Origin of the sequence: Pseudomonas lini (assembly GCF_030812475.1) — a bacterium.
GTDB classification, from domain to species: domain Bacteria; phylum Pseudomonadota; class Gammaproteobacteria; order Pseudomonadales; family Pseudomonadaceae; genus Aquipseudomonas; species Aquipseudomonas lini_A.
In genome coordinates this window covers 225,937-341,279 of record NZ_JAUSSR010000005.1, presented here as the reverse complement: position 1 = coordinate 341,279, position 115,343 = coordinate 225,937, and the positions used below count along the sequence as shown (strand labels likewise).

The window sequence follows — 115,343 nt, the reverse complement described above, 5'->3', positions numbered from 1 at the left end:
GTCGAGAGCCGCCAGCAGCGCGAAAATACCGATGATCAGATAAAGAACGCCTCGAGCGGCGTACCCACCCCGTGCGAGTACGACGAGGTTCTGTTGCGTGGACATGGGGTCTGATTCCAGAGAGGTCATAAAGGAACAGACCTATCTGGTCGGGAGGGGTTCGATTTTCACGCATTAGCCGCTTCACGGGTTTCGATAGCCCTTCCTCATCAAGATGGCTCGGGTTCGCAGCCTCAATCAAAAAATAACGCCTACACTGAAAAATCTATCTGCCTGGCATGGAAATGAGCCGAGACGAAGGAACCCGGCGCATGAAAAAAACCCAATGGGAAAAACTCTCACCCCTGACAGGATGGGTAATCGTGGTGGAAGACGACCCAACGTTGCGCATGTTAATCGGAGAGGTTTTGACCGAACTGGGTCTGCGTTCTTTGGAATTCTCAACTGCCGATGAGGCTATGAGGTACATGTCGGGAACGCATGGCGGTTGTCCGTTGGTGATCGTGGATCACGGCCTGCCCGGTCAGATACAAGGCGTAGAATTTATTGAGATGATGAAGCTTAAAAGGCCCTCGACCGCGGCAATTCTCACATCCGGTTATGACCTGAATCTGTCGATGGTACCCGCTGGGACGATTTACCTTCATAAGCCGTGGTCTATACATGATCTGGAGCTGGCCGTAACAGCCCAATTTAAACCTGGCAGATCTTTCGCAGAACGATGATTCGCCATTAAACGATTGGGAAGGCTTACCAGTGTCAATCTGGCGTTGAGCCAGGCCCTGCGACAAGCCAATACCCAAACCCATGGGCTGCTGATGACCCGAATGCAGTCCGAGTTGGATATTTCCGAGCGACTGGCTGAACAGGTTGTTGCCCTGGCTCGGCGATGCAAGCTCGATCCGGCGCCACTGCAGAGTGCTGCATTGCTGCACCGGATAGGCGAGTTTTGTGTGCTATACCAAATCCAGAAGTGGGAGGGCCAGGGACACAGCCTGGACGAAGAAGCGCTCTGCCAGGCCCTGCATGATTTCGCAGCGCCTTTTGCCATCAGCTTGAAAGCCTGCTGGGGACTCCCTTTGGCTCTGCGTGAGTTAATAGGCGCGATCTACGTGTTACCTCCCATGCAGGTACGCCGTGAACAAGTGGTTATGCGACTTGCGGCGGCCATTAACAATGGTGAGCCTGGAGCAGACCTTGAAAGACTGTATCGATTGTCGGGCCTGGCCTGAGCGCACTCGGGAACGCAGACCAGGCTCGCCGTAGGAAAGCAGGTCGAGGACTTTTGTCATTGAATCAAGGGATTCGCGAGGGCCAATGGAGTGCGTGACAAGACAATTCGGGTAAGAAAGCATCAGTTTTTTGCGTTGAACCGGGAAGTAGCGATCACTCTGGCGGTGGGGCTGGGGGCTAGCTTTCTGGGGTGGTGGATCCTTGGACGGATCAACGAACAGCATGCTCAGGAAGCGATCGTAAGGGCGACCGAGGAGGCCGCGGAACTGGTTTTGACGCGCCTCAATCTTTATCAATACGGATTGCGAGGCGCTCGTGGAACGGTGCTCACAGCGGGTGAGCATGGCATCAGCCGCGAAGTTTTTTACCAATATCACAAAAACCGCGACCTTGCTTCTGAGTTCCCCGGCGCGAGCTCCCTGGGCTTTATCAGACGTGTACCGCAGCGCGAGGAAGGCGAGTTCCTCAAGTACGCTCGGGCGGATGGCAAAGCCGATTTCTCCATTCGTCAACTCTCACCCCATTCAGGCGAGCGTTACATTGTCCAGTATGTCGAACCGGTTGAGGGTAACCAGGCGGCAATCGGCTTGGACATAGCTTCGGAAACAGCGCGGCGAGAGGCTGCCCAATCCTCGATACAGAGCGGTGCGGCACGGTTAACCGGGCCCATCACTCTGATACAGAACACAGCGAAACCGCAGCAGTCTTTCCTGGTGTTGATGCCCATCTTTCGCGGTGGAGAAATTCCGGCGACCGTTGTTGAACGAGAGACAGCAGCGTTTGGCTGGATCTATGTCGTGTTGCAGACAGAGCAGATACTCAGAGGCCTGCGTATAGAAAACGAGACGGTGCATCTGCGGTTGAGAGATATCACTGTCCCTGGGCAAGAGAAGCTGTTTTATGAAAGCACCACCGACTCGGCCAGCCGTGAAACGCTGATGACCTATCAGGTGGAGCGCGAGGTATATGGGAGGCGATGGCAAATCGAACTCGGCGCGCTTCCGTTGTTCGTCCAGCGCCTGCATCAGGTTTCACCAACAGTCGTCCTGTTGATGGGTGGTTTGCTCACGCTTCTATTGGCTACTCTGGCGGGTGTCGTGAGTGTCAGCCGTCAACGCCGGCGGCAACTCAACTCCAGCCTGGAGGAGCAGGTTGCGCAACGAACTTCCGAGTTGCGGCATCTCAATCTGTTGTTGGGTGCTGTGTTGCGCTCGGCCACCGAGGTCTCGATCATTGCGACAGATCTCAATGGTGTGATCCGGGTGTTCAACAAAGGCGCCGAACGCTTGTTGGGGTATGACGCCGAAGAGTTACTGGGTAAAAACACCCCAACGCTGATCCATGTACCAGAGGAAGTCGATGATCGTGGCGTTGAGCTGACCAAGGAATACGCTCAGGCCATCGATGGTTTCCGTGTATTGACCTATAAACCTGAGTTTGAAGGCGCAGAAACCCGGGAGTGGACCTACATACGCAAGGACGGCTCACGATTACCCGTCACGTTGGTAGTCACAGCCATGCGCGACGACGAAGGGAAGTTGAGCGGTTACCTGGGCATCGCGGTAGACATCACCGAACGTAAAGCGGCAGAAAAGGAACTGGCTGCGAGTTTGGAGACAACGCAGAAGCAACGAAGCGAACTGATGGCGGTGCACGAGCAGTTATTGATGGCCGCTGAAGTAGCCGAGCTGGGCGTCTGGTCCTGGACATTGGCGGACAATTCATTGCAGTGGAATGACCGTATGTTCGAGTTCTACGGTCAGCCATTGTCGTTGCGCAATAACGGTCTGAGTTATCAGCACTGGTACTCTCGTGTTCATCCTGAGGACGCGGTGGCTGCGGCTGAAAATCTGGATGCAGCGGTCAAGGGGCTTGCGGTATACAACCCCATATTTCGCGTCGTGCTCCCCGATGGCCAGACCCGCTTCATCCAGGCTGGCGCGCAGATCGAACGCAGTTCGAGCGGAGCGGCTTTGCGTGTGACGGGTATCAATCGGGACATCACCTCCCAGCGCAAGCTGGAGTCGCATCTGTTGTACGCCAAGGAACAGGCCGATACCGCGAATGCGGCCAAGTCTGCCTTCCTGGCCAACATGAGCCACGAAATTCGCACACCGATGAACGCCGTGCTGGGTATGTTGCAGTTGGTGCAGAACACTGACCTGAACGGTCGCCAGCTCGATTATGTGAGCAAAGCGCAGACCGCAGCGAAATCACTGCTGGGTTTGCTCAATGACATACTCGACTACTCCAAGATTGAAGCTGGCAAATTGCAACTCGATGTGCACCCATTCGAATTCGAACTGCTCATGCGTGACCTCGCGGTTGTGCTGACCGGCAACCAGGGGCAGAAAGAGGTCGAGGTATTGTTTGACCTGGACTCTAATCTGCCCAACGACCTGATAGGCGATAGCCTGCGGCTGCAACAGGTGCTGATCAACCTGGCGGGCAATGCTCTCAAATTCACCATGGAAGGCCAGATCGTGGTCAGCGTCGAGCAACTGCTGCGCACGGAGACCACTGTGAGCTTGCGTATCGCCGTTTCTGATACCGGCATCGGCATCAGCCCCGAGCAACTTCAACGCATATTTGAAGGGTTTACTCAGGCCGAGGCTTCAACCAGCCGCCGCTTTGGTGGCACCGGTCTGGGCCTGGTGATCTGCAAGCGGCTGGTCAGCTTGATGGGCGGTGAGCTTCAGGTGGAAAGCCGGCAGGGCGTCGGAAGCCGCTTCTGGTTCGATATCACCCTGGAGGTTGCGCCAACGTCCCTGCTGAGATCTGCCTGTCCTGCAGTCGATGTGTCCATACGGATACTGGTAGTCGACGACAACGCCATGGCGGGCGAATTGCTGGTGCGAACCGTCCATGCATTGGGATGGAAGGCCGACCACGTGGGTGGTGGCACGCAAGCAGTTGAACGGGTGAAGAACGCCCAGGCGCGAGGCGAGACCTACGACGTGGTGCTGATGGACTGGCGGATGTCCGATATGGATGGGCTGAGTGCTGCGCAATTGATCCATCAGCAGGGCAACGGCGTGCCACCGCCAATGATCATTATGATCACTGCTTACGGCCGCGAAGTGCTGGCCGATGTCCACCAGACGGGAGACGCGCCCTTCGTGGGGTTTCTCACCAAGCCTGTCACCCCCAGGCAAGTAGCCGACACTGTTCAGCGAGCACTCAACGGCAAAGGCCTTCCACCGTCACTCCCGTCCAGCCCGACCGTTGGCAGGCCGCAGCGTCTGGCCGGGTTGCGGCTGTTGGTGGTGGAAGACAACATGCTCAATCGGCAGGTTGCCGATGAGTTACTGACGGGGGAAGGCGCTCAGGTGACGCTGGCTGAAGGAGGGCTGGAAGGGGTGAGCAGGGTGGTGACTGAGAAAGTGCCCTTCGACGTCGTATTGATGGATATCCAGATGCCGGATATCGATGGCTTGGAGGCGACCCGTCGCATTCGGTCGAATCCACGTTTTGCCGCGCTGCCAATTGTGGCGATGACCGCAAATGTCTCCAGCACCGATCTTGAGGTCTGTCTTGCTGCGGGGATGAATGAGCATGTCGGCAAGCCCATAGATCTGGAACAGCTCGTCGCAACGCTGCTCTTTCAGGCGGGTCGTGAGAATAGCCAGGTGTCTCTATCCTTGGCGCAAGCCAATACCGGAGACAGGCTCACCGAGCCTCGTGAATCGATCATAGAGCGCTTTGGCGGGGACATCGATTTGATCCGCAACGTGCTGCGTACCTTTGGCCCGGAACTGGAAAAGCAGCGTGTCAGCTTGCTCGATAAGATCCAGCGCCAAGATGCATCGGGGGCAGCTTTCGTGCTCCATACCATTAAAGGTAGCTGCGGCACCATGGGTGCCAAGGCGGTGTCGCTGCTGGCGGGCAAATTGGAGCACACACTGAAAAGCGCAGATGAAACGTCTGTAGCGAGCCTCCTTACTGACGCGACATGGTTTGATGAACTGAGCCGGTTACTGCAACAGAGTATTGAGCAGATGAATGTCGACTTTGGTCAGAGTGAGGGCCAAAGCGGGTGCAGTCGCTAGAATTTGCGCTGCGATGCCGATTGGTCGTGAACTGTTGAGATCTGCCTGATGGAACAATCGATGCAAACCTGTGGGAAGCAAGTGACCCTTGCTCCCCACAGCGCATTGCAGCCTCAGATCGAGGAGCGACGATAGTCCCGGTAACGGGCTTGCCAGAAGTTGCGTTCGATCGCCGCGTGCAGGCGTTCGTCACTGATCTGCAACGCCTTGCCTTCTTCCTGGGCCTGTTTGGCCACCGCGAAGGCGATCTTCTTGCTCACCTCCTGGATTTCGCTCAACGGCGGCAAAACCGCATCACCCTTGCCCGTCAGCAGTGGCGAACAGTCGGCCAAGGCGCGGGAAGCGGCCATGATCATGCCTTCGGTGACGCGGGTGGCCATGACCGCCAACACGCCCAGGCCGATCCCCGGGAAGATGTAGGAATTATTGCACTGGGCGATGTCAATCTTGCGCTCGCCGACGGTGACCGGGGGAAACGGGCTGCCGGTGGCCACCAGGGCCTGGCCGTTGGTCCAGGTCAGTATTTCCTGGGGAGTGGCTTCGATCTTCGAGGTCGGGTTGGACAACGGCATGACGATCGGCGTGGAACAGCCTGCATGCAGGGCACGAATGACTTCTTCGGTGAACAGGCCGCGCTGCGCCGAGACGCCTACCAGAATGCTTGTCCTGGCGTTGCTGACCACGTCCAGCAGGGTCAAATCGCCTTCGCTTGTGGCCCATGCCGGCAGGCTGCTGCGCTTTTGCGCCAGCTTGTGCTGAAACGGCAGGAGGTTGGCCATGTCATCCGTCAGCAGGCCCCAGCGGTCGATCATGAAGATGCGCTGGCGAGCCTCGGCGTCGCTCAGCCCTTCGAGCATCATCGCCGCGACGATCTGCTCGGCAATACCACAACCCGCGGAACCTGCGCCGACGAAGGTCACGACCTGATCGGACAGGCTTTCGCCCTTGGCCTTGCAGGCGGCGATCAAGGTCCCGACGGCGACGGCAGCGGTACCCTGGATATCATCGTTGAAGCAGCAGATTTGATCCTTGTACCGCTCCAGCAACGGGTTGGCGTTGGCCTGGGCGAAGTCTTCGAACTGCAGCAGCACGTTGGGCCAGCGACGCTTGATGGCCTGGATGAACAGTTCCACGAACTCGTCGTACTGCTCGCCACGGATGCGTTCATGGCGCCAGCCCATGTACATCGGGTCGTTCAGCAGGTCGGGGTTGTTGGTGCCGACGTCCAGCACCACCGGCAGGGTGTAGGCCGGGCTGATGCCGCCACACGCGGTGTACAGGGACAATTTACCTATCGGGATGCCCATGCCACCGATGCCCTGGTCGCCCAGGCCGAGGATGCGTTCACTGTCGGTGACCACGATGACCTTGACGTTGTCCTTGGTGGCGCTGTGCAGGATATCGTCGATGCGATGGAGGTCGGGGTAGGCGATGAACAGTCCCCGGTGGGTGCGGTAGATACTGGAAAATTCCTGGCAGGCCTGGCCGACGGTCGGGGTATAGATGATGGGCAGCATCTCTTCGAGGTGATCTTCCAGCAGCCGGAAAAACAGGGTCTCGTTGTTGTCTTGCACGCCGCGCAAAAACACGTGCCGGTCGATATCGCTGCTGCACAGCTGGTATTGCCGGTAAACCCGGGTGGCCTGCTCCTCGATGGTTTCCGTGGTCTGGGGTAACAGGCCAAGCAGGTTGAAGTCGATCCGCTCCTGCAGGTTGAAGGCGCTGCCCTTGTTCAGCAAGGGCATTTCCAGCAGCGTCGGGCCGGCGTAAGGGATATATAGGGGCCGTTTTGGTTTATCGCTCATTTCGAGTTCTCCAGGTTGTGCAGACCTTGAACCTAGCAGGCTAACGAGCGAGCATCTACATTTCAGGGGATACCCCCTTTCTGAGAGTATGGATATGTTCAGATCTCGCTCGTTGATTACAGCTATCACCTGTCTTGCACTGGTGTCCGCTTCAGTGCCCGCATTGGCCGATCCTGATAACGGGAAGGGGCAAGGGAATGGCAAGGGAAAGCCGCAAAACAGCCAGGACCATGGCAACCAGGGTGGACACGCCAATACGGGTAAACATTCAGGCGGCGGCGATCACGGCCCAGGCATCAATCGCTCGAACATCCTGGGTATTGTTGGCGAACACCGCGACTACTGGAATCCCGGGCCAGCCCTGCCACCCGGTATTCAAAAAAACCTGGCCCGAGGCAAGCCGCTTCCGCCGGGCATCGCGAAAAAACTCGATGGGCGGCTGGCAGGCAGGCTGCCTCACTATGATGGTTACGAATGGCAGCAGGCGGGCACTGACCTGATATTGGTCGCGCTGGCCACCGGGCTCATTTATGAAGTGCTCAATGGCGCTTTCGATTGAGGGTGGCGGTCAATCGAATCAGTGCAATGTACCGGACCCTGTTTTAGTTTAAGACAGTCTCGGGTCAGGTTTTTCGCACCGGATAACGCCACTCGTTTGAGTGGCGTTTTTTTTTACGCGCGGTGCCGCCGTTGCGCCCCGATGGTCGACTGTCATGAAATGAAAAGCCATTGTCGTCTGATGTAAAGCGGCTCGCCAGGCTGCGTCCTACAGTCCAATCAGCGCAAATCGACGCTGCACAGACTGGAGAATAAGAAAAAATGGCCAACGCCGTACGCTTCTACGAAACCGGTGGTCCCGACGTCCTACGCTATGAAGAGATCGACGTCGGCGAACCCGGTCCAGGCCAGGTCCGTCTGCGTCATGTGGCAGTCGGCCTGAACTATGCCGACACCTATTTTCGCAATGGTACCTACCCGATCCCGATGCCCAATGGCATGGGCGTCGAAGCGTCGGGCGTGGTCCAGGCCATTGGCGAGGGGGTGACCAATGTGCAGGTGGGCGACCGAGTAACCTATACCGGGTTTCTCAACACCCTGGGGGCCTACAGCACCGAACGCCTGATCCTGGCCGCGCCGCTGATCAAGCTGCCGGAAACCATCAGTTTCGAGACGGCCGCGGCCATGACCATGCGCGGGCTGACCTCGTCGTACCTGATGCGTCGCATCTACGACTTCAAGCCCGGCGACAGCATTCTGCTGCACGCCGCTGCCGGTGGTGTCGGCCTGATCGTTTCGCAGTGGGCCAAGCTGTTGGGCCTGAACGTTATCGGCACCGTGTCCACCGAGGTCAAGGGTGAGATTGCCCTGGCCCACGGTTGTGACCATGTCATCAATTACAGCCACGAAGATGTCGCCCAGCGCGTGCGCGAGTTGACGGACGGCGTGGGGGTCAACGTGGTGTTCGACAGCGTCGGCAAGAACACTTTCACGGGCTCGCTGGATTCGCTCAAGCGCCGCGGCCTGATGGTCTGCGTCGGCACGGCGTCCGGTCCGATCCCGGCCTTCGACCCGGTGATGCTGGCGATGAAAGGTTCGCTGTTCCTGACCCGTCCGGCGCTGGCCGATTACATCGCCGATCCGGCAGAAAAAACCGCCCTGGCCGGAGAATTGTTCGACCATGTCGGCAGTGGTCGGATCAAGATCGAGATCAACCAGCACTATGCCTTGCAGGATGCCGTCCAGGCCCATCGCGACCTGGAGTCACGCAAGACCACGGGCTCGTCGATTTTCGTCATTTAAGGAGTTGCCAGCCATGAAAGTCGAACAATTGACCTGCAGCATTGGTGCCGAACTGATCGGCGTCAACCTCGCCGATGCGGTGCATGACGACGGTCTATTTGCCGAGATTCGTGCCCGGTTGCTCCAGCATCGGGTGCTGTTCCTGCGCGATCAGGACATCAGTCGCGCCGAGCACGTGGCCTTCGCCCGGCGCTTCGGTGAGTTGGAAGATCATCCTGTGGCCGGCAGTGATCCGGATTATCCCGGGCTGGTGCGCATCTACAAGGACCCGGACCAGCCGCTGGACCGCTACGAAAACGCCTGGCACACCGACGCGACCTGGCGCGAGGCGCCGCCCATGGGCTGCGTACTGCGCTGCGTAGAGTGCCCGCCGGTGGGGGGCGACACCATGTGGGCCAACATGGTCGAGGCCTACGCGCAGTTGCCGGAAGACGTGAAATTGAAGATTGCCGACCTGCGCGCCCGTCACAGCATCGAAGCCAGCTTTGGCGCCGCCATGCCGATCGAAAAACGCCTGGCGCTCAAGGCGATGTATCCGGATGCCGAGCACCCGGTGGTGCGCACCCACCCGGAAACCGGGGAGAAGGTGCTGTTCGTCAACGCCTTCACCACGCACTTGAGCAATTACCACACCCCCGAGCGGGTGCGTTTCGGCCAGGACGCCAACCCGGGCGCGAGCGAGTTGTTGCGCTACCTGATCAGCCAGGCCTACATCCCCGAATATCAGGTGCGCTGGCGCTGGAAGCCCAACAGCATCGCCATCTGGGACAACCGCAGCACCCAGCACTACGCCGTGATGGATTACCCGCGGTGCCATCGCAAGATGGAACGTGCTGGCATCATCGGCGACAAGACGTACTGATCGACCCCCTCTACATTCGCACTCGTAAACACGTCTGCCCGGCACGCCCCGGGTGGGCGCGACAATCATAAAAACAGGAGTAACCCATGCAATTCTTCGACGATTCCCTGCACCCGGAAAACATGGAAAAGGTGGTCATCACCGTGGCCCCGTACGGCCCGGAGTGGATGCCGGAAGACTTCCCCGAAGACATCCCGCTGACCATGGACGAACAGGTGCAAAAAGCGGTCGAATGTTATGAGGCCGGTGCCACCGTCCTGCACTTGCATGTGCGCGAACTGGACGGCAAGGGTTCCAAGCGTCTGTCCAAGTTCAACGAGTTGATCGCCGGTGTACGTGAAGCCGTGCCGGACATGATCATCCAGGTCGGCGGTTCGATTTCCTTCGCCCCGGAAAGCGATGGCGAAGCCGCGTTGTGGCTGTCGGACGACACGCGCCACATGCTGGCCGAGCTGACGCCAAAGCCGGATCAGGTCACGGTGGCCATCAATACCACCCAGATGAACATCATGGAATTGCTGTACCCGGAGTACCTGGAAGGCACGTCCCTGGCCAACCCCCTGTATCAAGCGGCTTACAGTGAGATGACCGTGCCCGCAGGCCCGGCCTGGGTCGCCGAGCACCTCAAGCGCCTGATGGCCAACGGTATCCAGCCGCATTTCCAGCTGACCGGCATGCATGCCCTGGAAACCCTCGAGCGCCTGGTACGCAGGGGCGTCTACAAAGGCCCGTTGAACCTGACCTGGATCGGTATCGGTGGCGGTTTCGATGGCCCCAATCCGTTCAACTTCTTCAACTTCATCCACCGCGCGCCGGACGGTTGCACCCTGACCTCCGAGTCGCTGCTCAAGAACGTCATGCCGTTCAACACCATGTCGATGGCCATGGGCATGCACCCGCGCGTGGGCAATGAAGACACTATCATTGATCACAAGGGCGATCGTTTCGGCTCGGTTGCACAGATCAGGCAAACCGTGCGCATCGCCCATGAGCTGGGGCGCGACATCGCCACCGGCAAAGAAGCCCGTGAGATCTACCGCATCGGCGTGCAGTACCAGAGCATCGAAGAAACGCTGCTGGCCAACGGCATGGCCCCCAACCGCAGGGCTGGGCACAAAGGTGTGCCGCAACGCGGCTGATCGGCAGGCGTAGCGGGAGTCCAACGGCTTCCCGCTCGCTGCCCTGCAACACGCTTGATAACAAAAATAAAACAAAGCTTTGAGGAGGCTGCATGGCCTTTCACCCAATCGCCGCAGACGATGACGACAGTGCTGCCGGCGTTGCGCGCCCGTATGCCTGGATCGTCTTTGCGCTGACGTTCGGGCTGTTGATTTCCGATTACATGTCACGCCAGGTGCTGAACGCGGTGTTCCCGATGCTCAAGGGCGAATGGGCCCTGAGCGACGGCCAGCTCGGCCTGCTCAGTGGCATCGTCGCGCTGATGGTCGGCCTGTTGACATTTCCCCTGTCTTTGCTGGCGGATCGCTTCGGCCGGGTCAAGAGCCTGGCGCTGATGGCCTTGCTCTGGAGCCTGGCGACCCTGGGCTGTGCCGTGGCGCAAGACTACCAGCAGATGTTCATTGCTCGCTTCATGGTCGGCGTCGGCGAGGCGGCGTATGGCAGCGTCGGCATCGCGGTGGTGATTTCGGTGTTCCCCAAACACCTGCGTGCGACCCTGGCCAGTGCGTTCATGGCGGGCGGGATGTTCGGTTCGGTGTTGGGCATGGCACTGGGCGGCGCGATCGCCGCCAAGCTCGGCTGGCGCTGGTCGTTTGCCGGCATGGCGCTGTTCGGCCTGCTGCTCGCCGTGCTTTACCCGATCATCGTCAAGGAAGCACGCATTGCGCCGCGCCGCGCCGCCCTGGCGGCGAACAAGGCGGCTGCCGCGGTCAAGCGGCCATTGCGTACGCTGTTTTCCAGCCGCTCGGTGATCGCGGCCTACATCGGCAGTGGCCTGCAACTGTTCGTTGGCGGCACCGTGATCGTGTGGATGCCCAGTTACCTCAATCGCTATTACGACATGCCCACGGACAAGGCGGGCGGCGTCGCGGCGATCATCGTGCTGTGCAGCGGTGCAGGGATGATCCTGTGCGGCATGCTCAGCGATCGCCTGAGTCGCCATTGCCCGGAGCGCAAGGTCGCCCTGGCCATCGCCTATTGCCTGGGCAGTTGTTTGCTGCTGTCGGCGGCGTTCGCCCTGCCGCCAGGTCCGGTGCAACTGGCGCTGATCTGCCTGGGCATGTTGATTGCCGCCGGCACGACCGGGCCATGTGGGGCGATGGTTGCCAACCTGACCCATTACTCGGTCCACGGCACGGCGTTCGCCACGCTGACCCTGGCCAACAACATGCTGGGGCTGGCACCCGGGCCGTTCATCACCGGCAGGGTGTCCGACCTCATCGGCTTGCACGCGGCTTTCCAGTTGGTGCCACTGGTCAGCCTCGCCGCAGCGGCCGTGTTCTTTTATGCCAAGTGTCATTACCACAAGGACATTGCCCGGCTCAAAGGCGAGCAAGTCCACGATTCGATGAGTAAAGCGGTGTTAGAGGTGAAGTTGTGAGTGGTCGTCTACGAGTTGATGTGTTCTTCGATTTCATCTGCCCCTGGTGCCTGATCGGCAAGCGTCAACTGGAGCATGCACAGGTACAGTTTCGCAGTCGCCACCCGGGTGTGCAGATCACCACGGCGTGGCATGGCGTGCAGTTGCTGCCTCGGTTGCCGGTACAAGGTGAGCCCTTCGCCGACTTCTATCGCCAGCGTCTGGGCAGTGCCGACGCTGTGGTGTCGCGCCTGGCCCAGGTACAGCAGGCGGCTGCGGCGGTCGGACTGGCCATTGACCTGGGCCGCATCGCGACCATGCCCAATACCGCAGACGCTCATCGTTTGTTCCAGCGGGCAAGCGAGCTGGGCAATGTGGCTCAACGGGACATCTTGCTCGAGCGCCTGTTCGCCGCTTATTTCCAGAGGGGCGAAGACCTGGGTTGCCGTGAGACCTTGCTCGCGATTGCTCGCTCCTGTGGCATTGATGCACAGGCCGTGGCCGACTGCCTGACGGGCGATGCCACGCCATTTGCCGGATCACCCGGGGCGAACAGTGGCGTGCCGAGTTTTCAGTTCGACCGGCGCATGACAGTGGTGGGCGCGCAACCGGCAGTGGCGTTGCTCGGAGCCATGAGCCAGGCGCTGAAGGAAAGTGGTCAAGAGCGCCACTCTGCATGAACCGGCGCATCCCCGTGCCTGCGAGCAAATACCCACCGGCGGGCGGCCGTGCATTGTTCGAATTCGATGACAGAAGCCTGGCGCTGTTCAACGTCGAAGGGGACCTGTACGCCATCGACGACAGTTGCCCGCACCAGGGCGCCTCGCTGTGTGGCGGACGCCTTCAGGGGCGGGTGATTCAGTGCTGCGCCCATGGCCTGCGCTTCGATCTGCGCAGCGGTTACCTGCTCAATTCCACGGCTGTCAAAGTCGCCAATTACCCGGTCGAGATCATCGACGGCCAGGCCTTTATCGTCATCGTTTCCGAGGAGTCCGCGCCATGAGCGCCATTGCTCTCACCCGTATCCACAGCCGAACGCGCGAATTGGCGCCCGGTTTTATCGTCAGCCTGATCGTGGCCGCCGCGGCGTCCTTTCTGTCCGAGCACTACGGCGCGCCGGTGATGCTGTTCGCGTTGCTGTTGGGCATGGCGTTGAATTTCCTGGCCGGCGACAGTGCCTGCAAGGCCGGCATCGAGTTTACCGCACGCACCGTGTTGCGCATCGGCGTGGCGCTGCTGGGCATGCGCATCACCCTCGAACAGATGGCGGCGCTGGGCTGGAAGCCTGTGGCGCTGGTGGTGATCGTGGTGGTGGTGACCATCGGCGTGTCGGTGGTCGCCGCCAAGGCCCTGGGCTTCCAGCGATTGTTCGGCATGCTCACCGGTGGGGCGACCGCGATTTGTGGTGCCTCGGCCGCGTTGGCTCTGGCGGCGGCATTGCCCAACCATCCGCAGAAAGAGCGTGCGACTTTGTTCACGGTGATCGGGGTCTCGGCGCTGTCTACCCTGGCGATGATTGTGTACCCGATGATCGCCAACTGGCTGGCGTTGTCGCCGCAAATGGCGGGCGTGTTCCTCGGCGCGACCATCCATGATGTCGCCCAGGTCGTCGGTGCCGGCTACAGCATGTCGACCGAGACCGGCGATACGGCGACGGTGGTCAAGCTGATGCGGGTCGCCATGCTGCTGCCGGTGATCGTCTGCGCCGCGATGATTACCCGCCTGCAGGGCGCCGACCCGGCCGGCAAGCGACCGCCGCTGCTGCCATGGTTCGCCGTCGGGTTCTTGATATTGGCCTGTATCAACAGCACCGGATGGATAGCCCCGGTGGTGCAGGGGTCGGTCAATGAATTGTCGCGCTGGTGCCTGGTGGTCTCCATCAGCGCCCTGGGCATGAAGACCCAACTCAAGGAGCTGGCGGCGGTGGGCATCAAGCCCATCCTGTTGATGCTCGGGGAGACGGTGTTCCTCGTCGTGCTGGTGCTGGGGTTGCTGCGCTGGGGGGCATAAACGTCTACCAGGCACGAACCCTGTGGGAGCGAGCTTGCTCGCGATGAGGCCGGCACATTCAATATCGATGGCGACTGACCCACCGCTTTCGCGAGCAAGCCCGCTCCCACAGGGGATTGCAGTATCCACAGCGGTTTTTGCGGCGACTGTACCAGCAGTCGCCGCTTTTTTTTGCAAGCTTCTCTCAGTCGTCCGCGGGTGGCGCAGGGCGGGGCAGGGTGCTCGGTTCGGCGGGTGCCTTGGGTTGTTTTTGCGCGCTGCGCCACGCTGCCGGCGGCATGCCGAACTGGGCGATGAACCAGCGTGTGAAGGAGCTCGCCATGGAATAGCCGAGCATGTCGGCGATCCGGCCCAATGAGTAGTTCGGGTTGTCCAGGTAGCGCAACACCAGGTCGCGGCGCACGTCATTGATCAAGTCGTTGAAGGCGCAACCGTCGTCTTTGAGACGGCGCTGCAGCGTGCGCACGTTCATGCCCTGGGTCTGGGCGATCTGCTCGATGGTGGCGCGTCCCATCGGCAACAACAGGTAGATGGCCTTGCGCACCTCGAACAGCATCGAAGGGCCCTCGTTACCCAGCAGCGAGTCGAGGTAACTCTGGGCATAACGCGCCATGGCCGGGTCGGCGTGGGGATTGGTCATGTCGAGGCTGGTATCGGGACAGACAATGCCATTGAACTCGCTGCCGAACTCCAGTTTGCAGCCGAACAGGCGGCGATGCAGTTGCAGGTTGTCGGGGGGCTGGTGCGTGAAGTTGACGCTGTAGGGTTGCCAGTGCGCGCCGAGCAGGGCGGCGCACAGGCGGAACATCACCCCGATCGCCAGTTCGTTGGCTTGTCGGCAGGACATGGGCGAGTCGGCGATCACCTCTTCGCGAATGATCACCATCTTGCCGGCCTCTTCAATGAACAGGGCCAGCGAGTCGTTCATCAGATGCCGGTAATGCACCAGCACTTGCAACGCATCACGCAGCGTACGCTGGTGGCTGAGCAGCAGACTGACCACGCCGAAGTGCGACAGCTGGCGCGACTCGGCCATGCTCAAGCCGAAGCTCTGGCAGCCGCTGGCGGCGGCCGAATCCTCCAGCAGCCGCACGGCGGCATCGATGGGAATGCGATGTTCAGGGGCTTGCAGCCGGGCTTTGCTCAAGCCGACGCCGGCCAGGACATCGCGTGGGTTGAACCCCAGGTACTGGGTGACTTCCAGGTAGTTGGTCAAGACGGCGGCGCGAACAAGCTTGGGCATGCGAAGGTCTTTCCTGGGCCGGTTGCGAATCGAATAAGCGTGGCGACTATAGCCAGCACATCAGCAATTGAACAGTTGTGACGTCGTCGAAGGCGCTGCGCCGATTCTGTCCGCAATCACCACCGTGGTCATGAAGCAATTGACGCTCACCCAGTGATTACAGTGCGCTTCAGAAAAGCCGGGGGGGGCATTCGACCAATGGTCGGCGTTCGCTGTCACCGGGGAATTTGTCATGAAAAGAAAAGTGCCTGACGTCCAATGAAAAGCGCCCGGGGCGGGCGCTCTTTAATGTCAGTCCTACAAAAAGCCCCTGGCCAATGAGCCAGTCGAGTCATCGAGTAAGCGAAGGTGTTGAAGTGGACAGACTGCAAACTGCCGCAACCGTTCTGATCGTACCGGGTCTGCGCGACCACGTTGCCGAGCATTGGCAAACGCTGCTTGAAGCCAGGCTCTCCAAGGTGCGCAGTGTGCCGCCGCTGGAAACTGCCAGGCTTGATTGCGCCAAGCGTATCGAAGCGATTCAACACGCACTGGAGCAGATCGACGGGCCGGTGATTCTGGTTGCCCACAGCGCCGGTGTGCTGATGGTCGCCCACTGGGCTGCCCGGCACGATCGGCCGATCAAAGGCGCGCTGCTGGCCACTCCGCCGGACCTTGACGCCCAATGGCCGCAGGGTTACCCATCCGCCGAAACCCTGCGCACCCAGGGTTGGGACCCTCTCCCCAAAGGCCGGCTGCCGTTCCGCAGCCTGGTGGCCGCCAGCACCAACGACCACCTCGCCAGCCTGGACGCGGTCACGCGCATGGCCGAAGGCTGGGGCAGCGAAATATTCAACCTGGGCGATGTCGGTCATCTCAATCCTGCTGCCGGGTACGGGCGCTGGCCACAAGCCGAAGCACTCATCCTCGAGCTGGATCGCTAGTTCAGGCGCCGGTTGGCCCGCGTCATCCGGCATATGCCCTCATTCCTGAACAACGTAAACCCCATCAGGGGTTGCGCGAGGGCGGCTGCGCTTAAAACAAATACAAAAAGGCGGAGACAACGCAATGCACAACACTAAGCGTCACGGGTTCGTACCCTCGCGTTACACCTTGTTGGCCTCGGCTATTCTGGCCGCCGCCGTGCCGGTCGCCCAGGCAGTCGAGCTCGATACAGGTAACCCGGACTGGACCGTGCGTCTTGATAACACCGTGAAGTACAACTACGGCGTACGCACCGAAAGCGCCGACAAGCGCATGCTGGGAACGCCGAACAACAACGACGGCGACTACAACTTCCGCAAGGCCGGGACCAACATTACCAACCGTGTCGACCTGTTGACCGAGATGGATGTGGTCTACCAGAACCACATGGGTTTTCGCGTCAGCGCCGCCAGTTGGTACGACAAGGCCTACGAGAACACCGGTTCCAATTCCAACCCGTTCGTCAACGGCAATGGCGGGACGTCGGGCCTGGTCGCCAATGACCCGCGCCTTGCCGCGGTCACCGGCGACAACGTCGGCAACGGCAGCCCGCACCTGAGCAACTATGCCCGGCGTTACTACACCGGTCCTTCCGGTGAAATCCTCGATGCCTTCGTGTTCTACAGCACCGAAATCGGCGAGGAGTCGCTGCTGAGCGCCAAGGCCGGCCAGCACAACGTGTTCTGGGGCGAGACCATTCTCAACCCGGTGCACTCGATCAGTTACGGCCAGTCCGGCCTGGACCTGGCCAAGCTGGCCGCCTCGCCCGGTACCGAAGCCAAGGAACTGTTCGTTCCGCGTAACCAGTTGTCGATGTCGTTCACGGTCAATCCCGAGTTGACCGTAGGCGCCCAGTATTTCCTCGATTGGGATGCCGCCCGCCTGCCTGAAGCCGGCACTTACTATGGCGGTTCGGATCTGGTCGGCTTCGGTGCGCAATCGTTCCTGCTGGGCAACACCAATGGCGTGGTGCCGGGCAGCCCGCTGGGGTGCGGCCTGGCCCCCTGCAACGGGTTGACCAATGTGCGTCGCGGTCACGACCTGACCCCTGACAAGCGCGGAGACTGGGGGATCATGGCCAAGTGGTCGCCGGCCTGGCTGGATGGCACCCTCGGCGTTTACTACCGCGAGACCTCGGAAATCCTCCCGCAAGCCTGGCTGGATGCCAGGGGCCTGAGTTCGGCCAACCCCAACGGCACGCCGCCGGCAGGGCAAGTGCCTGCGGTGGTCAATACGCTCAACTCGCTGGGCACCGCCACCTATCAAATGGCCTATGCCGACAACATCAAGATTGTTGGCCTGAGCCTGTCCAAGGATGTTGGCGGGGTGAGCGTCGGTTCGGACCTGAACGTGCGTCACAACATGCCGCTGGCCAGTATTCCGGCGATTGTCAGCACCAACAGTCCGCTGGGCCTGGGCGCGGGCCTTGGCCTGTTGCCGGCGCGTACGGCTGCCACCGGCGTGGTGTATGACACCCCGCACAAGGGCGACAGCATGGCCGCCACCGGCGACACCTTGCACTGGACGCTCAACGGCCTGATGACCTTCCCGAAAACCCCGGTGTTCGATTCGGCCACCCTGCTCGCCGAGCTGTATTACAGCAACCTGCTCAAGCTCGATAGCAAGAACGAAGCGCTCTACAAGGGCCAGGACAGCTACCGCGGCATCGACGCGCCGACCCGGGACAACTGGGGCATCGCGGTCAACTTCACCCCGACCTGGTACCAGGTATTCCCGGGGGTCGACCTGAGCGCGCCGATGTCGATCAACGTCGGCCTCGACGGTGTGTCTCCGGTGTCCGGTGGCGGCGCCAAAGACACCGGTAACTATGCCGTGGGCGTGGGTGCCGTTGTGTACAACAAATACTTCATCGACCTGAAGTATGTAGACGCCTTCGGCAAGACCGACAAGTGCGACACCAGCGGCCTGAGCACCGGCGCGGTCAATGCCGGCAGCGGCGACGGCTCTACTCCCAATGCCTTTAGCGGCAATGAAAACTACGCATGTTACGGCGGTGGCTACTCGGCCTTCTCCGGTGGGGGGGCCACGACTGAGGACCGTGGCGCCGTTTACCTGACGATGAAAACCACTTTTTGATTCACCACTGGCTTACTCGAAGTAAGCAGGAGAATAACAAGATGAAATTCGCACAAACCGTGTTGGCCGCCTCGCTGGCGATGGTCATTGCCGCCCAGGCGCACGCCGCTGTGTCGGCTCAGGAAGCCGCCAAACTGGGTACCAGCCTGACCCTGGTCGGGGCTGAAAAAGCCGGGAATGCCGATGGTTCCATTCCCGCGTATGCCGGTGGCCTGACCACGCCGCCGGCCAGTTTCAAAACCGGTGACAGCATGCGCCCGGATCCCTTCGCCAATGAGAAACCGGTACTGGTGATCGACGGCAAGAACGTCGATCAGTACAAGGGCGCGCTCACGGCGACTACCGTGGAACTGGCCAAGCGTTTCTCCAGCTTCCACATCAATGTCTACCCGACCCACCGCACCGTCTCATTGCCGAAAGCGGTGCTGGATAACGGGGTAAAAAATGCCACTGGCGCCAAGTCGCTCGAGGGCGGGTTGGCGGTCGATAACGTACTGCCCGGCGTGCCGTTCCCGATCCCGCAGACGGGCAACGAGGCCATGTGGAACTTCCTGCTGCGTTTCCAGGGGGTCAGCATCAATTCCAAGTACGACTCGTGGAACGTCGACTCCGCCGGCGTGCCAAGCCTGGCGACCACGGGACAGGCGTTCATTTCCTATCCGATCTACGAGAACCTGGCGCAGCCGATCAGCAGCGCCGACGTGTACTACCAGATGAAGTTGTCCTACACCGGCCCTGCGCGCCGGGCCGGTGAAGCGGTGATGCTCAAGGACGCCGCCAACCCGCTGCAGCAACCACGTCGTGCCTGGCAGTACCTGCCGGGTCAGCGTCGGGTCAAGCTGGCGCCGAACCTGGCCTACGACACCCCGAATCCGGGCACCGCCGGCGCGGGCACCTACGACGATGTGTTCGTGTTCAACGGTGCGCTCGATCGCTACGACTGGAAGCTGGTGGGCAAGCAGGAAATGATCGTGCCCTACAACACCTACAAGCTGACCTACGCCCAGGACCCCAAGGCGCTGACCACCGCCAATCACCTGGCTCCCGATTACGTGCGCTGGGAAAAACACCGGGTCTGGGTGGTGGAAGGCACGCTCAAGTCCGGCGCCCGACACATCTACGCCAAGCGCCGCTTCTACCTCGATGAAGACAGCTGGACTGCTCTGGCCTCCGACCAATACGACGCCCGTGGCCAGCTGTACCGTGGCTCCTTCGCGTTCCTGAGCCAGAGCTACGACAAGCAGACCCCGGATTCCACGCCCTTCATGATCTACGACCTGGTCGGTGGTTCCTACAACATCAACGGCGTGGTCGGGCCTTACGGCGGCATCAAGTACATCGATCCGCTTTCCAAGGCGCAATGGTCGTCGGAGTCTCTGGCCGGCGCCGGTATTCGCTGAGCCAACCGCAAGCAGACGCTCGCACGATCCACTGTGGGAGCGAGCTTGCTCGCGATGGACGTTAACGATTACGCGGGTTTTCTGGATGCCCGCGTCGTCCTCAGGTCCATCGCGAGCAAGCTCGCTCCTACAACGGCATGCGCTGCACTGCGCGAGGTGTGGTGCGGTTTTCCGAAGAGGACGCAGTATGTGTTCGTATAAAAATAATATGTTGCAACTGGCCTTTGGCGTTGTGCTCTGCCTGTCGCAGGGCCTCAGCCAGGCGTCAGGTTACGTCGACGTGCTGGATCTGCCGGCCAAGGTCAGTCCCTTGGCTGTCACCAGCCCGTTATCCGGCATGGCCCGGGCCGGCGACCGTCTGGTCGCCGTCGGGCAGCGTGGCCACATTCTGTATTCCGATGACGTCGGCAACCACTGGCAACAGGCCGCGGTGCCGGTCAGTGCCGACCTCAATTCGGTGAGTTTTCCTTCCGCCACCCAGGGCTGGGCGGTGGGCGGTGACGGCGTGATCCTGCACAGCGACGACGGGGGTGCGACCTGGCGCAAACAACTGGACGGTCGCCAGATCGGTGCCTTGCTGGTCGAGCATTACCAGGCGTTGGCCAGTGCAGAACCGGGCAACGAACAATGGCCGCTGCTGGTCGCTGAAGGTGAGCGCCTGGTGGCTCAGGGTGCCGACAAACCCTTGCTCGATGTCTGGTTTGCCAATGACCGGCTCGGTTACGTGGTCGGGGTGTTCAACCTGATTTTGCGCACCGAGGACGGCGGTCAGAGCTGGACCCCGTTCCAGGATCGCACCGACAACCCGCAGGGCTTTCACCTCAATGCCATCGCCTCCACCGGCGATGCGCTGTACATCGCCGGCGAGCAGGGCCTGTTGCTGAAATGGGATGACGCAGCGCAACGCTTCGCCGCCGTGCAGACACCCTATCAAGGCAGTTTCTTCGGCGTGGTCGGCAAGCCCGGGGAAGCACTCGTCTACGGCTTGCGCGGCAATGTGCTGCGCAGCACCGATGGCGGCCTCAGCTGGACTCCGCTGGACACCGGCCTGCAGATCAGCCTCACCGCCGGCATCGTCGATGCCCGGGGTGACTACCGCTTGTTCACCCAGGGCGGGCAGATGCTGGTGAGCCAGGGCGTCGGTGCGCAAATGCACTGGACGCGACACGGCGGGCCGGTCCCGGTGACGGGCGTCACCCGCGCCGCCAACGGTGCGCTGGCGGTGGTTGGCAGCCGTGGTGCACGGACGTTGTCCGTTGAATAAGCCCTCGAACCCTTAAAGCGAGAACCCAGACATGGGCAATATCAAACAAGACAGCATGCCGGTGATCCGCGAGCTGCGGGACTTCGATCGCCAATCCGGCAATCGGCTGGAGCGGCTGGTGTTCAACTACCGTCCGCTGTTCATGCTGCTGATGGTGCTGGCCACCGTGGTGTTGGGCTACATGGCCGCGACTCGCCTGGAGCTGCGCCCCAGCTTCGAGAAAATGATTCCGCAGAGCCAGCCGTACATCCAGAACTTCCTGGAAAACCGCCAGTCGCTGCGCGGCCTGGGCAACTCGGTGCGGGTGGTGGTCGAGACCACCCAGGGTGATATTTTCGACCCCGGCTACCTGGACGTGCTCAAGCAGGTCAATGACAAACTGTTCCTCACCGAAGGCGTCGACCGCGCGTGGATGAAGTCGTTGTGGAGCCCGGCGGTGCGCTGGACCGAAGTCACCGAGGAAGGTTTCCAGGGTGGCCCGGTGATGCCGGATACCTACCAGGGCAAACCTGAAGAAATAGAACAGCTGCGCCAGAATATTTCCCGTGCCGGTATCGTCGGCAGCCTGGTGGCCAGCGACTATAAATCGAGCATGCTGATCGTGCCGCTGCTGGACAAGGCCACGGCCAGCGGTCAGCGCATCGACTACCACGCCTTTTCGCAGATGCTCGAAGCGCAATTGCGCGACCAGATCGAGTTCGCCGGTGACAGCGCGGCGCGCCAGGCCGGGGAGGAGGGCAAGGGTCAATACAAAGTCCGGGTGATCGGGTTCGCCAAACTCATGGGTGATCTGATCGACGGGCTGATTCAGGTGATGATGTTTTTCGGCCTGGCCGTGGTCACCTCGCTGGTGATCATTTATGCCTACACCCGCTGCGTGCGCAGCACCTTGCTGGTGGTCGGCTGCTCGCTGATCGCGGTGGTCTGGCAACTCGGCATCGTCGCCTGGCTGGGTTACGCCATCGACCCGTATTCAGTGCTGGTGCCGTTCCTGATCTTCGCCATCGGCGTGTCCCATGCCGCGCAAAAGATGAACGGCATCATGCAGGACATCGCCCGTGGCACCCACAAACTGATCGCCGCACGCTACACCTTCCGCCGCCTGTTCATTGCCGGCGTCACCGCATTGCTGGCCGATGCCGTGGGTTTCGCGGTGTTGATGCTGATCGATATCCCGGTGATCCGCGACCTGGCGATCACCGCCAGCATCGGGGTGGCGGTGCTGATCTTCACCTCGCTGTTGCTGATGCCGGTGGCGCTGTCCTATGTCGGCGTCGGCGCGAAGGCGGCCGAGCGCGCGCTGAAAATCGACACCCGCGCCGAAGGGCACAAAGGCTTCGGCAAACTGTGGGACCTGCTCGACCGCTTCACTACCCGCAGGTGGGCCACCGGGGCGGTATTGGTCGCGGCGCTGATGGGCATCGGCGGCTTCATGGTCAGCTTGCAACTGAAGATCGGCGACCTGGAAAGTGGCGCGCCGGAGTTGCGTGCCGACTCGCGTTACAACCGCGACAACGCCTACATCACCAGCCACTACGCGCTGTCCAGCGACCTGTTCGCGGTAATGATCAAGACCGCGCCGGAAGGGTGCCTGAACTATAAGACGCTGATCCTCGCCGACCGCCTGGCCTGGGAGCTGCAGCAGTCCCCGGGAGTTCAGGCGACGGCGTCGCTGGTCAACGCGGTGCGCCAGATCACCGCCGGTACTTACGAGGGCAACCCCAAGCTCAACAGCATCCAGCGCAATCAGGACGTGCTGAACTATGCCGCGCAGCAGGCCTCGGTCAACTCCCCGGAGTTGTTCAACAACGACTGCTCGCTGATGCCGGTGATCGCCTTCCTCAAGGACCACAAGGCCGAGACCCTGGATGCCGTGGTGGCCATCGCCGACCAGTTCGCCCGGGACAACAACAGCGAAGATCGCCAGTTTCTGCTGGCCGCCGGGTCGGCCGGCATCGAGGCCGCGACCAACATCGTGGTGCGCGAAGCCAACCGCACCATGCTGCTATACGTCTATGCGGCGGTGACCTTGTTCTGCCTGATCACCTTCCGCAGCTGGCGCGCCACCCTGGTGGCCCTGCTGCCGCTGGTGCTGACCTCGATCCTCTGCGAAGCGTTGATGGTGGTCATGGGCATCGGCGTCAAGGTCGCGACACTGCCGGTGATCGCGCTGGGGGTCGGCATTGGCGTGGACTACGCGTTGTACCTGCTCAGTGTGCAGTTGCATTACCAGCGCCAGGGCCTGCCGCTGTCCCAGGCTTATCGCAATGCCGTGTCGTTCACCGGCCGGGTCGTCGGCCTGGTGGGCATCACCCTGGCGGCTGGCGTGGTGTGCTGGGTCTGGTCGCCGATCAAGTTCCAGGCCGACATGGGCATCCTGCTGACCTTCATGTTCCTGTGGAACATGCTCGGCGCGCTGATCCTGATTCCAGCCCTGTCGTACTTCCTGCTGCGTCACCCCGTTAAGCAAGCCCAGGTGGCGCAAACGGATAAAACCGGTACATCCCAACGTCAGGACATGCCACATGCCCTGACCACTTCCGAGTAAGCAACGATGTCTGATTACAAAGCTCCCTTGCGCGACATGCGCTTCGTCCTCAACGAGGTCTTCGAGGTGTCACGGCTCTGGGCCCGATTGCCCGGCCTGACCGAGGTAATCGATGAAGAAACGGCCGCCGCGATCCTGGAAGAGGCCGGCAAGATCAGCGCCGAAGTGGTCGCTCCGCTGAACCGCGGCAGCGACGAGCAGGGCTGCACCTGGAACAACGGCGCGGTTAAGGCGCCGGACGGTTTTGGCGCCGCCTACCAGGCCTTCGCCGAAGGCGGTTGGGTGGGGGTTGGCGGTGATCCGCAGTTCGGTGGCATGGGCATGCCCAAGGCGATTTCGGCGCAAGTCGAGGAGATGGTCAACTCGGCCAGCCTGTCGTTCGGCCTGTACCCGATGCTGACCGCCGGTGCCTGCCTGTCGATCAATGCCCACGCCAGTGAGGAACTCAAGGAGCGCTATCTACCGAACCTGTACGCCGGCACCTGGACCGGTTCGATGTGCCTGACCGAAGCCCATGCCGGCACTGACCTGGGCCTGATTCGCAGCCGGGCCGAACCCCAGGCCGACGGCAGTTTCAAGATCAGCGGCAGCAAGATTTTCATCACCGGCGGCGAGCACGACCTGACCGAAAACATTGTTCATCTGGTGCTGGCCCGCTTGCCGGATGCGCCCGCCGGTCCCAAGGGCATTTCCCTGTTCCTGGTGCCCAAGGTGCTGGTCAATGACGACGGCTCGCTGGGGGAGCGCAACGCGCTGTCCTGCGGTTCCATCGAGCACAAGATGGGCATCAAGGCGTCGGCCACTTGCGTGATGAACTTCGACGGGGCCACCGGCTGGATCATCGACGAGCCGAACAAGGGCCTGGCAGCGATGTTCACCATGATGAACTACGAACGCCTGGGCGTGGGCATCCAGGGCCTGGCGTTGGGTGAGCGCTCGTACCAGAACGCTGTCGAATATGCGCGGGAGCGTCTGCAAAGCCGTGCGCCGAGCGGTGCGCAGCACCAGGACAAGGCTGCCGACCCGATCATCGTGCACCCGGATGTACGGCGGATGCTGTTGACCATGAAGGCCTTGAACGAAGGCGGGCGGGCGTTCTCCAGCTACGTCGCGCTGCAACTGGATACCGTCAGGTACAGCGATGACGCGGCAACCTGCAGCCGCGCCCGGCAATTGGTGTCGCTGCTGACCCCGGTGGCCAAGGCGTTCCTCACCGACATGGGGCTGGAAACCACAGTGCATGGCCAGCAGATCTTCGGCGGCCATGGCTACATTCGTGAGTGGGGCCAGGAGCAGTTGGTGCGCGACGTGCGCATCACCCAGATCTACGAAGGCACCAACGGCATCCAGTCACTGGACCTGGCCGGGCGCAAGATCGTCGGCAGCGGCGGCGCGCTGTACCGGTTGTTCGCCGACGAAATTCATCAGTTCACCGCCAGCGCCAGCGCCGAGCTTGGCGAGTTCACCCAGCCGTTGAACGCCGCCGTGGACACCCTCGACGAGCTGACCGCATGGCTGCTGGATCGAGCCCAAGGCAATCCCAACGAAATCGGCGCCGCCTCGGTCGAGTACCTGCAGGTATTCGGTTACACAGCCTATGCCTACATGTGGGCCTTGATGGCCAACGCGGCTTCGGGCAAACAGGCCGAGGATGATTTCTACGCCGGCAAGCTGGGCACGGCGCGTTTCTACTTCGCCCGCCTGCTGCCGCGCATTCATTCGTTGAGCGCGTCAGTCAAGGCTGGCAGCGAATCCCTCTACGAGCTGGACGCAGCGCACTTCTGATTGAAAGCACAAGGACCCAACCATGATGGCGACAAAAATAATTCCGCCCGCCGACGGCGCCTACGCCTATCCCTTGCTGATCAAGCAATTGTTGCTGTCCGGCGTGCGCTACGAGCCTGGACGGGAAATCGTCTACGCCGACAAACTGCGCTACAGCTACCAGACCCTCAACCAGCGGATCCGGCGACTGGCCAACACCTTGACCGCGGCCGGCGTCAAGGCCGGGGATACGGTGGCCCTGCTCGACTGGGACAGCCATCGCTACCTGGAATGTTTCTTTGCCGTACCGATGATCGGCGCGGTGCTGCATACCGTGAACATCCGTCTTTCGCCGGACCAGGTGCTCTACACCATGAACCACGCCGAGGACGACCTGGTGCTGGTGCATGACGATTTCCTGCCTCTGGTCGAACAGATTCACGGACAGCTGAAGACCGTCAAAGGCTACCTGCAGCTTACGGACGACACAGCCACCAACACGTCGTTACCGTTGCTGGGGGAATATGAAGACCTGTTGGCCGGTGCGGCAGACCAGTACGACTTTCCCGATTTCGATGAAAACTCGGTGGCGACGCTTTTCTACACCACGGGCACCACGGGCGACCCGAAGGGCGTGTATTTCACCCACCGCCAATTGGTGTTGCACACCTTGAATGCCGTGGGCACGCTGGGCGTCTATCAAGGTCTGCCGCTGCTGCGCTCCGATGACGTGTACATGCCGATCACGCCGATGTTCCACGTGCATGCCTGGGGCGTGCCCTATGTCGCGACCCTGATGGGGATCAAGCAGGTGTACCCCGGCCGCTACGAACCCAACAGCCTGGTACGGCTTTTCCGTGAAGAGCAGGTCACCTTTTCCCACTGCGTGCCCACGATTCTGCAAATGATCCTGAACTGCGAAGAAGCGCAACAAACCCGTTTCGAGGGCTGGAAAATGCTCCTGGGCGGCAGCGCGTTGACCCTGGGCATTGCCAGCGAAGCGAGTGCCAAAGGCATTCAGGTGCACAGCGGCTACGGCATGTCGGAAACCTGCCCGTTGCTGTGCCTGACTTACTTGCGTGAAGCGGACCTCGCGCAATCCACCCACGCGCAACTGGCCACCCGCATCAAGACCGGCACGCCGGTACCGATGGTCGACCTGAAAATCATCGATGCCAATGGCAATGACGTCGTCCATGACGGCGAATCGTTGGGCGAGATCGTGGTGCGCGCCCCCTGGCTGACCCAAGGCTATCTAAAGGAGCCGGAAAAGGGTGAAGAGCTGTGGCACAACGGCTGGCTGCACACCGGCGACCTGGCCTCCATCGATGCTTTGGGCGGGGTGGAAATCAAGGACCGCATCAAGGATGTGATCAAGACGGGCGGGGAGTGGATCAGCTCCCTGGCGCTGGAGAGCCTGATCAGCGAACACGCGGCGGTGATGTCGGTCGCGGTCGTGGGCATTGCCGACGAGCAATGGGGTGAACGGCCCATGGCGCTGGTGGTGTGCGAGCCCGGGCAGTACCTGGACCGCAAGATCCTCGAGACGCACCTGCAAGGATTTGTCGAGCGTGGCCGCATCAACAAATGGGCGATCCCCAAGCAGTTCAAGTTCGTCGCCGAGATTCCCAGGACCAGTGTCGGCAAGATCGACAAGAAGCTTATCCGGCAAAGCGAATCAAGCTGAAAAAGCTGCGCCAACCTGAAACTCACCGCAGATTAACTGTGGGAGCGAGACCGGCTTGCCGGCGAAAGCGGTCGATCGGTCACCATTGATGTTGAATTTGATGGCCCCTTCGCGAGCAGGCTCGCTCCCACAGTGACTGGTGGTGGATACAAGATATCCAAACTCGCATGGATCCCTGTGGGAGCGAGCTTGCTCGCGAAAGCGGTGGGTCAGTCGCCATCGATATTGAATGTGATGGCCCCTTCGTCGGAACGCCCTCCGGAGCGAGCTCGCTCCCACAGATCACCGTCGCAGGCGAATTTTCTGCCAATTATCCTGGCTGGTGCAGGATCCGGTGTCGCCGCGCATCCAATAGAGGGTCGCCCGGTAGAGCGCCGTGGTCCGGGAGCAGTGTAAGCCACGAAGTTTATCGTAAGCCCATTTCCAACCGTGCTTAGCTGAACTGCTCATCCGAAGTACCTGTCAAGGCCATCCCTTCCCGAATGGTAGCAGCTAAATTATCAGTGGGATCCAATTGATTTCAGGCGTCAAATAATTGTCTTGCCCTGTTGCCACGGCTCTGGGTCAGGCGTCCTGCGCCGGTCAGCTCGATTCGGCGACGTCATCGTCGAGGGTCTCGCTCGGCGATTCCTCTTGCCCCGGCAGTTCGGTGATCACGCTGAAGTCGCTGACTTCGACTGCGCCCGACCCATAGCCCAGCAGATGGAAAGAGAACGCCTTGCGCGACTGCGGATTGGAGAAGCTGAAATCCATCTCCAGTGGCTGGTCGACCGTGACGAGCATTTCGCTTGGCAAGCCCAATTGCACATCCTGTTCCAGCTCCTTGGTCTTGAGCTGGATGTAGGCGTTCTGATGGGGGTCGACCGAGCGCACGGTCAGGCGCACGCGGGTGTGTGAGCCTTTGGGCATTTCAAGGTACTGCGCGCCGATCAGGTTGTCGGCCCAGTCATCCTTTATCTGCGCCTGGAGCGGAATGATGGTCGGGCTACCGAACTGATAGTGCAGGTTTAGCGGTGTCTGCAGCAATGTGTGGTCCAGGGCGGCGGCCCGGGCCGTGATCTGGCGCGCACGCTTGCCCCCGTATTGACCGCCCAAGGTGGCACGTTCGGCGATGAAGCCTTCGCTGGCGTAATACCGGCAGCGCTGTTGGAAGTCGCACTCGGTGAAGGTGCCCTGGCCATCGTGGTAGCGCAACTTGCCGTTGGTGAACGACATGATCTCGCGGCCGGTATCGTACTGGCGAAACAGCGAGCGACCGCTCAGGGTCGCAGGGATCGGCAAGGCGAAGTAATCGAGGATCGAGGTGCTCAGGTCGACATGGCCGTAGACCCCGGTCTTGATCTGCGGGAGCTGCGCTTGCTCGGGTGCCAGTGTCAGGTTGAACCCCCAGGAGGACGCGAGGCGCACGCCGTCGATGCCATGGGATTCATCGGACGTGATCACCACCAGGGTGTCCTTGAGGATGCCCTGGCGTTCCAGGCCGCCGAGGAATTGGTCAAGGGCATCGTCCAGGTAACCCACGGCGGCTTGCTTGGCGGTGTCGTAACGCTGCAAATAGTCGTCCGGGGCCGAGTAGGGCTGGTGCGTGCCGACGGTCAGCAACGTCAGCATCCACGGCTGTTTGTTTTTCTCCAGCTGGCCGACGTAGTCCAGCGCGCCTTCGAAGAACGCCTTGTCGTCCTTGCCCCACGGAAAGTCGAGGTAGGACGCATTGGTGAACCATTCCAGACCATGGGTCGCGTCGAAACCGATGTGCGGCATGATCTTGTCTTTGGCCATGAAGCGCAGCCCGGCGCCTTGGAGGTAGTGGGTGGAGAAGCCGTTCTTGCGCAATTGTGCCGGCAGGCAGGCCTGGTTGCGTTCGCTCTGGGTCAGCATCTCCACGCCTTTTGGCGTGCCATTGTCGAGCTTGTCGTAATCGCCGCAGAGCATCGCGTACAGGCCACGAATGGTCTGGTGGCTGTGCAGCACGTAATCCGGCGTGTTCATGCCCCGTTCCGCCCACTGGCTGAGATGCGGCATCAGGTTCTCTTGATAGCTGCTGTGCAAGGCCTGGCGGTTGACCCCCACATAAGCGCCGGGAATGCCTTCCAGGGCAATGATCAAGACGTTGCGAGCACGTCCGGGGGCTGCCAGCAGGGGTTGGCCGGTCAGGTCGAGCTCGGTGAGGCCGGCCATCTGCGGAGCGACATCGATCTCGTCACCTTCCAGCCAGTCTTCCGCGCGCGCTTGAACATCTCCCACGCCAGCGGCCAGCACTTGGTGCGGCAAGTTAAACACGTGCCACTGGTCCGCATCGGTAGGTTGCAGGTGTTGCGCGCCCCAGTGAGCGGTCAGCAGCACCAGTGGCACCGACCAGGCATGACGGGGCAGGCGGGGTGCCGGTGTCGCAGCGCCCAGCCAGTGGGTGCACAGCCACGCCATCAGTCCCAGCAGCAAGGTGGCGGCCAACCAGGGTTGGGCGAATCCGCCGCCGGTGGAGTTTTCCAGAAACTGCGGATCGAGCAAGTAGTGCAAGTCCGACAGATTGGGCAGCCGGCCGACCGCGCTGACCAGCTCGGCGCTCGCCACGGCCATGAGACCCCAGCCCAGCAAAATCGGCAGAGCCAGCCACCAGGGGCGTCGATGCAGGAGCACGATGAGCAGGCTCCCGATGCACAGGTCCGACAGGTAGCCATGGGGATTGGACCAGCCCAGCGCGGCACGCAGGCACAGGGGCAGGATCAGAACCAGGCCGGTGAGGGCAATGAGACGTGCATGGGGTTGCCGTAACCACTGACGGATGATGTTCACAAAAAGTTCTTCCAGACATTAAAGCGTCATATCAATGTGCTGGATGGTATCAACTGGCGACAAAACTGGCCCGGGTATCAATGGGTGGAGACGCTGTCGGGCGGGTAACGGGCCTTAGTATTGTTTGACATTAAGTGTCAGAACGCGCGCAACACTAATCGCAAGACACGCTGACCGCCTTCGCGGCGCGTTGCAGTTCCTGTCTGACGTCGGCCGGTATCCGCCGTTTCATGGCGCGCTGGTCAAGGAATATCTGCTCGCCCCGAGCATTGATCTCCGCATCGATCGCCGCTGCGTGGGCTTCGATGGAGGCCGCGTGAGCTTCTATCACCCGGTTGACCTCGGCTTCATTGGTCGCCGCGTCGAGGGCATCGATCAAGGCCGCCACTTTGGCTTCCTCATCCTTGGCATATTCTTCTACCGACAATCCGGCGGCCAACGCCCGTGCGCGGATTTCCACGCTTTTGAGCGCCTGCTTGGCTTCGCTGCACCGCGCGTCCACTTTGCGGTGTTCGACGGTGTTCCACTGGATGAGCCCATAGGTCATCGCGCCGATCACCGCGATGGCGATGCCTCCCATCAGGGTTCGCTTCATCGTTGCACCGGCGAGCGGCTGGGGAGTGAGGGTTCTTTTTGCATCGCATCAACTCGACTCGAGAAGTTGAAAGCGTAGCATCGGAACCGGCCGCCCCCCGGTTGACCGTCGGGTATTGGCGAAGCAAAAAGTTGAGTGTTTCAGCGGTGTTACGACTGCCTTCGGGCTGCTTTATCTTTCCCCGTCAAATATCCTCCCCAATTATCGAAACTTCGAAGTCAACGCGACTGTCCAGACCCTTACACCTCTCGGGGCGGTAATTCGGTTGCCTTCCCCGGGAATGCTCTACGCATCGGTGAACGGCGAGGATCGACATGACAACGACAGTGGGTGATTTTCTGGTTGAGCGACTCAGCCAATGGGGCGTCACGCGGATTTTTGGTTATCCGGGGGACGGCATCAATGGCGTCTTCGGCGCGTTGAGCCGTGCCCAGGGCAAGATCGAATTCATTCAAGCCAGGCATGAAGAAATGGCCGCCTTCATGGCCTCGGCCCATGCCAAGTTCACTGGCGAACTGGGGGTGTGCATCGCCACTTCCGGCCCTGGCGCCTCGCATCTGCTCACCGGGCTGTATGACGCGCGCATGGATCACATGCCGGTATTGGCGATCGTCGGGCAGCAGGCGCGTGCGGCACTCGGCGGCCACTATCAGCAGGAGCTGGACCTGTTGTCGATGTTCAAGGACGTGGCGGGCGCGTTCGTGCAGCAGGCCTCGGCACCGGCGCAAATCCGGCACCTGGTCGACCGGGCGGTCCGCACCGCGATCGGCGAGCGTCGGGTGACGGCGATCATCCTGCCCAGTGACCTGCAGGACGCCGAGTATCAGGCACCGGCAAGGGCCCACGGTACGGTGCATTCCGGCGTCGGTTACAGCAAGCCCAGAGTGGTGCCGTATGAGGCTGACCTGCAGCGCGCGGCGGATGTACTGAATGCAGGTGAAAAGGTCGCCATTCTGGTCGGCGCCGGCGCATTGGGCGCGACCGATCAGGTGATCGCGGTGGCTGAAAAGCTTGGTGCCGGAGTGGCCAAGGCGTTGCTGGGCAAGGCTGTGCTGCCGGATGAATTGCCTTGGGTCACCGGCAGCATCGGTTTGCTGGGCACCGAGCCCAGTTACAAGCTGATGATGGAATGCGACACCTTGCTGATGATCGGCTCCGGCTTCCCGTACTCCGAATTTCTCCCCAAGGAGGGGCAGGCGCGCGGGGTGCAAATCGATTTGCAGCCCGATATGCTCAGCTTGCGTTATCCCATGGAAGTCAATCTGGTCGGCGATGCGGGCGAGACGCTCGCGGCGCTGGCACCCTTGCTTGAGCAGAAGACATCGCGCCGCTGGCGGAAAAAAATCGAAGGCTGGCGCAGTGCCTGGGAGAAGACCCTGGAGAAGCGCGCCATGGTAAAAGCCAAGCCGATCAATCCGCAGCGGGTGGTGTATGAACTGTCGCCACGCCTGCCGGAGCTTGCGATCATCACCAGCGATTCGGGTTCGTGTGCCAATTGGTACGCCCGCGATTTGAAGATTCGCCGGGGCATGCAGTGTTCGCTCTCTGGCGGGCTGGCCTGTATGGGGGCCGCCGTTCCCTACGCGATCGCGGCCAAATTCGCCTACCCGCAACGCAGCGTGATCGCCCTGGTGGGGGATGGCGCGATGCAGATGAACAACATGGCCGAGCTGATCACCGTCGCCAAGTATTGGCGGCAATGGGACAGCCCCAAATGGATATGCGCCGTGTTCAACAATGAAGACCTTAATCAGGTCACCTGGGAGCAGAGGGTGATGGAGGGCGATCCCAAATTCGAGGCTTCGCAGAACATTCCCGACGTTCCGTATCACCTGTTCGCCATTTCCATCGGGCTCAAGGGGATCTTCGTCGATCGCGAAGAGGACGTGGCCGCTGCCTGGGACACGGCGCTGGCGTCGGACGTTCCGGTGCTGATCGAATTCAAGACTGACCCCGACGTCCCGCCATTGCCACCGCACATCAAGCTCGAACAGGCGAAAAAGTTTGCCTCGACCTTGCTCAAAGGCGATCCGAACGAAGCGGGAGTGATCGTGCAAACCGCCAAGCAGGTGCTGAGCGCCGTGCTGCCTGGAAGTAAGAAATGAAACGCCGAAACTGTAGGAGCCAGCTTGCTGGCGATGGACTCACGTGCGCCGCGTTTAACCAGATTGCAGGCGTTATCGTTCACGACCATCGCTGGCAAGCCAGCTCCTACAGGTTGATCGTTGGCGTAGCGCGTATTCCGTGTTCACCACAAAGCCCTGTGGGAGCGGGCTTGCCCGCGAAGGCGGTGGCCCATACAGCATTCATGCTAGCTGATGGCAGACGGCAGCCCATTCAACGCTGCAGTGCGCGTCTCAGTTCCTCAATGGTTTCGATCAGCGCTTCGTAGGATACCGGCTTGCTCAGATGACGATCGAATCCCGACTTGCGGGATTCCTCTATATCGCTGTCAGCACCATACCCGGTCAATGCAATGGCCGGGACTTGCTTGATATGCGGGAGCTCGCGCAATGCGCGCATCAGTTCATGGCCGCTCATGACCGGCATGCCGATATCGCAGATCACCAGGTCGTATCGACCTGTCTGTGCCGCTTCCAGCGCCTTCACCGGTTCCGGGAAGGCAATGACCCGGGCATCCTCCATCTCCAGCAGCATTTTCAGGGTCTCCAGAACCTCCGCAGAGTCGTCCACCAGCAACACCGTGACGCCGGCAAGGCGTCCGGACAGTTCCTCAGGTTGTGCGGGGCCCGTCGTGTCCTGTGCAGATTGACTCAGCGGCAGCAGGACCGTGAAGATACAACCCTTGCCCAGACCCTCGGAGCTGACCTCCACACTGCCGCCGTGGGCTTCTGCCAGTTGCCTCACCAACGACAGCCCGATCCCCAGCCCATCCCGTTGATGGGTCGCATGCTGGTTCGCTGCCTGGCCAAACAGTTCAAACACTTCGCTGATGCTCTCCGCGCTCAGGCCGACGCCACTGTCCTTGACGTCGAGCCTGGCCATGCCGCCATCACGACTGGCAATCAACTGGATCACGCCGCCCGCCGGGGTGAATTTCAACGCATTGTTCACCAGGTTCCAGATGATCTGTTCCACGCGGGTCGGATCGGCATTGATCATCAGCGGTTGCCCCGCATCGGGGAGGCGCAGGGTAACGTTGATGCCTGCAGCGTCATTGCTGACCACGGTATGGATGTCTTGCAACACCTGACACAGGTTCATGACGGCAAGCTTGAGTTTGAGCTTGCCCGTGCGTATGCGCGCCACATCCAGCAGATCGTTGATGATGCGTGCCTGACTGTTGACGGCGTCACAGATGGTGTCGACCGCCTTGGCTGCGGGGGCCAGGGATTTGGTAATGGGCAGGCGGCGCAGCAGTTCCGCGTTGAGCTGGATCAGATTGAGCGGGTGCTTGAGCTCATGGGACATGACGGCGAAGAATTCGTCTTTGAGATGGCTGCTGGTCTGCGTTTCAGCCAACTGCTGGTTTTGCGCTTCGTGCAAGCGTTTGTGGCCGGTCAGGTCCCGGGCAATTTTCACATAGCCCTTGAGATTCTCGCCCTTGAGCAGCGTCACTTCACCGCTGCAGAAAAAGCGGCTGCCGTCCTTATGCAGGTGCCAGCGTTCATCCTGGCTGCGGCCATGGGTGCGTGCCGATGACAGGTCATTTTCAGGCACCCCCGCCGCGCGATCCTCGGCGGAGAAAATGAAATCGTAATAGGCGCCTTCGGCCTCGGCCTTGCCGTAACCGAAGATCACCTCGGCGCCTTTGTTCCAGCTGGTGATGATGCCCTGCTCATCAAGTGTGATGATCGCGTAGTCGCGGGTACTTTCGGCCACCAGGCGCATGCGTTCTTCGCCCAGGCGCAGTTCTTCTTCGGCGGCGCGACGTTTGCTGATGTCGATGAAGGTCAGCACGGTGCCGTCGATGTGGTCTTCGCTGGAACGGTAGGGCAGCAGGCGCGCGATGTACCAGCGATTGTCGTTGCTGCTGACTTCGCGCTCGATCATGTTCAGCGACTCGAACACCTGCGCCGCGTCCGCGGCCAGGTTGTCGTAGCGCAGGCGATGGGTGATGTCGAGCAACGAGCGCCCGGTATCCACCGGCAACATATTGAAGATATCGGTGGCGCGCGGGGTGAACCACTTGATGCGCATGCTGCGGTCGACAAACACCGTGGCGATGTCGGTAGAAGCGATCAGGTTGGACAGGTAGTCGTTGATCTTGTCGGTCTCTTCGACCTTGGTTTTCAGTTCGAAATTGACGGTCAGCAATTCCTCGTTGATCGACTGCAGTTCTTCCTTGCTGGTTTCCAGTTCTTCAGTGGCCGAGCGCAGTTCTTCGTTGATCGACTGCATCTCTTCGTTGGAGGTCTTGAGCTCCTCGCTGGAGACTTCCGATTGTTCGATGGTGTCCTGCAATTGCAGCTTGGTGCGTTGCAGGTCGCGCTCAAGACTGGACAGCACCTGGTCTTCCCTGCGCAGTGCGCTGTCAGCCGATGCTTGGGCAGGGTCGACTTCGATCTCCTCGAAAATCACCAGAACGAACTCGTCGTCTGCCTCTTCGTCCTTGTAGGGATGGGCCACCAGACTGACCAGGAAGCTTTTGTCTTCGTGCTTGATCGGTACCGCGCGGGACTGGACCACCTGGCCGCTCTGCTGGACTTCGAACAGGGTGGTACGCAGCTCCAGACGCAGTTCCGCCAGAATGAGGGTCAGCAGATTGCGCGACAGCTCCCCACCCCCGTGGCGTAGAAAGCGTCCGGCACTCTCACTCATGTGCAGGATATCGGCACGGCCATCAATGATGATGCTTGGCGGTGCCGACTGTTGAAGTGCACGTTGGTGAATGTCGGCGAATGAGGATTTGCGCGACTTGGTGTTTGGCGGCGCCAGCTGGGCGAGCCGGGTGCGCACGTAGCCGCCGCGTGGCAGGCTGAGGGGGCGCCGGCTGTTGGCGGGACCCGTTTTGGCGCGGAAGATCCGGTTGCGTTTGTCTACCGGAGCGAACAGCTCATCACATACGTCCGTGCTTTCGGAGGAGCCGAGAAACAGGAAACCGCCGGGGCGCAGGGCAAAGTGGAACATCTGCAGGATTTCACGCTGCACTTCGCGATCCAGATAGATCAGCAAGTTGCGACAGACGATCAGGTCGATGTGCGAAAAGGGCGGGTCGGATAACAGGTTGTGCTTGGTAAACAGCACCTTTTCGCGGATTTCCTTGCGGATCCGGTATTGCCGGCCTTCTTTCGAAAAATAGTGCCGCAGGCGCGTGGGCGGCACATCGGTAATGATCGCTTGCGGGTACAGCCCGGCCCTGCCGACGCTGATGGCGCGTTCGTCGATGTCGGTGGCAAATAGCTGGAACGACGCCGCGCTTGTGTCCAGTTGCAACTGATCGTTCAACAGCATCGCCAGGCTGTAGGCTTCCTCGCCCGAGGCGCAGCCAGCGGACCAGACCCGGATCTCTTCTGTTTCGGGCTGAGCCGAGACGGCGGCGCTGACCAATTGCGGCACCACATCCCGTTCCAGGGCTTCGAAGGCTTCACGGTCGCGGAAGAAGTTGGTCACGCCAATCAGCATGTCCGCCAGCAGTGCGGTGATTTCCTCGGGGTAATTCAGCAGATAGCGGTAGTAGCCGGCCAGATCGGCTTGAGCGGTGACCTGCATCCGGCGCTCGATCCGGCGTAGCACGGTGGCGCGTTTGTAATGTTTGAAATCATGGCCGGTGCCGGCGCGCAACTGGATCAGAATATCCTGCACCAGCTGTTCGGCCGCCACCGCTTCGCGCTCAACCACCGAAGGGGAGGGTTGCAGTTGCGCATCGTTGGCGCTGGGCAGGGTGATTTTCTTCGCGTTGTGCCACAGCTCCAGCAGTTTCTGGGGCATTTCCACCACCGGCAGCACCAGATCCACCATGTGCGTTTCGATGGCCGCCCGCGGCATGCCATCGAACTCGGCGTCCTCGGGTGCCTGGGCCAGGGTCACGCCGCCCTGTTCCTTGATTCGCGATAATCCCACTGCACCGTCGGAACCGGTGCCCGACAGTACGACGCAAAAGGCCCGCTCGCGGTGTGCCAGGGCGAGGTCGCGGAAAAACAGATCGATAGAAGCATGGCGGCCCGTGAGGGCGTCGCTGGGGCTGACCTCAAGATAGCCGTCATTCATCGTCAGTCGCTGCGTCGGTGAAATGACATAAACCCGGTTCTTCTCGATAGGCACTGTTTCGGTGACTTGCAGCACCGGCATCCGGGTCGATTCCTGGATGATCTTGTCGGCGACGCTTTCATGATCGGGCGACAGATGAAGAATGATGACAAATGCCAGTCCATTGTCCTGCGGCATGTTTTCGAAGAACAGTTTGATGGCTTGCAGCCCGCCGGCGGACGCGCCGATGCCCACCACGGCGAAGTCCGGTCGGTGAGAGCGGGTTGGCCTGGTCTGGAGCGTATTCTTCGACCTGTCAGATGAGGTTGTCATGGAAGTGTGCCCGTAAAGGCGACGTCCTGACGCCGAGAAATACCGTGTGCGCAGGCTTGTTTGAATCTCAACCTGGCGATTGCTGCGGCCTCGCACAGTCTTTGCACAATGATTCGACACCAGCGTGAGACTGGCGGACTGGCGGGTCACTCAAGGTGTTTCGTCGGGGACTGAAGCGGTGATGCAGCAGCGCTACACCTGTCCGACAGGACCGCTCAGTGTTTTAAGCGTAGCCCATTTGTCGATGAGCCGATCCTGACGGGGAAAATCTCGGGACGACTGGCGCTCATCGATCATTGAACCATGCCGCACTGGCCCGGGGTATGCAGCCGCGCCGGGGCAGACATTCTTTAAACCTTCCGATGGGGCGAAGGGTCGATAGGTGAAGACCATTGGCTTCGCTGAATCGAGGGAACATCAATGATTGGTGTCGTGATACCCGCCCATAATGAAGAAAAACATATTGCCACGTGCCTTTCATCCGTCTTGCTTGCCGCGAAACATCCGGGACTCGGAGGTCGCCAGGTAATTGTGCTGGTGGTGCTTGACGATTGTTCAGACGACACGCACCGGTTGGTCGCCGCCATGGAAGTCACCGCATTGATGGTCGCTTACCAGAATGTGGGTAAAGCCAGGGCGACCGGTGCGGAGGAACTGCTCAGCGCGGGCGCGCAGTGGCTGGCCTTTACCGATGCCGACACAGTGGTGCCTCCCGACTGGCTGTCACGCCAGCTTGCCTTCATGGTCGATGCGGTGTGCGGCACTGTCGAGGTCGACAGTTGGGACGACCATGGCGAGTGGGTTCGCGCCAGGTATCTGGAGCGGTACCGGTTCATAGAGAATCATCGTCACATCCATGGCGCCAACCTGGGCCTGAGTGCCACGGCTTATCGAGACGCTGGCGGGTTCCGGCATCTGGTGGCCCACGAAGACGTGCACCTGGTCGCCGAACTGGAAAAAATCAATGCCCGGATCATGTGGACGGCGACCAATCCGGTCGTTACCAGTGCGCGCAGGGATTACAAATGTTGCGGCGGTTTTGGTGAATACCTGGTCTCCCTCGGCGTGGAGCCCGCGTTGTAGCAATCCAGGGGCGCCGAAGCGATCGAATAGCGCGGCGACGTCTTCGCTGTCGGCATCGGGCAACGACTCGGCTTTTGCTTCAGTGCGGTGCTCAGCGTGTCCATGATCGGATGCTCCCGTTGCGCGGGTGAGAGTGCGTGACCGTCAGCGACCCTGGTGCCGGCCTCGTTGGCGATTCATCGCCAACAGACAACCGCCAAATAACAACGCGGCGCCTGCCGCCAGCACCAGCGAGGGGCGAGGGGCAGCGGCAAATGCCTGGGATGCGGCTCGACCGTCAGCGTCCGTTGCCCGGTCGATCACCCCCGGTTCGTCGTGGAGTGTCCGAGGCAGTCGAGTACGCAATTCGTCGTCAGCGGCCTCGGCTTTTTGCGTGAGGGGATTTCCCTGCACGCTGTAGGGCACCCGGTTTACTTTCAGCCGTGCGCCGTCGGCCAGGGTCAACGTCAGGTCTTCGATGGTGCCGGCGACCCGATCGGGGTACACCGGCTCTCCGGTGGGATCCAACTCGTCGTACAGAAACCGTTGACCTTCCAGCCAACCGATCGCCGTCTGTAACTCCGGCTCCAGGTAATACTTTCCATCGAGGAAGAAGCCGGGGAACAGTCGCGTGGGTTCGCCGTTTTCGATGGCATAACGCTCGCCAGGCTTCATACCGGTTTGTTGGTCGATCATGGTCAAGTCCTCCTGGGCTGGTGAGCGATAGAGGGCGGACTTAAAACAGGGTTCCATCGAGATGACTGAATGTCGTATTTCTCACTCACAACGTATCGCTCATCATTCATTTGGAACTCCCGACAACTGCGCTCCGTCCTTTGAAATGAGGGGGGCTGCGGGCAATTCGTGGCGAACCCTATAACGCTTTTTTAAGATGGAAGGCGAGGAACGTCATGAATACTTCAGACACCAGAGCTGGAACTCAGACAGATAACCGGGAAAACACCGGCAGACCTGAACAAGACTTTCAACATTTGAAGGAGGACGTAACAGAGGTGCTCGGCGGCGCGCGGGAACAGGTGGATGCGCAGTTCGGGCAATACCGTGATACCGCGGCGGACCAGATCGAGGCACTGGCCAAGGGCGCGAAGTCTTTTGTGTCCGAACTGGAAGACAAGGACACGCTCGGCATGTCCGACTACCTCTCGGACATGGCGCAATCCATGAGCGGCCTGGCAGGCAGCCTGCGGGGTAAAAGTGCCGAACAGTTGCTGCACGACAGTGCCAACCTGGCGCGTAACAATCCGGCCCTGTTCATTGCCGGCAGCATCGCGCTGGGCTTTGGCTTGTCGCGTTTCCTCAAAGCCGGCAGCAGCCCCGCGGCGACTGTTGACGACGCCGGTAAAGGGGCCTCCGACAACTCGATGCCTGCGGCGGATAGTTATGGTGCGCAACGCCCTTATGAAACGTCCGTCGCACCGCATAGCGATTCCGGGGCTGGCCTGGCCACCGGTATCACGCCGGCCTCGCCGAGTGAACAAGACCATCCTTCGGACTTTGCCACGACGTCGTCCCCTGGTTCGACATCCTTCAAAGGAGAGCTGTGATGAACAGAAAAGATCCGGATTTGCCGAACTCAAGACCGCTGTCCGTGCCTGAGCAGGACGCATCGGTCATCGGCTTGTTGCGCCAGTTGTCTCGCGAAGTGCCCGATCTCTTCACCAAGGAGCTGGCGCTGGCCAAGGCAGAGTTGCAAGCCAGCCTCACCACGCTCAAGGCCGGCATTGCCGGCGTGGCGGGAGGGGCGATTGTGCTGCTGGCGGGGTTCATCATCCTGTTGATGGCGGTGGTCTACGGCCTGAGCCTGTTCATGGCGCCGTGGTTGGCCGCCCTGATCGTCGGCGTCGTGGTGATGATCATCGGGTTCGCCATGTTGCAGTCAGGCAAAAAACAATTCGAGCCGTCCCACTTCAAGCCCGATCGGACGCTGGACGCCTTGAGTAAAGACCAGGAAGCGCTGCGGAGGAAAGTCTCATGAACCGTGAATTTGAAGCCGAAGCAGACAAAAGCCCCGAAGCCATCGAACGGGAAATCGATGCGCAACGGGCCAACATCGGCAATATCGTCGATGCCCTGGAAAGCAAGTTCACGCCGGGTCAGGTATTCGATCAGGCGTTGAGCATGATGCAAAGCAACGGCACGACGTTCCTGACCAACCTGGGGACCAGCGTGCGCAATAATCCGATGCCCGTGGTCCTGACCTCGGTCGGGCTGCTATGGATGATGATGAGTCAGAACCGTCCATCGCCCCCACGTCCGGCCTATCGCACCGGCCCCAGCGCGATGGACAAGGCAGGGGAGTGGGTCGATGGCTTGACCGACGGCATCGACAGCGCGCGCGACCATTTGCACCAGGGCGCCGATACCTTCAAGGAAGGCTATCAGTCGGTCAAAGGCAAGGCGGCGCATCTGAGCGAGAATCTGGGGGCTGCCAAGGAAAACATCAGCCATGCCGTTCATGACGCCAGTGATCGAGTTGCCCGCAGCACCCAGGTGGTCGGTGATCAATTCCGCCATCTGCTGCAGGATCAACCGCTGATGGTCGCCGCTGCGGGCATCGCGCTGGGCGCCATGCTGGGGGCGGCATTGCCTTCGACGGCAACCGAGCAACGCTACCTGGGCAAGACCAGCGCGGGCCTGGCCGACAAGGTCAAACAACAGGCACGGGAGGGCTTTGAAGCGGTACGCGATACGGTGACAAAGACGACGGATCATCCGGCCATGGACGTCAGACCGGATGGGGAGCAGCGCCCGGCATCGACGAGCGAGGCGAGCACAGGGAGCACAGGGAGCACAGGGAGCACAGGGAATGCCGCCGACCTGTCGCGAGGGCTGGGTACCTCCTGATCGGGGGGACGGGAGGTCCGCAATGGACCTCCCGTATTACTCGAGAGCTTCGCAGAACGCCGCATCTACCGGAGTTACAGGGAGTTCCAGACCCCGCCGTCCGCGACCGGGACATCGCCCAGGTCGTAGGGATTGACCCCTTCCAGACAGCCGATGTTGAAGCCGAATTCTTCCGGATTGGTGCTGCGTCGGTGGTGCGTGTAGGTGCCGCAGTTTTTACAGAAATAATGCTCGGCCACGTGCTTGCCGAACTGATACCTGGACAGCGCGGACCTGCCCCTGATCACCTTGAGATCCGCCCAGGCGACTGCTGCGACAACGGCGCCTTTGCGTTTACAGAATGAGCAGTCGCAGCGGTGTGGATCGGGAACACCCTCCGGCAGGTGGATCTCCAGGATGACGGCGCCACAGTGACAACTGGCCCGGTGATGCGTGCGAATAGCGGTATTGCCGATTTTCTTCAGCATCACACTGCGCTGGTCATTGATATCGGTGACCACGGCTTGTTGCGGGTTGCTTGGGGTCATGACGTTGAAACCTCTGTCCAATCCAGTTTTGCGGATTCACGCCATTTAACGTCAGTGACTCCATACTTTTCCGCTTGCGGTCTGGAGATGATTTTAAGTGGCGGCCTACCCGGTTTCGGTATGGGAGCTATTCCGGCGTCACAGCTTGCCCAATGCCAGGCGTCGGCATTGCGCATCGTTTTAGCCCGGATGATGAACGACTTCGGTGCTCCGTGAAGCTTGTATTCAATGACGTAAAGACAGGTATTCATGAGGCCCCCTCCATTTGCTCATAGTCAAAGGAGTGGCCGCGTCAAAAAAAATTCAAAAGGTTTGCATAGCCGCGATTACTGATTGATTTGGATCAACATACCGCGTAATCGGGGCAAATTTCACTCTAGCTGATAGTGACGGATTTGCTGCGTTCTCTCGACCAGTGACATGTCCACTATCAGCCCCCGGACCACCGCGACCGTTCGGTCATTATTCTGATTAATTTTCTTGACCTGTGTTGACAGCCCGATTCGTTCAAATCTAATCTGCATACAGCGCTGCATACATGACGGCGCACAGTGATGTTGATTTGTACCTTCCTGCCTACAAGAACGAAATCATCGGAGAGGTCAAAATGGCTCAGTTCCTTCCTCGCTCCATCCGCAACATGCTCGTTTGTGCATCCGCCATCGGTGCATTGCTCGCCCAAGTCCCAGCCCTGGCGGCTGATGTCTCACTCTGGAAAGACATTCAGAAAGCGGGGGTTCTGCGCTGTGGGGCGGCCGTCGCTGCGCCGTATGTCATGCGTGATGCCCGTTCGGGCGAATACAGCGGCTATTTCGTGGACCTGTGCCGCGACTTCGGCGAGCGGGTGTTGAAGGTCAAGGTCGAGTTCGTCGACACCAACTGGGATAACCTCGTGGCCGGCTTGCAAGGGGGCAAATGGGACATGGCCATGGCGCTGAACCAGACGCCCGAACGCGCGCTGGCGGTGAGTTTTTCGGTGGCGGCCACCGACTATCAAGTCTCGTTGCTGATCAACAAGGACAACCCGAAACTGGCCAATGTCGGCAACGCCATTGCCGACTTCGACAAACCGGAAGTGACCTTCGCGGTCATGTCCGGGACCGCTCAGGACAAGGCCATTTCCGCCGTGGTCAAGCAAGGCAAGATCATGCGCTTGCCGGGTATGGACGAGGTGCGCCTGGCTGTCATGTCCAAGCGCGCCGACGTGCTGGTCGATGCCAGCGACACCAACCACCTGTTTGCCGTGGCCAACCCCGGCTGGTCGAAGGAAGTGCTGCCCAAGCCCGCGCTGGCCAAGCAGGGTGTGGCCTTCGGTGTGCGCCGCGACATCAGCTCCGCGGACTTGCAGACGCTGAACATCTATCTCACCCAACGGCGCGAGACCGGTGAAATCGACGCGTTGGTGGATAAGGCCTCGCAGCTGGCCAACGCCGACAAAACCCCTCAGTAAACCCCGCCGATGTCGAGCGCGCAGCGAGCTGCGCGCTCCCGGAGAATGTTCGATGAAAGCTTCCAATCTGGCGGCCGTGCCGCCACGGCCCCTGCACGCCTGTGAAACCGAGAGCAGCGAGTTCATCCAACTGCGCGACGTCTACAAATCCTACGGCGAAAACCTGGTGGTGATGGACCACCTGGACCTGGACATGCGCGCTGACGACCGCCTGGTGATCATCGGTCCCAGCGGCAGCGGCAAGAGCTCTTTGCTGCGGGTGATGATGGGGCTCGAAAGCATCCAGGGCGGAACCATTCGATTCCAGGGCAAACCCTATATCGATGGCAATGCCCGGGGCAAAGGCAAGCCCATGGACTGCTCGCTGCAAACCCAGGTCGGCATGGTGTTTCAGCATTACACGTTGTTTCCGCACCTGTCGGTGCTGGGCAACCTGATCCTGGCGCCGATGAAAGTGCATGGCCTGTCGAAGGCCCAGGCGACCGAAAAAGCCCGGGCCTTGCTGGCGCGGCTGGGCCTGGAGAGCAAGCTCGAGGTCTATCCCAGCCAGTTATCCGGTGGCCAGAAGCAACGGGTGGCGATTGCCCGGGCCCTGATGCTCGAGCCCAAGCTGATGCTGTTCGATGAGGTCACTTCGGCACTCGACCCTGAAATGGTCATCGAGGTGCAGAACGTGATGCTGCAACTGGCCGAACAGAAGATGGCCATGATCATCGTCACCCATGACATGCACTTCGCCCGCCATATCGCCACCCGCGTGGTGTTTTGCGCCAATGGCAAAGTGGTCGAGCAAGGCCATCCCGATCAGTTGTTCACTCAGCCCAGAGAACCGCGCACCCGCGAGTTCCTGGAAAAAGTGCTGCACCTGGACTGATGCTCTGAGTGAGGAAACGGCCATGAATTATCAATTCGACTTCAGCTTTCTCAATGGCAACTTCGGTTTGTTGTGGGACGGCCTGAAAGTCACCCTGCAACTGGCACTGGTATCGAACATTGTCGGCCTGGTACTCGGCTTCGGCCTGTGCCTGCTGACCTTGAGTCGCTGGTTTTTCCTGCGTTGGCCGGCCCAGCTGTTCATCGAGTTCTTCCGCTGCACCCCGGTGCTGCTGCAGATCGTCTGGTTCTTCTACTGCGTGCCGATGCTTTTCGACGTGTTCATCGACCCCATCACCATGGGGGTGCTCGCCCTGGGGCTGAACCTCACGGCGTTCAACGCCGAAGCCTATCGGGCCGGCGTGCAGGCGGTCCCTCGGGAACACCTGGATGCCTGCGTCGCATTGGGCCTGCGTCCCTGGCAGCGCACGCTCTACGTGATCCTTCCGCAAGCGCTGCGCAGTGCCATCCCGGTATTGATGACCAACGGCATCTCGATCCTTCAGCAAAGCGCGCTGGTGGCGATCGTCGCCGTGGCGGACCTGATGTACGTCGGCAAGAGCATTGCCACCGAAGCCTACCGCCCGCTGGAAACCTACTCGCTGATCGCGCTCATCTACTTCGCCCTGTCGCTGCCGATTGCCCAGTTCGTGCAGTGGCTGGAACGGCGCCAGGACGCTGCGCTCGCGCGCTGAGGAGACTGTCATGAATCTCGATTTCACCGTGGTGTTCTTTTATTGGCAAGCCTTGCTGCAGGGGTTGGCATTGACCCTGGCGTTCACCGTGGGCTGTGCCATCCTCGGCAGTCTGTGCGGTTTTCTGTTGAGCCTGTTACGCGCATCCCGCCGTCGCTGGCTCAGTGTTCCCGCCGGGCTCTATGTGGAGCTGTTCCGCGGTACGCCGCTGCTGATCCAGCTGTTCTGGGTGTTCTTCTGCTTTCCGGTGGTGTTCGGCCTCGACGTACCGCCCTACGTGTCGGTGCTGCTGGCGCTGACCCTGTACATGACCGCGATCACCAGCGAGACCTTTCGCGGCGCGCTCAAATCCATCCCCGGGGAACAGCACGATGCTTGCGTCGCATTGGGGCTGGCTTCGTGGAACAAGACGATCTTCGTGGTGTTTCCCCAGGCGTTGCTCCGGGGCATTCCACCGCTGCTCTCCAATGTAGTGTCGCTGTTCAAGGAGAGCGCGCTGATTTCCTCGGTGGGAATCGCCGACCTGATGTTCGTCGGCCAGAACATCTCCAACAGCACCGCGCGCCCGGTCGAGTTTCTTTCGGCGGTGGCGGTGATCTATTTCCTCGTGGCCTTTCCGCTGACCCGTCTGGTCGGCGTGATCGAGACACGGATGCTGCGACGTTATGCGTACTGACCCAACCCTGTCATCCAACCCAAGTGGAGCGTCTTCAATGACTCAACTCAAAGGCATCCTGCCTGCCCTGGTCACACCTTTTGACAAGGCCGGCAATGTCGACCACGACATGCTCTCCAACATTATCGAGTTTCAACTCAAGGCTGGCGTCAAAGGCTTCGTGCCGCTGGGCTCCACCGGCGAGTATTACGCCCTGACCAATCAAGAGCGGCGCCAGGTCCTGGCCACCGTACGCGAAGTGGTGGGCGACCGTGGCCTGCTGATCGCCGGTGCCAACGGCTCCTGCACCCGTGAGGTCATCGAGCAGGTCAAGCAGACGCAGGACGCGGGCTACACCAACCTGCTGATTGCGCCACCTTATTACGCACTGCCTTCCCAAGAGGAGCTGATCGGTCACTACCAGGCGATTCTGGACGCAGCGCCCGATATCAACGTGGTCTTGTACAACTACCCGGTTCGCACCAACGTTGAAGTCGGCTTCGGCGTGCTGGAGGCCTTCAAGGACCACAAGCGCGTGATCGGCATCAAGGAAAGCAGCGGCAACCTGTTGCGCGCCATCGAAATCGGCGGCACCTACAAGGATCACTATCAGCTGTCCTGCGGTTCCGACGACCAGGCCCTGGACTTCTTCCTGTGGGGCGCCACCAGCTGGATCTGCGGCCCGGCCAACTGCCTGACGCAACAGGTCTGCGATTTTTACACCCGGTACAGCAGCGGCGATCTGGCCGGTGCCCAGGCCATCGTGCGTTCGCTGTTCCCGGTATTGGCCGACATGGAATCGGGCAAGTTCATTCAGAAGGTCAAGTACGGCTGCGAGCTGGCAGGCTTCCAAGCCGGCAATGCGCGGATGCCGCTGCAACCGTTGACCACTGAAGAGAAGGCCGGCTTTCGCAAGGCGTTCGAACTGGCCCAGGTTTAAGGGCGCCTGCCGCAGCGGTCGTCTTGGCCGGCCGCTGCGGTTCTACGGAGATATGACATGACCCGACACGTTTTTACTTGCATCGAAGGCCATACCGAAGGCATGCCGGTGCGCATGGTGATCGCCGGCGCTCCGGGGCTCAAGGGCCGGACCATGAGCGAACGGCGTGAACATTTCATCGCCGAATTCGACTGGGTCCGCCGCGCCTTGATGCTCGAGCCTCGCGGCCATTCGCATATGTCGGGAACGATTTTCTATCCGCCGATGCGCGCGGACAGTGACTTCAGTTTGCTGTTTATCGAGACTTCCGGCTGCCTGCCGATGTGCGGGCATGCCACCCTGGGTTCCATTACCTTCGCGCTCGAGGCCGGCCTGATCGAGCCCAAGGTGCCGGGCACCGTGGTGGTGGATGTACCAGCGGGACAGATTCACGCCACTTACACCCGCACCGGCGAGAAAGTCAGTTCGGTGTGCTTCACCAATGTGCCGTCCTTTTTGCTGCACCGTGACCTAGTCATCGACTTCCCGCCGCTGGGCATGTTGAAGGTCGACATCGCCTACGGCGGCAACTTTTATCCGATCGTCGAGGTGCAGCCCAATTATCCCGGCTGTGAGCATTTCGGCCCGCAACAACTGCTGGAATGGGGGCGGGACATGCAGGCTCTGGTCAACCGGACCGTTGAGGTGATCCACCCGGAGAATCCGGCGATCAAGGGGGTCAAGCACTGCATGTGGACAGGCTCGCCACTGTCGGCCGAGGCCCAGGGACGGGCGGTGGTGATTGCCGGCGCCAGTCTGATCGATCGTTCCCCTTGCGGCACCGGCAGTTCGGCCCGGGTCGCACAGCGCTTCGCCCGTGGCTGGCTCGCCGCCGAGGCTGCCTATCGCCATGAAAGCCTGATCGGCAGTTTTTTCGTGGGGCGTGTGGCGCAGCAGCTCGAACTGGAAAATGGCCAGGCGGCGATTCGCCCCAGTATCGAAGGGCGCGCATGGATCACCGGCCGCGCAGAGTTTATTGTCGACGATACCCAACCCTGGTGGGACGGCTTCAATCTGGAAGATTTCGCCGCGCCGGCCTCAGCCCGAGAGATTTCCCTATGACACCTTTGCAGTCACTTGCCCCGCAACCCGCGGCGCGCGAAAACGCCGTGGTGGTCGGTGGCGGCATCGTTGGCGTCTGTTGCGCATTGTACCTGCAACGGGAAGGTTATTCGGTCACGCTGATCGACCCGGCGGCGGCGGGGGACAGCACCGCCAAGTGGAGTTGCGGGCAAATGGCAGTCAGCGAGGTGATCCCGCTGTCCAAGCCCGGCATCCTGAAAAAAATCCCCGGCTGGCTGCTCGACCAGAAAGGCCCGCTGGCGCTCAGACCCGGCGCCTTGCCCGGCATTCTGCCGTGGTTCCTGCGATTCCTGGCCTGTGCCCGGCACTCGAAAATTGTCGAAATTTCCGAAGACATGGCAACCCTGACGCACCATGTCTACGAAGACTACGCGCCCTTGCTCGACGCCTGCCCGGACAAGACGCTCATGGGGCAGAAGCCGATCATCGAACTGTTCGACACCCCGGCGGGGCTGGCTCACGAAGAGCCTCACCTTGAGCTGCGCAAAGCCTTGGGCTTCAAGTCCGAAGTGCTGGACCGTGCGGCTATCGCGGACCTGGAACCTGCGCTGGCCGGCAAATTCAGCCATGGCCTGCTGTTTCCCGACTGGCGCGCCGTCAGCGACACCGAGGGCTTCATCGCGGCACTGACGCAAAGTTTTATCGATCAAGGGGGCCTGCGAGTGCGCGCCCAGGTGAAAAGGCTTGATGAACAGGCCGGCCGGGCCAGCGGCGTCACCCTGACCAACGGTGAGCGCTACGCCGCCGACCAAGTGGTGATCGCCGCGGGCACCGGTTCGCGACAATTCTTCGAACAGATCGGTGCCCAGGTTCCCCTGGCGGGCATCGCCGGCTACCAGGTGCTGTTGCCGACCCCGGAGGTGGACGTGCGTCATTCGGTGATCTACGCCGATGGCGGTTTCTGCTTCAGCCCGATGACCCGCGGCCTGCAGATCGGCGGCACCATCGAGTTCGCCAGCCCGAATGCCCAACCCAACTTCAAGCGCGCCGATATCATTCTCGAGAAAGCGCGAAAAATTCTGCCGCAACTGCGCCTGGACAACGTCGAGTACGGGGTCGGCTACCGGCCGTTTCTTCCCGACACCAAGCCGGTCATCGATCGCAGCAGCCGGCTGTCGAACGTGTTCCTCGCCTTTGGCCACGGCCAGCTCGGCCTGACCCTGGGCGCGACGACCGGGCGCCTGATTGCCGACCTGGTCGCCGGTCGCCCCCCCGCCCAGGACTTGAACCCCTTCAGCGCCAAACGCTTTGCCTTTTTTGGAGACTCTGCATGAAATCCCATGATCAGCTCTATATCGACGGCCAGTGGGTTCGCCCGCAACAAGGCGGCACCTTTGCCACGATCGACCCCAGCGATGAGTCGGTCATCACCCAGGTGGCGGCGGCCACGGCGCAAGACGTCGATCTGGCAGTCAAGGCCGCGCGCCGCGCCTTCGATGAAGGTCCGTGGCCGCACATGAGCGGCGCCGAACGCGCGATGATCCTGCGGGCAATCGCCAACGGCATTCGCGAGCGCCAGGACGAGCTGGCTGCGCTGGAAGTTCGCGACAACGGCAAGCCATTGCCCGAGGCCCTGTGGGATATCGGTGATACCGCGGGCTGTTTCGATTTCTATGCCGACCTGGCTGACAACCTCGACGGTCAGCGTGAACAGAACATCGCTCTGGCCGATGAACGCTTCACCTCAGTCGCCCGTAAAGAACCGGTGGGAGTCGCCGGGGCCATCATTCCGTGGAATTTTCCGATGCTGATGGCCGCCTGGAAAGTCGCTCCGGCCCTGGCCGCCGGTTGCTGCATGGTGCTCAAACCCTCGGAGCTGACACCCTTGACCGCCCTCGAGCTGGCGGACATCGCCCACCAGGCCGGCTTGCCCGCCGGTGTGCTCAATGTCGTGACCGGCCTGGGGCAAGACGCCGGCGCACCGTTGAGCGAGCATCCTGGCATCGACAAGCTGGCGTTCACCGGCAGCGTTCCGACCGGCACCCGGATCATGCAGGCGGCGGCCCGGGATATCAAAAACCTCAGCCTGGAACTGGGCGGCAAGTCGCCTTTCATCATTTTCGATGACAGCGATATCGAAGCCGCGGTCGAATGGATCATGTTCGGGATTTTCTGGAACCAGGGCGAAGTGTGTTCGGCCACCTCCCGGGTGCTGGTGCAGCGGAATTTATATGAGCCGCTGCTCAAGCGTCTGGTGGAACAGACCGAGCGCCTGAGCATCGGTAACGGGATGGAGGAGGGCGTGCTGCTTGGCCCGTTGGTGAGTCGCGGCCAGTATGACAAGGTCCTGGCAGCCATCGCCCGTGGCCGGGAAGAGGGGGCGACGCTCCTTACCGGCGGCACTCGCCCCGCGCATTGCGACAAGGGTTATTTCCTGACCCCGGCGATCTTCGCCGATGTGCCGGAAGACAGCTGGATCTGGAAAGAGGAAATCTTCGGTCCGGTGGTCTGTGTGCGTCCTTTCGACGGCGAAGCCGAGGCACTGCGCAGTGCCAACGACTCACGCTTCGGCCTCGCCGCCGCGGTAATGTCGCGCGACCTTGAACGGGCCGAGCGCGTAGCTCGCCGTCTGCGCGCGGGGATCGTCTGGATCAACTGCTCGCAACCGACCTTTACCGAAGCCCCCTGGGGCGGTTACAAACAAAGCGGTATCGGTCGCGAGCTGGGGGAGTGGGGCTTGAACAACTACCTGGAAACCAAGCAGATCACCCGGTATGACAGCGAGCAGCCTTGGGGCTGGTACATCAAGTAAAGGAGCCTTTCATGCGTTGGAAAAGAACCCTGCAACTGGCCGATGTCCATTGCGAAGGCGAGATCGGCAAGGTCATCACCGGTGGCGTCATCGATATCCCCGGCAAGACCATGCTCGACAAGATGAACTACATCAACGAAGTCGACGACAGCCTCAGGAAGCTGGTGATCCTGGAGCCGCGCGGTTGCCTGCAGATGTCGGTGAACCTGCTGTTGCCACCGACCCGGCCCGAAGCCCAGGCCGGCTTCATCGTACTCCAGGCGGACAAGGCGCACCCCATGTCCGGCAGCAATTGCATTTGCGTGGTCACCGCGCTGCTGGAGTTGGGCCTGTTGCCGATGGTGGAACCGATGACCACGGTGGTGCTGGACACCCCTGCCGGTTTAGTGACCGCCCACGCCCAGTGTGAAGACGGACGTTGCCGCAGTGTCTCGCTGGATATGGTGCCGTCTTTTGTCGAACAGCTGGATGTGCCGATCCAGACAGAGCAGTTTGGCAGCATCAAGGCCGATATCGCGTTCGGCGGCGTGTATTACGCGCTGGTCGATGTCGACCAGGTCGGCTTGACCATCGCTCCGGAAAACGCCCGCGAACTGGCGACCCAGGGTGTGCGCCTCAAAGGCCTGATCAATGAGCAGGTCAAGGTCAGTCATCCGTTGTTCAAGGCGCTCAACGAGGTGGCCTACGTGATGTTCCGCAACCGTCTGGACCCGCGCACCTACCAGACCTGCACCACGCTGCCGCCCGGGCGGGTTGACCGCTCGCCCTGCGGCACGGGCAGTTCGGCCAATCTGGCGACCTTGAGTGCGCGCGGCCTGGTCGAAGTGGGAAACAAGCTCACTTCGCGCTCCACCATCGGCGGCGAGTTTCAGGTCGAGCTGCTGGGGCTGACCGAAGTCGCCGGAAAACCCGCGGTGCTGCCGCGCATCACCGGGCGCGCCTGGGTATACGGCTTGCATCAGATCGGGGTCGATCCGGACGATCCGTTGGCCGCCGGCTTCATGTTGAGTGATACCTGGGGCGAAGGTTTTTAACTATCCCGGGGCAGATGTTAAAGTTGCAGGCTGGCCGGATACCCGGCCTGCACTGCCGAGAGCATGGCCCTATGAGCAAAGAAACGACTGAAGCTGCCACCGGGGCCAAACGCCATGGCGGTCGCTATATCTACGAAGAATTGCGCAAGCAGATCCTGACGTTGAAGCTCAAGCCGGGCATGCCGCTGGACGAGGTCTCACTGGCCGCCCAATTCGGCCTTTCCCGGTCGCCGGTGCGCGATGCGCTGGCCCGCTTGATCAGCGAAGGACTGGTTACCATCCTGCCGAACCGCACCCTGTTGGTGACACCCTTTGAAATCGAAGAATTCCCCAATTACATCTCCGCCCTGGACCTGATCCAGCGAGCGGTGACCCGGCTGGCGGCCCTGCAGCGCACCGACGATGACCTGGTGCGCATCCGCGCCGCCGACGCCGCCTACCTCGCGGCGGTCGGCACCGGTGATTTCCAGGCGATGTCCGAGCGGAACAAGGCCTTTCACATGGCGATCGCCGAAGCCGGGAAAAATCCGTACTTCATCAGCTACTACGAAAAGCTGCTCGGTGAAGGCCAGCGCCTGCTGCACCTGCACTTCGACTACATCATCAGCACGGCCTGCACGAGCACCCGCCTGGGTCGGGACCACGATGAAATGATCAATGCCATCGAAGCGCGCAAACCCGATGAAGCCGAGAACGCGGCGCATGAGCACACGATGCTGTTTCAGCGGCGGTTTTTGGCGTATTTGCAGCAGAATCTGACGGAGAAGATGTCTGTTGGGTGAGGGGGCGCCAGTCATGTTTGGGGGCAGTTGTTGCAGCCATTGGCACCCTCTGCATCCGCTGGGTCAATCAGGTAAGGGGGAGCATCATCGTGATTGGAGAAAGTTGTGGGCTACGGATGAATCCGGCTTTCTCATAAAGTGTCACCAGCCTTTCGTTCAGCGGGTGGACGACCAAGGCGGTCGATCCGACTTCGCCGGAGGCGGCAATCGCTCGGATAATGGCGTCTCTGAGTAAATCGATCGACAGCCCGGTACCTTGAGCAGACTTGCACACCCCCATCCGCCCGAGAATCGTGATCGGGTGCTGGTCGGGTGAATTGCGTTGCGCCTTCTTGGGCACCACGTTTGCTCGAATGATCATTCCGCTCGACAACGTGTAATAGCCAACCACGGTCTTGCTGCCCTTCAGGCAGGTAACGAACACCGTGGCAAATCTGGAGTCTTGGGCTTTGGACGCTTTCTTTGTCAGGTATTGGTTAATCGAGTCATCACCACAATCGAAGGCGCTCAAATCGTGGATGGCCTTGAGTTTTTCCGGAGCGGTCAGCTCCAGCGAGGCGGCCTTTCCAGCAGTTGGCGCAGACATTCGTTACTCCTTAACGGGTTTGACTCCAACGCTTGTTCAAATGCATCAAACTCTTGGTTTGCAAGGACGAACAGGCGTTGATCCAGAATGACTTGCTCGGCTTTTTTACAAGCAGCATCCAGGATAAAGCTGGTCCGATCGCTTCCCGAAATGGCTGCGGCCACATCGATCAAGTCTCGTTTTCTGAAATCGACCCGCATGTTGATCGGAACGGGTTTGGATCTGTCGGTCGCAGCAGATTCCGCCGGTAATTGAGTGGTCATCGTTTTGGTCCTTTTTTCTGAGGCCCTTATCAGTGCCTACAAAAGTATAGGCATTCTGTGTAGCAGATGTCTACATGTAACGCAGAAGGCTATACAGCTACGATGGCTTTTATGAGCGTGGCGGTGGTCCGGGTGAAATCCCCGGCCACCGTGCGAACACTTGTGGAGGTTGACTGCGAGGGCTGGCGGGCTCAGCCCTTGGCGGCCATCGCGGTGACTTCGACCCGCATGCCTTCCACTGCCAGTGAGGCCACGCCGACGGCGGCGCGCACTGGCCAGGGCTTGGCGAAGAAGCGCTGGTAGACCTCGTTGAAGGCGGCGCGGTCGGCCATGTCGGTGAGGTAGATGGTCAGGTGCAAGACCCGGTCCATGGAACTGCCGGCGCGCTCCAGCGCGACCTTGAGTGCCTGCAGTGTGCATTCGCTTTGTTCGACGATATCGCCGAGTTCCAGGCTGCCATCGGCACGGGTCGGGATCTGGGTGGAGACCAGGAGGCCGCCGAAACCGGCGACGTCGGAGGAGATGGATTCCGCGTCGGGATCGGGTACGAAGGTGATGTCTTGGTTTGCCATGGGGATCTCTTGTTGAGGGGTAATGAGCTGGGGGGCGCCTTTGAGCAGGGTGATACGTGGTTGATTCTACATCGACCATGGGGGAAAGCGCCGGCAGATCTATGGTCAAGGGAACGAAGCACGATCAACAGTCGTCCTGATGCGACCCGAGAATCGAGTGGGGTCGAAGAGGATTGGTTGGCTGTCAGGGCGCCTTCGCCGGCAAGCCGGTTCCTACAGGATTTTGTGTGGGGCATGATATTCGTGCACTGCAGCGATTCCTGTGGGAGCGAGCCTGCAACATAGAATCTCCCACAGTTTGTTGCATGCGGGCCAGAGGGCAGGTGGGTCGGAAGGGCGCGATTACTGACGCTGTGCGAGGGGATACAGCCGATCATCGAACTGGCCCAGGCGCGGGTACTGGATGGGCTCATCCGACTCGATGCTCTCCAGCCGCCGGCCATAGCTGACCAGGAATGCCTGTCGGGCTTCAGCGCTGATATACGGCACATGCCAACCGACAAAAGGCTGCAGCACCTCCAGGCCGACATAGGCCAATGTCCCGCGCAGCAGCGGGCGCAGCATGTCTTCCAGAGGCCCATGAATCGCCCCCTCGCCAAACATGTGTTCACGCCCGCCCAAGGTCACGGTCACCAGTGCTTTCTTGCCGCGCAGGCCGCCTTGATCGTAGAAGCGTTTGCCGCCGTAGCAGATGCCGGACACCAGCACCCGATCGATCCAACCCTTGAGAATGGCCGGTGTAGAGAACCAGTAGATCGGGAAGTTGAGGATCAGCAGGTCCGCCCACAGCAGCTTGTCCAACTCTTGCCGGATATCGGTGGCGAGGGTCTGCGTCTTGCTGTTGTGCCGTTGCTCGAGCGCGTAGGCCAGGTACTCGGGATTCTCCCTGAGGGAAAAATCCTCGGCACTGGCCACCGGGTTCCAGTTCATCGCATACAAGTCCGAAACCCGCACCTCATGCCCGTTCGACTGCAGGGTCTGGACCGCCTGGTCACGCAACGCCGCAGTAAAGGATTGTGGCTCGGGGTGGGCATGCACGATTAAAACATTCATGGCGGTTCCTTGAGATTCAAGTGGCGTTATTCAACGTGGAATGAATTCGCCACAGGTCAGTGATCGATAAATGGGTCGCCGCTCAGAAATAGGTCGGCCACGTACTCATTTCATGGCGCCCGATACCGTTATTGATTGCACGCCGCTGAGCGCCCAGGGCCTCGACGAGAAAGCGCCGGGTTTCCCGTGGTGCGATCACTTCGTGCGTACCCATCGCCCCCGCGAGGGCAAAGGCCGACGTGTCTTTCGAGAACTCGGCGCGCAGGCGGTCATAGCGCTCGGGATCGGCTTCGCGTGTGATGTCATGTACGACGCTGACCGCAACGCCGGGGTCGACGAAGCTGACATCGGCCGTGCACCAGGCTGCCGACTGGTCGCTGTTGCGGCCTCCGCCGAAGTTGAGGTAGGCCTGGCCGAAACTCTTGCGCACGATTACCGAAAGCTTCGGCACCGAGCACAGTTGCACCGCATGAATCATGTTCATGATGTGCGCCGGCGCGCTGCGTTTTTCGCCTTCGATACCCACGAGGAAACCAGGCGTATCGACGAGAAATACCAGCGGGATGTTGAACGAATCACACAGGGCGATGAAGCCGGTGGCCTTGCGGCAGGCGTCGGCATCCAGGGCGCCGCCCTTGAACTGCGGGTTGGACGCGACGATGCCGACGCTGGCCCCTTCAAGACGGGCGAGGGCGGTGACCACCGAGCGGCCGAAGCGGTCCTTGAGCGGGAACAGACTGTCGCGATCGACCAGGGTGGCGAGCAGCTTGCGCATGTCGTAGGTCTTGCTGCGCTCGGCCGGGACGATGCTTTCCGGTCCCGACGAATCCGGTCGGTCTTCGGCTTCGCAAGGCAGTACGGCTGGCGTCTCGTTCGCATGAGAGGGCAGGTAACCGAGGAAACGGCGGATGGCGGCCAAGGCTTCCTGGTCATCATTGACCACCATGTCGGCCAACCCGGTGATTTCCGCGTGCATGCGCCAGCCACCGAGCTCTTCGGTATCCGAAGACTCGCCGATCGCCACCGAGGTGACTTTCGGGCTGGAGACGGCGAGCAGTGCGCCTTTGCGCATCACCGTGAAGTCGGCCAGGCACGAGTACCAGCTCGCCGAGCCGAAGCAGGGACCGAGCACCGCGCTGACCCAGGGGATCTCGCGGCGCCGGCAGTATTGCTGGGCGTCCTGGCCGCCACTGGCCATGCTCGCCGCGCCCATCGCGTCCTGCATGCGCTGACCCGATGACTCGCCGAGGAAGATCAGCGGCATGCCGTTGCGGGTGGCGCACTCCTTCAGGTAGGCGATCTTGCGTGCATTGATCCACGAGGATGAAGCGCCTTTGACCGTCATGTCGTTGGACACGACGGCCACCCGGCGCGAGTCGATCCGGCCAAAGCCGGTGATCTTGCCATCGGCGGGGGTGCTGTCGCGATCCTCGGGGCGGGACGAGTGGGCCAGCATGCCGATCTCGCTGAACGACTGCGGATCCAGCAGGCCGTCCAGGCGTTCCCGTGCGTTGAGCACGCCGGCGTCGCGGCGCGCCTGGAGCTTGGCCTCGCCGCCCATTTGCAGGGTGCTTGCGCGGCGCGAGTGCAGTTCTTGTTCGGGTGATGGGTGTTCGTGAGTCATGGGTAAGTCTCATTGGGAACGATGACGGCACGTCCGACGATATGGCCGCGACAAAGGTTGCGCAGGACTTGCGGTGCTTGATCCAGACGCTGCCTCAGTTGGCCAGCACCATGGACATGAATGCCGACATCAGCAGTCCACTGGCCTGGACCATGCAGCTGCTGGCATTGGCGACCTGGCGCTCGCCGCATTCGCCACGCAGCTGGCGCACGGATTCGATCAGCAATTGCATGCCGAACTGACCGGAGTGATTGAAGGCCAGCCCGCCGCCCGAGGTATTCACCGGTAATGCGCCACCGGGGGCAGCGATGCCGCTGCGCAGGAACGCCCCGGCCTGGCCGGGCGCGCAGAAGCCCATGGCCTCGAGTGCAACCAGCACGTTGATGGTGAAGGCGTCATAGATCTGCACCATGCTCAACTCGCTGCGCGCGATTCCCGACATGCGCAGGGCACGTTCGGCACAGCCGGCGATGACGCCAGGGTCGAGCCAGTCGGTCGAGCCCAGGGGTGTCACGTGATGCCGGTAGGTGTCGGCGAACCCACGGATGAACACGGGTGGCCTGGCCAACGTTCGAGCCTGTTCGGCCCGGGTAAGGATCAACGCCCCGGCCCCGTCGCTGACCAGACAGATATCGGCCTTGCGCAAGGGGTCCGAAATCAGCGGTGAAGCCAGGTACTCTTCCATGGTCAGGGGGTTGCGCAGAGTGGCCTGTGGATTCAGTTGCGCCCAGCGCCGCGCATTGATCGCCACTTCGCCGAGGTCCTCTGCGCTTGCCTGATAGCGATGCAAATACTGCTGCGCGAGCATCGCGTACCAACTGATCGGGCTGAGCACGCCGTAGGGCGCGACGAATTGGCCCGACGGCGAGCGCGGGTCGGTGATCACGCCGCCACGGTGGCGGCTGTGATCCAGGCGTTGGGTACTGCCATAGGTGACCAGCGCCACCGAGCACAATCCAGCGTCGATCGCGGCCATGGCGTGGATCAAGTGGGTCAGCGGCGAGCCGCCGCCCACCACCGTGCTGTCGACGTAGCGGGGCGTGATCCCCAGGTACTCGCTCACTAACAAAGCATTGGCGCGATCGTCCCAGTGGGCGAAAACTCCATCGACATCGGCCAGGGTGAGCCCGGCATCGAGCAAGGCGTCGCGGGCCGACCGGCATTGCAGCGCCAGCGCGGTGTCACCCGGCCGGGCCTTGCCGAGGCCGGCCTCGCCCACGCCGACAATGGCGTAACGGCCCGCCAGGCGGGAAGTGTCGGGCGTCATGCTTGAGGCTCCTGTGCAATGAGCTGCGCACGCACGTCTTTCTTCAACACCTTGCCCACCGGACTGCGTGGCAGACTCTCCCAGAACAGCACCCGTTTGGGCGTCTTCAGGCTGCCGAGTTTTTCGCGGCAGGTGGCGATGAACTCTTCGGCGGTGGCAGTGGCGCCTGCCTTGAGTTCGATCACGGCGATGACCTTCTCGCCCCAGTCCGGATCGGGAATGCCGACCACCGCGCAATCCATCACCGCCGGATGTGCCCAGATCAGCTGCTCGATCTCGCTCGGGTAAATGTTGAAGCCACCGGAGATGATCATGTCCTTGGTGCGATCGACGATGTACAGGTAACCCCCTTCGTCGAACACGCCAATGTCACCGGTGTGATGCCAGCCGAAGCGTCGTGCCTCGGCATTGGCCTGCGGGTTGTCGTAGTAACCCGGAGCGACCAGCTCGCCACGGGCGACGATTTCGCCGCGTTCGCCGGGCTCGACGAAACGGCCTTCTTCATCCATCAGCGCCACTTCGCAGACGCCGGTGGGACGGCCGGCGGAACCCAGGTGCTTACCGTCACGCATGTGGTCTTCGCGGGTCAGCACCGTGATCACTCCCGGCACTTCGGACTGGCCGTATGCTTGAACGAATACCGACCCCCACAGGGCGATGCCCTCGCGCAGTTTGTCCACGGACATCGGCGCGGCACCGTAGATCACGTATTCGAGTGACGAGCAATCACGGGTTTGGGCGTCCGGATGCGACAGCAATCGATAGATCAGGGTCGGCGGCAGGAACAGGTGCGTGATGCGTTCCCGTTCGATGGTTTCGAGGACTGCACCGGGGTCGGCGGATGGCGCGATCACGTTGCGCGTGCCGAAACTCGACAACGCCATGGCAGTAGCGCCGGCCGCGTGGGTCAGCGGTGCGACGACCAGATGCGCCGGTTTTTTTGCCGGCGGCATGAACTGGTTGCTGATGCGGTAGCACGCCAGCAGCGCGCGATGGCTTTGCATGATCGCCTTCGGCCGACCGGTGGTGCCGCCCGAGGATTTGATCAGGGCGGTGTCATCGAGGGGTCGGCGCACCGTGCAGCGTTGGCCGGCGTGTTCCCGGCACCAGTTGGCGATGCTCAAGCCGGCCATGGGTTGGTCCAGGCCGATCAGGGTTTTCAGGGTGGGCACGCCTGCACGAATGCGCTCGGCATGTTCGAAATACTGCGAATGCACCACCAGTACGCAAACCCGGGTGAAACTCATGAACCAGATCAGGCTGTCGATCGAATCCCGGGCATTCAGGGGAATGAAGGTGGCCCCGGCGCGCAAGGCGCCGAGCATGGCGACGAAGCTCAGCGGGTGATTGGGCGCCAATACGCCGACATGGGTTGAACTCAAGTCCTGCAATGCCAAGGCATGGCCGATGGCATGGGAATCGGCCTGGACCTCGGCGTAGGTGAGGCTGAAGCCTATGCCTTGCAGGCAGACGTTGTCCGGGTGGCGATTGGCGCCGGAATCGAAGTGGTCGGTAATCATTTCCATGGTGGCGGCTAATCCAAAAGAGTGAACTGGGGCAGCGTGCAAGACTCGCTGACGGCCTCGAAACAAACGCCGACGCGGGCACCGATGGCGACGTCCGCAAGCTCGGCATCGAGGAGGTTGGCCAACAGGCGCACGCCTTCGTCGAGGTCGATCAGCGCCACCACATAGGGCAGCCGCGCCTCGAAAGCCGGCGAGGGCGCGATCCGGCAGATCGTATAGCTATAGATGCGCCCCTGGCCGCTGGCATTGATCCATTCGATGCGCTCGGACAGGCACTCGATGCAGAACGCCCGGGGGTAAAACTGGCAGTGGCCGCAACTGGCGCAACGCTGGATCAGCAGTCGCTGCGCCCGGGCGGCCGCCCAATAGGCGGCCGTTTCGCTGGTGGGTTGCGGCATTGGCCGTGCAGAAAGGGGAGTCGACATGGCAGCCTCAGTGGGTACGCAATTCGAAACCGGCCATGGCGATGTGCACATGACGTTGCTCCGGGAGCCGGACCAGGCCGGCGATCAGTTCGTGCAGCGGACGGCGCACGCTGAAGGTGTCGTCGACCACGGTTGGTGCCAGCCCGGTGATCTTTTCGTCGCCGTACATGGCGCGCAGCAGCAGCTCGTCATCAGACAGGCCGGGATAGCGGCTACGCAGCTCGGGGACTCGCGGCGCCAGCACGGGCGGCGTGGTGGCAATCTCACGGGAGCCGTTGGCGAGCACGCGATCCTTTATGTCGGGATCGACCGGCAGGGGCAGGGCGCCAAAGTAACCACACACGTACTTTTTCACTTCGTCCGGCACCACTTTGTAACGCTCGCCGCTCAGCACGTTCATCACCGCCTGCGCGGCGATCATGGCGGGGAAGGGCGTGGCCATTACCGGCGAGCCCAGTTCGACGCGGACGCGGGCGATCTCCTCGAGCACCACCGGCAGCTTGTCGGCGATGCCCGCCAGCTGCAGCTGCGACTGCAGGTTGGACATGGCGCCGCCGGCGTACTGGGTGGCGAAGTGAGCCGGGTCGTATTCCGCCGGGACCCCCAGGGGGAAGCCGTTCTCTTCGGCGATGCCGGCAAGGTAGTCGCCGATCTCATCAGCCGCGCGATCGTCGAAATCGACCTCGAAGCCGATCTCGCGCAGGTTGCGCGCCAGCATCTGCGCCGATGGCCCGGCATTGCCGTTGGCCAGCGGGTCTATCGAGCACAGCAAACGGTCGGCGCCGTATACGGCTGCTTCCAGCGCCACCAGCGAACCGGTTGCATTAAGGCAGTGTGTGAGGACTTCGAGCGGTCGATCACCGATCACTGCCTTGATTGCCGGCACGATGCTGCGTACCTGCTCCACGGTCAGGCTGCCGCCAGCGTCGCCGAAGGTAAAGGCGTCAATGTCGAAGCGCTGGATGGCCTCGCGCGCCTTTGCGGCGTAGAACGGCGCGTCGTAGCCTGGGGCCAGGTTGTAAATCATCGCCAGGTTGGTGGTAGCGCCGAGGCGCTTGGCGGTGGTGATCGCCGGCACCAGGTTGTCCCAGCAATGCAGTGAGTCGAGAAAGCCGATGTCGCGGGCACCGTTGGCGACCAGGCGTTCGACGTACAGCTCGCTCAGATCGTCCGGTTCCGGGTAGAAGCTGCGCAGCATGTTGCTGCGCACCACACCACGCAGCGGCGTGCGGCGGATGCGTTCGGACAACAGGCGCAGCCGCTCCAGCGGATTCTGGTTGAGGAACAGCACGCTGGCGTCGAACTGCACCAGTGCGATGGCTTCTATAAAATCGTACCCCAGGGCATCCAGGCGCTCGGCCATCGGCAACATATGCTCAGTGCGCATGCGCGTCGCCCACAGGCATTGGTGTGCATCGCGCAGGGTGGCATCGACCAGCTGGATACGCCGACGTTTGCCGGTACGGGCGAATTCTGCGTGCACTTGTTCGCGTAGTTGATTCAGCACGTGTCACCCCTTGCTGTGTTCGAGATGGATGGACAGGCCGCGGCCTGTGACGCTCAATACGCTGTAGTCCGGCCAGCGCTGCAGCAGCCCGAGTGTCAGGGCTTGCTCGGGGGTGCGGATTTCGTAATGAAGCCTATGCGGCAGCGGCAGTGCGGGGCAGCCGCAGACCAGCGCGGCCAGCGCATCGTCGGTGGCCGGCACATCGATCGCACGGCCAGGCTGCGCCACGGCGCCGATGCGCTGTTGCAGGCTGTGCAACGTTGTGTCGATCGGGCCGTAGCAGCCTTGCAGCCAGCGGCGCAGAAGCGGCTGCAGGGTCGCGTAGCGAGGGCCGGCATCGAGATGCTCGAGTGCCTGCCGCGCAATCGCTTGGGCGAAAGGTTGCAACATCGGCGGATGGCCGAGCTCCTGGCGAATGCGCGTGCATTCATGGGAAAACTCGAACAGGTCGGCCAGCCGTCCGCGCTCGCGCAATGCCTGCATGGCCTGGGCGGCGATTTCCGCTGGCAACTGGTGTGCGTAAGGTGCCAGGTCGAACGCCCAGGGCAGGCTGTCGGCAAACCCCTCCTGATCCGCCACGGCAGCGAGCTGGGCCTGGGCTTCTTTGATGCGGTCCTGATCCGGTGATTGCAGCGGCAATTCAAGCAGCTCCGCAGACCTGGCCAGCAGCGTCAGCGAGGGTGCCGAAGCACCGTTGGCGACACCGGGCAACGCGGCATCGAGACGGTCGATGCCGAGCCGGATTGCCTCCAGCGCGACCTGCGGGCCGAGGCCGGTGTGGCAGCGGGTGTGCAAATCCAGAGGGGTGCCCTCCAGGCCGCTGCGCAAGGCCGAAAGCAAGCCGGGCAGGCGGTCGACATGCAGCAGGCCGGCTTCGTCGCGCAGCATGATGCGCTGTGCGCCAGCCGCGACCAGTCGTGCGGCACCGGCCGAATAGCAGGCGTCGTCATGTTCATGATCGTCTGCATAGGGCAGGGCGGCGATGACGGTCAGACCGTTGGCCAATGCCATCTTTATGGCACTGTCGAGGCGCTGGAAATCCAGCTGCGGATCGATCAGTACCACTTCGCTGACGCCATGGCTGGCCAGCAGGCGCAGCCACGTGTTCAGTGCGTCGCCAGACAGCACATCGAAGTAACCATGGGCGGGCAGCAGGTTTATCGTCGCGCGCAGCGGCGTGCCATTGGCGCGCTGGCGCAGTGCAGCAACCCGTTGCAGCGGGTTCTCTTCACGGCGGACGCACTGCGCGATCACGGCCGGGCTCAACACCTCGATCGCGGCCAGTCGAGCGTGCCCAAGCGAATTCATCGTGCCCAGCAGCATCGCCGTGCTGGCGGCACCGTCCCAGGCGGCGGTCTGGCCGTCGCTCAGGCTGACATCAACCAATGTTGTCATGCTCATGCGCGCTCCTTGGCCTGTTTCAACGCCTGTTTGCGGGCCGGTACGAAGACGTCTTCAACCCAGCGGGTGGTGACCTTGCCTGCGACGAAATCCGGGTGGTCGAGCACCGCATGATGGAAGCTCGCCGTGGTCGACAGCCCTGTCACTTTCATGTCCTCCAGCGCCTGGCGCATGCGCACGATCGCCTCGCCGCGGGTGGGCGCATGCACGATCAGCTTGGCCAGCAGGGAGTCATAAAAAGGCGGGACGGTGGCGCCGCTGTAGCAGTGGGTATCGACGCGTACGCCAGGACCTTGGGGTGGAAGCCATTCGCTGACCAGGCCCGGGCTCGGCAGGAAGTTGCGGTCGGGGTCTTCGGCGTTGATCCGGCATTCGATCGCATGGCCGACCAACTTGACGTCGGCCTGAGTGAACGACAGCGGCAGGCCGGCGGCGATACGAATCTGCTCGGCGACCAGGTCGAAGCCGGTGATCATTTCTGTCACTGGATGCTCGACCTGGATGCGGGTGTTCATTTCCAGGAAATAGAAGGTGCCATCGCGGTCATCGACCACAAATTCGATGGTGCCCGCGCCGAAGTAACCGACATTTTGCGCCAGGCGTACGGCACATTCACCCATTTGCTCCCGGGTATCGGCGGCAAGGCTGGGCGACGGAGCTTCCTCGATCAGCTTCTGGTGCCGGCGCTGAGTCGAGCACTCCCGCTCGCCCAGGTGCACCACGTTGCCATGGCGGTCGCCCATGATCTGGATTTCGATATGGCGCGCCAGTTCGATGAATTTCTCGACATACAGCGTCGGATCCCCAAAGGCCGCCTGGGCTTCCGATGAAGCCGAACGGAACGCCGCCTCGGCTTCTTCATCGCTGCGCACGATCCGCATGCCACGCCCGCCACCGCCGGCTGTCGCCTTGAACAGTACGGGATAGCCGATCTCGCTGGCGATGCGGCGTGCGGTGTCGGCATCGGCGACGGCGTCCGAGCCAGGCACACGCGGCACTTCGGCCTTTTCCGCCAGGCCGACGGCGGTGATTTTGTCGCCCATCGAATCGATGATTTCGGCAGACGGGCCGATGAACACCAGGCCTGCGTCTTCGCAGGCCTGGGCGAAATGCGAGCGCTCGGAAAGGAAGCCATAACCGGGGTGAATGGCGTCGCAGCGATGCTCCAGCGCGGTGCGCACCAGCAGATCGGCGCACAGGTAACTTTGCGCCGCCGGCGCTGGACCAATGATCACGCAGTGGTCGGCCAGGCGGGCGGCCAGGCTGTCCTGGTCGGCTTCGGAAACGGCCGCCACCGATTCGATACCCAGGGTTTTGCAAGCGCTCACGATACGCACGGCGATTTCGCCACGGTTGGCGATCAGGACTCGACGAATGTCGCGGGTTGCCACGGCAACGGTGCTCATCAGCATGCCTCCGGTTCAATGATCATCAGGAGCTGGTCGCGCTGAACCATCTGCAGGTCCTGGGCGACGATGCGCACTACGCGGCCGTTAACGGGGGAGGCGAGGGTATTGAAGAGTTTCATGGCTTCGACCAGGCACAGGGGTGTCCCTGCCTCCACTGTGGCGTTTTCTTCAACGAAGCACTGTTGGTCGGGGCTGGGCTTGCGATAGAAAGTGCCCATCATGGTCGCGCGCACGGCCACCTGGCCCTCCGCCACTTCGGGTTCGCTCGCAACCGCCACGGGAGCGGGCGGTGCGGATGTTGTCTGCGAAGCGCCTTGGGCTGGCGCCAGCGACCGCTGGATCGTGCCCGATTTGCTGGCAGTGAGTGTGGTGTCACCGACGCGGACTTCCAGAAAGTCCAGGTGTGTCGTGTGATCCAGGATCTCCAGGATCCTGCGTGCTTCTTTATGTGTGAGCGACATGCCTGATGGCCTCTTGTTGTTCGAATTGCCTGGATGAATAAAAACATCGAAAAGTAGGATTGTCAACAATCGTACAATCATGTAATTTACTGATCATTGCCCAGGTCGTTTGCACAGGCCCTATTGAAAAAGCCTAGCGTGCGCCGGCCAAGGGCTCCGCGAATTCAGAAAAACAACAGTGTTTTGGAGGGGGCGAGAATGAGTACAATCGCGATCAAGTCGGATGTCGCCGGCACGGTATGGCAGATCCATGTACGTGAAGGCGATGTCGTTGAAGAAGATCAGACGCTGGTCATCATGGAATCCATGAAAATGGAAATTCCCTTGATGGCCGCGGAACCGGGTCGGGTTGTCAGCGTTCTCGTTGCCGAGGGCGAGGTGGTGAAAGACGGCCAGGATGTTTTGCTTATGGAGTGCGATTGAAGTCTATGTCAATGAATGCAGGTTCGGCATCGGCCGCCAAGAGCGGTAGTGCAATAGGTATCATGCGTGCTGGTCGCCAGCGCGTTTTGACGATGCCGGAGCAGATTGCCGAGAGCATCACGCTGGCGATTCTGCGCGGTGAATACGGGCCGGGTGACTCCGTGCGCGAACAGGAGCTGGCCGATCACTTCCAGGTCAGTCGTGGTCCGATTCGCGAAGCCCTGCGCATTCTCGAGAAGGTGGGCGTGGTGACCATCGTGCCGCAGCGTGGCGCGCATGTGACTTCATTGAGCCGGCAGGAGATCGACAACCTGTTCGAAATCCGCGCCGTGCTGGCCGGGTTGCTGGCCAAGTACCTGGTTGACCTCGATGCCTCTGCCGTGAATCAGATGGACGCCATCGTCACCCGGCTGGAGCTGATCGCCGGGCAAGCGGATGCGCTGGATGAATACGCGCAGGGCAGTTACCGCCTGAGCACGCTGTTGTTCCAGGCCTGCGGTAACAAGCAGCTGGCCGAACTGATGGGGGCGCTGGGTATCCAGACGGCGCGCTACACCCGGCTGGGATTGCGTTCTGCCGAGCGCCGGCAGGCTTCCGTCGTTCATTGGCGTCAGCTGGTCGAGGCACTCAGGCAAAACAGCAGCACGCTCGCCGCGCAAATGATGGTGGAGCTGATCAACGCTTCCCATCAGGCCGCATCGACTCAGCTGGAATAACTGACACCGGGGGCACAACACTCCCGAGTGCTGTGTCAAATTGTCGACAATAAGACAAAATTATCATGATAAAAAAACGCACCGCAGGACTCATGCTCAGTTGGGCCGCCCGGCAACACCGTGGTCGCACCGCCCTGGTCTTTGGCAACGACTGCCTGACCTATGAAGAGGTCGAAGCCGGCAGTAATCGCCTGGCCCACGCCTTGATTTCGCTCGGGTTGCAGGTGGGGGAACGGGTGGCTGTGCTGCTCGACAACTCGCCCGAAGCGATCGAGAGCGTGTTCGCTGTCGAGAAGGCGGGGCTGGTTTATGTCGCACTCAATGCCCGGCATACCCTGGCCGAGCAGATCGCCATCCTGGACGACGCCGGTGCGAGCCTGCTGGTGGTGGGGCCACAATTCCGAGAGATCGGCGAAGGGGTTCGCGATCGTGTCGCCAGCTTGCGTCATGTGATCGGGCTGGGCTGGCAGGCGCCGCAGGTCCTGGAGTATCGGCAGGTGCTTGCCGCCATGCCGGCAAACGCGCCCAACGTTCAGGTTTCGCCCGACGCGTTGCTGCGAATCGCTTATACCTCGGGCACTACAGGTAAACCCAAGGGTGTCACCTACACCGTCAAGCGCTGGTACGAACGCCTGACCAACCACTTCTACGCCATGGAATACAGCCTGGGCGTGGAGGATGCGATGTTGCATGTCGGCCCCTTGACCCATGCCGCCGGTGTCCATTTGCTGCCTTGCTATCTGCGTGGTGCGCGCAATGTGATTCTGCACAAGTTCGAGCCTGTCGAGACGCTGCAGCAGATCGAACGCCATCGCATCAGCCAAATGATGTGCGTGCCGACCATGCTCACGCGCCTGCTGGACACACTCGATAGCGGCGTCGCGGCCGATCTTTCATCACTCAAGTGCATTCATTACGGGACCGCGCCGACCTCCGTCGACCTGATCCGCCGCGCCATTGCGCGGTTCGGTCCGGTGATGCGCCAGCAGTACGGAATGACCGAGGCGGTACAACCGTTGGCAGTGCTGTATCCGCACGAACACGCCGAGGACGCTGTGCTGCGCTCCTGCGGCAAGCCGACCGCCAATGTGCAGATCACCGTACGGGACGGGCAGGGCGAGGAGTTGCCGGTGGGTGAAATCGGCGAAATCGCCCTCGAGAGTTTCGGTATCGGCGAAGTGGCTTTCTGGCGCCGTCCCGATCTGGAAGCCGAGGCCATCCGCGAGGGCTGGTACTACTCCGGCGATCTCGGTTACCTCGATGCGCAGGGCTTCCTTTATATCGTCGGGCGCAACAAGGACATGATCATTTCCGGTGGCTTCAACGTCTATGCGCGGGAAGTCGAGGACGCGCTGGAAAGCCACCCGCAGGTCGCCGAAGTCGCCGTCCTGGGCTTGCCCGACCCGGAGTGGGGCGAGCGTATCGCCGCCTTTGTCGTCAGGCGCGAAGGCACCACGCTCGACAGCGAGACGCTCGGCAACCATTGCGCCGCACTCATCGCCGGCTACAAGAAACCACGTCTGATCGAGTTCATCGATGCCCTGCCACGCAACAACGCCGGCAAGGTGGTGAAAAACATTTTGCGCGATGACTATCTCGCGCGCCTTGAGAGGAAATCATCATGAGCACGCCTGTTGCCCCTGAATGGTCGCTGGAGCTCGCCGATATCCGCGCGCGTCGGGAAGTCGCCTATGCATTGGGCGGGCCGGAAGCGGTGGAAAAGCATCATGCCCAGGGCAAACTCACGGCGCGTGAGCGCATCGGTCATCTGCTCGAGAGCGACAGTTTCGAGGAATTCGGCATATTGGCCGGCGCGGTGAAGTACACACCGCAAGGCGAGATTGCCTCCGCGACGCCGAGCACGGCCGTCGTCGGCGTGGGCAAGATCGGGCAGCAGCGTACCGTGGTCGCTGCCGATGATTTCACCATTCGCGGTGGTTCGTCGGAGGCGGCGGTCGCTGAAAAATGGATCTACGCCGATCGTTATGCCTGGGAATACAAGCTGCCGATCATCCGCATGATCGACAGCGCCGGTGGCAGTGTGAAGCTGCTCGACAAACTCGGCCATACCAAGATTCCGGGTTATGCCCTGCTGCCCGTCACCAATCTGCTGGGAGCGGTGCCGGTCGTCGGCATTGCCCACGGCGCTTGCGCGGGGCTGGGCGCGCTACGGGTCGCCGCCTCTCACCTGTCGATCATGGTGCGTGGCCAGAGCCAGGTATTTGCGGCGGGTCCGCCCGTGGTCAAGCAGGCGTTCGGGATCGATATCGACAAGAACGACCTGGGCGGTTATGACCAGGTGCATCGTCACAGCGGCATGATCAACCTGGCCGCCAACTCCGACGCCGAGGCGCTCGACCTGGCCAAGCGCTTCCTGTCGTATCTGCCGGGCAATGTGTGGCAGCAGCCACCGCAGGTGACATCGAGTGACTCGCCCGGTCGGCGCGACGCCTGGCTCAACGACGCCATCCCCCATGACCGGCGCAAGATTTTCAATCCGCACAAGATCCTCAAGTCGCTGGTGGATAAAGACAGTCTGTTCGAGATGTCCCCGGATTTCGGCGCGTCGACCATCACCGCGTTTGCCCGTCTCAACGGTTATGCGGTGGGGATCATCTGCAACAACCCGCGTGTCGGCGGCGGTGCCTTGACCCGTGCGGCGGCACTCAAGCAGACCCGTTTCATCGACCTGTGCGACACCTTTCATCTGCCGCTGATTTACCTGGTGGACCAGCCGGGGGTCATGACCGGGCAAGAGGCGGAAATGCAAGGCACCCTGGTTGCCGCCATGCAGGCCGTGCATGCGATCGAGCAAGCCAGCGTGCCGGTGATCACCATCGTGCTGCGCCGCTGTGTCGGACTGGCTGGCGCCATGGTCAGCCCCTGGCACGGGCCGACGGGCACGGCATTGCCGCACCGGTTTGCCTGGCCTTCGGCGCAGTGGGGCTCGATCCCGATCGAGGGTGGCGTCGCGGCCGCCTACAAGCAGGAAATCGCCGCCGCCGAGGATCCGCTGGCCCGGCGCAAGGAGCTGGAGGCCCATTACCAGGCCCTGGCTTCACCGCTGCGGACGGCCGAGCGTTTCGGCGTCATCGACATCATCGAGCCGGACAGTACACGACCGCTGCTGTGCAACTGGGTGGGTGATGCCTATCGCATCACCGCACTTTCCCTTGGGCCGAAGCGGCGAACCATGCGCTAGTCCTGGCAGGACGAGCGGCATCCAGCCTTGCCTTCATAAAAACAACTCAAAGGTACAGACCGATGTTCTGGAAAAAGAGTCCCTGCGCAGTGCTTGCAACGCTGATGGTGATTCACCTGCTGGCGCAGGTGGATCGCAATATCCTGCTGGGCTTCGCACCGCAAATCACCGGCGAACTGGCGATCAACAATGCGCAGTATGGTTTTCTCGTCGGCGCGGTCTGGGTGCTGAGCTACGGCGTGATGGCGGTGGTGCTCGGTGCGCTGGCCGACCGACACAGCCGCCCACGGGTGATCGGTGCCGGCATGCTCGTCTGGAGCGTCTGCACGATTGCCTCCGGGTTTGTGCAGAACTTCGAGCAGATGGTCGCGGCGCGTTTCATGGTGGCAACCGGTGAAGCGGCGCTGGTGCCGGCCGCCACCGCGTTGTTGATGGAGCTGTTCTCGCAGAAGCGCCGGGGCACGGCAATGGGGCTGTTCTACCTCGGCATTCCGCTGGGCATCGGTTGCAGCTTTTTGCTGGCGGGCACGCTCGGCGCCACCCATGGCTGGCGCACCACGTTTTATATCCTGGGCGTTGCCGGGATTGTCATCGGCTTGCCGCTGACGCTGATGGGCGACAGGCGCAGCCACGCCACGGTGCAAGAGCGCGGTGCTCCGCTCAAGGCTCAGTTGGCCGCGGTGTTCGGTGAATTGCGTGGCAATCGGGTGGTGCGTTACACCGTTGCCGGCTTTGTGCTGGCCCACCTGGTCTACCCGGGGATTTCGTTCGCACAGCTGTGGATGACCCGCGAGAGGGGGATGGATCCGGCCACGATCGCCACGACCATGGGCGCCATGCAGATCGTCTTCGGCTCGCTGGGTGCGTTGGCGGGAGGCATCTTGAGCGACCGCCTGGCTCCGCGTTTCAAAGGTGGCCACGCCAGTGTCCTGGCGTTGCTGGTGCTGGTGTGTGCGCCCTTCATGATTGCCTTTCGCCTGGTGCCAACGGACTCGCCGCTGTTCTATGTGGGCATGGCGGTCGGCATTTTCATGGTGATGTCGCTGTACGGCTCCGCGACCACCGCGATCCAGGGCGCAGTGCCAGCGCGCATGCGTTCGACGGTCATGGGGTTTTCGATGCTGCTGTTGAATCTTTTCTCCGTGGCGCTCGGCACCCTGATCGTGGGCTGGATCAGCGATTCCCTGGTGACCGCGGGCGTGGCGGCGCCGCTGACCCATGTGTTGCTGGTCAGCGACATGCTTGCCCTGGTAATGGGCGGGTGCTTCTTTCTGCTGGCAGCCCGGGTCAAGCGGGAAAGCTCCCGGTCGCTGCCAGTGATGGGAATGAAGGTTTAATTTATGACCAGGTCCGCCGTCATTCAGCTTCAGTCGGTTGTCAGCCAGTACCTTCCGGGCGTGCTGGCCAGCATCGTGGTCGCCATTGCCGCGCGCTTTCTGGCCGACCAGTACCACGCACCGGTGATGCTGCTGGCCCTGTTGCTCGGCATGGCCATGAATTTTCTGGCGGCGGGGCCGAGCAAGGCCGGTATCGATTTCAGTGCCCGTGAAATCCTGCGCGTCGGGGTCGCCTTGCTGGGGATGCGCATCTCCCTGGAGCAGATCGTGGCGTTGGGTTGGCATCCGGTGCTGATCGTGGTGGTTTCGGTGGTGGTCACCATTGTGCTGTCGATGCTGGCGGCGCGCGCCCTGGGCTTCAATGCGCTGTTCGGTCTGTTGTCCGGCGGGGCTACCGCGATCTGCGGCGCATCCGCGGCGCTGGCACTGGCGGCGGCGCTGCCGGGTCATCAGGCCAAGGAGCGCGCCACGCTGTTCACGGTCATTGGCGTGTCCAGCCTGTCGACCCTGGCGATGATCGTTTATCCGGTGATCGCCCGGACGCTTGGCCTGGACCCACTGCAAGCCGGGGTATTTCTCGGCGCCACCATCCATGACGTCGCCCAGGTGGTCGGTGCCGGCTACAGCATGTCCCACGACATCGGCGATACGGCCACGGTGGTGAAACTGATGCGCATCGCGATGCTGTTGCCAGTGATTGTCTGCGCGGTTTTGATCACCCGGGCTCAGGGTGGCCAGGACACAGGCGAGCGGCCGCCATTGTTGCCCTGGTTTGCCGTGGCGTTCATCGCCTTCGCCACTGTGACCAGTCTTGGTTGGCTACCGGCGACGGTACAGAGCCTGGGCAATCCATTGTCGAGTTGGTGCCTGGTGGTGGCCATCAGTGCGCTGGGCATGAAAATCCAGCTGAAGGAACTGGCGACGGTGGGGCTCAAGCCCATTCTGTTGATGGTCGGTGAAACGCTGTTCCTGCTGGGGTTCGTGTTGGTGCTGATACGACTCGGCAGTTGACGTTCAGTACCCGCGGGTATTGACCGGCTTACTTCAAATGAATCGAACACTGCCCTGTCGGGGTTATGAGTGGTGGGCACCGGTACGCCCGATTTCAATGACAGGGTGTTTTTTCAACAACGCAAAACAACAACAAAAAAAAGCGGAGACAAGCTATGCACGTTAACAAAAATCGTGGTTTGAGCGTGTTGGAGCCAACGCTGCTGGCCTCGGCGCTGTTCCTCGCCGCTTTACCGGCAGCTCAGGCCCTGGAACTCGATACCGGCAATGAAGACTGGGTGGTGCGTTTCGACAACACCTTCAAGTTCAACTACGCCCAGCGGGTCGAAAGCCCCAACAGCAAGTTGGCCAATGCCTGGAACAACAACGACGGCAACCGCAACTTCTCTTCCGGCAGTGCAGTGTCCCAGCGCCTGGACGTGCTCTCGGAACTGGACGTGACCTACCAGCAGAAGATGGGTTTTCGCGTCAGCGCCAACAGCTGGTACGACCATGCCTATGACCATGTCGGCAGCGATAACGCGGCGACCAACCAGCTCAACCACGGGGTGCCGGACTCGCGCCATCTCAGCGGTTATGCCGATCGCTACTACAACGGCCCGTCGGCCGAGATCCTCGATGCCTTTGTCTTCGGCAGCCTGGAGGTAGGCGAAGAGTCGATACTCAGCGCCAAGCTCGGCAAGCACACCCAGTACTGGGGTGAGAGCATCCTGGCGTTCGCCCACGGCAACAGCTACGGCCAGTCCGGGCTGGACATTTCCAAGGCGCTGGCGGTGCCCGGCACCGAAGCCAAGGAGTTGTTCATCCCGCGCAACCAGCTGTCCACCAGCCTGACCGTCAGCCCGGAGCTGACCCTGGCGGCGCAGTATTTCCTCGATTGGGACGCCTCGCGCCTGCCGGAATCCGGCACTTATCTGGGCTTCAACGACGGCATCCAGAATGGCGGGCACAACCTGTCGCTGATCGGCGGCGTCAATCCGTTCTTCGGTGCTCCGGGGCCGATCGGCGCCAACCAGTTTCTGCGCCTGAGCAACGGCCATACCTTCACCCCGGACGATCGTGGCGACTTCGGGCTTATGGCCAAGTGGAGCCCGGAATGGCTCGACGGCACCCTGGGTTTCTACTATCGCAACACCTCCGACATCCTGCCCAACCTGGCCTTGCAACCGACCGCCGTCGGCCCGGCGCAGCTGATCTCCGGCAACATCGGCAGCTACAACCAGTTCTATGTCGATGACATCGATATCTATGGCATCAGCCTGTCCAGGAGCATCGCCGGGGTCAGCGTCGGGTTCGACCTCAACTACCGCGAGAACATGCCGCTGGCCAGCGTTGCCGGCACCGTCAATCCGGCGGCGGCCAATGCCGGTGTGCCCGGTTTCATCGGCAGCTTCAATGGCGAAGACGGCGTGGCCCGCGGCAACACTGTGCATGCGGTGCTCAACGGCCTGACCACTTTTGGCGACACGCCGTTGTGGGACAGCTCCTCGTTGCTGGTCGAGCTCGGTTACAGCCGCTGGCTGGACGTGACCGACAACAAGCAACTGTTCAAGGGCGAGGACTGGTACCACGGCACCGACAAAGTCACCAAGGACAACTACATACTCGGCGTCAACTTCAACCCGACCTGGTACCAGGTGTTCCCCGGCGTCGATATGTATATGCCGATGACCTACAACGTCGGCCTCAACGGCAATTCCGCGGTGCAGCTGGGCGGCAACGAAGATGCCGGCAGCTACTCGGTCGGCATCGGCATGGATGTGCACAACCAGTACCGCTTCGACCTGAAGTACGTGGACAACTTCGGTCCGTTCGATACCTGCGACTCGGCGGGCAGCGCCGCCAGTCCCGGCGCTGGCGCGGCGCCGGGAGCCAACGGGCAGTACAACTGCGTGCCCGGCCAGACCACCGCGTTCGGCGGTACACCATCCCAGCTCAAGGATCGCGGCATGGTCACTTTAACCTTCAAAACGACTATTTGATCCAACCGTTGCCTTGCAACAGGAGACACCCATGAAACTCGTCAACTCTTTACTGGCCACCACCCTGGCGCTGGCCGTCGCCGGTGCCGCCCATGCGGCCGTATCCCCAGACCAGGCTGCAAAGCTCGGAACCAGCCTGACGGCCGTCGGTGCTGAGAAAGCCGGCAATACCGATGGCTCCATTCCGGCCTACACCGGCGGGCTGACCAGTCTGCCGGCAGGTTTCAAGAGCGGTGACACCTTCCGCCCGGACCCTTATGCCAACGAGAAGCCGGTGCTGGTGATCGATGGCAAGAATGTCGCCCAGTACAAAGATAAACTGACTGCCGTCACCGTCGAATTGGCCACGCGCTTTCCGGGCTTTCGCGTCGAGGTCTACCCGACTCACCGCAGTGTGGCCCTGCCGCAGAATGTGCTGGCCAACACCTTGAAGAACGCCACCGGCGCCAAGTCGCTGGAAGGTGGCAACGCGATCGAGAACGTTTTGCCGGGTGTGCCGTTCCCGATCCCGCAATCCGGTGCCGAGGCCATGTGGAACCATCTGCTGCGCTATCAGGGTGTTGCCTATTCGACCAAATATGATTCCTGGAACGTCGATGCCTCGGGCGGGCAGAACCTGGCCACCAGCGGCGAAATCGTCAACTCGTTTCCGATCTTCGAAGACCTGACCAAGGTCATCGACGCCAAGGACACCTACTTCCAGACCCGCTTGTTCTACACCGGCCCCGCGCGCCGTGCGGGCGAGGCGATCATGCTCAAGGATGCCGCCAACCCGCTGGTGCAGGCGCGCCGTGCCTGGCAGTACTTGCCCGGCCAGCGCCGCGTGAAACTGGCACCGACCCTGGCCTACGACACGCCGAACCCGGGCACCGCAGGGTCGGGCACTTATGACGACGTGTATGTCTTCAACGGTGCACTGGATCGCTACGACTGGAAACTGGTCGGCAAGCAGGAAATGATCGTGCCGTACAACACCTACGCGCTGAGCTACATCAAGGATCCGAAAGCCCTGACCACACCGAACCACCTGGCGCCGCAATTCGTGCGCTGGGAAAAGCATCGCGTGTGGGTGGTGGAAGGCACGCTCAAGTCGGGTGCCCGGCATATCTACGCCAAACGCCGTTTCTACCTGGATGAAGACAGCTGGGTCGCTCTGGCATCCGACCAGTACGATGCCCGCGGCCAGCTGTATCGCGGCTCCTTCAGCTTCCTCTCGCAAAGCTACGACGTGACCACGCCCAACACCACGCCGCACGTGATCTATGACCTGGTGGGCGGGACGTACAACATCAACGGGTTGTCGGGCGCCTACGGCGGCATCAAGTACATCACGCCGCTCTCCAAGGCGCAGTGGTCGCCGGACGCGCTGGCCGGTACCGGTGTTCGTTAAACGCTTCACACCTAGAGACCGGGCTGCACCCTGCGCGCAGCCCGGACCGGTTCTGGCCAGAGGACGCACCATGTGTTCATTCAAGAAGGCGTTGGCACTGCTGTTGGTGTTGTGGCAGGCAGTTGCCCAGGCATCCGGCTACGTTGACGTGCTGGATTTGCCCGCCAGGCCCAGTGCCCTGGCGGTGCGCAGCCCCTTGCTCGATGTCACGAGTGCCGGGCAGCGCCTGGTTGCCGTCGGGCAGCGTGGCCATATTCTTTATTCCGATGATGACGGCAAGCAATGGCAGCAGGCGAGCGTACCGGTCAGCAGCGACCTCAACGCCGTGTATTTCCCTACCCCCGAACAAGGCTGGGCTGTCGGCAACGATGGCGTGGTACTGCACAGCAGCGACGCCGGCGCGACCTGGAAAAAGCAACTGGACGGTCGCCAGATCGGCGCGTTGTCGGTCAAGCATTATGCGGCGCTGGCGGCGGCCGATCCGGACAACGAGCAATGGCCGCTGCGGGTCGCCGATGGCCAGCGGCTGGTCGAGGAGGGCGCCGACAAGCCCTTGCTCGACCTGTGGTTCGCCGACGACAAGCTCGGTTATGTGGTCGGCGTGTTCAACCTGATCCTGCGCACCGAGGACGGCGGTCAGAACTGGACGCCGTTCCAGGACCGTACCGACAACCCGCAGAACTTCCATTTGAACGCCATCACCTCCACCGGCGATGGGCTGTACATCGCCGGCGAGCAGGGCCTGTTGCTGAAATGGGATGACGCAGCGCAACGCTTCGCCGCCGTGCAGACACCCTATCAAGGCAGTTTCTTCGGCGTGGTCGGCAAGCCCGGGGAAGCACTCGTCTACGGCCTGCGCGGCAACGTGTTGCGCAGCACCGACGGCGGCTTGAGCTGGACCCCTTTCGATAGCGGCCTGCAGGTCAGTGTCACCGCCGCCACCGTGGACGCCCAGGGGCACTATCGGATGTTCAGCCAGGCCGGGCACATGCTGGTGGCCCGGGACGACAGCCCCCGACTGCAACTTGTGCCGCAGCAGAACCCGTCGCCGGTGGCCGGTGCCGCCCTGGCCGCCGATGGGTCCCTGGTGCTGGTGGGTACCCGCGGCGCACGTGCGCTCCTCGAACAATAAGAACCAGAACAATAGTGCGAGTACTCAGACATGGCCCATACCAAGCAAGACAACATGCCGGTGATCCGCGAGCTGCGTGACTTCGATCGGCGCTCCGGCAATCGGCTGGAGCGGCTGGTGTTCAACTACCGCCCGCTGTTCATTGCGCTCATGACCCTGATCACCCTGGTACTGGGTTACATGGCCGTGACCCGCCTGGAGTTGCGCCCCAGTTTCGAGAAAATGATCCCGCAGAGCCAGCCCTACATTCAGAATTTCCTGGAAAACCGTCAGTCGCTGCGCGGCCTGGGCAATTCGGTGCGGGTGGTGGTCGAGACCACCCAGGGTGATATTTTCGACCCCGGCTACCTGGACGTGCTCAAGCAGGTCAATGACAAACTGTTCCTCACCGAAGGCGTCGACCGCGCCTGGATGAAGTCACTGTGGACCCCGGCCGTGCGCTGGACCGAAGTCACCGAGGAAGGTTTCCAGGGCGGCCCGGTGATGCCTGACAGTTATCAAGGCTCGCCATCGGACATCGAACAGCTACGGCAGAACATTAACCGGGCCGGTATCGTCGGCAGCCTGGTGGCCAGCGACTATAAATCGAGCATGCTGATCGTGCCGCTGCTGGACAAGGCCACGGCCAGCGGTCAGCGCCTCGACTACCACGCCTTTTCGCAGATGCTCGAAGCGCAATTGCGCGACCAGATCGAATTCGCCGGTGACAGCGCGGCGCGCCAGGCCGGGGAGGAGGGCAAGGGTCAATATAAAGTCCGGGTGATCGGGTTCGCCAAACTCATGGGTGATCTGATCGACGGGCTGATTCAGGTGATGATGTTTTTCGGCCTGGCGGTGGTCACCTCGCTGGTGATCATTTATGCCTACACCCGCTGCGTGCGCAGCACCTTGCTGGTGGTCGGCTGCTCGCTGATCGCGGTGGTCTGGCAACTCGGCATCGTCGCCTGGCTGGGTTACGCCATCGACCCGTATTCGGTGCTGGTGCCGTTCCTGATCTTCGCTATCGGCGTGTCCCATGCCGCGCAGAAGATGAACGGCATCATGCAGGACATCGCCCGTGGCACCCACAAACTGATCGCCGCGCGCTACACCTTCCGCCGCCTGTTCATTGCCGGCGTCACCGCATTGCTGGCCGATGCCGTGGGTTTCGCGGTGTTGATGCTGATCGATATCCCGGTGATCCAGGATTTGGCCGTCACCGCCAGCATCGGGGTGGCGGTACTGATCTTCACCTCGCTGTTGCTGATGCCGGTGGCGTTGTCCTATATCGGAGTCGGGCGCACGGCCGCCGAGCGCGCGCTGAAAATCGAGACCCGGGCCGATGGGCACAAAGGCTTCGGCAAGCTGTGGGACACGCTTGATCGCTTCACTACCCGCAAGTGGGCCACCGGGGCGGTATTGGTCGCGGTGCTGATGGGCATCGGCGGTTTCATGGTCAGCCTGCAACTGAAGATCGGCGACCTGGACAGCGGGGCGCCGGAGTTGCGCGCCGACTCGCGCTACAACCGTGACAACGCCTACATCACCCAGCATTACGCGCTGTCCAGCGACCTGTTCGCGGTGATGATCAAGACCCCGGCTGAAGGTTGCCTGAATTACCGGACGCTGATCCTCGCCGACCGCCTGGCCTGGGAGTTGCAGCAGTATCCCGGGGTGCAGGCCACGGCATCCCTGGTCAACGCAGTGCGCCAGATCACCGCCGGTACTTACGAGGGCAACCCCAAGCTCAACAGCATCCAGCGCAATCAGGACGTGCTGAACTATGCCGCGCAGCAGGCCTCGGTCAACTCACCGGAGCTGTTCAACACCGATTGTTCGCTGATGCCGGTGATCGCCTTCCTCAAGGACCACAAGGCCGAGACCCTGGATGCGGTGGTGGCCATCGCCGACCAGTTCGCCCGGGACAACAGCAGCGAAGATCGCCAGTTCCTGCTGGCCGCCGGCAGCGCCGGCATCGAGGCCGCGACCAACATCGTGGTGCGCGAGGCCAACCGCACCATGCTGCTGTATGTCTACGGCGCGGTGACGCTGTTCTGCCTGATCACCTTCCGCAGCTGGCGCGCGACCTTGGTGGCCCTGCTGCCGCTGGTACTGACCTCGATCCTCTGCGAAGCGCTGATGGTGGTCATGGGCATCGGCGTCAAGGTCGCGACCCTGCCGGTGATCGCGCTGGGGGTCGGCATTGGCGTGGACTACGCTCTGTACTTGCTCAGCGTGCAGTTGCAGTACCAGCGCCAGGGCCAGCCGTTGATGCAAGCCTACCGCAACGCCGTGTCGTTCACCGGCCGGGTGGTGGGCCTGGTGGGCATCACCCTGGCGGCCGGCGTGGTGTGCTGGGCCTGGTCGCCGATCAAGTTCCAGGCGGACATGGGCATTTTGCTGACCTTCATGTTTTTGTGGAACATGTTGGGTGCCTTGATCCTGATCCCGGCGTTGTCGCATTTTCTGTTGCGCACTCATCATGTTCTGGGCAAGAGAGCAGAGGAGGTGGGACTGGAAGTGGTTGGTGCCGAGGGATCGCCGGGTATGACTCAGTGTCCGGGGGCCGGTCAAACAGCGCGAAACCGCAATATCCGCGCGCCGTCGAAAGGGTCTGTCAGATAATGCGCCTGCACGCCAAACGTCTCCTGCAGGCGCTGCGGGGTCAGCACCTCGAGCGGTTTGCCGAGGGCCACCAGTCGTCCCCGTTCCAGTACCGCCAGACGATCGCAGCCCAAGGCCTGATTCAGGTCGTGCAGCGCGATCAGTGTCGTCACCGGCAGCGCCTGCACCACATTGAGGATCGCGAGCTGGTGCTGGATGTCCAGGTGATTGGTCGGTTCGTCCAGCAACAATATTTGCGGGCGCTGGGCCAGGGCGCGAGCGATGTGGACTCGCTGGCGTTCGCCGCCGGACAGGCTGTGCCAGGTGCGGTTTGTCAGGTGTGCCGCATCGACGTCGCACAGCGCCTGCTGGACGATGGTAGCGTCCTCGTGCGACCACGGACTCAAGGCCGACAGCCACGGCGTCCGGCCCAAGGCGACGGCATCAAACACGTTGATGGCATCCAGCGTGTCGGCCTGTTGCTCGACCACCGCCAGGGTTTGCGCGATGGTGCGCCGAGAGAGTGCCTTGAGGCGCTGACCGTTGAGGTGGATGTCGCCCCGGCTCGGCACTCGCACGCCGGCCAGCAGTTTGAGCAGGGTGGATTTGCCCGAGCCATTGGGCCCGACGAGGCCCAGGGTTTCGCCTCGGCGGACGTCCAGATGGATATCGTGCAGCAACCCGGCGTCGCGGACCTGGAAGCCGAGGCCGGAACAACTCAGCACGCAATCGCTGATAACAGGGGAGACGGCATTCATCGGGCATTCCTCCGGCCGATCAGGATCAACGCGAACACCGGCGCGCCGACCAATGCCGTGATGACCCCGACCGGGATCACCTGGCCTTTGATCAGCGTCCGGGAGAGCACATCGGCGGCGATCAGGAACAGCGCACCCCCCAGCGCACTGGCCGGCAGCAGGCGCGCATGGCGGGTGCCCAGCAGCAGTCGCACGGCATGGGGAATGACCAGCCCGACGAAACCGATGGAGCCGACAATCGAGACCATCACGGCCGTCACCAGGGCGGCGCAGCTGATCAGCAGCAATTGCACGCGGCGCACCGGGATGCCGAGCGAAGCGGCGGAGTCGGCACCAAAAGTGAAGGCGTCCAGCGCCCGTCGATGCCACAGGCAAACGGCAAGACCGGCCACTGCCACCGGGACGGCCAGCCACACCGACGGCCAGCGCACTCCGCTGAGATTGCCCAGCAACCAGAACATGATGCCCCGGGCCTGTTCGGAACTGGCCGACTTGGTGATCAGAAACGCCGTGAGCGCATTGAATAGCTGCGAACCGGCAATCCCCGCGAGGATGATCTGCCCGGTGCCGCCGGATGAACCGCTGGCACGGGCCAGCAACACCACCAGGGCAAAGGCGGCAACAGCCCCGGCAAACGCCCCGACCGACAGCGAAATCAGGCCCGCCCCCAGCCCCAGCAACGCCACCAGCACCGCGCCCGTCGAGGCGCCGGCGGAGATACCGAGCAGGTAGGGATCGGCCAGGGGGTTGCGCAACAGCGATTGCAGGATCACCCCGCACGTGGCCAGGCCCGCACCGCAGGCCGCCGCCACCAGTGTGCGGGTCAGGCGATAATTCCAGACGATCCCTTCGTCGATCGGGTCGAGGACATGGCCGGCAGCCCACAGTTTGTTGGCCAGCACCTGGAACACCACGCCCGGATCGATGGGCGTTTCACCGATGGCCACGCCGGCAATGACGGCCAGCAGCAGGGTCATGGCGGCCAGCAGTGTGCGAATCAGCGTCCTGGTCATTTCGGCAGGTCATAGCCGTCGATGGCCGATGCCAGGGTGGCCAGGCCGTCGAACATTCTGACGCTGGCCTGCATGGCCATGGCGTCGAGGATGATGATGCGGTTGTTTTTTACCGCGTCCATGTTGCGGGTCACCGGGTCGCTGCGCAGGAAGGCCAGTTTCTTGAGGTGGTCGTCGGCGGGGAAGCGTCGGCGATCCATGCGTGCGATGACCAGGAACGTCGGGTTGGCCTTGGCGATGGTTTCCCAGCCGACGGTCGGCCATTCTTCGTCCGATTGCACCACGTTACGCACGCCCAGGGTGTTGAGCATGAAGTCGGGAATGCCCTTGTGCCCGGCGACATAGGGGTCGATATCCAGGCTGGCACTGGAAAACCAGAACAGCGCGCTGGTGTGCTCCAGGTTTTTGTCGCGCACCGTGGCGACAGACTTCGCCAGGCTGGCCTTGAGTTCGTCGTTCAACTGCTGGCCACGTTCCTGCACATCGAAGATCGCAGCCAGTTGGCTGATGCTCTTGTAGATGCTGTCGATGCGAAACGCCTCCAGCCGAGTGCCATCGGCGCCGACCAGATTGTCTTTGGCTTCGCAGTCGGAGGGCATCAGGTAGGTGGGGATTTGCAGCTCGTGAAACTGCTCGCGGGTACCGACCACGCCTTGCGGGCCGACCATCCACTCCAGTTCCACCGCCACCAACTGCGGACGTTTGCCGATTACCGCCTCGAAGCTCGGCTCGTTATCGGCCAGGCGCGGGATCGGGTCGTTCGCTGACTTGTACTGGGCCAGCACCTCGTTGAACCACAACGACGTGCCGACCAGCGTGTTGCCAAGCCCCAGGGCGAAAAGCATTTCGGTGCCGGCCTGGCCGATGGTCACGGCACGGTTCGGGGCCTGCTCGAAGGTCAGGGTGCTGCCGCAGTTCTCGACCGTCAGTGGATAACGGGTCGGGGCCGCATGGGCGAGGGTGGACAGACCCAGAGCCGTGACGAGGGTGGCAAGGCGTGACAGCAGCATGACGCAATCTCCAGTGGACCGTACTCGGAGCAGGGGGCACGGACTGGAAACACATCATCGAACGCTGCCAATAAAGCACTGACGTGACGATCACTGACGGTGACGCACGGCGCAAGGATGTCCTTCCCGGACACCCCGCCGGTTAGTGATGTTCTTGGCCGGCAGGTCTCCTGACTGATGCGTCGACGCCTGGCTCCCGCCTTCCCGGGAGTGATCCCAGTGGCAATGTCAGGAGCAGGCTCAGCACCTACAGTTGCGGGGGCAGTTCCGATTGATGCCGTGTCGGGCATCTCGGATTCCCTATTAATCCCATGTGGAAACCGGCGGTCGGCATGGTAGTCGATCATGCCGTGCAATGGTCCAGTATTTTTTCTCTGGTGCCGATTGCGCGGTGCCAGTGAGTCGGGCATCCATCAGAAGTTGATCGAGGCGCTCAACCGGGCCGTCAGCGGCGCACCCTGGAACAGGTAGCCGTCGCCCAGGTATTCGCCGGCGTCACGCCAATAGCGCTTGTCGAACAGGTTGTCCACGGTCAGGCGGAACACCGTGTCGTAACCGTCGATGCGGGGGCTGTAGCGGCTGCCGACGTTGAAAATGGCGTAGGCACCGGCCTCTACCTCACCTTGGCGATTGGCGTATTTGCTGGCGCTGTATTGCACCCCGCCGAGCAGGGCCAGTCCTTCGATCCCGGGCAGGGCGTAGTCGCCCTGGAGGCTGGCGCGCAGCGTCGGCACATTGATTGCCTGATGACCTTCATAGGCCGGCGTGCCGCTGTCGCTGACCCGGGCGCGGATCGCCGCGACACTGGCGGCGATCTGCAGGCGCTGGCTGGCCCAGCCATTGGCCGAGAGTTCCAGGCCGGTGTTCTTCTGTTCGCCCTGCTGGGTGAAGGTGAACGTGCCGTCGTCATTGGGCCGGGAGTACTGGTACGCCTGGCGGATCTGGAACAGCGCTGCGGCCAGGCTGATGCGCTGCCAGTCGTACTTGATGCCCGCCTCGATCTGCCGGGACACGGTTGGCGCGAGGATTTCAAAGGCGTTGGTGGTGAACCACGCCGCTTCGCCACCCAGGGACAAACCCTTGCTGTAGCGGGTGTACAGCGCCAGGTTTTGCAGCGGCTTGTAGATCAGCGCGGCCTGGGGCAGGAACACATAGCGTTGGGTGTGCCGGGTGGTCTCGCCCTGGCTGTCGAAGGTCTCTTCATCCAGGCGTACTTCACGCCCGCCGAGCACGGTCTGCCATTGTTCGTTGAAGCTGATCCGGTCATTGAAGAACAGCCCGTACTGGCGGCTGTCCAGGCGACGGTAGGCGTCGTCGAGCGGACCGTCGTAGCGTGCGAAATCCGCTGGTTCGCTATCGATATTGGCGCTGCCGATCATCACGTTGATGGTGTCGCGTTTATCCACCACGCGGCGAAACGCGCTGGTGCCTACGCTCAGTTCGTGACCGAGGCCACCGGTGTCGAAGGTGCCAGTGAAGGCAGCCTGTACCTCGTCATTGCGGCGGGTATCGTCCGGGCTGCGGAAGTCATAGATGTCGTAGTCGCCCTCGGGGCTGAAGTAGTTGGGCACCGCGGCGCTGGCGCAACTGGCGGAACCATAGCAACCCCAGGCAAATGAGCTGTAGTCATCGATCACCACCCGGCTGCGCGAGGCGCTGACGTTGCCTTTCCAGGTGTCGCTGAAGCGATATTCGAAGTTGCCGTTGAGGTTCAGCGCATCAGTGCTAACGGGATTCGAGCCGCTCTGGTGTGCGAGCAGTTTTTTCGGCGAGGCGTGATGTGGCAGACTGGTGCCGCCAAGCAATTGATAGCCCGGTGCCGAGCGCTGTTCCCTGGTCTGGTACTCGGCATCCAATTGCAGCAGGGCATCGGGGCTGATGTTCCAGTCGAAAGCCAGGGAGACGAAGTCGCGCTGGCCATTAGTGTGTTCGACATAGGAATGCAGCTCTTCATGGGCCACGTTGGCGCGTAGCCCGAACTGCTGTTCATTGCCGAAGAATCCGCCCACGTCCGTGGCCAGGTAACCGCTGCCACGGTCGTCCGTGGCGACAGTGACCGAACGCACGTTGGCCGGCCGCTTGGTCACGTAGTTGACCAGCCCGCCGGGCTCGCTGACGCCGCTCTGCAAGCCGGAAAGCCCCTTGAGCAATTCCACCTGTTGTTTGTTTTCCAGGCCGACGTTCTGCTCGCCGGTGATGGTGCGGCCGTTGATCTTGTAGCTGCTGGCGGAGTTGAGCGAGAAGCCACGCACGACGAAGTTTTCGTAGTAGCCGACCGGCGCGTAGCTCTCACCCACCGAGGCATCGTTCTGCAGGACTTCGCTGAGCAGGCGGGCCTGGCGATCCTTGATCAAGGCTTCGGTGACCACCGAAATCGAGGCCGGCGTGTCGAGCAATGGCGACTCGTCGAAACCGCCGACCGAGGCGCTATGGGCCTGGTAGCCAGAGGTGTCTTCGCCCGTCACGGTCAGCGCCGGCAGTTCGGTGTCGGCGGCCTGCGCGGTGTCGGCCAGCAACAGACCCAGGGCCAGAAGATTGAGCGTGAACCGTGGTGCGGACACTCCCTTGCGGGACGTCCGGTAAAGCCTATCCATGAATACTCCTCGACGATTGCGAGCACGGGCCAAGCGGACACCGGGATCCGCGGCCCGTTCTTGAAGCGAGGCATCATACAAGAGGATGTTGTCGCGTCCGCCGTTATCGATCCGGATAGGCGGTAAAGAGCGGTTGGCCAGGTCCCGGGTACAAAAAAGCGGAAACCATTTAAGTGGTTTCCGCTTTTTTTTACTAGTAAGAATCGGTGATTATCCTAAGGCTTCCAGATCTCGACATCCTTAGCATCCACCGCCTGGGGCAACAGCCCCGCGGCAAAAAACGCATCGGCGATTTTCTGCTGCTCACCCAACTGATCGCCCTTCACCGGCTGCACCTGATAACTGCGATGGTTGTTGGCGGTCTCGACGGTCGCCACATCCAGGTTGCCCCACAACGGGCTGAGTATTTTCGCCGCTTCTGCAGGGTGGGTTTTCACCCATTCGCCGGTCTTGTGCAATTGCTCGTAAACCAGCTTGAGCACCTCGGGATGCGCCTTGGCGTAGGGGGTGCTGGTCAGGTAATAGCGTTTGTAACTGGCCAGGCCTGCGCCATCCGCCAGGGTGCGAGTCGGCAGTTGACGTTGTGCGCTGGTGAGGAAGGGTTCCCAGGTGACCCAGGCGTCGACTTTGTTGTTCTCGAACGCCGCGCGGCCATCGGCGGGCGACAGGTAGGCCGGCTCGATGTCGGAAAATTGCAGGCCGGCTTGTTTCAGGGCGGCGATCAGCAAATAGTGGGAGCCGGCCGCCTTGGTGACCGCGACTTTCTTGCCTTTCAAGTCTGATAGCTGCTGCAGCGGCGAATCCTTGCGCACGACGATCGCCTGGGCTGAAGGCGAGGGCGCTTCCTGGGCGAAGTAGGTCAACTTGGCCTGCGCGGCCTGAGCGAAAATCGGCACGGTGTCGGCGACGTCGGCACTGATGTCGACATTGCCGACATTAAGCGCCTCCAACAGTGGCAGGCCGCTGGAAAACTCATGCCAGCTCACATCGATGTTGTTCTGCCCGAGGGTTTTTTCCAGGGTGCCTTGGGTTTTCAACAGCGTGATCAACGTCGATGACTTCTGGTAACCGATGCGCACCGTTTCCCGGGCCTGCGACGGAAGGGCGAAAGACAGGGCCAGCGCCACGGCCAGGCCGGTCAGCAGTGGACGACGAAATTTCGCTGCAGGGTTTTTGCTGGGCTTGGACATGGCACGCTCGCTATTGCGCAGAAAAGTAGGGCTATCTGCCATGAAGCATATGGTTCTTAAAATTATTTTATAAATAACTTTTTAGCATTAGCTTAGTGATTTTGTATATTCCATCAAGGAATAAATAAATCGTTATTTATTCCTTTTAATGTCATTCCGGGAGGTGCACCTTAGAGGCCTGCACTACAGTGCGAATTTGCCCAACACCAGACAGGAAGCCTCACCATGACCATCAAAGCGATCAACGTACGGAACCAGTTCAAGGGCGTCATCAAGGAAATAGTGGAAGGCGAAGTGGTCTCCGAAATCGATGTGCAAACCGCCTCGGGCATCGTCACCTCAGTGATCACCACCCGCTCGGTGCGTGACCTTGAATTGAAGATCGGCAGCGAGGTCATTGCCTTCGTCAAATCCACCGAGGTCTCGATCGCCAAACTCTGACCGGGCCGGCTCCAAGCCTTGAATCTCAAGACCCTCGGCTTCGATCTTCTTTGCCCTCATCGATCGGGCAGGTAGCGAAGCCGTTCAACACCGTCCGACCCAACCGGCATAACCATATAATTATATGATTCTTTCATAATCATTGAGCTCTAATATAATCAAAATTGCTTTCTGGCTCACCCTCGAAACCTCGCTGGACGCAACACGGCTGACCCGGTTTTTTGCTCGGCCTCTTCGAACCAACCCACTCCAAGGTCTTTCATGAAGTTGAAAAAACTCATCGTCGCCGCCAGCCTGCTGTTCGCCGCAGCGGGGGCTCAGGCTCAGCAAGCCATCGATATCAGCTACCAGCGTTCTTCGACCCTGTGGATTCTGCTCAAGCAGAACGGCCAGCTGGAGGAGCGCCTCAAACCCCTGGGCTTCACCGTCAACTGGCATGAATTCAGCACCGGCCTGCTCAGCTCCCTGAACGCCGGCAGTGTCGATTTGCATGCCGACGTCGCCGACGCCTTTGCCTTGTTTACCCAGGCGGCCGATGCGCCACTGACCTATTACGCCCGGGAAAATCCATCGTCCAGCGCCCAGGCGATCATTGTCGCGGACACCTCGCCGATCCGGAGTGTTGCTGATCTGAAGGGCAAGACGGTCGCGGTGTCCAAGGGCTCGGGCAGCAACTTCCTGTTGATCTCTGCATTGCAAAAAGCCGGGCTGACCCTTGCCGACATCACCCCGCGTTACCTCGAAGCACCGGATGGCGGCGCGGCATTCGCCAACGGCAGTGTCGATGCCTGGGCCATCTGGGACCCGTTCCTGGCGACCCAGCAACTGGATCATCACGTGCGGGTGCTGGCCGATGGCAAGGACGGCGTCGCCAACTACAACCGTTTCTACCTGGCGACGTCGAAGTTCGCCAAGGCGCACCCGGACGTGCTGCAAGTCACTTTCGATACCCTGCGCGAGACCGGGCAGTGGGTCAAAACGCACCCGCAAGAGGCGGCGCAGATCCTCGGGCCGCTGTGGGGCAACATTCCCCCAGCCACGGTGGAGCTGGCGAACACCCGCCGCAGCTACGACATCGTCCCGGTCAAGGTCGATGAACTGGCCGAGCAGCAACGCATCGCCGACACCTACTACGCGGCGAAGCTCACGCCCAAACCGTTGAAGGTATCCGACATCGCTGTCTGGACGCCGAAGGCGCAGTAAGGGGACGTTGCCATGAGTCGTCAAATTCACCTGTCCGCCTTTTTGCTGACCGGCCCGGTCGTCCACAGCCACGCGGTGTGGCGTCACCCTGCAACCGTCGGCAACTACCTTGAGCCCGAGTACTACGCCCGCGTCGCGAAGGTCGTGGAGGAGGGCTTGTTCGACTTTCTATTCTTCGCCGATCGCCTTGCGGTCGGTGACCAGATGGGTGGCTCCCGGGACTTGGCCTTGCGCTACGGCGCCCAGGACGCGACACGGCTGGACCCTCTGCCGATCCTGTCTTACCTGATCGGCCAGACCCGCAAGCTGGGGCTGGGCGCCACCCGTTCCACCACCTATTACGAACCGGCGCATATCGCCCGGGAATTCGCCACCCTGGATCACCTGTCCAGGGGCCGTGCGGCCTGGAATATCGTGACCTCGATGAACGACAGCGAAGGGCGTCTGTTCGGCAAGGACAAGCACCTGGAGCATGACCTGCGTTACGACCGCGCCGACGAGTTCGTCGAAGTGGCGTTGAAGCTGTGGCGCAGCTGGGGGCCGGACGCGCTGAAGCTGGATCGGGAAAGCGGGGTGCTGGCCGATCCGTCGCAGATTCACTCGGTGCAACACCAGGGCGAGTGGTTCAAGGTCGAAGGGCCATTGAACATTCCGCGCACGCCCCAGGGCCGACCTGTGCTGATCCAGGCCGGTTCGTCCGGTCGAGGCCGGCGTTTCGGCGCGCGCTGGGCCGAGGCGATCTTCACCATTCACCCGCACTTGAACGCCATGCGCGCCTTCCGTGACGACGTGCGGGCGCAGGTCGTGCAACAGGGGCGCGAGGCCGACAGCTGCAAAGTGCTGACGGCGGTCATGCCGTTCATTGGCGGCAGCGAAGCCGAAGCGCGGGCCAAGCGCGATCGGCACAACGCGCTGGCGCGTCCCGAATTGGGCCTGGTCACCCTGGCCTCGCAACTCAATGTCGACCTGTCGCCGTTTGCGTTATCCGCAACCCTGGCCGAGATCGCCCGGTCGCCACTGATCCATCCGGCCGCCGCCGAAAAGCTGCTGATGCAGGGCCCGGAAACCACCCTGGAGCAACTGGGACGGATTTTCGCCAGCAGCGTGCGCGTGCCGCAGCTGGTGGGCACCGGCGCACAAATCGCCGAGCAACTGGCCGAGCTGTTCCTGGGCGAAGGCTGCGACGGCTTCGTGATCTCGCCGGCTTACCTGCCGGGCTCGTTCAGCGAATTCGTCGAGAGCGTGATTCCTCATTTGCAACGCAAGGGCTTGTTCCGCCGCGCCTACGAGGGCTCGACCTTGCGTGAGCATCTGGGGCTGGCCGGACTGAAGGACTAAGCACCTCCATCAATCAAAAGGGATATTTTGCATGGCCGTTTTCGATCGTTTGACCCGTCGTCACCTGCTGGGCCTGGCCAGCGTCGCCCTGGCGAGTCCGTTGCTGATGTCATTGCCGCGCGCCAGTTGGGCGACCGATGAACACGCTGGACATGCTGCCCCGGGCGCAAGCGAGCCCGGCGGCACTGGCGAGTTTATCCGCCTGGACGCGCCGCGGGCGCTGAAGCTGGCGGTCAACCTCAATGCGGTGTGCCTGGCGCCGGTGGTCATCGCCCATGGGCAAGGATTTTTCAAGAAGCACAACCTCGATGTGGAACTGGTCAACTTTGGCAACTCCACCGAAGTCCTGCTCGAAGCCATCGCCACCGGCAAGGCCGACGCCGGTGTCGGCATGGCGCTGCGCTGGCTCAAGGCCCTGGAGCAGGGCTTCGACGTCAAGCTCACCGCCGGTACCCATGGCGGTTGCCTGCGTTTGCTCAGTGCGGTCAATGGTGACGTGCACAAGCTCGAGGACCTCAAGGGCAAGACCATCGGCGTCACCGACATGGCCAGCCCGGACCGCAATTTCTTCTCGATCCTGTTGAAAAAGCACGGCATCGATCCGGTGCGCGATGTCGACTGGCGACTGTTCCCGGCCGACCTGCTGGGCACGGCGCTGGAGCGCGGTGAAGTCCAGGCGATCAGCGGCAGCGACCCGTTCATGTACCGCCTGATCAAGGCCGGCCAGGCCCGGGAGCTGTCCACCAACCTGGTCGAGGAGTACGCCAACCTCAGCTGCTGCGTGGTCGGCGTGACCGGCAAACTGGTGCGCGAGGAAAAACGCGTGGCGGCGGCCCTGACCCAGGCGATTCTCGAGGCCCACGATTACTCGGTGAAAAATCCCCAGGCCGTGGCCAAGGGGTTCCAGGCCTACGCGCTGAACACCTCGGTCGAAGAAGTCGAGGCCATCCTGCATGACCATACCCACGGGCATCATGCCGTGGGAGCGCTGCTGACCAGGGAAATCACCACCTACGTCACCGACCTGAAAACCGTGGAAGTCATTCGCCAGAGCACTGATGCCGGTGAGTTCGCCAAGGAGATCACCGCCGATGTCTTCAGCTGAGTTTTCGACACTGGCCCCAGCGGCGACGTCGCGGGCTTTCAAGGTCTGGCGCCAGGGCGCGATAGCGGTGACGGCGTGGGTGGCGGTGGCGCTGTTGATCAGCTATTGGCCCAACGCCACGCGGGTCTGGCCGATGACCCAGGGCTTGGCGAATCTGTGCCTGGCGATGGCGGCCTTGATCGGCCTGCTGGGTCTCGTCGGTCGCTGGTCGGCACAAGTTGCCACGCGCATTCGTGCAGCTGGCGCCTGGTTGATCGCATTGCCGCTCCTGTTGGCTGTCTGGGAGCTGCTCACCGCCAAGCTGGGCCTGTTGCCGGTGCCATTTTTCGCACCGCCGCAAGCGTTGCTCGCGGTGTACGTCGAAGACTGGCCGCGCCTGGCCGAGAGCCTGCTGCACTCGGCGCTGTTGCTGGGCACGGGCGTGGCATTGGGCGCTGCAACCGGTTTTGTCGCCGGGGTCGCCATCGGTTGGTCCACCAGCATCGGCTACTGGCTGCATCCGGTATTGCGCATTCTCGGGCCGGTGCCTTCCACCGCCTTGCTGCCGCTGTGCTTTTTTCTGTTTCCCACCAGCTGGAGTGCCAGCGTGTTCCTGATCGCCCTGGCGACCTGGTTCCCGGTGACGGTGCTGACCTGGTCCGGCGTGGCCAGCGTCGACAAGGCGTATTACGACGTGGCCCGGACCCTGGGTGCGAAGCCGGGCTTCCTGATTTTCAAAGTGGCGATCCCGGCGGCCTTGCCCCACGTGTTCGTGGGTCTGTTCATGGGGCTGGGCGCTTCGTTCTCGACCCTCGTGGTCGCGGAAATGATGGGGGTCAAGGCTGGCATCGGCTGGTACTTGCAATGGGCCCAGGGCTGGGCGGCCTACGCCAATATGTATGCGGCGCTGTTGATCATGGCACTGGCCTGCTCGGGGCTGATCTCCGCACTGTTCCTGGTGCGTGACCGGTTGCTAGCATGGCAGAAAGGAGCGATGAAATGGTAGCGCTGGCACAAACAACAACGGCGTCGGCGTCGGCAGGGCTGGCTCTGCGCATCGACAATTTGAGTCATGGGTTCGCCCTGGACGGTCAGCACTTGCCGGTGCTGGAGCGGGTTTCCCTCGACGTTGCCCCTGGCGAATTCGTCGCCTTGCTCGGGCCTTCAGGATGCGGCAAGTCCACCTTGCTGCGGCTGGTGGCCGGGCTGGAACCGGCCGATTCCGGCAGGTTGCTGGCTGACGGTGTGTCGATCACCGGCCCGGATCCGAGTCGGGTCGTGGTGTTCCAGGACCCGACGCTGTACCCGTGGCGCCGGGTATGGGACAACGTCGCCCTTGGTCTGGAAGCCCAGGGCCTGCTGAAAACCCATTCGGCCAAGGTCGATGCCGCGTTGGAAAAAGTCGGCCTCAGCCAGTTCGCCCGCGCTTACCCACGGCAGCTGTCAGGCGGGATGGCCCAGCGTGTGGCCCTGGCCCGGGCGCTCGTCAACGAACCGCGCCTGCTGATTCTCGACGAGCCCCTGGGCAAGCTCGATTCCCTGACTCGCATCACCATGCAGAAAGAACTGATCGACCTGTGGCAACGCCAGGGCTACACCGCGCTGCTGGTGACCCACGATGTCGAAGAAGCCCTGCTGCTGGCCAATCGGGTGATCGTGTTCAGCGACCGGCCGGCGGCGATCAAGGCGCAATTGACCATCGAACGACCATATCCGCGGCATCGCGACGACCCTTACCTGGTGGACCTGCGACGCCAGATCATGGGCTTGCTTGGGTTGGGGGAAAGCTGGTAATCATGGGTTGAATGCCAAATCTGTGCCGAACACTATTCGCGAGACAACGACGTACCCCTGTAGGAGCGGGCTTGCCCGCGAAAGCTGTGTGTCAGTCGATACATATATTGCCTGATACACCGCTTTCGCTGGCAAGCCAGCTCCTACAGGGGACTGATAGTGTTTGGGAGAATTGTGCCTGGCACTGAGCTAATGTGGGAGCGAGCTCTCCATATTCCATAGGGATTTTTTCAGACCATGAGTTTCACTTCCATGCATTGGGGCGCCTACCGCCCGCAGGTCGTCGACGGAAAGCTGCAAGCGATGGTCCCGGCGGAATGGGACCCGGATCCGTCCGCTATCGGCGCTTCGATTCCCGAAGCCCTCACGTCGCCGACGCGAATCCTGCGGCCGGCGGTGCGTCGCAGCTATCTTGCGCAGCCCGGTTCTCACCCCGAGCTGCGCGGCCAGGAACCCTTCGTCGAAGTGTCGTGGGAGGTCGCCCTGGACCTGGTCGCCGGGCAGCTGAAACAGGTCAAGGCCGAGCATGGCAACCAGGCCATTTTCGGCGGCAGCTACGGCTGGGGCAGCGCCGGGCGGTTTCATCATGCGCAAAGCCAGCTGCACCGTTTCCTCAATCAGTTCGGCGGCTATGTGTTCAGCATGGACAGCTACAGCCTGGGCGCCGGCCGGGTGTTGATGCCGCACATCGTCGGCAACATGGACTGGCTGCTGGCCGCGCACACCTCATGGAAAAACCTGGCGCAGCATTGCGAACTGTTCGTCGCCTTCGGTGGCCTGCCGGCAAAAAACGCCCAGGCCAGCCCCGGGGGTGCCAGCGAGCATCTGTTGACCCGTGCGCTGGAAGAAATGTCCGAGACCGGCGTGCAGTTCGTCAACGTCAGCCCGTTGCGCGACGATCTGACCGGGCCGAAAAATATTCAATGGCTGCCGGTTCGTCCCGGCAGTGACACCGCGTTGATGCTGGCGTTGTCCTACGTGCTGGTCAGCGAAGGTTTGCACAATGAGGACTTCGTTCAGCGCTACACGGTTGGCTATGAGCGGTTTCGCGATTATCTGCTCGGCCATGTCGACGGCCAGCCCAAAAACTCACTGTGGGCCCAGGCCCTGACCGACATCCCGGCGCAGCAGATCACCGACCTCGCGCGGCGCATGGCCCGCCAGCGCACCATGATCAACGTCGCCTATTCCCTGCAGCGGTCGGTGCACGGTGAACAGCCGTTCTGGATGACCGTGACCCTGGCCGCGCTGCTCGGGCAGATCGGCCTGCCCGGCGGCGGCTTTGGTCTGGGTTACGGCTGCATGAACAACACTGGCAGTGGCCGCAAGGCGTTTTCCGGACCGCGCTTTTCCCAAGGGGTCAATCCGGTCAAGGATTTCATTCCGGTGGCGCGGGTGACCGATATGCTGCTCAACCCGGGCGCGCCTTTCGACTACAACGGCAAGCAGTTGCATTACCCGGACATCCGCCTGGTCTATTGGGCCGGGGGCAACATCTTCCATCACCATCAGGATCTCAACCGTCTGCTGGAGGCCTGGCAGCGGCCGCAAACCATCGTCGTGCATGAGCAGTTCTGGACCGCCCAGGCCAAGTACTCGGACATCGTGTTACCGGCCACGACGGCCCTGGAGCGCAACGACATCGGCAGCTCCGCTTCGGACCGTTTCATGATCGCGATGCACCAGGCGATCGAGCCGGTGGGAGAGGCCCGGGACGATTATTCGATCCTGGCGGATGTCGCCAGGCGCCTGGGTTTTCGCGACGCCTTCACCGAAGGCCGCGATGCCGAAGCCTGGCTGCGCTTTACTTATGACGAATCCCGGGGCAGGGCGCAGGAGCACGGGATCGAACTGCCGGACTTCGACCGCTTCTGGCGCGATGGCCTGTTCGAAATCGACTACCCCGACAACGATACCGTCCTGCTCGAATCTTTCCGCGAAGACCCCGACGCCCATCCACTACCGACGCCCTCAGGACGCATCGAAATCTTCTCTGAACGCATCGCCAGCTTCGGCTACGCCGATTGCCCCGGGCATCCGGTGTGGCTGGACAAGCCGCTGGCATCGTTTCCGTTGCAGCTGCTGTCGAACCAGCCGAAAACCCGCCTGCACAGTCAATACGATCACGGCGCCTACAGTCGCGCTTCGAAGGTCCGCCAACGTGAACCTTTGACGCTCAACCCCGCCGACGCGCGCGATCGGGGGCTGGTCGATGGCGACGTGGTCAAGGTGTTCAACGACCGCGGCGCGTTCCTGGCCGGGGTAATCGTCTCGGACGGCATTCGCCCGGGCGTGGTGCAAATCGCCACCGGAGCCTGGTTCGATCCATGGGTGCCTGGTGAACGCAACAGTCTGGAAAAACACGGCAACCCGAACATGATCACCGCCGACATCGGCGCTTCAAGCCTGTCCCAGGGCTGCTCGGCGCAAACCGCCTCGGTGGAGATCGTCAAGTGGGATCAGGCGTTGCCACCGATCACGGCGTTCGAGCCGCCGTCGATGGTTTGAGGGTGGAGCAGTTTGCCCGATTCATCGATGAGGTCCTGCCTTCCCCTGTAGGGGCTGGCTTGTCGGATCGCCGCACCGCAGCGAAAGCGGTCTGTCTGCCAACACCTCTGTTGAATGTGCCGCCGTCTTCGCCAGCAAGCCGGCTCCTGCACGGATTAGCGTCGATTGCGCGCAGGTTTATACCAGGTCGCCGAGCTTCACTAAAAATGCAAATAGCTGATAAATAATCATAAAAATATTAATTAAAGTAATTATTAACTTATAACTATTAAGACTTTTACAGAAGTTTTTTAGACGAATATTTTCCACCCAAGAGATCTTTCTCTAACGACAACTCGACCCGACCCCTCGCACGGTGGAGGAGAGCCAAGACCTGACCCACCTGCGAGGGCGCCTGATCATGACCACCTGACCTCATTTCCCCTTGCTGTTCCGCGCGGCTCCTGACGCCGGTTCCAGCACGCTTCTCTCCTGTGATCCCCCGTGCCGGCTACCTCCGAGCCAGGGTGCCGTTCGCCTTTGAAAAACCAGCTCGCACGCCGAGTCCTGATCAGAGTCTGCCCAATGAGTCATGCCAAGCGTTTCCCCCAAAGCATCTACAGCCTGCCGTCCGACAACAATCGCCTGACCCTGGGCAGCGTGCCACGGCACGAGGACCCGTTGCTCGAGCGCCTGCATCGCAAGCAACGCCTCGCCGCGGCGTACCGCCTGTTCGCCCGTTATGGCTATGAAGTCGGTGTGGCCGGGCATTTCACCGCTCGCGACCCGATCCATCCCGAACAGTACTGGATCAACCCGCTCGGTGTGCCGTTTTCACAAATCACCGTTTCCCATTTGCTGCGCGTCGATAGCAACGGCCAGGTGGTGGAGGGTGATGGCGTGCTCAACACCAGCGCCCTTGAACTGCACCACGATCTGCAGCAGGCGCGCCCGGAAGTCGTCGGTATTGCCCACCTGCATGCGTTCCATGGGCGGGTGTGGTCGTCCCTGGGGCGGCTGTTCGATCCGATTACCGCCGAGGCCGGGGCGTTCGAGGACGATCAGGTGTTCTTCCGTCGTCACGATCTGCGCACCGCTGGCGGCGCGTTGGAGCAGGACCGCGACATCGTCAGCCGGGCGTTCGTCGAGACCTTTGCCCAGCACAATCTGTTGATCTGGCAGAACCATGGGCTGTGGGTCACCGGGGAGACGGTGGAAAGCGCGGCCTGGCGCTTCATCCTTGCCGAAGACACCGCCCGTGCCCACCTGCTGGCGCATTCGGCGGGCACGCCGTCGATACCCCAGGCGGAATCGCCCGAGGGCTCCAGAGACAAGGCGCGTCACGAGTTCTTCGGTTGGCTCAACTTCCTGCCACTGTGGGACCTGATCCGCACCGAAGAACCGGATCTGCTCGACTGAGGAGTTGGCCATGCACACGCTCTCTCGTCGGCAATTGCTGCGGGCCACCGGTGTCCTCGCGGCCGGAACCCTGCTCGATGCCCAGGCCGCATCCGCGCCTTTGCGGGTGTGGCGCTACAAAGGCATGGCCGCCTCATTCCTGGCGGATGCCGGGCAGGCGGACACGCCTTATCCAGTGGAGTGGGTGGACATCGGCGGCGGCAATCTGGTGCTTGAAGCCTTGACCAGCGGCCACCTGGATTACGCCTTCATGAGCGAGATCCCGCCGATTTTCGCCTCGATTGCCAAGGCGCCGCTGGTGGTGGTCGCCGTCTACAAGGGCGACACCAACGACAGCGGCATCGTGGTCCGCAAAGGCGCGGGGATCCGCAGCGTTGCCGACCTGAAGGGCAAGACCATCAGCTATGTGCGGGCCACCAACACCCATTACTTCGTGCTCAACATGCTGCGCCGCAACGGCCTGTCCCTGGCCGATGTGCAAGCGGTGCCGTTGCCGGTACAGGACGCCCTGAGCGCCTTTCGCAACGGTCACATCGACGCGCTGGCGACGGGCGGGATCAGTGTGCTGCAGGCCGTGAGCCAGATGGATGGCGAGTTGCTGGAAAACGTCAGCCGCTACTCGTCCGGCAACTACCTGATCGCGACCACCGGGCAAGTGCTGTCCGACCCGCAGCGGCGCGACCAGGTCGGCGATTTCCTGCGCCGCGAAAAAGCCACTTGGGAGTGGGTCAACGCCCATCCCGAGCGGTGGGCGCAACGCAGCGAAGCGCTGACCGGCATCGACCGTGAACTGTACCTGCGCCAGTTCCGCCAACGCAGCCAGCCGACTCGCCTGGTCGGCACCGACGACAGCGCCATCGCCGCGCAGCAGCAGGTCGCGGACCTGTTTTATGAAAACCACCTGATCAGCCAGAGCGTCGATGTACGACCGCTGTGGCGCAACGACTTCAATCAAATTCTGAACAGTTGATTCCCATGAAATCGAACGCTTATGTTTCGACGCTGCAACTCGCCCCCTTGGTGTTTGCAGGCTTTTCCTTACTGCCGGTGTATGCAGCCACCGATGAAACCCTGGACAGGGTGATTGTCACCGGGTCGCGTGGCAGCGAAGCGCGTACGGTCACCAGCAGCCCTTCGCCGATCGATGTGATCAGCGCGCAGCAACTGGAAAAAACCGGCGCCAACAGTTTGCGCACGGCGTTGCAGAAAACCCTGCCATCCTTTTCCCAGCGCCCCTCGGGCACCTCCAACGACAGTATTGCCCGGCCTTACAGCCTGCGCGGCCTGAACGGTTCCAACGTGCTGGTGCTGGTCAATGGCAAGCGCCGTCACAACAGCGCGGTGATCAACCTCGATTCCACGGCGGCCTACGGCACCAACCCGGTTGATCTGGACATGATCCCGATCAGCGCCATCGACCATATCGAAGTGCTGCGCGACGGCGCTTCGGCTCAGTACGGTTCGGACGCGATCGCCGGGGTGATCAATATCATCCTCAAGCAGAACGACAATGGCGGTTCGGCCAGTACCTCCTACGGCGAATACACCAAGGGTGACGGTGGCACCATTCGCCAGACCCTGAACAAAGGTCTGACGTTGCCCAACGACGGCTTCTTCAATGTCTCCCTGGATGCCAAGTCTCAACAGACCGCCGTGCGCGCCCGTGATGCCACCGGCTCGTTCTACTACCGGCAACCCGATGGCTCCGCCGACCCGCGAGAGGCCACCGCCGACAAGTCCGTGCAGAAAAACGGCCTGCCGAAAATCAAGGCGCTGGGGGTGGCCTACAACGCCGAACTGCCCCTGGAAGAGGTCACTCTCTACTCCTTCTCGACCTTGACCAAGCGCGATGCCCGGGGTGGGCAGAATTTCCGTCGGCCCAATTCCACCAACATCATCCCCGAGATCTACCCCGACGGTACCGCGCCGTTCTACACCCTGGAGGAAACCGACTACCAGGCCGCGGCGGGCGCCAAGGGCCTGGTGGGTGACTGGAATTGGGACCTGAGCTCGACCTTCGGCCGCGACAAGGGGCAGGCCGGTGCCGATGAAACCCTCAACGCCTCCCTGGGACCTTCGAGCCCGACGCACTTCGACAGCTATACCAATTACTTCGATCAATGGACCAATAACTTCGACCTGACACGAGCGTTTGAAGTCGGGCTGGCCAAGCCGCTGCAGGTGTCCGCGGGGCTCGAGCATCGGCATGAACGCTACAAGACCGAGTCCGACGACCCGCTGTCGTTCATCAACGGCGGCTACATCTACCCCAGTGGTCCGTTGCAAGGCCAGCCCGCGGCAGTCGGTGCCCAGGGGGCGATCACCCTGACCCCGGAAGACGAAGGCCAGGCCAGCCGCAACAGCTACGCGACGTATGTGGATGTCGGGCTCAACCCGACCGAGAAGTTCTATGTCGGCCTGGCCGGCCGCTTCGAGAGTTATGACGACAGCGCCGGCAACACCACCAGCGGCAAGCTGTCGCTGCGTTATGACTTCACGCCCGAGTTCGCGATTCGCGGCACCTTGAGCAACGGTTTTCGCGCGCCGTCATTGTCGCAATCGGTGTACGCACAAACGGCCAACCAATACACCACGGTCAATGGCGTCCCGCAGTTCGTTGAAGCCAAATCGGTGCGAGTCGATTCACCCTTGGCCAAGGCGCTGGGCGCCGAAGACCTGAGCCCGGAAAAATCGCGCAACATCAGCGTCGGCTTTGCCTACAAGCCGGTGCCCGAAGCCAACATCACCCTCGATGCCTACCAGATCGAAATCAAGGACCGCATCGCCCAGACCGGCTTCCTGTTCGGCAACGGCGTGGACCAGATCCTCGTGGCCAATGGCTTCCGGCCCGGTTACCGGGTGAAGTACTTCACCAACGCGGCGGACACCACCACCCGCGGCGTCGACCTGGTCACCGACTACCGCGTCGATTACGGCGCCCTGGGCAACGTCAAGTACGGCCTGGCGTTCAACTACAACAAAACCGATATCGACAGCATCAAGTCGACGCCGGCCGCATTGACCGCCGCCGGATCCAACCTGGAGCTCTTCGACCGGGTGGCCCAGGGTTACCTGACGGTGGCCAACCCCAAGACCAAGCTGATCCTCAGTGCCAACTGGACAATCGACAAGTTCGACATCAATGCCTCCGTCAGCCGCTACGACAAGGTCATTGCCCGGGATGTGAACCCCGATTTCGATGTGACCTACGGCGCCAAGTGGCTCACCGACCTGGAAGTCGCCTACGACCTGACCGACAGCCTGAACCTGGCAGTGGGGGGGAACAACCTGTTCAACGTCAAGGCCGACAACAACGGCTATCCCAACGGCGATATCAACGGCTTTCCGAAGTTCGGCAGCATCTCGCCGTTCGATCCCTACGGTGGCTTTTGGTACACCCGCGTGAGTTACAACTTCTGATGAGGACCCCGACATGAGCCATAACCACAGACAAATCATTCTTGGCGCCTTCATTCCCAGCGCTGGCATTCAAGGTTCCAGCTGGCGTCACCCGAGCGCTACCGGCGACTCGTTCCGCGATTTCGAACACTACCGCGCAATTGCCGAGAAGCTGGAAGCCGCGCGCTTTCACGCGTTGTTCTTCAACGACACGGTGAACGTCGACCTCGATCCGCTGGCACTGGCCGGCGGGCCCAACAGCGTGCGCTGGGACCCCTTGGTGCTGCTGCCGGCGTTGGCGCTGGCGACGCGACACATCGGCCTGATCGCCACCGCCAGCACCACCTACAACGAGCCCTTCAACATCGCCCGCAAGTTCGCTTCCATCGATCACCTGAGCGGTGGGCGCGTCGGCTGGAACCTGGTGACCTCGTTGGGGGGCGGGGAAAACTTCAACCTCGACGCGCACATCAAGCATGCCGATCGCTATGAGCGTGCCGAGGAGTTCTACGATGTGGTCACCGGTCTCTGGGACAGCTGGGAGGACGATGCCTTTGTCCAGGACAAGGCGACGGGTCGCTGGCTCGACGTCGACAAATTGCATGTACTCAATCACCACGGCAAGTACTTTCAGGTCCAGGGTCCGCTGAACGCCGCGCGCCCGGTCCAGGGCTACCCGGTGATAGCCCAGGCCGGCTCCTCCGACTCGGGCAAACGCCTGGCGGCCAGGGCGGGAGAGCTGATTTTCACCGCCCAGCATACGGTCGAGCAGGGGCAGGCTTTTTATCGCGAAATCAAGCAAAGCGCCCAACGCCTGGGGCGCAACCCCAAGCATCTGAAGGTGCTCCCCGGGGTCTCCACGATAGTGGGCAAAACCCAGGCCGAGGCGCAGGCCAGGTACGACCAGTTGCAGGAGTTGCAAGACCCGAAATCCTTCCTCAGTTCGATCTCGCGTTTCACCAGCCTGGGCTTCGACCTGTCCGAGTTACCCTTCGATTCGCTGGTGCCGTTGCCGCCGGAACAATTCGACACCAATACCCACAAGAGCCGGCAGAAACTGGTGTTCGACCTGATTCGCCGGGAGCGTCCGACAGTGCGCGAGCTGTTCAACAAGCTCACCGCCGGCGGTCACCGTATCTTGATCGGTACCCCGCAGAGCATCGCCGATGATTTCCAGGAGTGGTTCGAGAACGGCGCCGCCGACGGCTTCAACGTGATGTTCTCCGGCTTGCAGCAAGGCATTGCCGACTTCGCCGATGGCGTGGTGCCAGAGTTGCAGCGGCGAGGGTTGTTCCGTCGTGAATATCAGGGCAAAACCTTGCGCGAAAATCTCGGTTTGCCGTACATCGCCAACCGTCACGCAGGGCCCGGGCTTCAACCGCTGCAAGAGATTCAATCATGAGTGCGCGCGTCCGATGGCTGCATCTCTCGGTGCCCGTGCTGGCGCTGCTGCTGGGGGCTTGCGGCGATCCCCAGGGCAGCGTGACCGGCGCGCAGACGTCCATACCCCAAAGCGGTGGCATCCTGCGGGTCGCCTTGGAAGGTGATCCGCAATGCGTCGATCCACAGCAGGCCGGTAACAACACGGCGCTCAATGTCGGGCGGCAACTGGTCGATTCGTTGACCGATCAGGACCCGCTCAACGGTGCGATCGTGCCGTGGCTGGCGCAACGCTGGGAGGTCGACGCCGACTCCCGGCGTTTCACCTTCATCCTGCGTGAAGACGTCACTTTCAGCGACGGTACGCCGGTGGACGCCGCGGCGGTCAAGGCCAACTTCGAAGGCATTGTGGCCCTGGGCGCGCGCTCGATCCTCGGCTCGACCTACCTGGCCGGTCTCAAGGGTATCGAGACACCGGACAGTCATACCGTGGTGGTCGAGTTCGAGCAGCCGAACGCGCAGTTCCTCCAGGCCACCTCGACCATGACGTTGGGCCTTTTATCCAGCGCAACCCTTGGCCTGGCAGCGGGTGAGCGGTGCCAGGGCCGATTGATTGGCTCGGGGCCGTTTGTGCTGAAATCCTTCGTGCACAACCAGAGCCTGTCGTTGCAGCGGCGCGATGATTACAACTGGGCGTCGTCGCTGGCGGCCCATGCTGGCAAAGCCTGGCTCGACGGCATCGAATTCTTGATCATCCCCGAGTCGGGTGTGCGTTTGGGCAGCCTGGCGTCCGGCCAGATCGATGTGAACACCGGCGTCGCGCCGCAAGATGAGCAGAGCATCGCAAGCCAGGGCCTGGTGCTATTGACCCGGGCCAACCCGGGGGTGGTGTACAACCTGGCGCTGAATGAGTCGACGCCAATGTTTGCCGATATCAGGGTGCGTCAGGCGCTGAACAAGGCGATCGATCGAGCCGAACTGCAAAGCATCATTTCCCGCTACCAGAAGCCTGCCAGCGCCCTGGTCGCCAGCAGCACGCCGTTCTATCGCGATTACTCCAGTCTTCTTACCTACGACCCGGATGCCGCCCGACGGTTGCTCGATGAAGCCGGTTGGCAGTCTGGCGCGGATGGGGTGCGCAGCAAGGAGGGTCAGCGACTGTCGTTTCGTCTCGATTACTGGCAGCCGACGCCGATTCTCGAACTGGTCCAGCAACAATTGAAACGGGTCGGGATCGAGCTGCGCCTGAACAAGTCGACCCTCAGCCAGGTGACTGCGCTACAGGCCAGCGGCGATTTCAGCCTGCGCTTTCTAAACCTGACGCGGGCCGATCCGGATGTGCTGCGCACCTTGTTCGATGCCGCGGGCTACAACATCAATCAGCGGCAACCGGGCGAGGTCGATCGACTGTTGCGCGAATCCGCCGAGACCCTGGACGGTGGCAAACGCCAGGTCTTGATCGATCAGGCCAGCGAATGGCTGCTGCGCGACGGGCATGCCATTGCCCTGATTGAACTCGCCACCGTCATGGCCCACGGCAAAGGGGTACATGGCCTGCATTACGAGGCCTCGTCGCGGCTGCAGTTCTTCGACACCTGGTTGCAGCCATGAGGGCCGGGCGATGAGTGATTCCATATTGGCAACCAACCCGGCCGTGGTGCGACGCCGCGGTCCGGGTATCTGGCGTTACCTGCTGGCCCGCGCCTGGCAGGCCCTGCTGGTGCTGTGGGCGGCGTTCAGCCTGTCGTTCCTGATTCTCTACGCGCTGCCCAGCGATCCGGTGAGCATCATGCTCAATCAGAGTGGCGAGCAGAGCACGGTCAATCAGCAGCAGGTCGACGCGCTACGTGCGCAATACCATCTGGATGAACCCTTGGCGGTGCAGTACGGGATTGCCCTGTGGCGGGCGCTGCAACTGGATTTTGGCAACTCGATCCAGAGTGGCCAGCCGGTTTCCCGATCCTTGGCCGACGCCTTGCCGGCGACGGCCGCACTGACCTTTCTGGCATTGTCGGTCGCCTTGGTGGCAGGCATCGGCCTGGCCTTGGGCGCCAGCCTGACACGCCGGGCCTGGCTGCGCGATCTGCTGTTGGGGCTGCCGGCGGTGGCCGTGTCGCTGCCGACCTTTTGGGTCGGGTTGCTGTTGTTGCAGTGGTTTTCCTTCGGCTGGCACTGGTTTCCGGCGATGGGCAACCGCGGGTTGGCCTCGCTGGTGCTGCCGGCCCTGACGCTGGCCATTCCCACCAGCGCGGTGATCGCCCAGGTACTGGCGCGATCCCTGGCCGCGACCTGGCGCCAGCCTTTCGTCGAAGCGTTGCGGGCCAAGGGGCTGGGGCCGGTGCGCCTGATGCTGGTGCATGTGCTGCACAACGCGCTGATTCCGATCCTGAGCGTGTCCGGGGTGATCGTCGGTTCGCTGCTGGCGGGGGCGGTGGTGACGGAAACCGTGTTCTCCCGCGAAGGCGTCGGGCGCCTGGCACAAGCGGCAGTCAGCAGCCAGGACATCCCCATGGTGCAGGGTGTGGTGCTGTTGGCGGCGTTGATCTTCATTGTCGTCAACTTGCTGGTAGACCTGCTGTATCCGCTGCTTGATCCGCGTATCCGCGCCAACCCGGGAGCCAGACGATGAACGATGGATTGATCGATACGCTTCCTGCTGCGCGCCGTACGCCCTGGCGTTCGGGCTGGTCGGCAACGCTGCTGCGGGTGTTGCGCCGGCGCCCATTGTTGCCGTTGGGACTGGCAGTCTTGTTGTTGGTATTGAGCTGGGCCCTCTGGCCGCAGCTGTTCAGCCACTTCGACCCCTTGCTCGGTGTCCCTGCCCAGGCGTTGCAGGGGCCGTCCCTGGAGCACTGGTTCGGCACCGATCATTTGGGGCGCGATCTCTACAGCCGCACGGTGCATGGCGCGGCGCTGTCGTTGCAGGCGACATTGCTGGCGGTGGTGATCGCCTTGCTCAGTGGCATCGTGCTAGGTGTGCTGGCGGGATTTTTCGGGGGGTGGGTCGACGCCGTGTTGATGCGCCTGGTGGAAATCCTGATGGCGATTCCGGCGTTGCTGCTGGCCATGGCGGTGATCACCGTGCTCGGCTTTGGCACCTTGAACATTGCCTTGGCGGTGGGTTTGTCGTCAGTCGCGACCTTCGCGCGCCTGGTCCGGGGCGAAGTGCTGCGCTGGAACGCCAGCACCTTTGTCGAAGCCGCCTCAGCCTGCGGTGTCGGTCCCTGGACCATCATCGTGCGGCACATCCTGCCACACGCGAGCGCACCGGTATTGGCCTTGGCCGCCCTGGAGTTCGGCAGCGCGGTGCTGGCGGTGTCGGCCTTGAGTTTCCTCGGGTTCGGCGCACCGCCGCCGCAGCCGGAGTGGGGATTGCTGGTGTCCGAAGGACGCAACTACATGGTGTCCGCCTGGTGGTACACCAGTTTGCCAGGGCTGGTGGTGGCGGCGGTGGTGGTCTCGGCCAACCAATTGGCCAGGGCGTTACAGGATGATCAGGGAGCACGTGGATGAATCGGCGACAGGAAGCTTTGTTGGAGGTGCGTGATCTGCGTATCGCTTATCACGGCCGTGAAGGACGAACCGAAGGCGTGGCCGGGATTGATTTCCAGCTGCAGTCCGGGGAAATACTGGCGATTGTCGGTGAGTCCGGTTCGGGAAAATCGACCACGGCGGCGGCGCTGGTGGGGTTGCTGGCCGCCAACGCGCGGATCGAGGCGGGCAGTATTCGCCTGGCGGGTGAGGAGTTGACCCGGGCCAGTGAGCGCCAGTGGCAGGCGATTCGCGGGCGACGTGTCGGCTTTGTGCCCCAGGACCCGGGATTGTCACTGGACCCGGTCAAGCGTATCGGCAGCCAACTGATTGAAGCCTTGACCCTGCATGACGTGCCGAAAGCACTGGCTCGCCAGCGCAGCCTGGAACTGTTGCGCGAGGTCGGTCTGGCGGATGCCGAACGGATTGCTCAAGGCTATCCCCATCAGCTCTCGGGCGGTATGCGCCAGCGCGTGCTGATCGCCATCGCCTTGGCCAATGATCCGCCGCTGATTATCGCGGATGAGCCCACCAGCGCCCTGGATGTCGGCGTACAGCGGCAGATTCTCGACCGCCTGCAAGCCCTGGCCCGGGAGCGCGGGAGTGCCGTGTTGCTGATCACCCATGACCTCGGGGTGGCGCTGGATCGCGCCGACCGGCTGCTCGTGATGCACCAGGGGCGCATCGTCGAGGCCGGTGAGGCCCGGCGGATTTTCCAGGCACCGCAACATGCCTACACTCAGCAACTGCTCAATGCCGCACCCAGCCTGACCGTGCAACAACGGCGCGCGCCGGTGGCCGTACCATGGGTTGATGGCCAGCCCGCGGCGCTACTGGTAGCGAAGAACCTGAGCAAAGACTTCTCCTCCTGGCGCAACCACGAGCCGGCGGCGGTGGATGGCGTTTCCTTTCATTTGCCCCGCCATGGCACCACCAGCCTGGTGGGCGAGTCGGGCTCGGGCAAGTCCACCACCGCACGCTTGATTCTCGGTCTGGAAAAACTCGACACCGGCACCGTGCTGTTCGATGGCCAGGACATCAGCCAGGTGTCGCAACGCGAGTGGCTGGCCCTGCGGCGACGGATCCAGGTGGTCTATCAGAACCCTTATGCCTCGCTCAACCCGCGTTTGAGCCTGGAGCAGATCATCAACGAACCGCTGCAGGCCTTTGCCCTGGGGGATGCGGCCTGGCGCCGGCAACGGGCGGCGACCCTGCTGGAACAGGTCGAGTTGCCGGTGCGCCTGCTCGGCAGTCGTCCCACCGAACTGTCCGGCGGCCAGCGTCAGCGTGTGGCGATTGCCCGGGCGCTGGCGCTGGAACCGCAGTTGCTGGTGCTCGATGAGCCTTTATCGGCGTTGGATGCTTCGGTGCAGGGGCAGATTCTGAAGTTGCTGGGGGAGCTGCAAGCCAGGCTCGGCCTGAGTTACCTGTTCATCTCCCACGACCTGGCCGTGGTCCGGCAGATCTCCGATCAGGTGGTGGTGATGCAGGCGGGCCGGGTGGTGGAGCAGGGCGCCTGCGAGCAAATTTTCCAGTCCCCTGCCAGCGACTACACCCGCAGTCTGTTGGCGGATATCCCGGGCCGGCGGCATGGCGTAGGCGCTGGTGTGCCGGCGAAGGCAACCTTGAGTCCGGCAGCGTCCATGCAGACGCCTTCGCCAGCAAGCCGGCTCCTACAGGTCCGGTGATCCAAGCCGGAGATCCTGTAGGGGCTGGCTTGTCGGATCGCCGCACCGCAGCGAAGGCGGCCTCGAGCCTTGCGGCGTCCATGCAGGCGCCTTCGCCAGCAAGCCGGCTCCTACACGAGATCGGAGGTGTTCATCGATTTCGTATTCACTGCAGATCCCCTGTAGGAGCTGGCTTGCCAGCGAAGACGGCCTCGAGCCATGCGGCGCTCATGACGATGCCTTCGCCGGCAAGCCTGGCTCCTAGGGATTTTGCGTGGGAGAAATCAGAACGCGTACTGCAACCGCGTGTAGTAGTAACCACCCGTAAAGCCGAACGGCGAATAGCTACCCCAGTTATCACCGAACGAAGAGTTCGGCACACCAATGTGGTCAGGGTATTTGTCGAACAGGTTCTGCGCACCCACAGCCACGGTCAGCTGTTTGTTGAGCGCATACGCCACGTCGAGGTCGGTAATCCATTTGGCCGAATATTCCCGGTCCAGGCTCGGATCGCTGGAACTGTTGACCTCGGTGTACGTGCCATAGCGGGTCAGCCGCAGGTTGACGTCGAAGTCGCGGATCGCCCAGTCAGCGGAGAAGATCATCTTGCTGCTGGGGGAGGTCTTGGTGATCAGCGCTCGCGACTGGCGCCCGAGCAACTGGAAGTTGCTGCCCAGGGCCGTGAGTTGCGACGGGGTTTCGTTGACGCTGAGGATTTGCGTGTGGTTGTAGTTCAGCGCCGCGGTCCAGCGCACCGAACCGAACTGGTTGAGGTTCTGCCGGTAGTTACCGACCACATCGACCCCCGAGGTACGGGTGTTGGCGCCATTGGTGAAATACTGCGCCCCGGCGGTGGCCGGCACGCCGATGCTGTCGAGCAGGGCCGCGACGCCCGGGCCCTGGAAGCGTTCACTGAGCACCAGGCGGTCGCGCAGGTTGATCACGTAGCCGTCCACAATCAGGCTCAGGTCGTCACTGGGCGTCAGGGCGAAACCGAGGCTGAAGTTGGTCGAGCGCTCGGGTTTCAACGACTCGGCACCCAGCGCCTGGGCGCCTGCCGAGTCCACCGGCAGGATCACGTAGTTTAAGCGGTCATGCGCAATCCACTGACTGGGGGTGGGGCTCAATACCCGCGCTGTACGTCCGCTTGATTCTCCAACGCCAGGCCATTGAGGTAGCGCTCGAGATTGGCCAGGAAGCTGTCGGCAATTTCGTGGCGACTGTTGCTGGAAATCGCCGAGGTATGGGGCGACAGGCGCACCCGTGGGTGAGCGTAGAGCGGGTGACCGTCCGGCAAGGGCTCGGGTTCGGTGACGTCCAGCGAGGCCAGGCCGATGCTCCCGCTGTCCAAAGCTTCCAGCAGAGCCCCATGGTCGAGCAAGCCACCCCGTGCGATGTTGATCAGGTGCAGCCCCGGTTTGGCGCTGGCCAGCACCGCACTGTCGACGATGTGCCGGGTCGAGGCGGTCAAGGGCGCGGCCAGCACCAGGTGATCGGCGCGGGCAAACAGGTCATGGATATCCCGCGCCGCTTCCACGCCTTCTACCTCGAACGGCGTCTGGCTCTGACGCAACGCCAGCACCTTGATGCCCAACGCGTGGGCCTTGGTCGCGAGGCTGCGGCCAATGGCGCCGAAGCCGAGAATCCCCAGCGTGGTGCCCTTGAGCGGCGTCAGCGCGGTGAAATTCCATTGTGAGTCATGCACCCAGATGTCCGGCAAACGCTTGGCCGCGGCGAAGATCGCAGCCAGGGCGAACTCGGCGATGTTCTCGGCGGCGCTGCCGCGGGAGGTGCTCACCGGTGGGCCGTTGAACAGCCATTTCGGATAGAAGTCGATGCCTGAAGACACCACTTGAATCCACTGCAAGCCATAGGGCCAGCCCGGTGGCGGTGTGTCCGGCGCTTGATAACCGCGCACATTGATCGGCCGCGCCAGCAGGATGCCGACTTCTGCCGGCAGGTCGCTGGGCACTCCGGCCGGCACGCCGATGACGCGGGCACCGGGGTGGGTTTGCGCGAGGCGCTGGCGGATCACTTCGTTGAAATCTTCATCCAGTTGGCTGGCGATGACGAGCTGGCTCATGGGCGTTCCTTGGGCTGGGATGGGGGCTGGCGCTGGGCGAAGACCGCTTTGCCGACACCTTGCAGGACGGCGTCGTTTTGCGGCGTGTGAACCCGGCTGCAGAGCACGTCGCGATAATGCCGTTGCAGCGGATTGTGGCGTGACAGGCCCGGATTGCCGGAGGCCTCGATAGCCAGCTCGACGGCGCGGATGGCGTTGCCGGTCACCAGGTATTTCAGTTGCGCCGCGTGACTGGCCGGCGTGTGGCCCTCGGCGGCGGAGTCGAGCAGGCTGCGGTTGGCGAACAGCAGGGTGTCGATGTGGCCGACGGTTTCCTGAAAGCGTGGCAGGGTCGACAACGCCGCGCCCAGGTTCGACGGCGCGCGGGTTTCCAGCCAGCTCACCAGCCAGTCGCGGGCCGCCTGGGCGACGCCGTCGTAGACCGATGACAGCAACACCGACATCCACAGGAAACCGTCGCCATCGAGTTCGGGTTGCGGCGCGCTCCAGCGGCTGACGCTGACGGCGTGATCCAGCGGCACCAGCACGTTGTCGAACACCACCTCATGGCTGCAGGTGGCGCGCATGCCCAGGTGGTCCCAATCCTCGATGATGCTAATGCCCGGCGTGTCCTTGTGCACCAGCCAGGCGCCGACCAGCGGGTCTTCGTCGTTACTGCGGGCCCAGACGCTGAACCAGCTCAGGCCATGGCTGCCGGTGGAGTAGATTTTCCGCCCGCTGATGCGCCAGCCCGCCGCGGTACGCCTGGCGATGGTCGCCGGCAGACCGCCGCGGGCCGGGGTGCCGAGGTCGGGTTCGACGCGCAAGGCGTTGATCAACGCGCCATGCTCGACGGCGTCCCGGGCCACCTGCTGGCGCAGCGTGTCCGGCCAGCTTCGGCTGTCTTGCAGCCGTGAGTGCTGCAGGTATTGCATCACCAGAATCAAGGCGGTGGAGGGTTCACCCTTGGCGATGGCGCTGATGGCCTGGCGTGCCTGTGCCAGGTTCGCGCCGCCACCGCCCAGGGCCTTGGGTACGGTCAACGCGACCAGGCCGTGTTCGTGCAATAGCTTGAAGTTGTCGTGGGGAAAGGCGCCGCTCTCGTCATACAGGTGGGCCGTGGCGGCCAGTTGCGCACCGATGTTTTCGAGCAGTGCTTCGAATTGGGCCACTTCGACGGATCGCAGTGGTGGAGAATGTTGGGAAGAAAGACTCATGGTGGATTCACTCGATCAAAAAAGCGTGAGAGCCGGTATCTGTTCATGTACGACACAGCCCCCCTGCAGGAGCCGGCTTGCTGGCGATAGCGGTGGGTCAAACACCATCGATGTGGCCTGTTCCACCGCCTTCGCTGGCAAGCCAGCTCCTACAGGGGGCGGTGTTGTTCATACCTTTTGTGTATGGCCTCATGGCTCAAAGCGGCAACAACGGGAAATTTTTGTCCCAGAGAGGACTCACATCGAGCCGTTCGCTCAACACCCCCGCATCGAAGAACAGGTCCGCAACCTGTTGCTGCGAAGCAATGGCCTGATCGTTTACGGCAATGATTTTCGACGGCTGGCTGCGGTTGTTGTACATGTCGAGGAACACCGCTTTGTCGACCCCGAGCAATTGCGCCGATTTCGCGGCCCAGGGGTCGGGGTTGTTGTTGATCCATTCCAGGGTGCGCGCCTGGCGCTGCAGGTAGTCCTGGATCGCCTGCTTGCGCAGCGGATCTTCCAGGGCGGCAGGGCGCGCGGCGATCAGGTAGTTGCCCGACAGATAACCCAGCGCGGTTTTCAGCACCCGGGCGCCACTGCGGAATTTCGCCAGCTGGATAAACACGCCATAGATCACCCAGGCATCGAGCTGGCCGCTCTGGAATGCACTGAAACCATCCTGGGGCGTGAGCGCCACCGGGGTGATGTCCTTCAAGGTCAGGCCTTGCTCCTTCAGGGCCTTGATCAGGAAATAGTGCGACGTGGTGGAGCGCACGTAGCCGACCCGTTTGCCGCGCAATTGCGCCACCGATTCCAGGTTCGAGTCCTTGGGGATGAGGAACACCTGGTTGTTCACATCGCCTTGCAGCACCGCGATCAGCCGCGGTTGGCGATGGCTCTGGATCGAGAAGATCGGTGGAATCTCGCTCATGCCGCCGACGTCCAGACTGCCCGAAGCCAAGGCTTCGACGATCAGGTTGCCGCCGGCGAATTCCGAATAATCGACCTTGTAGGGGGTATTGGCAGTGCCGGCGTCTTCGCTGAAATAGGAGTCCTGCCCCCGGTAAGTGGCGACCCCCAGGGTCAGGTCCGAGAGCCTGTTGGCCTGGGCGAATGCACGCGGCGCCAGTCCCAGGGAAGACAGCCCCAACGCGCCAAGGGCGATGGAGCTGGCCGTGAGGAAGCCGCGACGATTGAACTGTCCCTGTGTGATCTTTTTCGTCATGGTCAGGCTCTTGTCAGATGGCGAGTTGCACGGGTGTTTGCCCCAGCAGCTGTTCGACCGCGCGCAATACCGGATCGGCTTCGGTGCGCACCAGCCAGTCGGGGCTGACTTCGGCGAAGGCCACCTTGCCGTCCCGGGCGATGACCACCACTGTGGGCTGCGGCAATTCCCAGGTGCCGGTGCCGGTGGTTTCGCCGATGCCATTGCCTTTGGCCAGTGCGGCTTTGCGCGAGGCTTCATCGAAGTTGTAGAGAATGCCCAGGCGCCGGCCGAGGTTGTTGTCGGGGTCACTGGCCACTTGCAGTCCGAGGTTGTGACGGGTCTTGATCTCCACCAGCTTTTCCGGCACTTGCGGGCTGACCGCCACCAGCGGCACCCCCAGTGCCTGCAGGTGCGGATAGAGCTCGCGCTGGTAATAGGGCAGGGCGATGTTGCAGGCCGGGCAGCCGGCGAAGCGGAAGAAAATCAGCACCGCAGGTCCGTTGGCGAGCAACTCGTCGCGGCTCAGGCTGCCGCCTTCGACCTTCAACAACGTGAAGGGCTCAAGCGAGTCGCCAGCTCTGACGAAGTCGTCGATCCGGGCTTCGTCCACCAGGCGTTGGCGTTGATCGATATTGACTTGCAGGGCCGCCGGCTCCCAGGTCGCCAGACGTTCGGCATGCAGGTTCGCCAACAGGCGGTTGAGGGATTCGCTCATGCCAGTGCCTCGCTTTTTTCTTCGATAGGGGTGCTCGCGTGACGGTTGGCCGGTACTTCGAGGCCGAGGTTGGCGCGCAAGGTGCTGCCGCTGTATTCGTCGCGAAACAGACCGCGCTGTTGCAGGATCGGCACCACCAGTTCAGTGAAATACTGCAGGCCATCGGGCAATAGCGAGTTGATGATGAAACCGTCCGCAGCACCCTGTTCAAACCAGGTCTGCAGGGCATCGGCCACCCGTTCCGGCGTGCCGACAAAATCGCGCCGCGGCCGGGAGAAGCGCAGGGCGACTTCGCGCAAGGTCAGGCCTTCATCCCGCGCAAGCTGCTTGATTCGGTCCGATCCGCCTTTCTGGCTGTCGGAACCCAGGTCGCCCAGCTCGGGGAACGGCGCATCCAGCGGGTATTGGCTGAAGTCATGGTCGTTGAACGGCCGGCCGAGGGCGACGATGGCATCCTCGATGGTCACCAGTTCCACCGCTTGCTGATAGCGGCTTTCAACTTCTGCTTCATCACGGCCCACGATCGGGCGGATGCCCGGCAGGATCGACAGCTTCTGCGCCTCCCGGCCGAAGCCGCTGGCCCGTTGTTTCAGGTCCTGATAGTAAGCGCGGGCTTCGTCGAAGGACTCGGGACTGACGAAAATCGCGTCGGAGTTTTCGGCGGCGAAACTGCGTCCCGCCTCGGAGGTGCCGGCCTGGAAAATCACCGGCTGACCTTGCCGGGAACGGGCGATGTTCAGCGGGCCCTTTACCGAGAAGAATTCGCCCTTGTGCTCCAGGGCGTGCAGCTTGCCAGGCGTGAAAAATTCACCGCTCTGCTTGTCGTAGGCGAAGGCATCGTCTTCCCAGGAATCCCACAGGCCCTTGACCACGGCGACGTGCTCCTTGGCGATGCGGTAGCGCACGGCATGCGGTGGGTGCTCGGCTTTGCCAAAGTTGTCGGCGGTGCCGCTGAGCCAGGACGTCACCACGTTCCACCCGGCGCGACCGCCGCTGATGTGGTCCAGGGAAGCAAACTGCCGTGCCACCTGGAAGGGTTCGGTGTAGCTGACGGTCACGGTCGCGACCAGGCCTATGTGCCGGGTGGTGGCGGCCAGGGCCGAGAGAATGGTCAGCGGCTCGAAGCGATTGAGGTAGTGCGGGCTGGACTTTTCATGGATGTGCAGGCTGTCGGCGATGAACACGAAGTCGAACTTCGCCGCCTCGGCCAGTTGCGTCTGTTGCTTGTAGAAATCGAAGTTCACGCTGGCGTTGGCCAGGGCCTGTGGATGGCGCCATTCGCCCCAGCCATGGCCGACGCCATGGACCATCGCACCGAGTTTCAGTTGGCGTTGTTTGCTCATGGTTCTACTCCTGAATCAGTCGCATCGTTATCGAGATGCCTGGTTGAGTTGGGCACGCTTGGCGTTGAAGCTCTTGTCGAAGCCTTGAGAGACGTCGATGTGTTTTGTGAGAATGCCTTCTTCCTGATAGATGTCCGCGGTGGTTTGCAGGCCGCCGATGACCTTGTCGTCAATCTCCACCGGTTCCATGTGGGTGCCTTTGGCCACGGCGACATGCACCGCCAGCGGCAAGCCGGTCACGCGCGCCTGGGCGGCGGCGTATTCCTCGGGATGGGCGTTGGTCCAGCGGTAGGCACGATCGACCCGGGCGACGAAGTCTTCGAGTTGCTGGCGTTTGCCGGCGATGGCCTGGCTGGTGGCGGCCAGGTACAAATGGTTGGTCAGCAGGGTTGCGCCACTGGCCAAAACCTTGGCCTGATTCTGGGTGGTGGAAATGGTGGTGTATGGGTCCCAGGTCGACCAGGCGTCGGCACTGCCGTTGTCCAACAGGATTCGCGACTCGCTCGGCAGCAGATAGATGAACTGCACATCGCTGGTGCTCAGGCCGACGCTGCGCAAGGCCTTGATCGCCAGGAAGTGGCCGATGGAGCCGCGGGTGGTGACGATCTTCTTGCCCTTGAGATCGCTGGCGTTGTTCAGCGCCGAATCCTTGGGCGCGAGGATCGCGGTGGTGTAGCGGCCTTCGGCATGCACGATGCTGACGACTTTGATCGGCGCGCCCGCCCCGAGGGCGAATACGTAGGGCGCATCACCCAGGGCGCCGATGTCCACCGCGCCGGCATTCAGCGCTTCGCCCAATGGGGCGGCGGCCGGGAACTCGGAAAACTGGATGTCGTAGGGCACATCCTTCAGTTCGCCGGAGACCTCCAGCAGTACCTTGATCGAGGACTTCTGATTGGCCACCAGCAGGGGTTGAAGGTCGCTGGCCTGGCTCGATGCAGCGAAGCCCAGGGTGCACAAGAGGCTTAACAGCAGGGGTTTTAGTGACATGGGAAACTCCAGGCGGGTGGTTGCGCTTCGTGTTACCTCCGCCTGGAGAAGGGGTCGGTCTGTAGTTGACGTTATCCCTATAAAAAGTCGCTGTGAAATTCTTTATAGTTATATGCTAATTATTAAGTTAGCTGATTATATGATTTATGATTATTAAAATAATGCATTTAATGCTACGCCAGAGATCCTCAGCTCAAGCGCCAGACGTGTGGGCGCGAGACCGGCTTGCCGGCGAAAGCGGTGGGTCAGTCAACATCCATGTTGAATGTAATGGCCTCTTCGCGAGCAGGCTCGCTCCCACAGTGGATCGTCGCCGAGCAAAAATTTTGCGTGCACAGCAAACACCCTGTGGCAGCAGCTTGGTCGCGATGAGACCCCTGCCAGTCAATGCTGTCAGTTGGATCTTGTTACACCCGAGCCCGAATCCGCCGCCCAACACATCCATCACATCACAGCCATCACGCAACAACATCGCCGCCGCGTTGGCCAGTTGCTGCACATCAGCCCCCTTGGCCTGGGTGATATCAAGACTGGCCAGGCTTTCCATCATCTGTGTCCCCGCCAGAAACCGCGTCGCGGCATTGCTGTGCAAAACATCCAATGGCGCTTGAGTGACAACCAGCAGCGCCGGAATGTCGCAATCATTGTTGGTCATCGGCAGATGCGGATTCATGCCTCACCTCCCGCTTGCGCGGCGTGCATACCGTCAATGGAGGCCTGGAGCAATGAACGCGCGGTGCCGAGCATTTGCTTGCTCGCCCAGCGTAACGAAGCGATGTGTTCCGGGCGGGTGGCGTGGGGGGCTTGATGGGCGAGGGCTTCGGCGCAACTGAGGTAGACCGAGGCGTGCTCCAGGGCGTCGAGGAGGGGGATGTCGGGTTGTACAGCGAAGAGGTGATGGTCAACGTGGTCGCAGGGGGCGAAAGGGGTGGATTTTGTGGTTGGCTCAGCCATTGGTGTAACTCCTTGGTAGTCAAAGAGCTGCCACTTCATCGCCGTCAAACGAATTGGGTGGCAACTGTGTGCAGGTTGACGGACCGGTCCAAGGAACCCGGCGCACCCGAAAGTGCCCCGCACACAGTCACCATAAAGCTGTGCATCGGGCACGAGAGTGCACGAGCAAACTTGGATGACATGCGCGCCTTGGATTTGCCGGGCCGTCAAACCCGATCACGAATGAGTCGTGACAGGCGCGAGGATAGGGAGTGAGGGCAAAGCAGTCAACCGGCGAAACGCCTGAAACGGCTGGTTCGTGAGTAGGTATGTTCCGACCCCGACAACAACTCGAATCCCTTGTGGGAGCGAGCCTGCTCGCGAAGAACGATGACGCGTACTGCCTGAAAAACCGTGGTGTCTACTTCGCGAGCAGGCTCGCTCCCACAGGTCTGCGGCGCATGATCGTTCTTCGTTGGCAGGCCCTTTTTCACAACCCTCAGAAGTTGTAAGCCAGCCGCGTGTAGTAATAAGCCCCGCCAAATCCAAACGGCGAGAACTGGCCGTATTTGTAGCCCCCGGCCCAGTCCTGGATGCCGTTCTTGTCCGGGTACTCGTTGAACAGGTTATTCGCGCCCAGCGCCACCGTCAGGTGTTTGCTCAAGTCGTAGGCCACGTCGAGGTCGGTAATCCACTTGGCGCTGAACTTGCGGTCGTTCACCGGGTTGTTGTCGCCCTCGGTGTAACTGCCGAAGCGGGTGACGGCCAGGTTCAGGTTGTAGTCGGTGACTTTCCAGTTCGCCGCCAGGATCAGTTTCGATTGCGGCGTGGCGACGGTCAGGTCCTTCTGCAGGCGCCGGTCGAACAGCTGGTAGCCCGAACCCAGGCTGCTCAGTTGTGGCGGGTTGTCCTGGAGTTTTTCGATCTTGGTCTGGTTCCAGTTATAGGCCGCGCTCCAGCGGATCTGCCCATACTCATCCAGTTGCTGGCGGTACTCGTTGATGATGTCGATGCCGCGGGTGCGGGTGTCGACGGCATTGGTGTAGTACTGGGCATACAGGCCGGGAGACAGGCCGTTGGCGGCGAGGATCTGCGAGACTGCCGGGCCACCGAGCAGGCTGGTGGAGACGATACGGTCGCGGATGCCGATCTGATACAGGTCGGTGGTCAGGCGATAGTTCGGCGTGGGCTCATAGGTGAAGCCAAAGCTGTAGTTCAAGGACTTTTCCGGCTTGAGCTTTTCCGCACCCAGGGCCTGGGCCTCGGTGGTGTCCACCGGCAATACCTTGACCGGCACCGAGACCTGCTGGCCGTTGACCACGCCGCCGGAGGTGAAGGTCGAGGAGGCATAAATGGTTTGCGCCAGGGACGGTGCGCGAAAGCCGTTATTGACCGTGCCGCGCAGGGCGAAGGCGTCGGTGAACTGGTAGCGGGTGGAGAATTTGCCGCTCCAGGTGCTGCCGATGTCCTGGGTGTAGCGCTCGTAGCGCGCCGCTACGCCGACGTACCATTGGTCCGTCACATCCAGGCCCAGGTCGATATAGCTGGCGACGTTGCTGCGACTGATTTCCCCGGCGTCGGCGGGGCTGGTGCCGTTATAGGACGCGAGGCCGGGCAGCGGTGTCCTGCCGGCAAAGGGGCCGTTCGGGATCACATAGTTGCCGGGGGTATAGGACGCATAGTCGCCGGGCTCGATCTGGTACTTCTCCCAGCGGTATTCGAAGCCGAACGCGGTTTGCAGCGGGTTCTTCAGGCCGATGTCGAAGCCGCGACTGAAGTCGAGATTGTTGGTCCACTGATCGAAGATCTGCGAGGCCAGATGGAACGAGGTGGGGCTGGTCGGTCCCCAGGACGGGTTGAGGGTGTTGCTGGCATTAAGCGTCGAGTCGTCCTCGCCCCAGGTCGAACTGGCGTCATAGTTCCACCCGCCGACCTCGCCCTTGAAGCCGCCCGCCACCTGAAAGTCTTTGGTGCGATTGCGCCGCTGGGCGTGGACGCCATCGGGATAGGGGGTGTTCGGGTCGCCGGCCAGGGAGTAAATATCGTTGGGCCGATAATTGCCCGTGATCTTGGTGGTTTCCATGTAGCTGGCGGTGGAAAAGGAATAGAACGTCAGGTCATCCTGGATCGGTAGTTCGAGGTTGTAGCTAGCGTTGGTGACCTTTTCCCGGCCCAGCCCGTAACTGGGGTTCCAGCCGTGGCGATTGACGGTCTGGTCGCGACTGTCGGGGAAACCGGGCGACGAGTAAAGGTTGCCGGTGGCACTGCCGGAGCGGTCGAAGGGCTCCTGTGTCTTGCTGTCCAGTGCCAGGTTGGCGAAGCCGTCATTGGGCAACGCCAGGCCGTAGTTGATCGTCTGGTGCACCGTGTCGCCATCGCCGCTGCCGTAGCGCCCGAACGAAGTCTCGGCGGTGCCGCCGCTGTCGTTTTCCTTGAGGATGATGTTGATCACCCCGGCGATGGCATCCGAGCCGTATTGCGCGGAGGCACCGTCGCGCAGTACCTCGATATGATCGATCGCCGACACCGGGATCAGGTCGAGGTTGACCGGAACCGCCGCCGTGCCGATCCGTGCCAGGTTGTTGATCAGCGCGGTGTTGTGCCGCCGTTTGCCGTTGACCAGCACCAGCACCTGATCCCCGGACAGGCCACGCATGGTCACCCCGCGCACCGACCAGGAGGTGCCACCGCCATTGATCGCCGGCAGGTTGAAGGAGGGCAGCAGGCGCGCGAGCAGTTCCTTGAGCCCGACCTTGCCGCTGGCCTGCAGTTGTTCGGCACTGATCACATCGATCGGCGAGGGACTGTCGGTGATGGTGCGTGG

At 61.9% G+C, this 115,343-nt stretch carries 94 protein-coding genes and 1 riboswitch (2 of these 95 only partly in view); of the genes, 58 read left to right on the top strand and 36 right to left on the bottom strand.

What is annotated here, in order from left to right; translation table 11 throughout:
- Positions 1–105: the 5' portion of a DUF1206 domain-containing protein gene (locus J2W17_RS12275; protein WP_307333952.1), read on the bottom strand. The gene continues 711 nt to the left of window position 1, outside the view; the window shows 105 of its 816 coding nt (coding positions 1–105); the start codon lies at positions 103–105; the stop codon falls past the left edge of the window.
- 206 nt (positions 106–311) lie between these two features.
- On the opposite strand from J2W17_RS12275, the gene J2W17_RS12270 reads away from it, so the two are divergent.
- The 3 genes from J2W17_RS12270 to J2W17_RS12260 all read left to right on the top strand — a co-directional run bounded on the left by J2W17_RS12270 (position 312) and on the right by J2W17_RS12260 (position 5,282).
- Positions 312–725, top strand: a complete 414-nt coding sequence (locus J2W17_RS12270; protein WP_307333950.1) for a response regulator — start codon at positions 312–314, stop codon at positions 723–725.
- A gap of 15 nt (positions 726–740) precedes the next feature.
- On the top strand, positions 741–1,232 hold the full coding sequence (locus J2W17_RS12265; protein ID WP_307333948.1) for an HDOD domain-containing protein: 492 nt from the start codon (positions 741–743) through the stop codon (positions 1,230–1,232).
- A 105-nt stretch (positions 1,233–1,337) separates the two neighbouring features.
- The gene (locus J2W17_RS12260) at positions 1,338–5,282 is read left to right on the top strand and encodes a CHASE domain-containing protein (protein WP_373459980.1); all 3,945 of its coding nucleotides are present in this window, start codon (positions 1,338–1,340) and stop codon (positions 5,280–5,282) included.
- Positions 5,283–5,395: 113 nt separating this feature from the next.
- Here J2W17_RS12260 and J2W17_RS12255 read toward each other — a convergent pair whose 3' ends face one another.
- On the bottom strand, positions 5,396–7,087 hold the full coding sequence (locus J2W17_RS12255) for an NAD-dependent malic enzyme (protein ID WP_307333944.1): 1,692 nt from the start codon (positions 7,085–7,087) through the stop codon (positions 5,396–5,398).
- Positions 7,088–7,181: 94 nt separating this feature from the next.
- Between J2W17_RS12255 and J2W17_RS12250 the strand changes: the two genes are divergently transcribed.
- The 8 genes from J2W17_RS12250 (at position 7,182) to J2W17_RS12215 (ending at position 14,298) form a co-directional block, all read left to right on the top strand.
- Positions 7,182–7,646 carry an anti-virulence regulator CigR family protein gene (locus J2W17_RS12250; protein ID WP_307333941.1) on the top strand — a complete coding sequence of 155 codons (465 nt, stop codon included), beginning with the start codon at positions 7,182–7,184 and terminating at the stop codon, positions 7,644–7,646.
- 260 nt (positions 7,647–7,906) lie between these two features.
- A complete protein-coding gene (locus J2W17_RS12245) occupies positions 7,907–8,887 on the top strand; it encodes a quinone oxidoreductase family protein (RefSeq protein WP_307333939.1) in 981 nt (326 codons plus the stop codon).
- 13 nt (positions 8,888–8,900) lie between these two features.
- Entirely contained in the window at positions 8,901–9,749 is an 849-nt protein-coding gene (locus J2W17_RS12240) for a TauD/TfdA dioxygenase family protein (protein WP_307333937.1), read from the top strand.
- Between the two features lie 86 nt (positions 9,750–9,835).
- Positions 9,836–10,888, top strand: a complete 1,053-nt coding sequence (locus J2W17_RS12235; RefSeq protein WP_307333935.1) for a 3-keto-5-aminohexanoate cleavage protein — start codon at positions 9,836–9,838, stop codon at positions 10,886–10,888.
- A 92-nt stretch (positions 10,889–10,980) separates the two neighbouring features.
- The gene (locus tag J2W17_RS12230) at positions 10,981–12,309 is read left to right on the top strand and encodes an MFS transporter (protein WP_307333933.1); all 1,329 of its coding nucleotides are present in this window, start codon (positions 10,981–10,983) and stop codon (positions 12,307–12,309) included.
- Positions 12,306–12,968 carry a DsbA family oxidoreductase gene (locus tag J2W17_RS12225; RefSeq protein ID WP_307333931.1) on the top strand — a complete coding sequence of 221 codons (663 nt, stop codon included), beginning with the start codon at positions 12,306–12,308 and terminating at the stop codon, positions 12,966–12,968. The genes J2W17_RS12230 and J2W17_RS12225 overlap by 4 nt, the downstream gene beginning before the upstream one ends.
- On the top strand, positions 12,965–13,291 hold the full coding sequence (locus J2W17_RS12220; RefSeq protein WP_307333929.1) for a Rieske (2Fe-2S) protein: 327 nt from the start codon (positions 12,965–12,967) through the stop codon (positions 13,289–13,291). The genes J2W17_RS12225 and J2W17_RS12220 overlap by 4 nt, the downstream gene beginning before the upstream one ends.
- Positions 13,288–14,298 (top strand): YeiH family protein, encoded by a 1,011-nt coding sequence (locus J2W17_RS12215; RefSeq protein ID WP_307333927.1) that lies wholly within the window; start codon positions 13,288–13,290, stop codon positions 14,296–14,298. The genes J2W17_RS12220 and J2W17_RS12215 overlap by 4 nt, the downstream gene beginning before the upstream one ends.
- 184 nt (positions 14,299–14,482) lie before the next feature.
- Here the strand turns inward: J2W17_RS12215 and J2W17_RS12210 are convergent, their stop codons facing one another.
- Positions 14,483–15,541 carry an AraC family transcriptional regulator gene (locus J2W17_RS12210; protein ID WP_307333925.1) on the bottom strand — a complete coding sequence of 353 codons (1,059 nt, stop codon included), beginning with the start codon at positions 15,539–15,541 and terminating at the stop codon, positions 14,483–14,485.
- Positions 15,542–15,897: 356 nt separating this feature from the next.
- Between J2W17_RS12210 and J2W17_RS12205 the strand changes: the two genes are divergently transcribed.
- The 7 genes from J2W17_RS12205 (at position 15,898) to J2W17_RS12175 (ending at position 27,264) form a co-directional block, all read left to right on the top strand.
- Positions 15,898–16,464 carry an RBBP9/YdeN family alpha/beta hydrolase gene (locus tag J2W17_RS12205; RefSeq protein ID WP_307333923.1) on the top strand — a complete coding sequence of 189 codons (567 nt, stop codon included), beginning with the start codon at positions 15,898–15,900 and terminating at the stop codon, positions 16,462–16,464.
- A gap of 124 nt (positions 16,465–16,588) precedes the next feature.
- Positions 16,589–18,601 (top strand): DUF1302 domain-containing protein, encoded by a 2,013-nt coding sequence (locus J2W17_RS12200; RefSeq protein ID WP_307333921.1) that lies wholly within the window; start codon positions 16,589–16,591, stop codon positions 18,599–18,601.
- A 41-nt stretch (positions 18,602–18,642) separates the two neighbouring features.
- On the top strand, positions 18,643–20,001 hold the full coding sequence (locus J2W17_RS12195; protein ID WP_307333919.1) for a DUF1329 domain-containing protein: 1,359 nt from the start codon (positions 18,643–18,645) through the stop codon (positions 19,999–20,001).
- A gap of 187 nt (positions 20,002–20,188) precedes the next feature.
- Entirely contained in the window at positions 20,189–21,265 is a 1,077-nt protein-coding gene (locus J2W17_RS12190; protein ID WP_307333917.1) for a WD40/YVTN/BNR-like repeat-containing protein, read from the top strand.
- 31 nt (positions 21,266–21,296) lie between these two features.
- Positions 21,297–23,813 (top strand): efflux RND transporter permease subunit, encoded by a 2,517-nt coding sequence (locus tag J2W17_RS12185; RefSeq protein ID WP_307333915.1) that lies wholly within the window; start codon positions 21,297–21,299, stop codon positions 23,811–23,813.
- A gap of 6 nt (positions 23,814–23,819) precedes the next feature.
- Positions 23,820–25,598, top strand: coding sequence for an acyl-CoA dehydrogenase C-terminal domain-containing protein (locus tag J2W17_RS12180; RefSeq protein ID WP_307333912.1), 1,779 nt, complete (start codon positions 23,820–23,822; stop codon positions 25,596–25,598).
- A 22-nt stretch (positions 25,599–25,620) separates the two neighbouring features.
- Complete coding sequence (locus J2W17_RS12175; protein ID WP_307333910.1) at positions 25,621–27,264, top strand: fatty acid--CoA ligase; 1,644 nt, start codon at positions 25,621–25,623, stop codon at positions 27,262–27,264.
- Between the two features lie 582 nt (positions 27,265–27,846).
- Here the strand turns inward: J2W17_RS12175 and J2W17_RS12170 are convergent.
- Complete coding sequence (locus J2W17_RS12170) at positions 27,847–30,057, bottom strand: LTA synthase family protein (RefSeq protein WP_307333908.1); 2,211 nt, start codon at positions 30,055–30,057, stop codon at positions 27,847–27,849.
- 154 nt (positions 30,058–30,211) lie between these two features.
- Positions 30,212–30,652, bottom strand: coding sequence for a hypothetical protein (locus J2W17_RS12165; protein ID WP_307333906.1), 441 nt, complete (start codon positions 30,650–30,652; stop codon positions 30,212–30,214).
- Positions 30,653–30,966: 314 nt separating this feature from the next.
- Between J2W17_RS12165 and J2W17_RS12160 the strand changes: the two genes are divergently transcribed.
- Positions 30,967–32,757 carry a thiamine pyrophosphate-requiring protein gene (locus tag J2W17_RS12160; RefSeq protein WP_307333905.1) on the top strand — a complete coding sequence of 597 codons (1,791 nt, stop codon included), beginning with the start codon at positions 30,967–30,969 and terminating at the stop codon, positions 32,755–32,757.
- Between the two features lie 232 nt (positions 32,758–32,989).
- Here the strand turns inward: J2W17_RS12160 and J2W17_RS12155 are convergent, their stop codons facing one another.
- Complete coding sequence (locus tag J2W17_RS12155) at positions 32,990–37,135, bottom strand: CheR family methyltransferase (protein WP_307333903.1); 4,146 nt, start codon at positions 37,133–37,135, stop codon at positions 32,990–32,992.
- A gap of 420 nt (positions 37,136–37,555) precedes the next feature.
- Here J2W17_RS12155 and J2W17_RS12150 point away from each other — a divergent pair, with 420 nt between their 5' ends.
- The gene (locus tag J2W17_RS12150) at positions 37,556–38,218 is read left to right on the top strand and encodes a glycosyltransferase (protein ID WP_307333901.1); all 663 of its coding nucleotides are present in this window, start codon (positions 37,556–37,558) and stop codon (positions 38,216–38,218) included.
- A gap of 144 nt (positions 38,219–38,362) precedes the next feature.
- On the opposite strand, the gene J2W17_RS12145 is transcribed toward J2W17_RS12150, so the two are convergent.
- On the bottom strand, positions 38,363–38,893 hold the full coding sequence (locus J2W17_RS12145; protein WP_307333899.1) for a short chain dehydrogenase: 531 nt from the start codon (positions 38,891–38,893) through the stop codon (positions 38,363–38,365).
- Positions 38,894–39,108: 215 nt separating this feature from the next.
- Here J2W17_RS12145 and J2W17_RS12140 point away from each other — a divergent pair, with 215 nt between their 5' ends.
- The 3 genes from J2W17_RS12140 to J2W17_RS12130 are packed head-to-tail and all read left to right on the top strand — an operon-like array spanning position 39,109 to position 41,062.
- Positions 39,109–39,762: a hypothetical protein gene (locus tag J2W17_RS12140; protein WP_307333896.1), complete on the top strand. Its 654-nt coding sequence runs from the start codon at positions 39,109–39,111 to the stop codon at positions 39,760–39,762.
- Entirely contained in the window at positions 39,762–40,193 is a 432-nt protein-coding gene (locus tag J2W17_RS12135) for a phage holin family protein (RefSeq protein ID WP_307333894.1), read from the top strand. Before J2W17_RS12140 ends, J2W17_RS12135 begins: the two co-directional genes overlap by 1 nt.
- On the top strand, positions 40,190–41,062 hold the full coding sequence (locus J2W17_RS12130; protein ID WP_307333892.1) for a DUF3618 domain-containing protein: 873 nt from the start codon (positions 40,190–40,192) through the stop codon (positions 41,060–41,062). The genes J2W17_RS12135 and J2W17_RS12130 overlap by 4 nt, the downstream gene beginning before the upstream one ends.
- Before the next feature lie 74 nt (positions 41,063–41,136).
- On the opposite strand, the gene J2W17_RS12125 is transcribed toward J2W17_RS12130, so the two are convergent.
- Both J2W17_RS12125 and J2W17_RS12120 read right to left on the bottom strand, forming a co-directional pair.
- On the bottom strand, positions 41,137–41,529 hold the full coding sequence (locus J2W17_RS12125) for a GFA family protein (RefSeq protein WP_307334088.1): 393 nt from the start codon (positions 41,527–41,529) through the stop codon (positions 41,137–41,139).
- 56 nt (positions 41,530–41,585) lie between these two features.
- Positions 41,586–41,840 (bottom strand): DUF6555 family protein, encoded by a 255-nt coding sequence (locus J2W17_RS12120; RefSeq protein ID WP_307333890.1) that lies wholly within the window; start codon positions 41,838–41,840, stop codon positions 41,586–41,588.
- Positions 41,841–42,196: 356 nt separating this feature from the next.
- Here J2W17_RS12120 and J2W17_RS12115 point away from each other — a divergent pair, with 356 nt between their 5' ends.
- The 10 genes from J2W17_RS12115 to J2W17_RS12070 all read left to right on the top strand — a co-directional run bounded on the left by J2W17_RS12115 (position 42,197) and on the right by J2W17_RS12070 (position 51,892).
- Positions 42,197–43,039 carry a transporter substrate-binding domain-containing protein gene (locus tag J2W17_RS12115; protein WP_307333888.1) on the top strand — a complete coding sequence of 281 codons (843 nt, stop codon included), beginning with the start codon at positions 42,197–42,199 and terminating at the stop codon, positions 43,037–43,039.
- 52 nt (positions 43,040–43,091) lie between these two features.
- Positions 43,092–43,913, top strand: coding sequence for an amino acid ABC transporter ATP-binding protein (locus tag J2W17_RS12110; protein WP_307333886.1), 822 nt, complete (start codon positions 43,092–43,094; stop codon positions 43,911–43,913).
- A gap of 22 nt (positions 43,914–43,935) precedes the next feature.
- Entirely contained in the window at positions 43,936–44,607 is a 672-nt protein-coding gene (locus J2W17_RS12105; protein WP_307333884.1) for an amino acid ABC transporter permease, read from the top strand.
- A 10-nt stretch (positions 44,608–44,617) separates the two neighbouring features.
- Positions 44,618–45,283, top strand: a complete 666-nt coding sequence (locus J2W17_RS12100) for an amino acid ABC transporter permease (protein ID WP_307333882.1) — start codon at positions 44,618–44,620, stop codon at positions 45,281–45,283.
- A gap of 37 nt (positions 45,284–45,320) precedes the next feature.
- Complete coding sequence (locus J2W17_RS12095) at positions 45,321–46,202, top strand: dihydrodipicolinate synthase family protein (protein WP_307333880.1); 882 nt, start codon at positions 45,321–45,323, stop codon at positions 46,200–46,202.
- A gap of 57 nt (positions 46,203–46,259) precedes the next feature.
- The gene (locus J2W17_RS12090) at positions 46,260–47,303 is read left to right on the top strand and encodes a 4-hydroxyproline epimerase (RefSeq protein WP_307333878.1); all 1,044 of its coding nucleotides are present in this window, start codon (positions 46,260–46,262) and stop codon (positions 47,301–47,303) included.
- On the top strand, positions 47,300–48,598 hold the full coding sequence (locus J2W17_RS12085; RefSeq protein WP_307333876.1) for an NAD(P)/FAD-dependent oxidoreductase: 1,299 nt from the start codon (positions 47,300–47,302) through the stop codon (positions 48,596–48,598). Before J2W17_RS12090 ends, J2W17_RS12085 begins: the two co-directional genes overlap by 4 nt.
- Positions 48,595–50,076, top strand: a complete 1,482-nt coding sequence (locus tag J2W17_RS12080) for an aldehyde dehydrogenase family protein (RefSeq protein ID WP_307333874.1) — start codon at positions 48,595–48,597, stop codon at positions 50,074–50,076. Before J2W17_RS12085 ends, J2W17_RS12080 begins: the two co-directional genes overlap by 4 nt.
- Positions 50,077–50,087: 11 nt before the next feature.
- Positions 50,088–51,110 carry a proline racemase family protein gene (locus tag J2W17_RS12075; protein ID WP_307333872.1) on the top strand — a complete coding sequence of 341 codons (1,023 nt, stop codon included), beginning with the start codon at positions 50,088–50,090 and terminating at the stop codon, positions 51,108–51,110.
- Positions 51,111–51,181: 71 nt separating this feature from the next.
- On the top strand, positions 51,182–51,892 hold the full coding sequence (locus tag J2W17_RS12070; protein WP_307333870.1) for a GntR family transcriptional regulator: 711 nt from the start codon (positions 51,182–51,184) through the stop codon (positions 51,890–51,892).
- Positions 51,893–51,959: 67 nt separating this feature from the next.
- Here J2W17_RS12070 and J2W17_RS12065 read toward each other — a convergent pair whose 3' ends face one another.
- The 12 genes from J2W17_RS12065 to J2W17_RS12010 all read right to left on the bottom strand — a co-directional run bounded on the left by J2W17_RS12065 (position 51,960) and on the right by J2W17_RS12010 (position 63,986).
- Positions 51,960–52,478 (bottom strand): hypothetical protein, encoded by a 519-nt coding sequence (locus J2W17_RS12065; protein ID WP_307333868.1) that lies wholly within the window; start codon positions 52,476–52,478, stop codon positions 51,960–51,962.
- On the bottom strand, positions 52,436–52,741 hold the full coding sequence (locus J2W17_RS12060; RefSeq protein WP_307333866.1) for a type II toxin-antitoxin system TacA family antitoxin: 306 nt from the start codon (positions 52,739–52,741) through the stop codon (positions 52,436–52,438). The genes J2W17_RS12065 and J2W17_RS12060 overlap by 43 nt, the downstream gene beginning before the upstream one ends.
- A 191-nt stretch (positions 52,742–52,932) precedes the next feature.
- Complete coding sequence (locus tag J2W17_RS12055) at positions 52,933–53,313, bottom strand: RidA family protein (protein WP_307333864.1); 381 nt, start codon at positions 53,311–53,313, stop codon at positions 52,933–52,935.
- Between the two features lie 342 nt (positions 53,314–53,655).
- Entirely contained in the window at positions 53,656–54,366 is a 711-nt protein-coding gene (locus J2W17_RS12050; protein WP_307333862.1) for an NAD(P)H-dependent oxidoreductase, read from the bottom strand.
- 82 nt (positions 54,367–54,448) lie between these two features.
- Complete coding sequence (locus tag J2W17_RS12045; protein WP_307333859.1) at positions 54,449–55,990, bottom strand: acyl-CoA carboxylase subunit beta; 1,542 nt, start codon at positions 55,988–55,990, stop codon at positions 54,449–54,451.
- A gap of 94 nt (positions 55,991–56,084) precedes the next feature.
- Complete coding sequence (locus tag J2W17_RS12040; protein ID WP_307333857.1) at positions 56,085–57,257, bottom strand: thiolase C-terminal domain-containing protein; 1,173 nt, start codon at positions 57,255–57,257, stop codon at positions 56,085–56,087.
- The gene (locus J2W17_RS12035) at positions 57,254–58,783 is read right to left on the bottom strand and encodes an AMP-binding protein (RefSeq protein ID WP_307333855.1); all 1,530 of its coding nucleotides are present in this window, start codon (positions 58,781–58,783) and stop codon (positions 57,254–57,256) included. Before J2W17_RS12035 ends, J2W17_RS12040 begins: the two co-directional genes overlap by 4 nt.
- Before the next feature lie 8 nt (positions 58,784–58,791).
- A complete protein-coding gene (locus J2W17_RS12030) occupies positions 58,792–59,208 on the bottom strand; it encodes a Zn-ribbon domain-containing OB-fold protein (RefSeq protein ID WP_307333853.1) in 417 nt (138 codons plus the stop codon).
- A 7-nt stretch (positions 59,209–59,215) separates the two neighbouring features.
- Positions 59,216–60,715: a hypothetical protein gene (locus tag J2W17_RS12025; RefSeq protein ID WP_307333851.1), complete on the bottom strand. Its 1,500-nt coding sequence runs from the start codon at positions 60,713–60,715 to the stop codon at positions 59,216–59,218.
- A 3-nt stretch (positions 60,716–60,718) separates the two neighbouring features.
- Positions 60,719–62,116, bottom strand: a complete 1,398-nt coding sequence (locus tag J2W17_RS12020; RefSeq protein ID WP_307333849.1) for a hypothetical protein — start codon at positions 62,114–62,116, stop codon at positions 60,719–60,721.
- Positions 62,113–63,522 carry an acetyl-CoA carboxylase biotin carboxylase subunit gene (gene accC, locus J2W17_RS12015; RefSeq protein WP_307333847.1) on the bottom strand — a complete coding sequence of 470 codons (1,410 nt, stop codon included), beginning with the start codon at positions 63,520–63,522 and terminating at the stop codon, positions 62,113–62,115. Before accC ends, J2W17_RS12020 begins: the two co-directional genes overlap by 4 nt.
- Positions 63,522–63,986, bottom strand: coding sequence for an acetyl-CoA carboxylase biotin carboxyl carrier protein (locus J2W17_RS12010; RefSeq protein ID WP_307333845.1), 465 nt, complete (start codon positions 63,984–63,986; stop codon positions 63,522–63,524). Before J2W17_RS12010 ends, accC begins: the two co-directional genes overlap by 1 nt.
- 198 nt (positions 63,987–64,184) lie before the next feature.
- On the opposite strand from J2W17_RS12010, the gene J2W17_RS12005 reads away from it, so the two are divergent.
- The 10 genes from J2W17_RS12005 (at position 64,185) to J2W17_RS11960 (ending at position 77,783) form a co-directional block, all read left to right on the top strand.
- Positions 64,185–64,409, top strand: coding sequence for an acetyl-CoA carboxylase biotin carboxyl carrier protein subunit (locus J2W17_RS12005; RefSeq protein WP_307333843.1), 225 nt, complete (start codon positions 64,185–64,187; stop codon positions 64,407–64,409).
- A 62-nt stretch (positions 64,410–64,471) separates the two neighbouring features.
- A complete protein-coding gene (locus tag J2W17_RS12000; RefSeq protein WP_307333842.1) occupies positions 64,472–65,125 on the top strand; it encodes a GntR family transcriptional regulator in 654 nt (217 codons plus the stop codon).
- Positions 65,126–65,190: 65 nt separating this feature from the next.
- Positions 65,191–66,750 (top strand): class I adenylate-forming enzyme family protein, encoded by a 1,560-nt coding sequence (locus J2W17_RS11995; RefSeq protein WP_307333840.1) that lies wholly within the window; start codon positions 65,191–65,193, stop codon positions 66,748–66,750.
- A complete protein-coding gene (locus J2W17_RS11990; protein ID WP_307333838.1) occupies positions 66,747–68,327 on the top strand; it encodes an acyl-CoA carboxylase subunit beta in 1,581 nt (526 codons plus the stop codon). Before J2W17_RS11995 ends, J2W17_RS11990 begins: the two co-directional genes overlap by 4 nt.
- Positions 68,328–68,389: 62 nt before the next feature.
- The gene (locus J2W17_RS11985; RefSeq protein WP_307333836.1) at positions 68,390–69,664 is read left to right on the top strand and encodes a spinster family MFS transporter; all 1,275 of its coding nucleotides are present in this window, start codon (positions 68,390–68,392) and stop codon (positions 69,662–69,664) included.
- A gap of 3 nt (positions 69,665–69,667) precedes the next feature.
- The gene (locus J2W17_RS11980) at positions 69,668–70,675 is read left to right on the top strand and encodes a YeiH family protein (RefSeq protein WP_307333834.1); all 1,008 of its coding nucleotides are present in this window, start codon (positions 69,668–69,670) and stop codon (positions 70,673–70,675) included.
- 155 nt (positions 70,676–70,830) lie between these two features.
- Positions 70,831–72,657 (top strand): DUF1302 domain-containing protein, encoded by a 1,827-nt coding sequence (locus J2W17_RS11975; RefSeq protein WP_307333831.1) that lies wholly within the window; start codon positions 70,831–70,833, stop codon positions 72,655–72,657.
- Between the two features lie 31 nt (positions 72,658–72,688).
- On the top strand, positions 72,689–74,047 hold the full coding sequence (locus J2W17_RS11970) for a DUF1329 domain-containing protein (protein ID WP_307333829.1): 1,359 nt from the start codon (positions 72,689–72,691) through the stop codon (positions 74,045–74,047).
- Positions 74,048–74,117: 70 nt separating this feature from the next.
- The gene (locus tag J2W17_RS11965; RefSeq protein ID WP_307333826.1) at positions 74,118–75,179 is read left to right on the top strand and encodes a WD40/YVTN/BNR-like repeat-containing protein; all 1,062 of its coding nucleotides are present in this window, start codon (positions 74,118–74,120) and stop codon (positions 75,177–75,179) included.
- A gap of 30 nt (positions 75,180–75,209) precedes the next feature.
- Positions 75,210–77,783 (top strand): efflux RND transporter permease subunit, encoded by a 2,574-nt coding sequence (locus J2W17_RS11960; protein WP_307333824.1) that lies wholly within the window; start codon positions 75,210–75,212, stop codon positions 77,781–77,783.
- Here J2W17_RS11960 and J2W17_RS11955 read toward each other — a convergent pair.
- From J2W17_RS11955 to J2W17_RS11935, 5 genes are all read right to left on the bottom strand, one after another.
- Positions 77,729–78,520 carry an ABC transporter ATP-binding protein gene (locus J2W17_RS11955; protein WP_307333822.1) on the bottom strand — a complete coding sequence of 264 codons (792 nt, stop codon included), beginning with the start codon at positions 78,518–78,520 and terminating at the stop codon, positions 77,729–77,731. The genes J2W17_RS11960 and J2W17_RS11955 overlap by 55 nt on opposite strands.
- Entirely contained in the window at positions 78,517–79,521 is a 1,005-nt protein-coding gene (locus J2W17_RS11950) for a FecCD family ABC transporter permease (protein WP_307334086.1), read from the bottom strand. The genes J2W17_RS11955 and J2W17_RS11950 overlap by 4 nt, the downstream gene beginning before the upstream one ends.
- Positions 79,522–79,529: 8 nt before the next feature.
- Positions 79,530–80,543: an ABC transporter substrate-binding protein gene (locus J2W17_RS11945; protein ID WP_307333820.1), complete on the bottom strand. Its 1,014-nt coding sequence runs from the start codon at positions 80,541–80,543 to the stop codon at positions 79,530–79,532.
- Positions 80,544–80,686: 143 nt separating this feature from the next.
- A riboswitch (cobalamin riboswitch) is annotated at positions 80,687–80,883 on the bottom strand.
- Between the two features lie 73 nt (positions 80,884–80,956).
- Positions 80,957–83,137 (bottom strand): TonB-dependent siderophore receptor, encoded by a 2,181-nt coding sequence (locus J2W17_RS11940; RefSeq protein ID WP_307333818.1) that lies wholly within the window; start codon positions 83,135–83,137, stop codon positions 80,957–80,959.
- Between the two features lie 215 nt (positions 83,138–83,352).
- Positions 83,353–84,327 (bottom strand): aliphatic sulfonate ABC transporter substrate-binding protein, encoded by a 975-nt coding sequence (locus J2W17_RS11935; protein WP_307333816.1) that lies wholly within the window; start codon positions 84,325–84,327, stop codon positions 83,353–83,355.
- A 225-nt stretch (positions 84,328–84,552) separates the two neighbouring features.
- Between J2W17_RS11935 and J2W17_RS11930 the strand changes: the two genes are divergently transcribed.
- The 15 genes from J2W17_RS11930 (at position 84,553) to J2W17_RS11860 (ending at position 104,091) form a co-directional block, all read left to right on the top strand.
- A complete protein-coding gene (locus J2W17_RS11930; protein WP_059404251.1) occupies positions 84,553–84,768 on the top strand; it encodes a TOBE domain-containing protein in 216 nt (71 codons plus the stop codon).
- 261 nt (positions 84,769–85,029) lie between these two features.
- The gene (locus J2W17_RS11925) at positions 85,030–85,971 is read left to right on the top strand and encodes an aliphatic sulfonate ABC transporter substrate-binding protein (RefSeq protein WP_307333812.1); all 942 of its coding nucleotides are present in this window, start codon (positions 85,030–85,032) and stop codon (positions 85,969–85,971) included.
- A gap of 12 nt (positions 85,972–85,983) precedes the next feature.
- Entirely contained in the window at positions 85,984–87,309 is a 1,326-nt protein-coding gene (locus J2W17_RS11920) for an LLM class flavin-dependent oxidoreductase (RefSeq protein WP_307333810.1), read from the top strand.
- Positions 87,310–87,340: 31 nt separating this feature from the next.
- Positions 87,341–88,414, top strand: a complete 1,074-nt coding sequence (locus J2W17_RS11915) for an ABC transporter substrate-binding protein (RefSeq protein WP_307333809.1) — start codon at positions 87,341–87,343, stop codon at positions 88,412–88,414.
- Positions 88,401–89,399, top strand: coding sequence for an ABC transporter permease (locus tag J2W17_RS11910; protein ID WP_307333807.1), 999 nt, complete (start codon positions 88,401–88,403; stop codon positions 89,397–89,399). The genes J2W17_RS11915 and J2W17_RS11910 overlap by 14 nt, the downstream gene beginning before the upstream one ends.
- A complete protein-coding gene (locus J2W17_RS11905; RefSeq protein ID WP_307333805.1) occupies positions 89,393–90,187 on the top strand; it encodes an ABC transporter ATP-binding protein in 795 nt (264 codons plus the stop codon). The genes J2W17_RS11910 and J2W17_RS11905 overlap by 7 nt, the downstream gene beginning before the upstream one ends.
- Positions 90,188–90,424: 237 nt before the next feature.
- On the top strand, positions 90,425–92,695 hold the full coding sequence (locus tag J2W17_RS11900; RefSeq protein WP_307333803.1) for a molybdopterin guanine dinucleotide-containing S/N-oxide reductase: 2,271 nt from the start codon (positions 90,425–90,427) through the stop codon (positions 92,693–92,695).
- 564 nt (positions 92,696–93,259) lie between these two features.
- A complete protein-coding gene (locus J2W17_RS11895; protein ID WP_307333801.1) occupies positions 93,260–94,093 on the top strand; it encodes a class II aldolase/adducin family protein in 834 nt (277 codons plus the stop codon).
- Positions 94,094–94,103: 10 nt separating this feature from the next.
- The gene (locus J2W17_RS11890; RefSeq protein ID WP_307333800.1) at positions 94,104–95,063 is read left to right on the top strand and encodes an ABC transporter substrate-binding protein; all 960 of its coding nucleotides are present in this window, start codon (positions 94,104–94,106) and stop codon (positions 95,061–95,063) included.
- Between the two features lie 5 nt (positions 95,064–95,068).
- Positions 95,069–97,513 (top strand): TonB-dependent receptor plug domain-containing protein, encoded by a 2,445-nt coding sequence (locus J2W17_RS11885; RefSeq protein ID WP_307333797.1) that lies wholly within the window; start codon positions 95,069–95,071, stop codon positions 97,511–97,513.
- A gap of 13 nt (positions 97,514–97,526) precedes the next feature.
- Positions 97,527–98,894, top strand: a complete 1,368-nt coding sequence (locus tag J2W17_RS11880) for an LLM class flavin-dependent oxidoreductase (RefSeq protein WP_307333795.1) — start codon at positions 97,527–97,529, stop codon at positions 98,892–98,894.
- Positions 98,891–100,483, top strand: a complete 1,593-nt coding sequence (locus J2W17_RS11875) for an ABC transporter substrate-binding protein (protein ID WP_307333793.1) — start codon at positions 98,891–98,893, stop codon at positions 100,481–100,483. The genes J2W17_RS11880 and J2W17_RS11875 overlap by 4 nt, the downstream gene beginning before the upstream one ends.
- 10 nt (positions 100,484–100,493) lie before the next feature.
- Positions 100,494–101,501 (top strand): ABC transporter permease, encoded by a 1,008-nt coding sequence (locus J2W17_RS11870; RefSeq protein ID WP_307333791.1) that lies wholly within the window; start codon positions 100,494–100,496, stop codon positions 101,499–101,501.
- Positions 101,498–102,385: an ABC transporter permease gene (locus J2W17_RS11865; protein WP_307333788.1), complete on the top strand. Its 888-nt coding sequence runs from the start codon at positions 101,498–101,500 to the stop codon at positions 102,383–102,385. Before J2W17_RS11870 ends, J2W17_RS11865 begins: the two co-directional genes overlap by 4 nt.
- The gene (locus J2W17_RS11860) at positions 102,382–104,091 is read left to right on the top strand and encodes a dipeptide ABC transporter ATP-binding protein (RefSeq protein ID WP_307333786.1); all 1,710 of its coding nucleotides are present in this window, start codon (positions 102,382–102,384) and stop codon (positions 104,089–104,091) included. Before J2W17_RS11865 ends, J2W17_RS11860 begins: the two co-directional genes overlap by 4 nt.
- A 263-nt stretch (positions 104,092–104,354) precedes the next feature.
- Here the strand turns inward: J2W17_RS11860 and J2W17_RS11855 are convergent, their stop codons facing one another.
- The 10 genes from J2W17_RS11855 to J2W17_RS11810 all read right to left on the bottom strand — a co-directional run.
- Positions 104,355–105,197 carry a TonB-dependent receptor domain-containing protein gene (locus J2W17_RS11855; RefSeq protein ID WP_373459977.1) on the bottom strand — a complete coding sequence of 281 codons (843 nt, stop codon included), beginning with the start codon at positions 105,195–105,197 and terminating at the stop codon, positions 104,355–104,357.
- Positions 105,194–106,153 (bottom strand): D-isomer specific 2-hydroxyacid dehydrogenase family protein, encoded by a 960-nt coding sequence (locus J2W17_RS11850; RefSeq protein WP_307333783.1) that lies wholly within the window; start codon positions 106,151–106,153, stop codon positions 105,194–105,196. The genes J2W17_RS11855 and J2W17_RS11850 overlap by 4 nt, the downstream gene beginning before the upstream one ends.
- Entirely contained in the window at positions 106,150–107,349 is a 1,200-nt protein-coding gene (locus J2W17_RS11845) for an acyl-CoA dehydrogenase family protein (protein WP_307333781.1), read from the bottom strand. The genes J2W17_RS11850 and J2W17_RS11845 overlap by 4 nt, the downstream gene beginning before the upstream one ends.
- Positions 107,350–107,545: 196 nt before the next feature.
- Positions 107,546–108,556, bottom strand: a complete 1,011-nt coding sequence (locus tag J2W17_RS11840; protein ID WP_307333779.1) for an ABC transporter substrate-binding protein — start codon at positions 108,554–108,556, stop codon at positions 107,546–107,548.
- Between the two features lie 13 nt (positions 108,557–108,569).
- Entirely contained in the window at positions 108,570–109,253 is a 684-nt protein-coding gene (locus J2W17_RS11835) for a peroxiredoxin-like family protein (protein WP_307333778.1), read from the bottom strand.
- Positions 109,250–110,596, bottom strand: coding sequence for an LLM class flavin-dependent oxidoreductase (locus tag J2W17_RS11830; protein WP_307333777.1), 1,347 nt, complete (start codon positions 110,594–110,596; stop codon positions 109,250–109,252). Before J2W17_RS11830 ends, J2W17_RS11835 begins: the two co-directional genes overlap by 4 nt.
- Positions 110,597–110,623: 27 nt before the next feature.
- Complete coding sequence (locus tag J2W17_RS11825; RefSeq protein WP_307333775.1) at positions 110,624–111,586, bottom strand: ABC transporter substrate-binding protein; 963 nt, start codon at positions 111,584–111,586, stop codon at positions 110,624–110,626.
- A gap of 193 nt (positions 111,587–111,779) precedes the next feature.
- A complete protein-coding gene (locus tag J2W17_RS11820; protein ID WP_307333773.1) occupies positions 111,780–112,259 on the bottom strand; it encodes a hypothetical protein in 480 nt (159 codons plus the stop codon).
- Complete coding sequence (locus J2W17_RS11815; protein WP_307333772.1) at positions 112,256–112,540, bottom strand: DUF3077 domain-containing protein; 285 nt, start codon at positions 112,538–112,540, stop codon at positions 112,256–112,258. Before J2W17_RS11815 ends, J2W17_RS11820 begins: the two co-directional genes overlap by 4 nt.
- A gap of 478 nt (positions 112,541–113,018) precedes the next feature.
- Positions 113,019–115,343 carry the 3' portion of a TonB-dependent receptor plug domain-containing protein gene (locus J2W17_RS11810; RefSeq protein WP_307333770.1) on the bottom strand. The gene runs 150 nt beyond the window's last position, so 2,325 of the gene's 2,475 nt are visible here — the last part of the coding sequence; its start codon lies beyond the right edge, outside the window — the gene reads right to left on this strand; the stop codon is at positions 113,019–113,021.

Bases quoted from the DNA above. Each gene is read 5' to 3' on its own strand.
- J2W17_RS12270 (WP_307333950.1), top strand. From the start codon at position 312: ATGAAAAAAACCCAATGGGAAAAACTCTCACCCCTGACAGGATGGGTA.
- J2W17_RS12255 (WP_307333944.1), bottom strand. From the start codon at position 7,087: ATGAGCGATAAACCAAAACGGCCCCTATATATCCCTTACGCCGGCCCG.
- J2W17_RS12250 (WP_307333941.1), top strand. From the start codon at position 7,182: ATGTTCAGATCTCGCTCGTTGATTACAGCTATCACCTGTCTTGCACTG.
- J2W17_RS12245 (WP_307333939.1), top strand. From the start codon at position 7,907: ATGGCCAACGCCGTACGCTTCTACGAAACCGGTGGTCCCGACGTCCTA.
- J2W17_RS12240 (WP_307333937.1), top strand. From the start codon at position 8,901: ATGAAAGTCGAACAATTGACCTGCAGCATTGGTGCCGAACTGATCGGC.
- J2W17_RS12235 (WP_307333935.1), top strand. From the start codon at position 9,836: ATGCAATTCTTCGACGATTCCCTGCACCCGGAAAACATGGAAAAGGTG.
- J2W17_RS12230 (WP_307333933.1), top strand. From the start codon at position 10,981: ATGGCCTTTCACCCAATCGCCGCAGACGATGACGACAGTGCTGCCGGC.
- J2W17_RS12220 (WP_307333929.1), top strand. From the start codon at position 12,965: ATGAACCGGCGCATCCCCGTGCCTGCGAGCAAATACCCACCGGCGGGC.
- J2W17_RS12215 (WP_307333927.1), top strand. From the start codon at position 13,288: ATGAGCGCCATTGCTCTCACCCGTATCCACAGCCGAACGCGCGAATTG.
- J2W17_RS12210 (WP_307333925.1), bottom strand. From the start codon at position 15,541: ATGCCCAAGCTTGTTCGCGCCGCCGTCTTGACCAACTACCTGGAAGTC.
- J2W17_RS12200 (WP_307333921.1), top strand. From the start codon at position 16,589: ATGCACAACACTAAGCGTCACGGGTTCGTACCCTCGCGTTACACCTTG.
- J2W17_RS12195 (WP_307333919.1), top strand. From the start codon at position 18,643: ATGAAATTCGCACAAACCGTGTTGGCCGCCTCGCTGGCGATGGTCATT.
- J2W17_RS12190 (WP_307333917.1), top strand. From the start codon at position 20,189: ATGTGTTCGTATAAAAATAATATGTTGCAACTGGCCTTTGGCGTTGTG.
- J2W17_RS12185 (WP_307333915.1), top strand. From the start codon at position 21,297: ATGGGCAATATCAAACAAGACAGCATGCCGGTGATCCGCGAGCTGCGG.
- J2W17_RS12180 (WP_307333912.1), top strand. From the start codon at position 23,820: ATGTCTGATTACAAAGCTCCCTTGCGCGACATGCGCTTCGTCCTCAAC.
- J2W17_RS12175 (WP_307333910.1), top strand. From the start codon at position 25,621: ATGATGGCGACAAAAATAATTCCGCCCGCCGACGGCGCCTACGCCTAT.
- J2W17_RS12165 (WP_307333906.1), bottom strand. From the start codon at position 30,652: ATGAAGCGAACCCTGATGGGAGGCATCGCCATCGCGGTGATCGGCGCG.
- J2W17_RS12160 (WP_307333905.1), top strand. From the start codon at position 30,967: ATGACAACGACAGTGGGTGATTTTCTGGTTGAGCGACTCAGCCAATGG.
- J2W17_RS12155 (WP_307333903.1), bottom strand. From the start codon at position 37,135: ATGACAACCTCATCTGACAGGTCGAAGAATACGCTCCAGACCAGGCCA.
- J2W17_RS12150 (WP_307333901.1), top strand. From the start codon at position 37,556: ATGATTGGTGTCGTGATACCCGCCCATAATGAAGAAAAACATATTGCC.
- J2W17_RS12145 (WP_307333899.1), bottom strand. From the start codon at position 38,893: ATGATCGACCAACAAACCGGTATGAAGCCTGGCGAGCGTTATGCCATC.
- J2W17_RS12140 (WP_307333896.1), top strand. From the start codon at position 39,109: ATGAATACTTCAGACACCAGAGCTGGAACTCAGACAGATAACCGGGAA.
- J2W17_RS12135 (WP_307333894.1), top strand. From the start codon at position 39,762: ATGAACAGAAAAGATCCGGATTTGCCGAACTCAAGACCGCTGTCCGTG.
- J2W17_RS12130 (WP_307333892.1), top strand. From the start codon at position 40,190: ATGAACCGTGAATTTGAAGCCGAAGCAGACAAAAGCCCCGAAGCCATC.
- J2W17_RS12125 (WP_307334088.1), bottom strand. From the start codon at position 41,529: ATGCTGAAGAAAATCGGCAATACCGCTATTCGCACGCATCACCGGGCC.
- J2W17_RS12120 (WP_307333890.1), bottom strand. From the start codon at position 41,840: ATGAATACCTGTCTTTACGTCATTGAATACAAGCTTCACGGAGCACCG.
- J2W17_RS12115 (WP_307333888.1), top strand. From the start codon at position 42,197: ATGGCTCAGTTCCTTCCTCGCTCCATCCGCAACATGCTCGTTTGTGCA.
- J2W17_RS12110 (WP_307333886.1), top strand. From the start codon at position 43,092: ATGAAAGCTTCCAATCTGGCGGCCGTGCCGCCACGGCCCCTGCACGCC.
- J2W17_RS12105 (WP_307333884.1), top strand. From the start codon at position 43,936: ATGAATTATCAATTCGACTTCAGCTTTCTCAATGGCAACTTCGGTTTG.
- J2W17_RS12100 (WP_307333882.1), top strand. From the start codon at position 44,618: ATGAATCTCGATTTCACCGTGGTGTTCTTTTATTGGCAAGCCTTGCTG.
- J2W17_RS12095 (WP_307333880.1), top strand. From the start codon at position 45,321: ATGACTCAACTCAAAGGCATCCTGCCTGCCCTGGTCACACCTTTTGAC.
- J2W17_RS12090 (WP_307333878.1), top strand. From the start codon at position 46,260: ATGACCCGACACGTTTTTACTTGCATCGAAGGCCATACCGAAGGCATG.
- J2W17_RS12085 (WP_307333876.1), top strand. From the start codon at position 47,300: ATGACACCTTTGCAGTCACTTGCCCCGCAACCCGCGGCGCGCGAAAAC.
- J2W17_RS12080 (WP_307333874.1), top strand. From the start codon at position 48,595: ATGAAATCCCATGATCAGCTCTATATCGACGGCCAGTGGGTTCGCCCG.
- J2W17_RS12075 (WP_307333872.1), top strand. From the start codon at position 50,088: ATGCGTTGGAAAAGAACCCTGCAACTGGCCGATGTCCATTGCGAAGGC.
- J2W17_RS12070 (WP_307333870.1), top strand. From the start codon at position 51,182: ATGAGCAAAGAAACGACTGAAGCTGCCACCGGGGCCAAACGCCATGGC.
- J2W17_RS12065 (WP_307333868.1), bottom strand. From the start codon at position 52,478: ATGTCTGCGCCAACTGCTGGAAAGGCCGCCTCGCTGGAGCTGACCGCT.
- J2W17_RS12060 (WP_307333866.1), bottom strand. From the start codon at position 52,741: ATGACCACTCAATTACCGGCGGAATCTGCTGCGACCGACAGATCCAAA.
- J2W17_RS12055 (WP_307333864.1), bottom strand. From the start codon at position 53,313: ATGGCAAACCAAGACATCACCTTCGTACCCGATCCCGACGCGGAATCC.
- J2W17_RS12050 (WP_307333862.1), bottom strand. From the start codon at position 54,366: ATGAATGTTTTAATCGTGCATGCCCACCCCGAGCCACAATCCTTTACT.
- J2W17_RS12045 (WP_307333859.1), bottom strand. From the start codon at position 55,990: ATGACTCACGAACACCCATCACCCGAACAAGAACTGCACTCGCGCCGC.
- J2W17_RS12040 (WP_307333857.1), bottom strand. From the start codon at position 57,257: ATGACGCCCGACACTTCCCGCCTGGCGGGCCGTTACGCCATTGTCGGC.
- J2W17_RS12035 (WP_307333855.1), bottom strand. From the start codon at position 58,783: ATGGAAATGATTACCGACCACTTCGATTCCGGCGCCAATCGCCACCCG.
- J2W17_RS12030 (WP_307333853.1), bottom strand. From the start codon at position 59,208: ATGTCGACTCCCCTTTCTGCACGGCCAATGCCGCAACCCACCAGCGAA.
- J2W17_RS12020 (WP_307333849.1), bottom strand. From the start codon at position 62,116: ATGAGCATGACAACATTGGTTGATGTCAGCCTGAGCGACGGCCAGACC.
- accC (WP_307333847.1), bottom strand. From the start codon at position 63,522: ATGAGCACCGTTGCCGTGGCAACCCGCGACATTCGTCGAGTCCTGATC.
- J2W17_RS12010 (WP_307333845.1), bottom strand. From the start codon at position 63,986: ATGTCGCTCACACATAAAGAAGCACGCAGGATCCTGGAGATCCTGGAT.
- J2W17_RS12005 (WP_307333843.1), top strand. From the start codon at position 64,185: ATGAGTACAATCGCGATCAAGTCGGATGTCGCCGGCACGGTATGGCAG.
- J2W17_RS12000 (WP_307333842.1), top strand. From the start codon at position 64,472: ATGCGTGCTGGTCGCCAGCGCGTTTTGACGATGCCGGAGCAGATTGCC.
- J2W17_RS11995 (WP_307333840.1), top strand. From the start codon at position 65,191: ATGATAAAAAAACGCACCGCAGGACTCATGCTCAGTTGGGCCGCCCGG.
- J2W17_RS11990 (WP_307333838.1), top strand. From the start codon at position 66,747: ATGAGCACGCCTGTTGCCCCTGAATGGTCGCTGGAGCTCGCCGATATC.
- J2W17_RS11985 (WP_307333836.1), top strand. From the start codon at position 68,390: ATGTTCTGGAAAAAGAGTCCCTGCGCAGTGCTTGCAACGCTGATGGTG.
- J2W17_RS11980 (WP_307333834.1), top strand. From the start codon at position 69,668: ATGACCAGGTCCGCCGTCATTCAGCTTCAGTCGGTTGTCAGCCAGTAC.
- J2W17_RS11975 (WP_307333831.1), top strand. From the start codon at position 70,831: ATGCACGTTAACAAAAATCGTGGTTTGAGCGTGTTGGAGCCAACGCTG.
- J2W17_RS11970 (WP_307333829.1), top strand. From the start codon at position 72,689: ATGAAACTCGTCAACTCTTTACTGGCCACCACCCTGGCGCTGGCCGTC.
- J2W17_RS11965 (WP_307333826.1), top strand. From the start codon at position 74,118: ATGTGTTCATTCAAGAAGGCGTTGGCACTGCTGTTGGTGTTGTGGCAG.
- J2W17_RS11960 (WP_307333824.1), top strand. From the start codon at position 75,210: ATGGCCCATACCAAGCAAGACAACATGCCGGTGATCCGCGAGCTGCGT.
- J2W17_RS11955 (WP_307333822.1), bottom strand. From the start codon at position 78,520: ATGAATGCCGTCTCCCCTGTTATCAGCGATTGCGTGCTGAGTTGTTCC.
- J2W17_RS11945 (WP_307333820.1), bottom strand. From the start codon at position 80,543: ATGCTGCTGTCACGCCTTGCCACCCTCGTCACGGCTCTGGGTCTGTCC.
- J2W17_RS11940 (WP_307333818.1), bottom strand. From the start codon at position 83,137: ATGGATAGGCTTTACCGGACGTCCCGCAAGGGAGTGTCCGCACCACGG.
- J2W17_RS11935 (WP_307333816.1), bottom strand. From the start codon at position 84,327: ATGTCCAAGCCCAGCAAAAACCCTGCAGCGAAATTTCGTCGTCCACTG.
- J2W17_RS11930 (WP_059404251.1), top strand. From the start codon at position 84,553: ATGACCATCAAAGCGATCAACGTACGGAACCAGTTCAAGGGCGTCATC.
- J2W17_RS11925 (WP_307333812.1), top strand. From the start codon at position 85,030: ATGAAGTTGAAAAAACTCATCGTCGCCGCCAGCCTGCTGTTCGCCGCA.
- J2W17_RS11920 (WP_307333810.1), top strand. From the start codon at position 85,984: ATGAGTCGTCAAATTCACCTGTCCGCCTTTTTGCTGACCGGCCCGGTC.
- J2W17_RS11915 (WP_307333809.1), top strand. From the start codon at position 87,341: ATGGCCGTTTTCGATCGTTTGACCCGTCGTCACCTGCTGGGCCTGGCC.
- J2W17_RS11910 (WP_307333807.1), top strand. From the start codon at position 88,401: ATGTCTTCAGCTGAGTTTTCGACACTGGCCCCAGCGGCGACGTCGCGG.
- J2W17_RS11905 (WP_307333805.1), top strand. From the start codon at position 89,393: ATGGTAGCGCTGGCACAAACAACAACGGCGTCGGCGTCGGCAGGGCTG.
- J2W17_RS11900 (WP_307333803.1), top strand. From the start codon at position 90,425: ATGAGTTTCACTTCCATGCATTGGGGCGCCTACCGCCCGCAGGTCGTC.
- J2W17_RS11895 (WP_307333801.1), top strand. From the start codon at position 93,260: ATGAGTCATGCCAAGCGTTTCCCCCAAAGCATCTACAGCCTGCCGTCC.
- J2W17_RS11890 (WP_307333800.1), top strand. From the start codon at position 94,104: ATGCACACGCTCTCTCGTCGGCAATTGCTGCGGGCCACCGGTGTCCTC.
- J2W17_RS11885 (WP_307333797.1), top strand. From the start codon at position 95,069: ATGAAATCGAACGCTTATGTTTCGACGCTGCAACTCGCCCCCTTGGTG.
- J2W17_RS11880 (WP_307333795.1), top strand. From the start codon at position 97,527: ATGAGCCATAACCACAGACAAATCATTCTTGGCGCCTTCATTCCCAGC.
- J2W17_RS11875 (WP_307333793.1), top strand. From the start codon at position 98,891: ATGAGTGCGCGCGTCCGATGGCTGCATCTCTCGGTGCCCGTGCTGGCG.
- J2W17_RS11870 (WP_307333791.1), top strand. From the start codon at position 100,494: ATGAGTGATTCCATATTGGCAACCAACCCGGCCGTGGTGCGACGCCGC.
- J2W17_RS11865 (WP_307333788.1), top strand. From the start codon at position 101,498: ATGAACGATGGATTGATCGATACGCTTCCTGCTGCGCGCCGTACGCCC.
- J2W17_RS11860 (WP_307333786.1), top strand. From the start codon at position 102,382: ATGAATCGGCGACAGGAAGCTTTGTTGGAGGTGCGTGATCTGCGTATC.
- J2W17_RS11850 (WP_307333783.1), bottom strand. From the start codon at position 106,153: ATGAGCCAGCTCGTCATCGCCAGCCAACTGGATGAAGATTTCAACGAA.
- J2W17_RS11845 (WP_307333781.1), bottom strand. From the start codon at position 107,349: ATGAGTCTTTCTTCCCAACATTCTCCACCACTGCGATCCGTCGAAGTG.
- J2W17_RS11840 (WP_307333779.1), bottom strand. From the start codon at position 108,556: ATGACGAAAAAGATCACACAGGGACAGTTCAATCGTCGCGGCTTCCTC.
- J2W17_RS11835 (WP_307333778.1), bottom strand. From the start codon at position 109,253: ATGAGCGAATCCCTCAACCGCCTGTTGGCGAACCTGCATGCCGAACGT.
- J2W17_RS11830 (WP_307333777.1), bottom strand. From the start codon at position 110,596: ATGAGCAAACAACGCCAACTGAAACTCGGTGCGATGGTCCATGGCGTC.
- J2W17_RS11825 (WP_307333775.1), bottom strand. From the start codon at position 111,586: ATGTCACTAAAACCCCTGCTGTTAAGCCTCTTGTGCACCCTGGGCTTC.
- J2W17_RS11820 (WP_307333773.1), bottom strand. From the start codon at position 112,259: ATGAATCCGCATCTGCCGATGACCAACAATGATTGCGACATTCCGGCG.
- J2W17_RS11815 (WP_307333772.1), bottom strand. From the start codon at position 112,540: ATGGCTGAGCCAACCACAAAATCCACCCCTTTCGCCCCCTGCGACCAC.